The sequence below is a fragment of the Stenotrophomonas sp. HITSZ_GD genome (genome assembly GCF_029543105.1).
Taxonomy (GTDB): Bacteria; Pseudomonadota; Gammaproteobacteria; order Xanthomonadales; family Xanthomonadaceae; genus Stenotrophomonas_A.
This window is the reverse complement of the sequence record NZ_JARQXB010000004.1, coordinates 110719-223567: the sequence shown is the minus strand read 5'-3', so window position 1 is coordinate 223567 and position 112849 is coordinate 110719. Positions and strand designations below refer to the sequence as shown.

Genomic DNA, 112849 nt, shown 5'->3' with positions numbered 1-112849 from the left:
CCCAGCGCCGACACCAGGTACCACGGACCGGTCCAGCCCAGCTCGGCGATCACCTGCTCGGCGGCGACGCGAGCCTCGTCCTCGAACATCAGGTCGGCCTTGTTGAGCACCAGCCAACGCGGCTTGGCCAACAGCTCCGGATCGTGGCGCTCCAGCTCGCGCTCCAGCAGGCGCACCTGCTCGGCCGGCGACACGCCCTCCACGCCGCCTTCCATCGGCGAAACGTCCACCAGGTGCAGCAGCAGGCGGGTGCGCTGCAGGTGGCGCAGGAACTGCGCGCCCAGGCCGGCGCCATCGGCGGCGCCTTCGATCAGCCCCGGAATGTCGGCGATGACGAAGCTGCGGTGGGCCTCCACGCTCACCACGCCCAGGTTGGGATACAAGGTGGTGAACGGATAGTCGGCCACCTTCGGGGTAGCCGCGGAGACCGCGCGGATGAAGGTGCTCTTGCCGGCATTCGGGAAGCCCAGCAGGCCGACATCGGCCAGCAACTTCAATTCCAGCTTGAGCAGGCGCTGCTCGCCTTCCTCGCCCGGCAGCGCCTGGCGCGGCGCGCGGTTGGTCGAGCTCTTGAAATGCATGTTGCCCAGGCCGCCCTTGCCGCCCTTGGCGACGAGCAGGCGGTCGCCATGGCGCGTCATGTCGCCGATCACCTCGTCGGTGTCGACGTTCATCACCACGGTGCCGACCGGCACGGTGATGACGCGGTCCTCGCCGGCCTTGCCGTACATCTGCCGGCCCATGCCGTTCTCGCCGCGCTGCGCCTTGAAGATGCGCTCGTGGCGGAAGTCCACCAGCGTGTTGAGGTTTTCGTCGGCCTGCAGCCAGACGCTGCCGCCATTGCCGCCGTCGCCGCCATCCGGCCCGCCGAGCGGGATGAACTTCTCGCGTCGGAAGCCGACACAGCCATTGCCGCCATTGCCGGCGATCACCTGGATTTCCGCTTCGTCTACGAGTTTCATGGGATACGGGACTGGAATACGGGAGTTGGCGCGCGGCCCGGCGGGCCGGCGAAGACGGGGGACATTATCCTCCCCCGGTGCGGGCGCACGGGCGCGCCCTAGAAACAAAAGCCCCGCCGGAGCGGGGCTTGTTGTCAGCGGAGCCGCGAAGGCTCCGTCCCGGGCGGATCAGCCCTGGACGACGCTGACGGTACGGCGCTTGTTCGGGCCCTTGACCGAGAACTCCACGGTGCCGTCGACCAGCGCGAACAGCGTGTGGTCACGACCCAGGCCGACGCCGGCGCCCGGATGGAACTGGGTGCCGCGCTGACGCACGATGATGTTGCCGGCGTCGATGGCCTGGCCACCGAAAATCTTGACGCCGAGATACTTCGGGTTGGAGTCGCGGCCGTTGCGCGAGGAGCCTACGCCCTTTTTATGTGCCATGACGGATTCTCCTTTGGCTTAGCCGGCGATGCCGGTGATTTCGATTTCGGTGAAGTGCTGGCGGTGGCCCTGGCGCTTCATGTGGTGCTTGCGGCGACGGAACTTGATGATGCGAACCTTGTCGGCGCGGCCGTGCGAGACGACCTTGGCGGTGACCGAAGCGCCCTTGAGCGCGTCGCCGATCTTGATGCCGTCGCTGTCGCCCAGCATCAGGACATTGTCGAACTTGATCTCGCTGCCGGCTTCGGCATCGAGCTTTTCCACGCGGAGCGTTTCGCCCTGCGCGACGCGGTATTGCTTACCGCCGGTGACCAGTACTGCGTACATGTGGATGTCTCTTCTGTAGTTATTCTGATGATATCTGCCGCCTGGGGGGGACGGACAGACTCGGGATGATAGCCCGCAAAAGGCTTTCCGGTCAAACCCACCCATGCCCTGCGACGAGGTCCGTCGCGCCGGGCTGAACGGCGCCAAACGCCCACCGGGCGGCACCGCAGCCGATGCAGCAATCGCGTGGCGGCCCCGCGGACGGCTTCCCAGAATCGCGCCCCGCCCGGTCCAGAGTGCCGGGCCGGCTAGGCGTCCCCGACCGGACGCCAGAGCGAGGACCTACACCCGCGATGTTTGACCAACTGATACAGGAAGTTTCCGGCCGCTTCGGCCTGGACACCCGCCAGACCCGCCAGCTGCTGGGCAGCGCCGTTGCCCTGGTGTTCGACGACACCCGCGGCGGGTTTGCCGGCTTCACCGAGCGGCTGCACGGGCTGGGCCTGGGCGAAGCGCTGCAATCCTGGCGCGCGCCGGGCCCCAGCGAGCCCGATCCCGTGCGTCCCGGCCAAGTGGAAGCGCTGTTCGGCATGCCCGTGCTGGGCGCGCTGTCCCGGCGGCTGGGCCTGAGCCCGGCGGTGGCGGCGGCGGCACTGGGCACCCTGCTGCCCGGCGTGGTGCGGCAGCTGGGTGGGCAGACGTCCCTGGCGCCGCTGCCGGCCCCCGTGGCGGGCTGGGTGGCCCAGGGACGCGACCTGCTCGCCGACGCCACGCCCGGCCTGGCGCCCCCACGTCGGCGCAGCGGACTCGGCGGCCTGCTTCGCGCCGTGCTGTGGCTGGCCGCGCTGGCGATCGCCGTGCTGTTGCTGCTGCGCGCATGCCAGCCGACGCCGGCGGACCCCGCACCCGCCCCGGAGGCCCGCGCCGAAGCCGACGCCGCCCCGCAAGCACCGCGCGCCGAACCGCGCATCGACCTGCAGACCCAGGGCGGCCAGGTCAGCGTGGCCGGCCGGCTGGTCAACGCGCAGGAAAAGCACCGCCTGCTGGAAGCGCTGGGCGACACCTTCGGCGCCGCGCGCGTCAAGGAACAGATCCAGCTCGACGCGACCGTGGCCCCGGCCACCTGGATGGACCGCCTGGTGCAGCTACTGCCCCACCTGAAGGCCGGCGACGTCAAGCTCGGCCTGGAGGGCGACAGCCTGCGGCTGGACAGCAGCGCCCTGCCGGAGGCCGGCCGCTTCGACCTCAGCCAACAGGTCAGCCAAGCCTTCCCGGATTTCCGCAGCGAAGGCCTGTGGGACCGCGCCATGGCGGCGCTGTCGGCGCTCAAGCCCGGCTTCGGTGCCGACGACCTGGTGCTGGCGCTGAACCAGTCCAGCCTGCGCTTCGCCAGCGGCTCGGCCGAGCTCACCCGCGACAACGCCGAAGTGCTGGCGCGCTCGGCCGCCGCCCTGCGCGCGGCACCGGCGGGTACCCGCGTCGAAGTGGGTGGTCACAGCGATGACAGTGGCGATCCGGCCACGAACATGGCCTTGTCCCAGGCGCGCGCCGAGTCGGTGGTCGCCGCCCTGCTCGCCGACGGCGTGCCGCCCGACCGGCTGCAGGCCAAGGGCTATGGCGCCGCCCAGCCGGTGGCCGACAACGGCACCGAGGAAGGCCGCGCGCGCAACCGGCGCATGACCTTCACCGTGCTGAAGTAGTCATCCCGGCCAGCGGTGGACAAGGGCGCCCTCGGGCGCCCTTTGTCTTTTGGCCGACCGCCCCCATGTCGCAGGACCTGAGACAACGCTGGCGATACTCCGCTACGTCGATTTGCCCCTGCCTGTCCCAGTCGATACGCTTCCCTATTGGCCCGCCGGGGCCAACCTCCCCCGCTCGAAAGCTCTCGCTCCAGAGGAACGAATGGCGCTGGATTACATCCGCATCCGCGGCGCGCGGACGCACAATCTCAAGAATCTCGATCTCGACCTGCCCCGTGACAAGCTGATCGTCATCACCGGCCTGTCCGGTTCGGGCAAGTCGTCGCTCGCCTTCGACACCATCTACGCCGAAGGCCAGCGTCGCTACGTCGAGTCGCTGTCGGCCTATGCGCGGCAGTTCCTCAGCGTGATGGAGAAGCCCGATGTGGACCACATCGAGGGCCTGTCGCCGGCGATCTCCATCGAGCAGAAATCCACCTCGCACAACCCGCGCTCCACGGTCGGCACGATCACCGAGATCTACGACTACCTGCGCCTGCTGTATGCCCGCGTCGGCCAGCCGCGCTGCCCGGACCACGGCTACCCGCTGGAAGCGCAGACCGTCAGCCAGATGGTCGACCAGGTGCTCACGCTGGATCCGGAACAGCGCTACATGCTGCTGGCGCCGGTGATCCGCGACCGCAAGGGCGAGCACGCGCAGGTGTTCGAGCAACTGCGCGCGCAGGGCTTCGTGCGCGTGCGCGTGGACGGCGAGCTGTACGAGATCGACGCGGTGCCCTCGCTGGCACTGCGCCAGAAGCACACCATCGAGGCGGTGATCGACCGCTTCCGCCCGCGCGAGGACATCAAGCAGCGCCTGGCCGAATCCTTCGAGACCGCGCTCAAGCTCGGCGACGGCATGGCCGCGGTGCAATCGCTGGACGATGAGAAGGCCGCGCCGCAGCTGTTCTCCTCCAAGTACAGCTGCCCGGTGTGCGATTACTCGCTGCCGGCGCTGGAGCCGCGCCTGTTCTCGTTCAATGCGCCGATGGGCGCGTGCCCGAGCTGCGACGGCCTGGGCATGGCCGAGTTCTTCGACCCCGAGCGCGTGGTGGTGCATCCGGAGCTGTCGCTCTCGGCCGGCGCGGTGCGCGGCTGGGATCGCCGCAACGCCTACTATTTCCAGCTCATCGCCTCGCTGGCCAAGCACTACAAGTTCGACGTGGACGCGCCGTGGCAGTCGCTGCCGGCGGACGTGCGCCAGGCCGTGCTGTACGGCAGCGGCGATGACGTGATCACCTTCACCTACTTCACCGAAGCCGGCGGGCGCACCCAGCGCAAGCATCGCTTCGAGGGCATCATCCCGAACCTGGAGCGTCGCTACGGCGAAACCGAGTCGCCGGCGGTGCAGGAGGAACTCGGCAAGTACATCAGCGAACGCGCTTGCCCGGAATGCCACGGCGCACGCCTGAACAAGGCCGCGCGCAACGTGTTCGTGGCCGACCGTCCGCTGCCGGACCTGGTCGTGCTGCCGGTGGACGAGGCGCTGAACTTCTTCAAGCACCTGCACCTGCCGGGCTGGCGCGGCGAGATCGCCGCCAAGATCGTCAAGGAGATCGCCGAGCGGCTCGGCTTCCTGGTCGACGTGGGCCTGGACTACCTCACCCTGGAGCGCAAGGCCGACACCTTGTCCGGTGGCGAGGCGCAGCGCATCCGCCTGGCCAGCCAGATCGGCGCCGGCCTGGTCGGCGTGATGTACGTGCTCGACGAGCCGTCCATCGGCCTGCACCAGCGCGACAACGAGCGGCTGCTGGGCACCCTCACCCGCCTGCGCGACCTCGGCAATACGGTCATCGTGGTCGAGCATGACGAGGATGCGATCCGCCTGGCCGACTACATCCTGGACATCGGCCCGGGCGCCGGCGTGCATGGCGGCGAGATCGTCGGCCAGGGCAGCCTGCAGGACGTGCTCGATTCGCCGCGCTCGCTCACCGGCCAGTACCTGTCGGGCAAGCGCGCCATCGAAATCCCCAAGCAGCGCCACAAGCCGAACCCGAAGATGACGCTGCACCTGCGCGGCGCCAAGGGCAACAACCTCAAGGGCGTGGACCTGGACATCCCGGCCGGCCTGCTGACCTGCATCACCGGCGTGTCCGGTTCGGGCAAGTCGACGCTGATCAACGACACGCTGTTCTCGCTGGCCGCCAACGAGATCAACGGCGCCTCGCACCCGGTGGCGCCGTTCGGCGAAATCGAGGGCCTGGACCTGTTCGACAAGGTCGTGGACATCGACCAGTCGCCGATCGGCCGCACCCCGCGCAGCAACCCGGCCACCTACACCGGCCTGTTCACGCCGCTGCGCGAGCTGTTCGCGCAGGTGCCCGAAGCGCGCGCGCGCGGCTATTCGGCCGGGCGTTTCAGCTTCAACGTGCGTGGCGGGCGCTGCGAGGCCTGCCAGGGCGACGGCATGATCAAGGTGGAGATGCACTTCCTGCCGGACGTGTACGTGCCCTGCGATATCTGCGGCGGCAAGCGCTACAACCGCGAGACGCTGGAGATCCTCTACAAGGGCTACAACATCAACGACGTGCTGGAGATGACCGTCGAGGATGCGCTGAACCTGTTCGAGCCGGTGCCGTCGATCGCGCGCAAGCTGGAAACGCTGGTCGATGTCGGCCTGAGCTACGTCAAGCTTGGCCAGAGCGCGACCACGCTCTCCGGCGGCGAGGCGCAGCGCGTGAAGCTCTCCAAGGAACTCTCGCGCCGCGATACCGGGCGCACGCTGTACATCCTCGACGAGCCCACCACCGGCCTGCACTTCCACGACATCGAGGCGCTGCTGGCGGTGCTGCACAAGCTGCGCGACGAGGGCAACACGGTGGTGGTGATCGAACACAACCTGGACGTGATCAAGACGGCCGACTGGATCGTCGACCTCGGCCCGGAAGGCGGCCATCGCGGCGGCAGCATCCTGGTCACCGGCACGCCGGAAGACGTGGCCGCGCACCCGGGTTCGTACACCGGCCAGTTCCTGGCCAAGATGCTGCCCTCGGTATCCAGCCGCCCGACCCGCCCGGCCGCCATGGCGAACAAGCCCTCCGCGCTACCGCCGCGCAAGAGCGAGCGCGAAGCGGCGGCCAAGGAAGCCAAGGCCGCCGCCAAGGCTGCCAAGGCTGCGAAGACCGCCAAGAAAACCCCCGCCAAGACCACACGCAAGAAGAGTGCCTGATGAGCGATACCGGCCCCACCCCGCACAAGATCCTCGCCCGCGTCCCCATCAGCGTGCGCTGGCGCGACATGGACAGCATGGGTCACGTCAACAACGCCAAGTACATCTCCTACCTGGAGGAGGCGCGCGTGCGCTGGATGCTCGGCGTGCCGGGCGTGTCGATGACCGACCGCATCGCCCCGGTGGTCGCGGCGACCAACGTCAACTACCGCCGCCCGATCGTGTGGCCCAACGACATCGTGGTGGAACTGTTCGTCGAGCGGCTTGGCAACAGCAGCGTCACCATCGGCCACCGCATCGTCGACCAGGCCGACGACAGCGTGCTGTATTCGGACGGCAACGTGGTGGTGGTGTGGATGGACACCCAGAGCGGCAAGAGCGCGCCGCTGCCGGAGGCCATTCGCGCGGCCTCGACCTGAGCCGCGTCGCGCACCGCGCCGTTACGGCGCGGTCTTGCGCACTTGCAGCGTCGCCTCGACGCTGCGCCCGTCTTCGAGCTTGAAGGTGACCGGCACGCTGGCGCCTTCCACCAGCGCCTGTTTCGGTTGCATCAGCATCAGGTGCAGGCCACCCGGCGCGAGGGGGACCTTGGCGTTCGCCGGCAACGCCAGCCTGTCCACCTCGCGCATGCGGTTGACGCCGTCCACCTGCACCGATTCGTGCAGCGACACCCCGCCGAACCCTTGGCTGGTGGCGGAAGCCACCGCGGCCGGCTGCGCGCAATCGTTGACGAAAGTGCCGAAGCCGGCGGCCATCGGCATCGACGGCGCGGGCGGCAACCGCACCCAGCCCGCGCGGAACTGTGGCGCGCACGCCTTCGCGGGCGCGGCATGGACATGCGTCGCGGCGGTCATCCCGGCGACGGCGGCAAGCAGGCACAGCAGGCGGGTCGTGTTCATGCCGACTATCATAGCCACAGCCGCCAGGAGCCCGTCATGAGCCTCGAGATCCAAGACCACGCCGACATCCGCGAGATCCGCCTGGCGCGGCCGCCGGCCAACGCGCTGGATACCGCGCTGTGCCGCGAGCTGATCGGCGCGATCAACCAGGCCCAGGCCGACGACAAGCACGCCATCGTGCTTTCCGGCGCGCCGCACATCTTCTCCGGCGGCCTGGACGTGCCCTACCTGCTCTCGCACGGCGAAGACCGCAACAAGCTGTTCGACAGCTGGCAGGCGTTCTTCGGCGCGGCCAAGACGCTGGCGCAGACGCGCATCCCGGTGGTGGCCGCGCTCACCGGCCACGCCCCGGCCGGTGGCTGCGTGCTGGCCCTGTGCTGCGATTACCGGATCATGGCGCGCAGCGTGGACAGCGCGCGCCCCTACGCGATCGGCCTGAACGAAGTGCAGGTCGGGCTGGCCGCGCCGGAGGGCATCCAGCGCCTGCTGCGCCGCGTCGTCGGCCCGCATCGCGCCGAACGCCTGCTGGTGGCCGGCGAGATGGTGCCCGCCGAACAGGCGGTGCAGATCGGTCTGGTCGACGAGCTGGTCGATGGCGAACTGGTGGTGGCGCGCGCCATCGCCTGGCTGCAGGACCTACTGCGCCTGCCGCGCCAGCCGATGCTGCATACCCGCGACGTGGCCCGCGTGGACCTGCGCGAGGCGTTGGCGCCGGAGCTGATCCAGCTCGACCGCTTCGTCGAGGCTTGGTACAGCGAGGACGCCCAGGCCGCGCTGCAGGCCCTGGGCGCGCGGCTGCGCAAGCCGGCCTGAGCCGGGGCCACGGGCCCTGCCCGCTATAATCGCGGCCTATCGCCCCGCAGGTCCCGACCTTGTCCGACTCCGCCGAACCCGTCGTTTCCGAACTGATCAGCCTGCTCTCGCTGGAACGGCTGGAGGACAACCTGTTCCGCGGCCAGAGCCGCGACATCGGCACCAAGTACGTGTTCGGCGGGCAGGTGCTGGGGCAGGCCCTGGCCGCCGCCCAGGCCACGGTGGAGAACGGTCGCCAGGCCCATTCGCTACATGCCTACTTCCTGCGCGCCGGCAATATCGAAGCGCCCATCGTCTATGACGTGGACCGCACGCGCGATGGCGGCAGCTTCTCGGTGCGCCGGGTCACCGCGATCCAGCACGGCAAGGTGATCTTCTTCTGCGCGGCGTCCTTCCAGGAACACGAGGCCGGCGCCGAGCACCAGTCGCGCATGCCGGACGTGCCGCAGCCGGAGGACATCGCGCCCACGCCGCCCCTCGCGCCCGAGGTGCTGGAGAAGCTGCCGGTGAAGGTGCAGCGCTGGCTCTCGCGCGGCGGCCCGTTCGAATTCCGCCACGTGTTCCCGCGCGACGAGCTCAACCCGCCCAAGCGCCCGCCCTTCCAGCAGATGTGGCTGCGCCTGAGCGACCCGGTCGGCGACGACCAGGGCCTGCACCGCGCCCTGCTCGCCTACGCCTCGGATTTCCAGTTGCTCGGCACCTCCACCTTTCCGCACGGCATCAGCTACTACACGCCCGGCGTGCAGATGGCCTCGCTCGACCACGCGCTGTGGTTCCACCGCCCGTTCCGCACCGACGACTGGCTGCTCTACTCGCTCGACAGCCCCACCGCGCAGGGTTCGCGCGGGCTGGCGCGCGGCCAGTTCTTCACCCGCGACGGCGTGCTGGTGGCCAGCACCTCTCAGGAAGGGCTGATCCGCGTCGTGCCCGGCGGCCAGCCGCACGCCGTGCCGGCCAAGGACTGACCATGCGCAAGATCTTCAGCAGCCAGCGCGTCGAAACCGCCGAGGGCGTGGCCAAGCTGCTGCGCGACGCCGGCATCGACGTGCGCCTGAGCAACGGCCGCTCGTATCGCAGCCGCCGCAGCGGGCAGTTCAGCTACCTCGAGGAAGGCAATCCGCAGTCCCATCCCACCGTGTGGGTGGTGCATGCCGACGACCAGCCACGCGCGCGCGAACTGCTGCGCGAGGCGCGCCTGCTCGACACCACCCGCCGCGATGTGCCGTTCGCCGAATATGCCTTCGCCGATACTCCGCAGGCCGCCACGGGCGCGCGCAGCTGGGCCTGGCGCATCCGCATCGGCCTGCTGCTGGTGATCGGCGCGATCGCCTTGTTCATCGTGCTGCACCGCCGTGCGGCGCCGCCGGCCGCGCCGGTGGCACCGGTCTCGGCGCCGGCACCGGCTGCCGCGCCGGCCACGCCGCCCACCGATACCCAGCAACAGGACGACCCCTCGCGCGTGCGCATCCAGCCGGCGCAGTGATGCCAGGGGCGGATGTGACCGCCGGCGGTCACATCCGCGCCCGCCGGACGTCATGGCAGGGAACCGGAAGGAGCCCGCCATGAACGCCGAAACGCTCGAGATCCTGCTGCAGCGCGAACTCCCCGGTGCCGCGGGGGGCTGCCCGCAGGCCTATGGCCGCATCGTGGGCGCCTGCCAGAACACGGTAACCGCGATCGCCCTGGCGATCACCCGCGACGTCGCCGCCAGCGAGGACATCGCGCAGGAGGCTTTCCTGCGCGCCTGGCAGCAGCTCGCGCGCCTGCACAACCCCGCCAGCTTCCTGCCCTGGCTGCGCCAGATCACCCGCAACCTCGCCCGCGACTGGCTGCGCGCGCAGCGCCATCGCCCGCTGTCGGGCGAGGCGGCCGAGGTGGCCATCGGCGTGGCCGCCGATCCCGGCCCGTCGCCGGCCGACCACCTGCAACGCGTCGAAGAGGAACTCGCCGCCGAAGAACTGATTTCCGCACTGCCGGAGGAAAGCCGGGAAACGCTGCTGCTGTATTACCGCGAAGGCCAGAGCTCGCAGCAGGTCGCGCAGTTGCTCGGGCTCAGTGACGCGGCGCTGCGCAAGCGGCTGTCGCGCGCCCGGGCCGCGGTGCGCGCACAGATGCTGGTGCGCTTCGGCGAGTTCGCGCGCAGCAGCGCGCCTGGCGCGGCCTTCGCCACGGCGGTGATGTCCGCCGCGTTGATCGCCGCGCCGGGCGTGGCCGGCACCACGCTGGCCGCCGCCACGCTCGGCGCCAGCCTGGGGACGGCCAGTGGTGCTTCCAAGCTGGGAGGCAGCCTGGGCGTGTCGGCACTCACGGGCGGTACCGCGCTCGGTTCGCTCGGCGCGACGATGTTCGCGCGCGCCGGCGCGATCCCGGCCGATGCCTGGAAAGTGATCGGCATTGCGCTGGCGGTCGGCTTCGTCACCACGTATGTCAGTGGCTTCTACCTGATCAGCTACGCCGAACACGCGACCGAGCGTGCGCAGATTCGCCGCATGGTGCGCCTGATGATGCTCACGGCCGCGGCCGCCTGCGTGCCCACGCTGCTGCTGAGCCTGGGCGGCGCCGGCGTATGGTGGACGCTGGCCGCACTCGGCGCCGGCATGATCGTGGTGAACTACCAGTGCCTGGTGACACTGCCCCGGCTGATGCGGCCGATGTTGGCGCGCGACGCCGCGCGGCATGGCCGCCACCGGCCGACCTGGATCTACCAGAGCACGTTCGGCCGCCCCGCGGTGCTGTGGTCCAACGTATTGGTGCTGGCGGCCGCGCTGTGGACGTTGCACGTGCACGGCGTGGTGTGAGCGCATGAAAAACGCCCCGCGCATCGCTGCGCGGGGCGTCGTCGATCGGCGCCATTGTTGCGTGTTGCGTGTTGCGGATTACTTGCCCGCGTCGGCCGGCGGCGGCGGCACCGGCTTGCCGACCGGCGGCTTGCCGTCGCGCGGGCCGTGATCGCCTCGCGGGCCATGGCCGAACGGACCGCGCTTGGCCGATGCCGCGTCGAACTCGGCCTTGCTCAGCTTGCCGTCCTTGTCGGTGTCGGCTGCGGCGAACCATTCGTCGCGCGACTGCTTCATGCGCGCTTCGAAATCAGCCTTGTCGACGTAGCCATCCTTGTTGACATCCATCTTGTCGAAGCGCGCGGCGAACTTCGGATCCGCCTTGGCTTCCTCGCGGCTGATGCGGCCGTCCTTGTTGGTGTCCAGCTTGGCCATCGCCTCGTGGCCGCCGCGGCGGAAATCACCGCGCTTGGGCAGCTCGTCCGGCGTCAGCTTGCCGTCCTTGTTCTTGTCGAGCTTGTCGAAGTTCTGCGCCAGGTGCGGGGCCTTGGCGGCTTCGGCGCGGTCGATGGCGCCATCGCCGTTGGTGTCGAGCTTGGCCAGGCCATGCGGGCCACCGTCGGCCGGCGGCATGTCGACGGCGAAGGCGGAGGCGCTGCTCAGGGCGGCCAGCACGGCCAGGACGATGAGGGGCTTGCGGTAGGTCATGGACTTGCTCCGTTGGGGATACGAGTGATCCAGCGCCGTGGCGCGGGATGCCGACGCGCGTCGCGATCGCGCCATCGCTGACATCAACGGGCGGCGGCGCGCGGGGTTGACGCGCGGCCGGCCGCATTCATCCAACGGACAGGCGGTGCGCCCGCCTTCGCCACAGGCGCTATGCTTTCCCCATGGCCATCCACGCAGACAACCGCGACGACCTGCGCCTGTTCCAGACCGGGCAGCATGCGTGCGGCTACTGGCCGGACCGGCTCGCACGCGACCTCGTGCTGGACCCGCACGATCCGCGCCTGGGGTCGATCTATCCGCAGGCATTGGCGTGGGGTTTCCGCCGCTCCGGCGACCTGGTCTACCGCCCGCATTGCGAGCAATGCCAGGCCTGCGTGCCGGTGCGTATTCCGGTGGGGCAGTTCCGGCCCGATCGCAGCCAGCGCCGCTGCCTGCAGCGCAACGCCGGCCTGACCAGCCGCATCGTCGCCGCGCAACGTACCGATGAGCAGCTCGCGCTGTACACGCAGTACCTGCGCCATCGCCATCCGGGCGGCGGCATGGACGACCACGGCCCGCGCGAATTCGACCAGTTCCTGATCGGCGCCTGGTCGCACGGGCGCTTCCTGGAAATCCGCGAGTCCGCCGCGCCGGGCCACCGCGGCCGCCTGCTCGCGGTGGCGGTCACCGATGTCACCGAGCACGCGCTGTCGGCGGTGTACACCTTCTACGCGCCGGACGCCGCCGCGCGCGGCCTGGGCACGCTGGCGATCCTGCAGCAGATCGAATGGGCGCGCCGCGACGGGCTGGCGCACGTGTATCTCGGCTACTGGATCCGCGGCCACGGCAAGATGGACTACAAGCGCCGCTTCCACGGACTGGAGGCCTACGACGGCCGGCAGTGGCGCGACTTCGCCAGCACCTGGGGCGCGGTGGACCTGCGCGGCTGAGCCGCCCGATCCCGACATCCGGTTGTCGTGGTGCGCGTGCGAGAATCCCGCGCATGATCCGAGCCGCCCTCCTCCTCGCCTGTTCCCTGCTGTGCACCTCGTGCGCCCATTCGCCCGCCGATGCGCCGGCCGCCACCGCACGCGCCACGGCCGACGCGCCACTGCGCCTGGCCACCTACAACACCTCGCTGTATTCGGATGAAGCCGGCGGCCTGATCGCCGAACTGGAAGGCGACAGCGCACATGCGCGCAAGATCGCCGCGGTGCTGCAGAACGCGCGCCCGGACCTGGTGTTGCTCAACGAGTTCGACTACGACGACGCGCACCGCGCCGCCGACCTGTTCCAGCACCGCTACCTCGAGGTGGCCCAGCCCGGCGGCGGCGCGCCATTGCGCTACCCCTACCGCTACCTGGCCCCGGTGAACACCGGCGTGCCGAGCGGCCTGGACCTGGACCGCAACGGCGAGGTCGGCGGCCAGGGCCGCAACCGCGGCAACGATGCGTGGGGCTACGGCTTGCACCCGGGCCAGTACGGCATGCTGGTGCTGTCCAAATATCCGATCGACGCGGCGGCGGTGCGCAGCTTCCAGCTGTTCAAGTGGAGCGCGATGCCCGATGTGCTGCGCCCGGTGGTACCGGCGACCGGCAAGCCGTTCTGGGACGACGCGGTGTGGGCGCAGCTGCGCCTGTCGTCGAAATCGCACTGGGACGTGCCGGTCACCACACCGGCCGGCGTGGTGCACATGCTGGTCTCGCATCCCACGCCCCCGGTGTTCGACGGCCCGGAGAAGCGCAACGCGGCCCGCAACCACGACGAAATCCGCCTCTGGCAGGCCTACCTGTCCGGCGATGCGGCGAACTGGCTGTGCGACGACGCCGGGCGTTGCGGCGGCCTGGCCGCGGATGCGCGCTTCGTGATCCTCGGCGATCTCAACAACGATCCGGTGGATGGCGAAGGGCGTCACGAGGCGATCCTGGCGCTGATCGAGCACCCGCGCGTGCTGCGCTATCCCACCCCGACCAGCGCCGGCGGCGAGGAGGCCGCGCGTGCCTACGCGGCGAAGGGAATCGCGCATCGCGGCGCGCCCGCCCAGGTGACGGGCGACTTCGGCCCGAAGGCCGGCGCAATGCGGCTGGATTACGTGCTGCCTTCCGTCGGTTTCCAGTACATCGGCAGCGGCGTGTTCTGGCCGGCGAGCGCCGATGCGCACGCGGCGATCGCCGATGGCAGCGACCACCACCTCGTGTGGGTGGACGTCCGGTAAGCGGGCCGCCGGCGCCAACCGACCTGCCCGGGCCGGCGTTCAGCCGGCCGCGGCTGAGCCGCGGTTACCGGCAGCGGCCCTCCGCGCGAAGCGCGCGGCTCACGCGTCCAGGTGGATTCCGATCGCCTCGGCCGACGCGCGCGCCAGTGCACGCGCCGCGTCGATGCTGTCCGCGCGCGCCAGGGTGACGCCCACGCGGCGATGGCCATGCACGCTCGGCTTGCCGAACAGGCGCAGCGCGGTGCCCGGCTTGGTCAGGGCCACGTCCACGTGTTCGAAGCGCGGCACGCCCTCGCCATGCGCGAGCAACGCGCACGAGGCCGACGGGCCGAGCTGGCGGATGGTGGGAATCGGCAGCCCCAGGATCGCCCGCGCGTGCAGCGCGAACTCGCTCAGCTCCTGCGAGGCCAGCGTCACCAGGCCGGTGTCGTGCGGTCGCGGCGACACCTCGCTGAACCACACCTCGTCGCCACGCACGAACAGCTCCACGCCGAACAGACCCCAGCCGCCCAGCTCGTCGGTGATCGCGCGCGAAATCTCCTGCGCGCGTTCCAGCGCGCGGGCGGACATCGGCTGCGGCTGCCAGCTCTCGCGGTAATCGCCGTCCTGCTGCCAGTGGCCGATGGGGTCGCAGAACGACGTGCCGCCGGCGTGGCGCACGGTGAGCAGGGTGATCTCGTATTCGAAATCGATGAAGCCTTCCACGATGCAGCGCCCCGCGCCGGCCCGCCCGCCGGTCTGCGCGTATTCCCAGGCACGGTCGATGTCCGCGGCCTGGCGCAGCGTGCTCTGGCCCTTGCCCGAGGACGACATCACCGGCTTGACCACGCAGGGCAGGCCGATCGCCTGCACCGCGGCGCGGTATTCCTCGTGGGTGTCGACGAAGCGGTACGGCGAGGTCGGCAGGCCCAGCGTCTCGGCGGCGAGGCGGCGAATGCCCTCGCGATCCATGGTCAGCCGCGCGGCGCGTGCAGTGGGCACCACCCGCTGGCCATGCAGTTGCTCCAGCTGCACCAAGGTCTCGGTATGGATCGCCTCGATCTCCGGCACGATCAGGTGCGGCTGCTCGCGCGCGATGAGTTCGCGCAGCGCCATCGCATCGAGCATGTCCAGCACGTGGGCGCGGTGGGCGACCTGCATCGCCGGCGCGTCGGCGTAGCGATCGGCGGCGATGACTTCCACCCCGAACCGCTGCAGTTCGATCGCCACCTCCTTGCCCAATTCGCCCGACCCCAGCAACAGGACGCGGGTGGCGGTAGGGGACAACGGGGTGCCGAGGGTGGTCATGGCGGTTCCAGCGAGGCAAGGGGCGCCAATTCTACCGGCTGGACCTTCACGCGCCCGGACTGGCGCCGGTGGACGGGGGGCACTTGCGGACTGATATCAATCTGATATCTTCCTGCCTAACCTACAAGGACGCCCCACTCATGAAAGAGCAGCCCCTGAAGTCCCTCTCCGGCATCCCGCTGATCCTGGCGATGATCGTCGTCTTCCTGCTCTCGGCCTGGGTAATGGTGCTGGTGCCGCTGGGGCACGCGCCCGGCTGGGCGATGGGCGTGGCGATCACCGCCTGCGCCATCGGCGTCTTCGTGATGGCCGGCCTGTACATGCTCGAACCCAACCAGGCCGCGGTGCTGAGCCTGTTCGGCCGCTACGTGGGCACGGTCAAGGACAACGGCCTGCGCTGGAACAACCCCTTCCTGAGCAAGAAGAAGATCAGCCAGCGCGTGCGCAACTTCGAGTCCGGGCGGCTGAAGGTCAACGAACTCGACGGCAGCCCGATCGAGATCGCCGCGGTGATCGTGTGGCAGGTGGTGGATGCCTCCGAGGCGGTCTACAACGTCGACGATTACGAGAGCTTCGTGCATATCCAGTCCGAATCGGCGCTGCGCGCGATGGCCACCAGCTATCCGTACGACCAGCACGAGGAAGGCCAGCTCGCCCTGCGCAGCCACGCGGCCGAGATTTCCCAGCACCTGAAGAACGAACTGGCCGAGCGCCTAGCCGACGCCGGCGTGCAGATCATCGACGCGCGCATCAGCCACCTCGCCTACGCGCCGGAAATCGCCCAGGCGATGCTGCAGCGCCAGCAGGCCAACGCGGTCATCGCCGCGCGCACGCGCATCGTGGCCGGCGCGGTCGGCATGGTGGAGATGGCGCTGTCCGAGCTGCAGAAGAGCGGCGTGGTGGTGCTGGACGAGGAGCGCAAGGCGCAGATGGTCGGCAACCTGCTCACCGTGCTGTGTTCCGATCGCGGCACCCAGCCGGTGGTCAACACCGGGTCGCTGTACTGATGAGCGAGAAGAAGGCCTATCCGCTGCGCATCAGTGCCGAGGTCCTGGCGGCGGCGCAGCGGTGGGCCGACGATGACCTGCGCAGCCTCAACGCGCAGATCGAATACCTGCTGCGCGATGCCCTGCGCAAGGCCGGGCGGCTGCCCAAGCCGCCGCCGGCCGTCGAGGAGGAACCCGGCGATGCATGAGTCCACGGACATGTCGTTTGAACTGGCCACCCTGGAAGGCCGCCCGATGTTCTTCGCTGCGCTGTTGCTGGTGGTCGCGCCCTGGCTGATCCTGGCCGGCAGCGTGGCGGCACAGGGCCTGGCTGCCTGGCAAGCGCAGGGCATGTTCGAGCTGATCGGCCCGCTGGTGTGCAGCGCGGTGTGGGTGACCATCGCCCTGGCCGCGCGGCGCAACCGCGCCACGCTGAAGGATGGCGTGCTGAGCGTGCGCTCCACCTTCTACCGCTACGACGTGCCGGTGGATGCACTGGACCTGGCCAAGGCGCGCCTGTTCGATCGCGAGGAACGCACCGAGTTGGGCATCGCCTTCAAGCGCAACGGCGTGGGCCTGCCGGGTTTCCACAGCGGGCATTTCAAGCTCAGGAACCGCGAGCGCGCGTTCGTCGCGGTCGCTTCCGGCCGCTGGCGTGTGTGGCTGCCGCGCAAGGGCGCCGGTGGCCTGCTGCTGGAACCTCGCCATGCGCGCGCCCTGCTCGACGCTCTGCGCAACGCGGCACCGCCGCACCCGACGCATCTGGCTGCCTCTTCCGGCAGGGGCTAAGCTGCGGCCATGCCCCCCGCGCCGCACCACGTCCTGCTCAACACCGCCTCCATCGAGCTGTGGCCCGCGCACTTGCTACGCGCGCGCGGCAACCACGACGCACGCATCCTCGCCCAGGCCGACTGGCTGCTCCGCCGCAAGCGCGACGGCCGTTATCTCGCCGCGCGCCTGCCGCAAGGGCTGATGCCGCTGGTCACGCGCTTCTGGCGCGAGCCTGGCGTGGACGAGGCGCTGGACGCGCTCGCCCGCCATCAAGCCCAACCGAGCCGCGCAGCTGGCGCCCTGCCCTTGTACGGCCTGCACGAGCGATTGGACCTGCTGGGGCTGGATGCCGATGCCTATGCGCAAAGCACCGGGCTGGCGCTGGAAGCCGAACCCGACCGCCTGGCCTATGCCGGGCGCGACCGCTACCGCCGCCCGCTATGGCTCACCGCGCCCGCCGCGCGGCAATGGCAGCGCATGCGCATGGCGGCCGCGGCGCAGGGCGTGCCCATGGAGGCCATTTCCGGCTACCGCAGCCACGACTACCAGCTCGGCATCTTCGAACGGAAATTCGCGCGCGGGCAGACGCTGGCGCAGATTCTGGCGGTGAATGCCGCCCCCGGTTACAGCGAGCACCACGGCGGCGAGGCGCTCGACATCGGCGCGCCCGGCCAAGCGCCGGCAGAGGAAAGTTTCGAGGACAGCGCGGCGTTTGCGTGGTTGCAGGCGCACGCCGGCGAGTTCGGTTTCTCGCTGAGCTACCCGCGCGACAACCCGCACGGCATCGTCTACGAGCCTTGGCATTGGCGGTACCGCGGTAGCTGAGCGCGGCGTACCGGCGTGCGTGGCGCGAACCGCGAACGTGGCGCTTGCGCATCTGCGCCGCCTGTCCCTAAGCCTGCGAGCGCGGCGTGGCCTGCTTCACCTCGGCGGTGAAATCGGCGATCCGCCACAGGTACAAGCCGGCATAGGTGCGGTAAGGCCCCCACTTCTCGCCGCGCACCAGCAGTTCCTTCGCCGTGGGCATCGCCGCTAGCCCATCGACGCGCTGGGCGCCCTTGCGCACGCCTAGGTCGTCCACCGGCAGCACATCGGGCCGGCCGAGCCGGAACATCAGCATCATTTCCACCGTCCAGCGGCCGATACCGCGGATCGGCGTCAGAGCCGCCACGATCTCGTCGTGGTGCAGCGTGGACATCTGCCGCAACGTGGGGATCTCGCCCGCCGCCTCGCGCCGGGCCAGGTCGCGCAGCGCCAGCGCCTTGTTGCCGGATACGCCGCAGGCGCGCAGCCCGGCATCGTCGATGCGCGAAAGCGTATCGGCGTGCAGCCGCTTGCTGCCGATCGCCGCTTCCACGCGCCCGACGATCGTCGAGGCCGCCTTGCCGCTGAGCTGCTGGAACAGGATCGCCCGCGCCAGCGCATCCACCGGGTCGAAGGGCTTGCGCCAGCCCGGCTGCGCTTCCAGCGGGCCGATGCGCTTCATCCACGTCGCCAGCCGCCGGTCGCGCTTGCGCAGGTGCTCGTAGGCCTGCTCGACGTCGAATCCCCGGGCGTGGCGCGGCATCTCAGCGCCTCAGCGCCTGCACGGCCAACACCAGCCAGCCGAGGATGAGCATCGTGCCGCCCACCGGCGCCAGCGCCGTGGACCAGCCGGCCAGCACGCTGCCCGCCAGGCTGCCGGAGAACAGCAGCGTGCCCAGCAGCAGCAGGGCGCTGCCGGCCATGCCCAGCCAGCGCTCGGCCAGCGAAGCGCCCAGCGCGGCCAGCACCGCGCCATGGCCGAACGCGTAGAAGGCGGCTGTCTGCAGGCGCGATTGCGCCATGGCATCGGCCACCCCATGGCTGGCGTAGGCGGACAAGGCGACCGCGGCGGCGGCCAGCAGTGCACCGAAGGAGGCGGCCAGCGAGGGCCTGCGGCTGCGGCGGTCGTGGAAACGCATCATCGTTCCAGGCGGGAGGATGCGCGCAATGTGCCATAAAAAAAACGCGCCGCATGCAGCGGCGCGTTTTTCGGGAGATCTCCGGGCGCCTGGCGGCGCGCGGGATTACTTGATCGCCCAGTAGATGTCGAAGTTGCCGTCCAGGGTGAAGGACTTGTCCACGCCCGACTTCCACGACTCGTACGGACGGTCGGTGACTTCGTAGCCGTTGGTCACGGCCCAGGCGCGCAGCGAGGTGCGGGCCACGTCGAGACCCGCCATGTGGCCGGTGTAGTTCGCGAACGCCGAGCGATGGGCTTCGGTGCGCACGTAGGTGACCGGCGCGCCACCGGAGATGGTGACCTTCAGCGGCTCGCCGGCAGCGGCGACCGGGGTGGCGTCGGCCACCGGGGCGGCAGCGGCCTCGTCCTTGTTCGCGTCCTTGTTCTCGTCGGCCTTCGGCGCGCCACCGGCACGCTTGCGGACCGGCTGCACGACGTCGAACGCGTACTTGTCGCTGGCGAAGTCGGTGGTCACGATGCGCACCGGACCGGCCGGCTCCAGGCCGTTGGCGTCCATGACGCGCTTGATCCACTCCTGGTTGTCCTTGATCGACTTCTTGATCGTTTCGTTGTCGCGGTCGATGTTGCCCGCGTTGACGACCAGCAGGTCCTCGGCCGGCACGTCGACGATCTTGAGGTCGTTCAGGACCAGCTTGCCGTCGGCGTCGGCCGCGCGGTAGTCCTGGTTGGGCACGGTCGCCAGCACGTTGCTCAGGCGCGACAGACCCAGCTTCAGGTCGTCGCCCACGTGGCGGCTGACGTACAGGCCGGCGTAGCGGCCGAACAGGTTCCAGCCGTACTTGACCGAGTAGTCCTGGGTGATCTTGACGTTGCGGTTGTTCTTGCCGGTGGGTTCCAGCGTGAACACCGTGGTCTTGTCGGTCCCCTTGGTCGGATCCTCGATCGCGATCTCGACACGCTCGTTCTTGGCGCTGTCGGTGATCGTCCAGCTGCCGTCACCGATGTAACCTTCGGTGGAGCTGTACTTGATGGTCGCGCCCTTGCCCGACTCCGGGCCGGCCAGCGTCAGCTGGATCTTGGGATCGCGCAGCACCAGCGGGTTCCAGTCCTTGAAACGGCGGAAGCTGTTCACCGTGTCGTACACGATGGTCATCTTGCGGTTGGTCTCGACGCTCTCGGACATGTGCCGTTCCGAGGGAAGCACCAGGCCCACCACGACGAACAGGCCAGCCACGATCCCCAAGGCAATCAGGAACTCGATAATACGGGTCATTCAGGAGTCTCCGGGGCCGATCCCACGGCCGGGTTGAGTGAAGCGAAGCGCCCATCCTAGCAGGCTTCGCGGCCAATGTTCAGTTGCTGTTCCTGGCGGCCCGCCATACCGCGCCGCACAGGGGCCCAAGCCCGCGCCGGCGTTGGCTTCACGGGAATTTGCCAGCGGTGGACAGAAGGGCGCGTCAAGGCCCGCGCGGGGTGGCCGGCGCGAACCCGGGCTCAGGCGGAGGGCGTCGCGGGCCGCTCAGACCAATTGCAGTTCGAAGGCCTTGAGCACGGCGCGCGTGCGGTCGCGCACGCCGAGCTTGGAGAGGATGTTGGAGACGTGGTTCTTGATCGTGCCCTCGGCCACGCCGAGCGAGTTGGCGATCTCCTTGTTGGAGAAGCCGCTGGCCATCAGGCGCAGGATCTCGGTCTCGCGGTCGGTGAGCGGATCGGGGCGGTCCAGGCTGACGAACTCGTTGCGCATGTGCTCCAGGCCCGAAAGCAGGCGCTGGGTCACCGCCGGCTGCACCAGCGAGCCGCCGTCGGCCACCGTGCGGATCGCCCCGACCAGTTGTTCCAGCGAGACGTCCTTGAGCAGATAGCCCTTCGCACCGGCCTTCAGCCCGGCCAGCACGAGCTGGTCGTCGTCGAAGGTGGTGAGGATGATCGTCGGCGGCAGCGCGCCGGTGCGCGAGAGCACCTGCAACGCCTCCAGGCCCGACATCACCGGCATGCGCATGTCCATCAGCACGACATCCGGCTTGACCTGCGGGATCTGCTCCACCGCCTGGCGGCCATCGCCGGCCTCGGCGACCACCTCGATGCCGTCGTCCAATGCCAGCAGCGAACGGATGCCCTGCCGTACCAGGGTTTGGTCGTCGACCAGACACACACGGATCATCACAGCACTCCTTTGGGAACGGCCGCCGCCAGGGGCGCGACACTGCCGGGAATGGCCAGGCGCAGGCAGAAGCCTGCCCCGCGCCGGGTTTCGATGTCCAGCCTGCCGCCGTACTGGGCCACCCGCTCGCGCATGCCGCGCAGGCCGTTGCCGGCGACGTAGCCGTCGGCGCCGCGGCCATCGTCGCGCGCCTCCACCACCACTTCGTCCTGCTCGCGGCGGATCTCGATCCACAGGTGGCGCGCGCCGGCATGGCGCACGGCGTTGGTGACGATCTCCTGCACGCAGCGCAGCAGCACGTGGGCGCGCTCGGGGTCGTCGATCACCAGCGTGGGCTCCATCTCCAGGCGGATATCCAGCGACGGCACCTGGGTGACCAGCGGGCGCAGCGCGGCGGCCAGGTCGATCGCCCCGCCCTCGCGCAGCTGGCTCACCGCCTCGCGCACGTCGGTGAGCAGCAGCTTGGCCAGCGTATGCGCCTGGCGCACGTGTTCCTGCGCCTGGCCCTCGGTGATATGGCCGGCGACCTCCAGGTTCAGGCTGAGCGCGGTGAGGTGATGGCCGAGCAGGTCGTGCAATTCGCGCGAGATGCGCGTGCGCTCGTTGATGCGCACGCTCTCGGCCAGCAGCGCGCGGGTGGCGCGCAGTTCGGCGTTGAGCTGGCGCTGCTCCTCGCGCGCCTGCACCTGGCGCTTGGCGATCAGCGCGGTGACGAACACGAAGCTGGAAAAGCCCAGGTAGCCCATGGCCTGCAGGATCGCCACCACCCAGGGGAAGCCCATCAGGTTGGCGTAGACCGGCACCACCGCCAGGTTGCCCAGCACCAGCCAGAACACCGCCATGCGCACCGGCAGCAGCCAGGGGAACAGGCCGGCCAGCACCATCAGCAGGATGCTGCCCAGCGCGGTGCCGGAGAAAAAGCTCACGCCGATGGCGCACGCCGTCATCACCAGCAGCGACAGGTGGTCGAGCAGGCGCAGGCGCGCCCCGTTCAGGTCGCGGGTGACGCCCCAGTAGATCAGGCCGAACGCCAGGTACACCACGACCCAGCGCACGATGCGCGCGAACGGCGCGCCCTCCAGCTCGTACAGCGGCAGCGACTCCGGGTCCAGGAAGAAGATCACCAGCCACAGGCCGACCGCGGCCCAGGTGAACAGGCCGGCATAGCGCAGCAGGGATTCGTTCTTGACCAGGTACTTCACTTGGGACCCATGGGCCATGCGCGCATCCGTCGACCGCTGTGTGGAGGGACGCCGGCAACGCCCGGCGGGACGGGCCCACCGGCCCGACGGAGCCCAGAGGCCGGCCAGGCCGCGCCGGCCGGGATAAATTCGGTAACGCCCCGGTTGAAGTCAACCGTGCCGGAAGTCCCGTGGCGCGCGGACGTCATCGCCGCTACCCGCCCCCGCGGCGACCGTGAGACAATCCTGCACGGCTGCGTGCCGACCGCTTCACCCACGGAGTTCCAATGTCGATCGTGATCCGCGACGTGAAAGAGCACGAGCTCGATTCCGTCCTGGCCCTCAACAACAACGCCGGCCTGGCGATCCTTCCGCTGGATTCGGCCCGGCTGCACCGCTTCTACGAGCAGGCCGAGTATTTCCGCGTCGCCGAGCGTGACGGCAACCTGGCCGGCTTCCTCGTCGGCTTCGGCAGCAAGGCGCCGCACGACAGCAGCAATTTCGCCTGGTTCCGCGAGCGCTACCCCGATTTCTTCTATATCGACCGCATCGTGGTCGCCAGCCGCCGTCGCGGCGGTGGCGTCGGCCGTGCGTTCTACGCCGACGTGCAGAGCTACGCCGAGCTGCGCTACCCGCAGCTGGCCTGCGAGGTGTTCCTGGACCACGGCGCCGACGCGGCGCTGCTGTTCCATGGCAGCTTCGGCTTCCGCGAAGTGGGCCAGAACATGATGGCCGACGTGGACGTGCGCGCCAGCATGCTGCTCAAGGACATGTGCAGCTACGGCTGGGTGCGGGAAACCTACGGCGGCGAGCTGCCGGACCTGCCGTGGGTCGGCCGCCCACGCCATTCGCAGCGGGCCCAGCGCCCGACGGGGACCTGAGCGTGGCCTCGGCGAACCTGGATTTCGAACAGGCCGGCGAACTGAAGATCGGCCAGGTCGGCATCGCCAACCTGCGCATCCGCACGCTGGACGTGGCCCGCCTGACGCAGGAAATGCGCGAGCGCGTGGCGCGCGCGCCCAAGCTGTTCGGGCACGCGGCGGTGATCCTGGATTTCGGCGGCCTCTCGCAGGCCCCGGACGTGGAGACCGCCCGCGCGCTGCTGGAAGGCCTGCGCGAGGCCGGCGTGCTGCCGGTGGCGCTGGCCTACGGCACCAGCGAGATCGAGCAACTCTCCCGCGCCCTTGGCCTGCCGCTGCTGGCCAAGTTCCGCGCGCAATACGAGCGCATCGACGGCGGCGCGGCGGCCACGTCCCCGCCCCCGCCGCCACCCGCCCCGGTCGCGGCGGCCAAGCCGGCGCCGGCACCGGCCGCTCCGCGGCCCGGCCGCATGCAGCGCAATGCCGTGCGCTCGGGCCAGCAGCTGTACGCCGAGAACGCCGACCTGACCGTGCTGTCCACCGTGGGCGCCGGCGCGGAGGTCATCGCCGACGGCAGTATCCACATCTATGGCAACCTGCGCGGCCGCGCCCTGGCCGGCGCGCAGGGCAATACCGAGGCGCGGATCTTCTGCCGCGAGTTCAACGCCGAACTGGTCGCCATTGCCGGCCACTACAAGGTGCTGGACGATATCCCCAAGGAACTGCGTGGCAAGGCCGTCCAGGTCTGGCTGGAGCAGGACCAGATCAAGATCGCTGCGCTGGACTGACGCAGCCCACCCCTCAAGACATTACTGGAGCATTCCATTGGCTGAAATCATCGTAGTCACCTCCGGCAAGGGCGGCGTCGGCAAGACCACCACCAGCGCCAGCCTGGCCTGTGGCCTGGCACGGCGCGGCAAGAAGGTCGCGGTCATCGATTTCGACGTCGGCCTGCGCAACCTCGACCTGATCATGGGCTGCGAGCGCCGCGTGGTGTACGACTTCGTCAATGTCGTCCATGGCGAAGCGACGCTGAAGCAGGCGCTGATCAAGGACAAGCGTTTCGAGAACCTCTACGTGCTGGCCGCCTCGCAGACCCGCGACAAGGACGCGCTGACCAAGGAAGGCGTGGAGAAGGTGCTCAAGGACCTGGCTGCCGACGGCTTCGACTTCGTGGTGTGCGATTCGCCCGCCGGCATCGAGAAGGGCGCCTTCCTGGCGATGTACTTCGCCGACCGCGCGGTGGTCGTGGTCAACCCGGAAGTGTCCTCGGTGCGCGACTCGGACCGCATCATCGGCCTGCTCGATTCCAAGACCCACAAGGCCGAGGCCGGCCAGACCGTGCCGGCCGCGCTGCTGCTCACCCGCTACAGCCCCTCGCGCGTGGAAGCCGGCGAGATGCTGTCGATCAACGACGTGGAGGAAGTGCTGGGCCTGAAGGCGATTGGCGTGATCCCCGAATCGGGCGACGTGCTCAACGCCTCCAACAAGGGCGAGCCGGTGATCCTGGATGCCGAATCGCCGGCGGGCCAGGCCTACGACGATGCGGTGGCCCGCATCCTGGGCGAGGAGCGGCCGATGCGCTTCACCTCGGTGGAGAAGAAGGGATTCTTCAGCAAGCTGTTCGGAGGCTGAGGCATGGGACTGCTCGACTTTCTCAAGAGCAAGAAAAACACCGCCGAAACCGCGAAGAACCGCCTGCAGATCATCATCGCGCAGGAACGCTCGCAGCGGGGCGGCCCGGACTACCTGCCGCTGCTGCAGCGCGAGCTGCTGGAAGTGATCAAGAAGTACGTGAACATCGACGCGGACGCGGTGAAGGTCGACCTGATCAAGGACGGCCACAACGACGTGCTCGACATCTCCGTGGCACTGCCGGAAGACCCGGACAAGTGAGCCCGCGCGCGCCGGCCTTGGCCGGCGCCGCGCGCCTGCGCAGCACATGAAGTCGCAGACCGCCGCCGCCGAACCCGTGGTCACGCGCGTGGCCGAGATCGACCTGGCGCACGCCACCGCCCTGCTCGCCCGCCACGGCCTGCGCCTGCACCGCGTGCCCGATGGCGGCGAGATTCCGGGCAGCTATTGGGGCGCGCCGGAGGCGGGCATCATCGGCTGCGACGTGTACGTGCGCGGCGACACCCCCGTGCATTCGATGCTGCACGAGGCCTGCCACCTCATCGTGCTGCCGCCCGAACGCCGCGCGCAGGTGCACACCGATGCCACCGATTCGGTGGAGGAAGAGGACGCGACCTGCTACCTGCAGATCGTGCTCGCCGATGCGCTGCCCGGCGTGGGCCGCGCGCGGCTGATGGCCGACATGGACGCGTGGGGCTACACCTACCGGCTGGGCTCGACGCAGGCGTGGTTCGAACACGACGCGGAAGACGCGCGCGCGTGGCTGGTCGAGCGGGGACTGCTGCCGGGTTGACGGACCGGGCGCCGTGAGCCGCCCCTAGACAACGTGGGCACAGCGTCGCCCCGCAAGACACCGACCTGACAAGCGCCCAAACCCTGTCACAAACCTGACTGCGCCCGTGGCTGCGCGGCGTTGCACGGACGCGCTCGCCCGATGCACGATGGCGCCCGAAGGGGTCGAGGCGCAGTCAACAGTTCGTTTCCGCGACGCACGGGGAGTGACTGAATGAAGAGTCTTGGGCGTGGTCTGTCGACCGTGGCGGCACTGGTCGGGGTGTTACTGGCTTCATCGGACGCGGCGGCACAGGACGGCACCATCACCGTTGAATGTCACTCGGTGGGATACGAATACAGCGAATGCCGCGCACCGCTGCGCGCGCCGCAGTTGATTCATCAGATTTCGAGCAGCGCCTGCATCCTCAATCGCACGTGGGGCTTTGACCGTCGCAAGCAGCGCCTTTGGGTGGACCAAGGGTGCTCGGGCGTGTTCGCCGACGTGGCGGGCTATCACCACGGGCGAAGTGGCACCTTCGATCCGGGCAGCCGCCGGTACGACGAGCGCGGTCGCGATCTGGGACTGATCCTCGCCACGGTGGCCGGCGCCGCGCTCGCGTCCTCGGACCACGAGACGCACTACACCAACTACCGCTCGGATACGCACGCCTACGCGCACGGCGGCTATGACGGCTGCCACGGCGTCGGCTGCCTGGTGGATCCGCCGGACAACGGCGGCCAGTCGGAAGCCATCGACACGCGGCCGTCGTTCGACAAGCAGGGCAATCCCAATTTCGATACGCAGGGAAACTGGATTGGCTGCCACGGCGTCGGCTGCGACGTCGATCCGCCCGCCGACGACAACCACTGACCGGGGTGACCGCCATGCACGCAAGGATCATCATCGTCATCGCCGCCGCGGCCCTGTGCTACGCCGGCGCCGCGCTCGCCCAGGACAACACCGGCGCCCTGGACCAGAGCACGCAGACCACCTCGTCCAGTTCGACGACCACGACCAGCACGACCTGGAGCGACGATAGCGCCTCGCCGCAGCGCGACGATTCCGGGTTCCAGAGCTCGCCCGAAATGAAAGCCTGGATCAAGAGCAATGCCGATGATTCGGCTTCCCGCGACAACGGGTTCGGCGCCGGCTTCGGGCGCGACAACGACCAGCGCGAGGACGACCGGCCGTCCTGGTCGAAGCATCGCCCACCTGCGCCCAAGCCGGAACAGATCGAGGGCGCCTACAAAGTCATGTCGAGCACGGGCGAGTTCCTGTGCACGGTCAACCTGAAAGCCAGTCCCTTCTTCGGCGGCTACTGGGCCAGCACGTCCACCGGATGCCCGGAGTTGTGGAAGGTTTCGCGCTGGGATTTCCAGGGCCCCACCCTGGTGCTCACCAATTCCTCCGGCGACATCTACGCCAGCTTCTGGCCACGCGCGCGCGACTTGTGGGTTGGCCAGTCGACCGCTTCCGGGCAACGCCTGTCGCTCAGCCGCTGACGGTATCCGCGCCACCCGTGGCGCAAGCCGCTTGCCCCGCGCGCGCGATCAAAGCGCGCGTTCGGGCACCGCGTTTTCCTCCACCAGCGAGCTGGACAGGTCGAGCGAGGCGATCGTGCCGCGTCCCTCCACCGACTCGAACGACAGCGTCCAGCCCAGGTGTTCGCACAGGCGGCCGATCAGGTCCAGCCCGATCCCCGCCACGCGGCCGCCCTGGTCGCCGCGCGCCATGCGCGCGTAGATCGCGCTGATTTCCTCCGGCGACATGCCGTGCCCCGGGTCCTCGATGCGCACCGTCGCCGGTGCCGACAGCGCGATGTGGATCGTGCCGCGGTCGCTGTTCTCGATCGCGTTGCGCAGCAGGTTGCCGATCGCGGCCTGCAGGATCGTCACCGGCGCGAACAGCCGCGCCGGTACCTGGGCCTGCAGCACGATGCGCAGGTCCTTGTCCGCGCTCAGGTGGCGGTGGTCGGCGACGATCTCCGGCAACAGCTGGTCCAGCCGCACCTCGTCGCTGCTGCGCGCCAGCCGCGCCGGGTCCTTGGCCAGCACCAGCAGCAGTGCCAGCAACTGCTCCACGCCCGAGGCGGTCTGGCGGATGCGCAGCAGCTGGTGGCGCACCGGCGCGGGCACATCGTCCTGCGCAAGCCCCAGCTCGCTGGCGCCGTCGATCACCGCGATCGGCGTGCGCAGTTCGTGGCTGGCGCTGTTGATGAAGGCGCGCTCGCGCTGCACGAACTGGTCGTTGCGGCCGAGGTAGTCGTTCAACGCCTCGGTAATCACGGTCTGCTCGCTGCTGGCGCGCGGGTCCAGCGCCACGCGCTGGCCGGGGCAGTCCGGCTGGAGGCCGCGGATGCGCTCGGCCATCTCGCTCAACGGCTTGACCACCCGCCCCATGCCCCAGCCCACCAGCAACCCGAGCAACACGATCGCCAGCAGGTTGGAGGCCACCATCCACAAGCCCAGGCGGTTCTCGTGTTGCTGCAGCTCGGTGATGTCCAGCGCGAGCACCAGCCGGCGGCCGTTGACGTCCTGCACCAGCAGCACCTTGTCGCGGCCCTCGTAGGCGATGCCGTCGTGCAGGCCCGGCTGCAGGCCGGCATAGGCGGGCGGCGGCGGCGAGTCTTCGTCGTCGCCGAACAACTGCACGGTACGGCTGTCGGTCCAGTGGTAATCCGGGTCCTCGGCGCTGCGCTGCACGAAGTGGTCCAGTTCCGACTTCAACAGCGAATGCCAGGTCAGTTGTTCGGCCTGTTCGTTGACGATGTAGCCGTGCACGAACACCGCCAGCGAGATCAGCGCGGCGTATGCCACCAGCCACAGGGTCACCTGCCGCCGCAGCGCGCGGGGCTTACGGGCCATCGACGGTCTCCGCCGGACCCAGCGGCGCCAGCCGGTAGCCCACGCGCGGCAGCGTGTGGATCAGCTTGTCGGCGAACGGCCCATCCACGCTGCGGCGCAGTTCGTAGATGTGCGAACGCAGCATGTCGCCGTCCGGCGGCTCGTCGCCCCATAGCGCGTGTTCCAGGCGCTCGCGCGTCACCGCCGCCGGGCTGGCCTGCATCAGCACTTCCAGCAGCTTTCGGCAGGCCGGGTACAGGTGCAGCGGGCGGCCGGCGCGCGTGGCTTCCAGCGTCGCCAGGTCCAGGCGCAGGTCGGCCACCTGCAGGGCCTTGCTGCGGCCGCGGCCCTGCGCGCGCACCAGCAGCGCTTCCAGGCGCACCTCCAGCTCCGGCAGCGCGAAGGGCTTGGTGAGGTAGTCGTCGGCGCCGGCCCGGAAGCCGGCAATCTTGTCCGGCAGCTCGTCGCGCGCGGTGAGCATGATCACCGGCACCTCGGACTGGTGTTCCTCGCGCAGCCGGCGCAGCACTTCCGGGCCGTCCATGCGCGGCATCATCCAGTCCAGGATGATCGCGTCGTAGGCCTGGGTGGTGGCCAGGTGCAGCCCGGTGATGCCGTCGGGCGCGGCGTCGAGCACGTGGCCGCGCGCCTCGAAGTAATCGAAGAGGTTGGCCACCAGGTTGCGGTTGTCTTCGATGACCAGGAGCCGCATGCGGGATCCGCGTGAAAAGGACACCGCATCGTAACGGCCGGATGTCGAAATGGTGTCGTAGCCGCCGGTTTCCGACAAACTTCCCACGCCGCCGCGCCGAAGATGCGCGGTTCCCTGCCCGCCTGCCGCCGATGCCGACGACCGCCCCCTCCGCCCAGAGCTTCCGTTGGCGCCCCGTGCTGGTGGCGCTGCTGATCGTGCTCAGCCTGGCCGCCGGCCTGGGCCTGCGCCAGCCCAACCCGGCGGACGAGCCGCGCTTCGTGCTGGCCGCGCGCAGCATGGTGGAGAGTGGCCAGTGGCTGCTGCCGCATCGCGGCATCGAGCTGTACGCGGAAAAGCCCCCGGTGTTCATGTGGCTGCAGGCCGGCGCCTACGAGTTGACGGGCCAGTGGACCCTCGCCTTCCTGCTGCCTTCGTTGCTGGCCGCCCTGCTGGTGCTGTGGCTGGTGCGCGACCTCGGCCGCCGCCTGTGGCACCGCCGCATCGGCGACATCGCCCTGCTGGCGGTGTTCTGCACGTTGCAGTTCGGGCTGATGGCCAAGCGCGCGCACATCGACATGGTGCTGCTGGCGATGACCACCCTCTCGCTGTGGGGCCTGCTGCGCCACTTGCTGCGCGGGCCGGACTGGCCGGCCTGGTGGCTGGGCGCGTTCGCCGCCGGCCTGGGCACGGTGACCAAGGGCGTGGGCTTCCTGCCACTGCTGGTGCTGTTGCCGTGGGCGCTGTACGTACGCCTGCATGGGCGCGCATGGCCCGGGCGCGCGGGCGATGGCTGGCGCTGGGCCGCCACGGTGCCGATGTTCGTGGCCGGCACCGCGGTGTGGCTGTTGCCGCTGGCGCTGGCGTTGTGGCGCAGCGACGACCCGGCCCTGCAGGCCTACGCGCGCGAGATCCTGCTGCGGCAGACCGCCACGCGCTACACCGCGGCGTGGCACCACGTGCAGCCGGCCTGGTACTACCTGCGCGTGATCGCCCTGCTCTGGCTGCCCGGCAGCCTGCTGCTGCCGGCGCTGTGCCCGGGCTGGTGGCGCCGCCTGCGCCGCGGCGATGGCCGCCAGTGGCTGCTGCTCGGCTGGAGCCTGCTGGTGCTGCTGTTCTTCAGCGCCAGCCCCGGCAAGCGCGAGCTGTACATCCTGCCGATCCTGCCCGCCGCCTGCCTGGCCGCCGCGCCGCTGCTGCCCGGGCTGTTGCGGCGCGCGCTGCCGCGCCGGCTGCTGCTGGGCTACGTGGTGTTCCTGGCGGTGGCTTCGCTGGCGGTGGCGTTCGGCCCCTGGCTGCCGCGCGATGCCCTGCGCCGCGACCTGGATGCCCACGTGGTGCATCAGCTGAAGTACGGGCTCATCGCCCTGGGGGTCGGCCTGGGCGTGATCGCGGCCTGGGCCAGGTCGCGCCGCGCCGCGCTGGGCGTGGTGCTGTCCACCGCGTGGTTGTGGAGCATCTACGGGCTGGTCTTCGCCCCGGCGCTGGATGCTTCCAGTTCGTCGGCCGGCCTGATGCGGCGCGTCGGCGAACGCATCGGCCCGGACGCACAGCTGGGCATGGTCGCCTGGCGCGAGCAGAACCTGCTGCAGGCCGACCGGCCGGTGACCGAGTTCGGCTTCAAGGCCGACTGGCCCACGCAGTGGGCCAAGGCAGGGCCGTGGCTGGCCGCCCAGCCCACGCACCGCTGGCTGTTCGTGCTGCGCGAGGCGCTGCCGGCGTGCGTGGACCGCACGCAGGTGGTGGAGATCGGCCAGTCGAACCGCAACCAGTGGCTGCTGGTGCCGGGCACCGCCTGGCACGCGGGCTGCACCGGCACCCCGCCCGCGCAGGACGCCGCGGACGACAACGACGACTGAACGCGGCCGGCGGCGCGCCGCGCCGATCCGACCGCTTTCCGACAAGGCGCTGCCGATCATCGCCACACCCTCGGCATGCCTTGTCTCGCTCAATGGATCTGCACACCGTATCCGCGCTGGCCGCCGCGCCACGCCCGTCGCCGCGCCTGAACCCGCCGCTGGCGACGCATCTGTATCTGCCGTTGGCGCTGCTGCTGATCCTCAACGCGTGGCTGGCCGCGGGCGGCGGCGACATGGCGATCGCCGACCTGCTCTATCGCCTGGAAGGCAACCACTGGGCGTTGAAGGACGCCTGGTGGACCAGCCACCTCGTGCATCGCGTCGGCAAGTGGATGAGCACGGCGGCCGCGCTGGCTGTCCTGTTCGCCGCCCTGCGCGCCTGGCGCGCGCCGCTGCATGCATGGCGCTGGCCGTTGCTGGCGCTGGTCGGCTCGGTCGCGCTGTCCACCGCGCTGGTGTCGATGTTCAAGCACCTCACCCACATGGATTGCCCGTGGGACCTCGCCCGCTACGGCGGCACGCATGCCTTCTACGGCCTGTTCGAATCGCGCGGCGGCGTGCCGGCCTCCGGCTGCTTCCCCGCCGGCCACGCCAGCGCCGGCTATGCGTGGGTCGCGCTGTATTTCTTCGCCTTGGCCACGGCGCCGCGCTGGCGCTGGGCGGGGCTGGCGTCGGGCTTGCTCGTCGGGGCGCTGTTCGGCTTTTCCCAGCAGCTGCGCGGCGCGCATTTCCTTTCCCATGACCTGTGGTCGCTGGCGGTGTGCTGGGTCGTGCCGCTGTGCCTGTTCCGCCTGCTGCCCGGCCGCGATGGCGCCCAGGTGCGCGCATGAGCCTATCCATCTCCTCCCCGGCCTGGCGGCGCTGGCTGCGCGACATCGACTGGCGTTGGCGGCCGACGCTGTCCACCGAAGGGCTGATCCTCGCCACCAGCCTGTTCTTCGCCCTGGCCTGCAACGGCCTGTTCTGGCGCAGCGCCACCGCGTGGAGCGGCGGCGGCATCGGCATGACGCTCTCGCTGCTGGCGGTGCTGGTGGCCGTGCACGCGCTGCTGCTCGGCCTGCTGGTGTGGCGCTGGAACGCCAAGGTGCTGCTCAGCGTGCTGCTGCTCAGCACCGCGCTGACCACGTACTACATGAGCCGCTACAACGTGTACATCGACGCGGACATGCTGCGCAACGTACTGGCGACCGACCGCAAGGAATCGCGCGAGCTGATCACCGCTTCGCTGCTGCTGCCGCTGCTGTGCTACGGCGTGTTGCCGGTGCTCGTGCTGTGGCGCCTGCGCCTGCGCCAGCGGCGCCCGGTCCGTGCCTTGCTGGTGCGCGCCGGCTTCCTGCTCGCGGTGGCGGTCGGTGGGGCGGCGGCGGCCATGCTGTCGTTCCAGGACCTGTCGGCGCTGATGCGCAACCACCATGAAATCCGCTACCTCGCCACGCCGATCAACACGCTGGCCGCGTTGCGCGCCAACCTGAAATCGGCCACGCCGGGGCACAAGGCGCCCAAGCTGCCGATCGGCGAGGATGCGATGGCCACGCCGCGCGCGCCGCAGTCGCGCCCGCGCCTGCTGTTGATCGTGCTCGGCGAGACCATGCGCGCGCAGAACTTCGGCCTGGACGGCTACGCCCGGCAAACCACGCCGGAACTGGCGCAGGTCGACGGGCTGGTCAACTTCCCCGACATGCACTCGTGCGGCACCAGCACCGAGGTCTCGGTGCCGTGCATGTTCTCGCCGTGGGGCCGCCACGACTACAACGAGGATCGCATCCGCGGCCATCAATCGCTGCTGCACGTGCTCGACCGCGCCGGCGTGGGCGTGCTGTGGCGCGACAACCAGAGCGGCTGCAAGGGCGTGTGCGACGGCCTGCCGATCCAGCAGCTCGACGATGCCAAGGTCGCCAGCCTGTGCCAGGACGGCCGCTGCATGGACGAGGTGCTGCTGGACGACCTCGCCGCGCAGGTGCGGGCCCGCCCGGGCGACCGCGTGGTGGTGCTGCACCAGCTCGGCAACCACGGCCCGAGCTACTACGAGCGCTACCCGGCCGCGTTCGCGCGCTTCAACCCGGCCTGCCAGAACCCGGACCTGGGCCAGTGCAGCCGGCAGCAGATCGTGGACGCCTACGACAACGCGGTGCTCTACACCGACCACTTCCTCGGCCGCGCGATCGGCGCGCTGCGCGCGATGCCCGACTACGACACCGCGATGATCTACCTCTCCGACCACGGCGAATCGCTGGGCGAGAAGGGCCTGTACCTGCACGGCGTGCCGTACGCCATCGCCCCGCAGGAGCAGACCCACGTGCCGATGGTGATGTGGTTCTCGCCGCAGTTCGCCAAGGACCGCGGCCTGGACGTGCAGTGCCTGCGCCGCCGCGCCGCCGGCCATGCCGACCACGACAACCTGTTCCCCTCGGTGCTGGGCCTGATGCAGGTGCGCACCTCGCTCTACGATTCCTCGCGCGACCTGTTCGCCGGCTGCCAGCAGCCAGCCTGAACCACCGCCGCGCGCCCGGCGCCCCTTGCGGCACCGGCGCGCGGCCTCTAGCCTTCGGCGGACCGTTCCCGCAAGGATCCGCCGTGAACCCTCGCCTTCCGCTCCTGGCTGCCGCCCTGCTCGGCGCGTTGTCGCTGTCCGCCTGCCGGCGCGAGCCCACGGCACCGGCCGCCGCCGAAGCGCCCGCCAAGGCCCCGGCCGAGAGCGCCGATGCGTTCATCGCCCGGGTCAATGCCGAGTACAAGGCGGCGTATCCGGAAATCAGCTCGGCGCAGTGGCTGTCGGCGACGTACATCAACGACGATTCGCAACGCATCGCCGCCAAGGCCAACGAGCGCGCGCTCACCCAGCTCAACACCTGGATCGCGCAGGCGCGCCAGTACGAAGGCCAGCCGATGTCCACGGACACCGCGCGCGCCCTGCAACTGCTGCGGCTGATGAGCGCCATGCCGGCGCCGCGCGATCCCGGCCGCCTGGCCGAGCTGACCACCATCGCCAGCCGCATGGAAGGCGACTATGGCGCCGGCACCTATTGCCGCGGCGAAGGCGAGGCCAGGCAGTGCCGCCAACTCGGCGAACTGGAGCAGGTGCTGGCGCGCAGCCGCGACTACGACGAACAGCTCGACGCCTGGCAGGGCTGGCACGACGTGGCCGCGCCGATGCGCGCGAACTACCAGCGCTTCGTCGAGCTGGCCAACGAGGGCGCGCGCGACAGCGGCTTCACCGACGTCGGGCAGATGTGGCGCAGCGGCTACGACATGCCGCCGCAGCAGATCGCCGCCGAGACCGACCGCTTGTGGGAGCAGGTCAAGCCGCTGTACGAGCAGTTGCAGTGCTACGCACGCGGCAAGCTCGACGCCCACTACGGCCAGGACAAGGGCGAGCTGCCCGGCGGCCTGCTGCCGGCCCACCTGATGGGCAACATGTGGCAGCAGGACTGGAGCAACCTGTGGGACCTGCTGCAGCCCTACCCCGGCGCCGGCGACCTGGACATCACCGCCGCGCTGGAAAAGCAGTACCAGAGCGAACTCAGCGGCGCGCTCACCCGCGTGCCCGGCGGCGCCAACGGCAGCGTGGAGGCGCGCTTCAAGGCCCAGCGCGAAGCCGAGCTGCGCACCGCCAAGGCCATGACCGAGCGCGCGCAGGATTTCTACACCTCGCTGGGCATGCCCAAGCTGCCGGACGGCTATTGGCAGCGCTCGCAGTTCATCAAGCCGCTGGACCGCGACGTGGTGTGCCACGCCAGCGCGTGGGACCTCAACATGGGCGGCGACGCCGCGCAGAAGACCGGTCCGGATGTGCGCACGAAGATGTGCATCAAGCCCACCGAGGAAGACTTCACCACCATCTACCACGAGTTGGGCCACATCTATTACGACCTGGCCTACAACCCGCTGCCGCCGTTGTTCCAGAACGGCGCCAACGACGGCTTCCACGAGGCCATCGGCGACACCGTGGTGCTGGCGATGACGCCGGATTACCTGCACTCGGTCGGCCTGGTCGGCGAGGTGCAGCACAGCCGCGAGGCGTTGATCAACGCGCAGATGCGCATGGCGCTGGCGAAGGTGGCGTTCCTGCCGTTCGGCCTGATGATCGACCGCTGGCGCTGGGGCGTGTTCGACGGCTCGATCACCCCGGACCACTACAACCAGGCCTGGTGGCAGCTGAAGGCCAAGTACCAGGGCGTGGCGCCGGTCACCGCGCGCGGCGAGCAGTTCTTCGACCCGGGCGCGAAGTACCACGTGCCGGGCAACACGCCCTACACCCGCTATTTCCTCTCGCACCTGCTGCAGTTCCAGTTCTACAAGGGCCTGTGCCAGGCCGCCGGCTACACCGGCCCGCTGTACGAGTGCAGCTTCTACGGCAACAAGGAAGCCGGGCAGAAGTTCTGGAACATGCTCCAGCGCGGCAGCAGCCAGCCCTGGCAGGTGACGCTCAAGGAGCTGACCGGCGAGGACCACGTCGATGCCGGCCCGATGCTGGAGTACTTCGCGCCGATGCAGGAATGGCTCAAGCAGCAGAACCAGGGCCGCATGTGCGGCTGGGAAGCGCCGGCACCGGCGCCCGCCGCGAAGGCCGCCCAGCCCTGACGCCCTGCCCGCCCGGCGCGTGCTTGCATGCGCGCGCCGGCGCGGGGAGACTGGGGGTGATCGCCCCCACGCAAGGAATTGACCATGACCCCGACCTGGAATGTCGACCGCCTGGTGAAGCAGTACGGTCTGCGCCGCGATACCGCCGCGGAGATCGTCGCCGGGCAGGTGCAGCACGCGCTGCGCACCGCGTGGCAGGCGTGGGCGTGGCTGGCCGTCTCGTTGCCGCTGGCGGCATGGGCCTTCGCCGCATGGCGCGATACCGCGTTCTCGGTGTGGCCGCTGTGCCTGTCGCTGGTGGTCTGGCACCAGATCGGCGTGCGCCTGGCCCAGCCGCGCATTGCCGCGCTGGCGCAGGTGCAGCGCGAACGCATCGATCGCGCGCGCTAGGAAGCGGCTTCCGTAGGAGGGGCTTCAGCCCCGGCCGTGGGATATCGCGACCGGCTTGCGCCCGGCCGCGGCGGAAAGCGCATCACCCCGCCTGCTGCACCCCACGCATCCGCGCGGCCAGCTGTTCCTTGAACTGCTCGAACTCCATCCCCTCGGCCTTCGCCTCGGCGTGGGCGGCGTCCTTCAGCGCATCGGAATAGGCCAGCCGCACCGGGCGGCCTTCGCGCTCGTGCAGCTCACCGGCCAGCATGATCATCGCCAGCACGTGCGCCGCGCTCGGGCTCTCGCCGGCGATGCGGCCATCCATGCCCAACACCCACTCGCCATCGCGGCGGACGATGCCCGCCAGCAATTTGCGCTCGCCATCGCGCAGCTCCGCATGCGGCTCCACCGGCGAGGCGTCGGGCGGCGGCGCGGCGGCGGCGCGGTTGCGCGCGCGCTCGGCCTGGCGGCGGCGGGCGTCGCGGCGCAGCTTGGAATCGGTCGACATGGCTCAGGCTCCGGCAGCAGGCGTGGGGGAAGCGACGGGCATCCGCGACTGGCGCCGGTAGCTGCGCCGCTCCCACCGCCACAATAGCCAGCCGACGAGGAAAAAGCCCGTCGCGCCGAAGGCCAGGTGCAGCGGCGTGTCGCTGAGCAACGGCGACACCACGCCGGCGACCAGGGTGTTGATCATCAGCTGCACGAACATCTGCAGCGAGGAAGCCAGCCCGCGCTGCAACGGCGCCAGGTCGATCACCGACAGCGCCAGGATCGGGAAGATCAGGCCCATGCCGGTGCCGCCGAGGAAGATCGGCACCACCGCCCACGGCACGCTGATCCGCGCCACCGCCAGCGTGTAGGCCAGGTTGCTCACCGCCGACAGCAGGATCAGCCAGTAGCCCAGGCGCACCTGCACCTTCGGCGTGGCCTTGCCGGCCATGCGCCCGGACAGGAACGCGCCCAGCGTCAGGCCGCCGATGGTGGGGATGAACAGCCAGGCGAAATCGCCCTCGCCCAGGCCCAAGTGCTGCATCACCATCACCGGCGCGGAGGCGATGTACAGGAACACGCCGCCGAAGGTGAAGCCGCCCGCGCCGGCCAGGCGCAGGAAGCGCGGCGACAGGCCGATGCGGCGGTAGTCGCGCAGCAGGCGGCCGGCGTGCAGCGGCGTGCGGGCAGCCGGCGGATGGGTCTCGGGCAGGCCGAGCACCGTGCACACCAGCAGCAGGGTCGCAAAGCCCACCAGGAACCAGAAGATCAGCGGCCAGCCGGCGCCGGTGGCCAGCAGCCAGCCGCCGATGATCGGCGCGATGGCCGGGGCGACGCCGAAGATCATCGACACCTGGCTCATCAGGCGCTGGGCGTCGTGGCCATGGAACAGGTCGCGGATCACCGCGCGGCCGACGATCACGCCCACGCCGGCCGACACGCCCTGCAGGGCGCGGAACAGCAGCAGGGTCGGCAGGTCGCGCGACAGCGCGCAGCCGATGGAGGCGCCGATGAACAGCACCAGCCCGCCCAGGATCACCCGGCGCCGGCCCCAGGCATCGGAGAGCGGGCCGTGGGCCAGGCTCATCAGCCCGTAGAACAGCAGGTAGATGCTCACCGTCTGCTGGATCGCCACCGGGTCGGCGTGCAGGCGCTGCTCCAGCTGGGTGAAGGCCGGGAAGATGGTGTCGATCGAGAACGGGCCGAACATCGCCAGGCCCGCCAGCAGCAGGGCCATGCGGCGGGTGGAGGGCGCGGTCTGGGCGGGGGCGGTGTTCACGCGAATCCTTGGCTGTGCGGGCCAACGCCGGAGCAGCTGGCAGGCCGGGCCAGCGGGCTCGGCACGGTGCGGGCGATGGAAACGGCAACGGCGGCGGCGCCAGCCCGGGCGGGCCGGCGCGTCGACGCATCCGGGAGGGCGCCAGCTTACTGGATGCGGCCGGCCGGGGCACCCCGGCCGGGGACGCGCATTCATCCGCGCGCAGGCCGCCGGGCGCGGCGGAAAACGCCCGCCGCGCCCTTATAATGCCGGCCAACACCGCAGGTGGTGGGAGAAGCGGGCTTGCCCGCTGCCGAAGGCGCAATCGCCCGTAATCGCTCAGGCTCCCATACCACTCCCTGCGTGGTGCGCGCGGCACGGCGCACCCCAACACTCTGGAGAGACCGGTTCGATCCGGCGCCGAAGGGGCACGAGAGGTGGAGCGATCCGCCTTTCCAAACTCTCAGGCAAAAGGACAGAGGGGCGCGAGGAACACTTCGTGGTCGCTTGCGCCCTGCTTCCGGCAGCCGCGTGGACGATGCGAGGCGCACTTCGCCGCCCTCCTCTTCCTGCCGGAACATCGCCATGTCCCAGAATTCCTCCCCGCTGCGCGAGCTCGAGCACCACGACGCCTTCATCGCGCGCCACATCGGCCCCAACGACGCGGAGATCGCGCAGATGCTGCGCGTGGTCGGCCACGATTCGCTCGAAGCACTGACCGATGCCATCGTGCCGGCCAGCATCAAGTCGGCCACCCCGCTGGCCTTGCCGGCGGCGATCAGCGAAGTGGAAGCGCTGGCCAAGATCCGCGCCATCGCGCAGAAGAACCAGGTGTTCCGCAGCTTCATCGGCCAGGGCTACTACGGCACCCACACGCCGAACGTCATCCTGCGCAACATCCTGGAGAACCCGGCGTGGTACACGGCCTACACGCCGTACCAGGCGGAAATCTCGCAGGGTCGCATGGAGGCGCTGATCAACTTCCAGACGCTGTGCGCCGACCTCACCGGCATGGAGATCGCCAACGCCTCGCTGCTGGACGAAGGCACCGCGGCCGCCGAGGCGATGACCCTGGCCAAGCGTTCGGCCAAGTCGAAGTCCAACGTGTTCTTCGTTTCCAACGGCGTGCACCCGCAGACGCTGGAAGTGCTGCGCACGCGCGCCGAGCCGCTGGACATCGAACTGCACATCGGCGATGACGCCGAGGCGATGCACCTGGACAGCTTCGGCGTGCTGCTGCAGTACCCCAACACCTTCGGCCAGGTTCACGACTACAAGGCGCTGGCCGATGCGGTGCACGCGCGCGGCGGCCTGGTCGCGGTGGCCAGCGACCTGCTCGCGCTCACGCTGATCGCCGCGCCCGGCACCTGGGGCGCGGACATCGTGGTGGGCAACAGCCAGCGCTTCGGCGTGCCGTTCGGCTTCGGCGGCCCGCACGCGGCGTTCATGGCCTGCCGCGATGCGTACAAGCGCTCGATGCCGGGCCGCCTGATCGGCGTGTCGGTCGATGCGGAAGGCCGCCCGGCCTACCGCCTGACGCTGCAGACCCGCGAGCAGCACATCCGCCGCGAGAAGGCGACCTCCAACATCTGCACCGCGCAGGTGCTGCTGGCGGTGATGGCGAGCATGTACGCGGTGTACCACGGCCCCGAGGGCCTGGTGCGCATCGCGCGCCGCACCCACCGCCTGGCGGCGATCCTGGCCGCCGCGCTGCGCCAGGCCGGCGTCACTGTCGGCCCGGATTTCTTCGACACGCTGCACGTGGTGGACGTGGACGCCGCGGCGATCCACGCCCAGGCCGAGGCGGCGCGCATCAACCTGCGCCGCATCGACGGCCGCTCGCTGGGCATCAGCCTGGACGAGACCACCACGCGTGCGGACATCGTGGCGCTGGCCGCGCTGTTCGGTGCGAAGGTCGATGACATCGACGCGCTCGACGCGGCCACCGCCGACGCCCTGCCGGCCGGCCTGCTGCGCAACACCGACTTCCTGACCCACCCGGTGTTCAACACGCACCACAGCGAGCACGAGCTGCTGCGCTACATGCGTTCGCTGGCCGACAAGGACCTGGCGATGGACCGCACGATGATCCCGCTGGGCTCGTGCACGATGAAGCTCAACGCCACCGCCGAGATGATCCCGGTGACGTGGCCGGAGTTCGGCAACATCCACCCGCTGGCGCCGGCTTCGCAGGCGCTGGGTTACAAGCAGCTGATCGACGGGCTGGAAGAAATGCTGGTCGAGTGCACCGGCTACGACGCGGTGAGCCTGCAGCCCAACTCCGGCGCGCAGGGCGAGTACGCCGGCCTGCTGGCGATCCGCGCCTACCACCGCGCGCGCGGCGAGGGCCATCGCGACATCTGCCTGATCCCCGATTCGGCGCACGGCACCAACCCGGCCTCGGCGCAGATGTGCGGCATGACCGTGGTGGTGACCAAGACCGACGCCAACGGCAACGTGGACGTGGAAGACATCCGCCGCAACGCGGAGAAGTACAGCGACCGCCTGGCGGCGATTATGATGACCTACCCGTCCACGCACGGCGTGTTCGAGGAAGAGGTGGTGGAGATCTGCGAGATCATCCACCAGCACGGCGGCCAGGTGTACACCGACGGCGCCAACATGAACGCGCTGGTCGGCGTGGCCAAGCCGGGCAAGTGGGGTTCGGACGTTTCGCACCTCAACCTGCACAAGACCTTCTGCATCCCGCACGGCGGCGGCGGTCCGGGCGTGGGCCCGTGCGCCGTGAAATCGCACCTGGCGCCGTTCCTGCCGAAGACCTTCGGCGGTGAGGGCGACGTGGGCATGGTGTCGGCGGCCAGCTTCGGCTCGGCGTCGATCCTGCCGATCAGCTGGATGTACGTGACGATGATGGGCCACGAGGGCCTGCGCCGCGCCACCCAGCTGGCGCTGCTCAACGCCAACTACATCGCCAAGCGCCTGGAACCGCACTACGAGACGCTGTACACCGGCCGCAACGGGCTGGTGGCGCACGAGTGCATCCTGGACCTGCGCCCGCTCAAGGACGCCACCGGCATCAGCGCCGAGGACGTGGCCAAGCGGCTGATCGACTTCGGCTTCCATGCGCCGACGCTGAGCTTCCCGGTCGCGGGCACGCTGATGGTCGAGCCGACCGAGAGCGAGTCGCTGCACGAGCTGGACCGTTTCATCGACGCGATGATCCAGATCCGCGACGAGATTCGCGCGGTCGAGGAAGGCAAGCTGGATCGCGAGGACAACCCGCTGCGCCACGCGCCGCACACCGCGGTGGCGGTGAGCGCCAGCGAGTGGACACACGCGTACCCGCGCGAGCTGGCCGCCTTCCCGCTGCCCTCGCTGAAGCTGCAGAAGTACTGGCCGCCGGTCGCGCGCGTGGACAACGTCTACGGCGACAAGAACGTGATGTGCGCCTGCATTCCGGTGGATGCGTACAAGGAAGATGCCGAGGCTTGAGGCCTGGGTTCGGTTTTTCCGCTGATTTGTGTGTGTTTTTTTTGGGGAGGCTTCGGCCTCCCTTTTTTTTCGGCCTTCGATGTCCGTCGGCTTGCTGGGTTCCTGGGCGGCCTGCGGGGGCGCCACCCGTTCGGGACACGCCGTGAATCCATCCCTGGAGGCTCGTAGGCGACATCCATGTCGCCTACGGTCCCGAACGGGTGGCGCCCCCGCAGACCCCCGAAATGACCACGACCGGACGGACATGCAGGTGCCGTGACGGGCGGTTGTGTCTGCCTTGTGCGTGAAGTCCACGTGCAGGCGAGCACTTGTATCCACACTCGCGATTAACCTGGCGGCCACCAGCCTTCTGGGGTTCACTGCCCCCTTCCGCTGGAGATGTTCATGGCCGCCCGCAAGCCGACCGCCAAGCCCGCCGCCCCCTCGAAGAAGAGCCCCGCGCCCCTGCGTTCCGACGGCGATGCGCGCGGCAATGCCGATGAACTGCACCAGCAGGCCGGTGGCAGCCATCCGCCGCTCACCACCAACCAGGGCGTGGTCGTCAGCGACAACCAGAACTCGCTGCGCGATACGCCGCGCGGGCCGACGTTGCTGGAGGATTTCATCCTCCGCGAAAAGATCACCCACTTCGACCACGAGCGCATCCCCGAGCGCATCGTGCACGCGCGCGGCAGCGCGGCGCATGGCTATTTCGAGCTGACCAAGTCGCTCTCGCGCTACACCACTGCCAAGTTGTTCACCGAGGTCGGCAAGCGCACGCCGGTGTTCACCCGCTTCTCCACCGTGGCCGGTGGCGCCGGTTCGGTCGACACGCCGCGCGACGTGCGCGGTTTCGCGGTGAAGTTCTACACCGAGGAAGGCAACTTCGACCTGGTGGGCAACAACATCCCGGTGTTCTTCATCCAGGACGCGATCAAGTTCCCGGACCTGATCCACTCGGTGAAGATGGAGCCGGACCGCGGCTTCCCGCAGTCGGCCAGCGCGCACGACACGTTCTGGGATTTCATCTCGCTCACTCCCGAGTCGATCCACATGATCATGTGGGCCATGAGCGACCGCGCCATCCCGCGCTCGCTGCGCATGATCGAGGGCTTCGGCATCCACAGCTTCCGGCTGCTCGACGCGCAGGGCAAGAGCACCTTCGTCAAGTTCCACTGGCGGCCCAAGCTGGGGTTGCAGTCCACCGTGTGGGACGAGGCGGTGAAGCTCGCCGGTGCCGACCCGGACTTCCACCGCCGCGATCTGTTCGAATCCATCCAGGCCGGGGCGTTCCCGGAATGGGAGTTCGGCGTGCAGTTGTTCACCGAGGAGGAGGCGGCCAAGTTCCCGTTCGACCACCTGGATTCGACCAAGCTCATCCCCGAGGAACTGGTGCCGCTGCAGATCATCGGCCGCATGGTGCTCGACCGCTGGCCGGACAACTTCTTCGCCGAAACCGAGCAGGTGGCGTACTGCCCGGCCAACATCGTGCCCGGCATCGACTTCAGCAACGATCCGCTGCTGCAGGGGCGCTTGTTCTCCTACCTGGACACGCAGCTGATCCGCCTGGGCGGGCCGAACTTCCACCAAATCCCGGTCAATGCGCCGCAGTGCCCGTTCGCCAACCACCAGCGCGATGGCCACATGCAGATGCAGCGGCCGAAGGGCCGCGTGGCCTACGAGCCGAGCTCGTTGCAGGAAGACAGCCCGCGCGAATCGGCGCGCGGCTTCCGCAGCCACGCCACGCCGGCCGATGACGGCGCGAAGGGGCGTATCCGCGCGGAAAGCTTCGCCGACCACTACAGCCAGGCCCGGCTGTTCTACCGCAGCCAGACCGCGCCGGAACAGGCGCATATCGCCTCGGCCATCGTGTTCGAACTGTCGAAGGTGGAAACGCCGCACGTGCGCGAGCGCGTCGTCGGCCACCTGCGGCATGTCGATCCGGACCTGGCCCAGCGCGTGGCCGACGGCCTTGGCTTGGCGCAGCTGCCGCCCGCCCCGCCCGCGCAGGTGGCGCCGGTCGACATGCCGCCCTCGCCCGCGCTGCAGATCATCGGCAAGATGAAGCCGACGCTGCGTGGCCGCACCGTCGGCCTGCTGGTCCACGATGGCAGCGATGCCGGGCTGGTCAAGGCGCTGCGCAAGGCGGCCGAGGCCGATGGGGCGATGGTGAAAATCGTCGCGCCGAAGATCGGTGGCGCGCGCCTGAGCGATGGCAAGCAGTTGCCGGCCGATGGGCAGCTCGCCGGTACGCCGTCCATCGTGTTCGATGCGGTGGCCGTGCTGCTCTCGCCGGAGGCGGGCAAGCAGCTGGCCAAGGACTCGGCGGCGATCGATTTCGTCGCCAATGCCTGGGCCCACCTGAAGGCGATCGCCTGGGACGAGGGTGCGCAGCCGCTGCTCAAGGCGGGCAACGTGGGCCGCGACGCGGGCGTGGTGGAAGCCGAGGATGCCAAGGCGTTCATCGCCGCCGCGCGCACGCGGCAGTGGGAGCGCGAGAAGAAGCTGCGCATGCTGGCCTGAAGACGCCGCTTCGCCGCCGCCAGGGATGCGGCGGCGAACCGAAGCAGGCGCGGCCCTGGGCCGCGCGTTTCAGGCTTCGGAGGGAAGCGAGGGCTGGATGCGCCCGCGCTGCGCCACCGGCAACCCGCGGTACTCGCGCGGCGTCAGGCCGGTGGCGGCCTTGAACTGGCGGGTGAAAGCGCTCTGGTCGCTGAAACCGCAGGCATGCCCGATGTCGGTGATGCTCAGCTTGCGCTCGTCGAGCAGTTGCATCGCGCGATGCAGGCGCAGGCGCAGCAGCACCTGCTGCGGCGTCAGCTGGAACACGCGGCGGAACGAGCGCTGCAACTTGGACATCGAGAAACCGGTCAGTTCGACCAACGTCTGCAGGCGCACCGGCTGGGTGTAGTGCGCGTGCAGGTAGGCCAGCGCCAGGCGCAGCTTCTCGTACTGGGCATCGCGCTGCGCGTCGCGGCCTTCCTGCGGCCCGAGATCGCGCGAGATGCCGATGATCCCCTGCACTTCCCCGTCCACCCACAGCGGCCGCTTGCAGGTCAGGCACCACCCGGTTTCGCGGTTGGCGAACAGGTGCAGTTCGAGCACGTTGTCGATCACCGCGCCGGCCAGCACCTGTTCGTCCTGGTTGGCATAGTTGGCACCCAGGCCGATGGGGTACACCTCGGCCACGCGCTTGCCGATCAGCTCCTGCCGCGATTTCAATCCCAGCCGCCGCAGCATGGTCTGGTTGACATGCGTATAGCGGCCCTCGCGGTCCTTGACGAAGAACAGCACGTCCGGCACGGCGTCGAACAAGGCTTCCAGGTCGGTGGCGTCGATGGCGGTCATGGCGCGGATGATAAGCGGCCGGGCGGCGCGCCGCCGCCCGCCGGCGTCACGCGGGGCGCGCGCGGAACACCACGCTCATCCGCGGGCCCACCGGGCGGGCGGTCTTGGGAATGCCGTGCTCGTGGGTCAGCTGCGAGGCATGGCTCATCGCCAGCAGGCTGCCCGGCGCCAGGTCCAGCCCGCAGGCGCGCCCGCCGGCCTTGGCGCGCAGGTTCATCCGCCGGGTATCGCCGAGGGACACCAGCGCGATCGGTTCGCCCGGCACCAGCGAGTGCAGCTTGTCGTGGTGCATGGCCACGCTGTCGCGGCCGTCGCGATAGAAGTTCAGGCCCACATGGGTATAGGCACCGGGCACGGTGGCGCGCACGCGCGCGAGCATCTCGGCCAGCGGCGAATCCGGTGGCAGCGCCGCCAGTTCGAAATGCGCCAGCAGCCGGGGCACGTCGACGATGCGCTCGTACATGGGCCGCTGCAGCGTCTTCCACTCGATGCCGTCGCGCAGCGCGGTGAACCAGCGCTCGGCCTGCGCCTGGCCGACCAGTTGCGGCCAGTAGCGCACCCCGCCCTGCGCATCGGCGATCACCGTGCGGTAGGGCGCGCTGTCGAACAGGTCCGCGCAGGTGCAGCCCTCCTCGCCAACAGGCATCATGGCGCCCTCCTTTCCGTTGCAGGTGCCGCATGTCCGTTCCGTCTCCCTCTCCGTACGCCGTGGGCCAGCTGTGGCGCTGCGAAGGCCGCAGCGCGGACGAGCGGCCCGTGCTGCTGATCAACCGCATCGAGCAGCACCCGCTGCTGGGCGGCGAAATACTGCACGTCACGCTGCGCGATGCGCGCATCCGGCATCCCGGCGCGCCGGGCGGAGTGATCACCTCGATGGCGCACCTGCCGGTGATCGGCCAGGTGTTCGAGCGCAGCCACGCCGAACTGGTCGGCCACGACACCCCCGACCCGGCGTACATCGAGGGCTACCAGGAATGGAAGCGCGCCTTCGACGCGGGCAACGCCGGCTCCTACGGCATCGCGGTGGCCGAGATCCTGGCCAGCATCGAACGCATGCTGGCCGGCCGCAGCGCGCACTGAGGCGCGGCGCACGGCCGCCGCGGGCCGGCGGCCGTTCAATGGAAATCCCGCGAGGCCACCGGCAACTCGCCCAGTAGGTGGCTCAGGTCGTGCAGGTCGCCGGCGATCACGTGGGTGACGCCATCGACCTGCTCCCAGCGCCCGCGCACCGCCAGCAGGCGTGATTCCAGCAGCGCGCGCCGCCGCCGCTGCGCCAGGTGCGACCACACCACGACATTGATCATGCCGTGTTCGTCCTCCAGCGTGACGAAGATCGTGCCCTTGGCGGTGCCGGGCCGCTGGCGCTGCGTGACCAGCCCCGCCACGTGCACGCCGCTGCCGTGGCGCCGGCCGTGCAGCTCCTGCAGGCCGAGGATGCGGCGCTGGCGCATCTGCGCGCGCAGCAGCGCCATCGGGTGCGCGCCCAGGCTCAGGCCGATGGCGCGGTAATCGGCCAGGATGTCCTCGCCCTGCCGCGGTGCCGGCAGCGCGATCTGCGTTTCCTCCGGGCTGCCGGGCAGCAGTGGCCGCCGCCGCTCCACGCCGGCCACCGCCCAGCGCGCCTGGTGGCGATGGCCGCTCAACGAGGCCAGCGCCCCGGCTTCGGCGAGCGCCTCACGCGCCTTGGCGTCGAGCCCGGCGCGCAGGCACAGGTCAGCGATGTCGGCGAACGGGCGCTGCGCGCGCGCGGCCACGATCGCCTGCGCCACCCGCTCGGACAAGCCGCGCACCTGGCGCAGGCCCAGGCGGATCGCCGGCTGCGTGCCCGGCCGCGCCTCGTCCTGCCAGGGCGTGCCGCCGTCCAGGGTCTGGTCCCAATCGCTGTGCGCCACGTCCACCGGCAGCACTTCCACCGCCTCGCGCGCCGCGCGCCCACGGCGTGCGTCCTGCACGATCTGGCTCGGCGAATAGAAGCCCATCGGCTGCGCGTTGAGCAGGCCGCAGGCGAACGCGGCCGGCTCGTGCCGCTTCAGCCAGCAGCTGATGTAGACCAGCTTGGCGAACGAAGCGGCGTGGCTCTGCGGGAAACCATAGGAACCGAAGCCCTTGATCTGCTCGAAGATCTGGTCGATGAAGTGGCCGGGATAGCCTTTCTTCTCCATCAGCTCGCGAATGCGCACGCGATGCGGCTCCATGTCCCCGCCACGACGCCAGGCCGCCATCGAGCGGCGCAGGCCATCGGCTTCGTCGGGCGAATAGCCGGCATGGATCACCAGCTCCATCACCTGCTCCTGGAACAGCGGCACGCCCAGCGTGGGGCCGAGGATGTCCTGCACGCCCGGCGAGGGATAGCTGATCATCTCCTTGCCCTGCCGCCGCCGCAGGTAGGGATGCACCATGTCGCCCTGGATCGGGCCCGGGCGCACGATCGCCACCTCGATCACCAGGTCGTAGAACTTGCGCGGCTGCAGGCGCGGCAGCATCGCCATCTGCGCGCGCGATTCGATCTGGAACACGCCGACCGTATCGGCCAGGCAGATCATGTCGTAGGTGGCGGCATCCTCGTTGGGAATGGAAGCCAGGTCGAACGCGCGTCCGCGATGCCGGCGCACCAGGTCCAGCGCCTTGCGGATGCAGGTGAGCATGCCCAGCGCGAGGCAATCGACCTTCAGCAGGCCCAGCGTTTCCAGGTCGTCCTTGTCCCACTGGATGATGGTGCGATCGGCCATCGCCGCGTTTTCCACCGGCACCACGGTGGACAGCGGCGCATCGGAGATGACGAAGCCGCCCACATGCTGGGACAGGTGGCGCGGATGGTCGCGCAGCATCTCGGTAACCGCCAGCACGCGGGCGATCAGCGGATTGTCGAGGTCGAAACCGGCTTCCTCCAGGCGCTGCTGCATCGGCGTATCGCCGTTGCCCCAGCCGTAGCAATCGGCCAGCAGCGCGATCTGGTCCGGCGGCAAGCCGAACGCCTTGGCCACGTCGCGCACCGCGCTCTTGCCGCGATAGCTGATCACCGTGGCGGCCAGCGCCGCGCGCTCGCGGCCGTACTTGTTGTAGACGTACTGCAGCACTTCCTCGCGGCGTTCGTGTTCGAAGTCCACGTCGATGTCCGGCGGCTCGTCGCGCGCCTTGGACAGGAAGCGCGAGATCAGCAGGCGGTTCTCGGCCGGGTTCACCGCGGTGATACCCAGTGCATAGCACACCGCCGAGTTGGCCGAGGAGCCGCGCCCCTGGCAGAGGATGTCGCGCGATCTGGCGAAGCGCACGATGTCGTGCACGGTGAGGAAGAACGCCTCGTACTCCAGCTCCGCGATCAGCGCCAGCTCCTGCTCGATATCGGCCGCCACCTTGTCCGGCACGCCCTTGGGCCAGCGCGTGCGCATGCCGGCCTCGGTGAGTTGGCGCAGGTAGCTGGCCGGGGTATGCCCGGCCGGCACCAGTTCGGCCGGATAGCGATATTCCAGGTCGCGCTTGAGGTCGAAGCCGGTGCAGCGCCGCGCCAGTTCGACCGCCGCCTGCAGCAGCGCCGGCGGATGGATGTTGCCCAGCGCGCGGCGGCTGCGCAGGTGGCGCTCGCCGTTGCGGAACAGGTGCGCGCCGCACTCGGCCAGCGGCAGGTTGTGGCGGATCGCGGTGAGGGTGTCCTGCACGATGCGCTCGCGGCGCTGCGCCATGTGCACGTCGCCGCACGCCACCGGCACCAGGTCCAGCTGGCGCGCCAGCGCCAGCAGCTGCGCCAGGCGCGCGGCATCGTCGCGCTCGCGATGCAGTTCCACGGCCAGGTAGGTGCGCGCCTCGAACAGGCCGCGCAGCCACTGGCCCTGCGCGGGATCGGGCTCGGCCGCCGGCAACCACAGCGCGAACAGCCCGGGCTGCGTGCCGGCCAGTACCTGGGCCATGTCGGCGCGGGTCAGCCGGTAGCGGCCCTTGGTCGCCGCGCGCCGCGCCCGGGTGATCAGTTCGCACAGCTGCGCGTAGCCGCGCGCGTCTTCCACCAGCAACACCATGCGCGGGCCGTCTTCCAGCGCGATCTCGCTGCCGACCACCAGCGGCAGGCCGGTGGCGCGCGCCGCCTCCCAGCCGCGCACGATGCCGGCCAGCGAGCATTCGTCGGTGATGGCGAGCGCTTCGTAGCCGCACTCGCGCGCGCGAGCGAACAGCGCCTCGGCCGAGGAGGCGCCACGCAGGAACGAGAAATCCGATACGCAGTGCAGCTCGGCATACGCCGGCAGGTGCGCATCGCGCTCGGGCATGACCTCGTCGTTGGCGGCCGCGCGCAGGCGCGCATCCACCGTCCAGGCGCGCGGCGGGCGGCCGCCCGGGGTGTCGCGGTCCACGCCATCGGGAAAGTCGTCCCGGCTCATGCGAACCACCCGTGCAGCATCCAGCCCTCGCGCGCACCCGGCGCGACATAGGCCCAGCCGCGCTGGCCGCGCGCGGTTTCCACCACGTAGTAGTCGCGGCGGGCGTCCTGGCCGTCCCACCAGCCGCTTTCCAGGCGTTCGGGGCCGGACAGCACGCGCAGGCGCGCATCGCGCAGCGGGATCGGCTGCGGCAGCAGCCAGGCCGGGCGCGGCGGGCGCGGCGGCGCCTGCGCCGGCCGCGCATCGTCCTCGCCGAGTACGCGGCGCCAGGCGCGCTCCGGGCGCGGGTCGTCGGCCGGCGCCAGGCGATACACCGATTCATCGCCCAGCCGCGCGCGCAGGCGCTCGCGCAGTTGCGGCCAGTCCAGCGCCTGCTGCGGGCGCGGATCGAACAGGTCGCGCGCGGCCGGCACGAACGGCGGCAGTTCGCGCGCGAGCAGGCGCAGCGCCACCACCGGTTTCTCCAGCGCTACCCGTTCCAAGCGGTTGCGCGAGAGCTCGAACAGCATGCCCGGCTCGCGTTCGGCGGCCAGCAGCCCGACCTCCACGTCGGTATGTCCCTCCTCGTGCTCCAGCCGCAGCACGAAGCGCTGCACGCCGCCATCGCGGATGGACAGGTACGTGCACAGGTCGCCCAGCAGGCGGCGCAGCGGGAACAGCAGTGCGGTGTGGGTTTCGACCTCGTAGCCCATCTCGATGCGCGAATCGAAATGGTCCGGTGGCGCGTAGCACTGCAACGGATCATCGGCGTCGCCGTAGAGGCGGTCGAGGTGGTCGAGCAGGTCCAGGCCAAAGCGCCGGCGCAGGCTGTCGCGCGGCAAGGCGCGCAACTGGCCCAGGTGTTCCAGGCCCATGCGTTGCAGGCGCTCGCCGGCCTCGCCGGGGAGCGCGGCGCGGCGCACGGGCACGCCATCGAGCAGGCTGTGCAATGCCTCGGGCCTGCGCACCGCCAGGCCATCGCGCAAGCCGGCCAGCACGCGCGCGGCGCGTGGCGTGGGGGCCAGGGCGATGCGATGGCGGAAACCCAGCGTCTGCAGTTCGTCGCGCAGCCGCTGCGCGAAGCGCGGCCACGGCCCGAACAGGCGGAAGCTGGCCTGCGCCTCCAGCACGATGGCATGCGGCCACTGCGCGCTCACCAGCGAGCTGTGGCGATAGGCCCAGGCCGCCAGGAAACGCTGCCAGCGCGCTTCGGCCTGTGGCTCGTGCGCGACGGTGCGCACACCGGCCAGCAAGGCGTGCGCGGCCGCCAGGCGCATGCCGGTGCGCAGCCCGGCGGCCGCGGCGTTGTCGTTGACCGAATGCAGGCTGCGCAGCTGCGCCGGCCCTTCGACCAGCGCGAGCGGGGTTTCAGGATCGGGCAGACGGCGCAGGACGGCGTCCAGCGCCAATTGCGGCAGCAGAATGCAGGCCCAGAGCATGCGCGCGCCTCAATGCGCCAGTCGCAGCGGTTGCGCGGGCACCTGGCCGCCGCGGCACTTGCGCACCTGCCAGGCATGTTCGCTGGGCAGGTATTCCAGGCGCAGCGCGGCCGGCGAGGCGTTCACCGCATGGCGGCGGTCGCGCAGCGCGAAGGCGCAGCAATCGCCACTGTCGGCGGCCACCTGCAGTCGGCGCAGCGCACGCGCATCGGCCGTCTGCGGCCAGCCGAGCACGGCCGCGCACGCGCCGCTGCGCAGGCATTGCTCGAACGCCCACAGCGCCTGCTTCGGCTCGGCCTCGATCACCTCGAGCCAGCCCAGGTCGATGCCGCCGGCCTGCCAGGCCGGCGCATACGGCAGGTACGGCGGCGCGACCAACACCACGCGCTCGCCGGCAGCCGTGAGCCGGGCCAGCGTGGGCAGCAACAGCGCGATTTCGCCCACGCCATCGGAAGGGAGCAGCAGTTCGGTCAACGCGCGCCGCGGCCAGCCGCCATCGGGCAGCGCGGCGTCGAGCGCGGCATGGCCGCTGGGCTCGCCGTCGCGGCGCGTGGCCACGCCCTGCCCCGCCCGCCACACGGTGCGTGCGGCCAGCATCTCGCCCAGGGCCAGGACTTCGCCCATCCTCAGCCCTGCCGCAGCAGGCCGCAGTACAGGCCTTCGATCGCGAAGTCGGCATCGGCCGGCACCACGATCGGCGCATAGGCCGGATTGCGCGGCAGCAGGCGCAGTTGCTTGCGCCCGCGTTCGAGCCGCTTGATGGTGATTTCCCCATCCAGCCGTGCCACCACGATCTGACCATCGCGCGCCTCGCTGCTGCGGTGCACGCCGACCAGGTCGCCGTCGAGGATGCCGTCGTCGATCATCGAATCGCCCTGTACCTGCAGCAGGTAATCCGGGCGCAGGGAGAACAGCGCGCGGTCCAGCCACAGCGCGCGCTCGATGCCGATATCGGCGCCGATCGGCACACCGGCAGCCACGCGGCCGAGGACCGGCAGCATCAGCGGGGCGTCGCGCGGGGCTTCGGGCAAGCGGATGCCGCGGGCCAGCCCGCCGCCGCGCAACTCGATCAGCCCGGCCTCGGCCAGCGCCTGCACGTGCTTCTGGGCGGCATTGCGCGAGGCGAAGCCGAACTCGGCGGCGATCTCGGCCAGGCTGGGCGGCTGCCCGCTGCGCGCGCGCTCGCGCACGAAGGCCAGCACCGCGGCGCGGCGGGGGCTCAATTCGTCCATGGGCGCGGCGACGCGAATGCGGAAGGGCCGTGCGGGGCCCGCGGGGAACGGGGATTCTTCATAGGTGTACATTTGTACACCTTTCCGTCGCAGGGGGCGAGACGACGCGATTCAGGCAACCGAACGGCACCGCTCACCCGGTTGGCAGCGGCCCGTCCCCCGCGGCACGGGCCGCTGCGCCCGACTCAGGCCGACTTCTTCGCCCGCGTGCGGGCCGCCTTCTTGGCCGCGGTCTTGCGCGCGGTCGGGCCCTTGGTGCGCGCGGCCTTCTTCGCCGCCGCCGACCGGCTGGTCGCGGTGCGCTTGCTCGCCGCCTTCTTGGCCTGCGTCGACAACGCCTTCTTGCCCACTACCTTCTTGGCCGTGGTCTTCTTGCTGGCGGTCTTCAAGGCTTTCTTGGCGCCGGCCGAGCGCGTCCTGGAGGGCGCCTTCTTCGCCTTCTTCGACGCGGCGGTGTCCTGCGCGGCCTTCTTCTTCGTCGCCTTGGAAGCGGTCTTGCCCGGCTTGGCCTTCACGCCATCGCGGCGCGCCTTGGACAGCCCAATGGCGATCGCCTGCTGGGTGTTCTTGGCGCCGTGCTTGCCGTGCTTGATGTGCTCGATCTCCTCGTGCACGTATTCGCCGGCCTGGGTGCTGGCCGACTTGCCTTCGCGCTTGTCCTTGGCCGCCGCCTGGCGGGTCTTTTTCTCCGGCATGGGAATGCCTCCGGTGTGTGTGACCGGTGCGGTGTAGCAGCGCGCAGGTAAACAACCGGTGCAATCGCCGCGCACGCCCTACACCGCGCGTTGACTTCAACGCTCGCCGGCGGGCAACCGTTCGCCCGATTGCGTGTACGCCGGCGGGTGGTACCAGGTGAGCGCCTGCAGCGGCGTACCGCCGTTGTTGCGGATCTCGTGGCGCTCACCCTGCTCGATCACCAGCAGGTCGCCCGGCGCCAATGCCTGCTGCACGTTGCCTACCGTAGCCACGCCCTGCCCGGCCACCACGTACAACCACTGGTCCGCGCCCCGGTGGCGGTTTTCCGGGCCGCCTTCCTTCTCGCCCGGGGCGATGGACATCGTGGCCGCCTGCACCTGGCGCACGTCGAAAAGCACCTTGAACTCGTCGTCGAAATCGAGGGCGGCATGCTTCATCGCGAAGGCTCCAGGGAAGAGGCGCCCAGCGTCGATGGCGCGGCGTTAACCGGCGGCATGGGCGCACGCGGCCTTGTTCACCGCGCGCCCACGCGCCGGCACGGCCGCGCTGTCAAGCCGCGACGATGCGCGGCGCGCTGCCTACAATGCGCGCCCCGCGTTCGCATGGCCCCGCATGGATACCGAAATCGTCGTCGACCCCTCGCTCAAGGCCTACATCGATCCGCTCACGCCGGACGAGCATGCGGCGCTGGAGCAAAGCCTGCTGGCCGAAGGCTGCCGCGACGCGCTGGTGCTGTGGGGCAACGTACTGGTGGACGGCCACAACCGCTACGGCATCTGCCGGACGCACGGCCTGCCCTTCCGCACCATGCAGAACGAGCGCTTCCAGAGCATGGAGGACGTGCACCTGTGGATGATCGACCAGCACCTGGGCCGACGCAGCGTGTCCGATTTCCAGCGCGGCGTGCTGGCGCTGCGCAAGCGCGAAATCCTCGCTGCGCGGCGCGAGCGCGCCGTGGCCGAGGTGGCGCCCGCCGAGGCGGCCGTGGCGGCACCCGAAGCCCCCGAGGACGATACCGCGCCGTGGCCCGAGCAGACCGCGCATGACACGCCGGTACCGGCCGTGGCCGCGCCGCCCAGCCGCCAGGAACTGGCCCGCGTGGCGCGGGTGAGCCACAGCCAGCTGGGCATGATCGAGAAGATCCAGCGCCAGGCCGCGCCGGAAGTGGTGGAGGCGGTGCGCAGCGGCGCGTTGTCGATCAACGCCGCCGCCGTCGTGGCGACGCTGCCGATGGAGGAACAACAGGCCGCCGCGCAGGCCGGTCACGACGAGCTGCGCGAGGCGGCCAAGCGCGCGCGCCAATCGCGGCGCAAGCCGCGTGTGGAGTGCGAGCATGAAACCTCGCCGGAGGACACGCTGCAATCGTTGCGCGGGCGCGTGGCGGAACTGGAGCAGGAGAACGCGCGGCTGCGCGAACGCATCGCCGAACTGGAAGCGCGCTAGGCGCGCAGCAGGCGCAGGACCGCCCACAGCGTGAGGGCGGATACCGCGCCCAGCCCACCGGCCCCGAGCACGATCATCGCGATCGCCGGGTTGAGCAGGCCGGCGAGCGCCTCGCGGTTGGGCGTCTGCACGAGCAGGAACAGCCCGCAGGTGGCCAGCCCCGCCACCGCGCCGGCCAACAGCATGCGCCATGGGCCGAATCGCTGGCGGCGGCGCAGCTGCCAGGTCACCGGTACGCCCAGCACCAGCACATGCAGCAGCGCGACGACGCAGGCGGCCAGGAAGCCGGCCCACGTGGCGTGGTTCGCGCCGATGCGTCCATCGAACAGCATCAGCGCGAACAACAAGGCCGGGGTCACGCTGGCGGCGAGAAGGGCGAGCAGCCAGACGAGGCAGGTTCTGAGCATGGATGCAGCTTACCTGCCGCGATGCAGGCCACTCGGCCCATGCGGGGCGCTCTTCCCCGCGCCCCGCGTAACGCCGTGACGACGCCGACGCGTCACGGGAACACCACCTCCACCTGCCATACCGCGGTGCCGTCGGCCGCCAGCGTGCAGACGCGCCCGGCCTCCACCACGCCCATGCGCTGCGCGAGCGTCTCGGCTTCTTCTTCCGATTTTCCTTGCGTGAGCAGCATCCGCTTCACGACACCCTTCATGGTGTCGTTCGGTTCCAGCCGCGGCGCACAGACCAGGCGCAGGTGGCGGCCCTCCGAATCGGTTTCCAGCCCCCGGGTGGTGTCGTCGTCGATCCCGCTCAGCACCACCTCGCGCGCGATCTTCAGCGTATACACGTCATGGCTGAAGCTGCCGCCCTTGACGCACAGGCTGGCCTGGCCCAGCGCCGCCAGTTCCTGCGTGGCGCAGTGCTCGCCGCCTGGATGCACTACCAGCTTCGCCGCCTCGTCCGATGCCGCTGCCGCGCCCGCCACGCCGATGGCCACCATTGCCAGCGCCATCCGCCTTTTCCTTGCACACATGAAGTTTCCTTGCTTCGAGGGGGATTCGGCACGATGCCCGATCCCGATCCCGCATCTTATCCTCCCGCGCACGGGCAGCCCCAGAACCCCGCGCGCAGCGCGGCGCGACGAACCCGGCGACCGCCTACGCGGCATCCGCCTCCGCGCCCTTGCCCGGGGTCCGTGCCGGCGCCGGCTCCCAGCCGAACACGCTGCGCCCGCCGTAGCGATGCGAATCGGCGCGCTCCTGCGCGATATAGGCCTCCACCGTCGGCCCGCTCGCCGTGGCCTCGAGCCGGCGCGCCTGCGCATCGAGCCGGGCAATCGCCTGCAGGCGTTCCTCGTTGCCGAGCTTGGCTTGCTGCATCGCGTGCTTGAGCACTCCGATGGTGTGGTCGAGCACGCGCGTGGGCACCGGGAACGGATGCCGGTCCTTGCCGCCATGGGCGAGCGAGAAGCGCGCCGGGTCGCTGAAGCGGCACGGCGTGCCGTGCAGCACTTCGGCCACCATCGCCAGCGAGCGCACCGTGCGCGCACCGACACCGGGCACCTGCAGCAACGCGGTGAAATCTTGCGGGCCGTTTTCCGCCGCCGCGGCCAGCGCGCCGTGCAGGCGGCGCACGACGATATCCTCGGCGCGCACGTCGTGGTGGTCGGGCATGGAGAGGTGCGGTGCAAGCGTGGCGGCGAACAGGTCGCCGGTGGCGCCCGCCGCCGCAGGGGCGGGCACGCCGCTGCGCCCGTCGATGCGCGCGAACTCGCGCGCGATCGCGTCCGGCCCGAGCGTGTGCAGCAGTTCGACCTGGGCATCGCGCGAGGCCGCGGCCCGGTGGTCGGCCAGGTTGACGATGCGGCCCTGCCCGGGGCCCTCGATCGCCGCGTGCGGCGCATCGACGAAGCTGCGCAGCCCGTCGGACAGCCAGTGGTAGCGCCGTGCCTGCCGCCGCGCGCCGTTCATTCCCTGCTGCACCACGACCCACTGGCCTTCGTCGCTGACGATGAAACCATGCAGGTAGAGGTCGAAGCCGTCCTGCACCGCGGCGCTGTCCACCTTGGCCACCAGGCGGCTGGCGCGCGCCAGCGCCGCGCCGTCCAGGCCGGTGCGCGCGGCCACGGCGAGCAATTCGTCGGGCGTGGCGCGCGAATGCCGGCCGCGGCCGCCGCAGACATGCAAACCCAGTTCGCCGGACAACGGCGCCAGTCCACGCTTGAGCGCGCCGATCACGCTGGTGGTGATGCCGGAGGAATGCCAATCCATGCCCATCACCGCGCCGAAGGACTGGAACCAGAACGGATGCGCCAGCCGGCGCAGCAGTTCGTCGCGCCCGTAGTGATGGACGATGGCCTCGCACAGCACCGCCCCCAGCCGGGTCATGCGCTGCCCCAGCCAGGCCGGCACGCGGCCGCCATGCAGGGGAAGATCGGCACTGCCGGTGCGACGGGACATGCGGAACACTCCAGGGGACATGGCCGCAGCGTGCGGCGCGGCCGTCGCCCATTGTGCGACAGCCACGCCCGCGGGCATTTCAGCAAGCTGTACGGCCCAGCGCATCCACGCCGCCACGAAGGACTTGGATCGATATAAACCCCTGACGTTCGTCCCATCCCGCGGCGCAGGGCGCGTGCTACCGTCGCCGCTCCGGGAGGAGGAACCCACATGCTCGACAACCCCGCGCCACGCCGCGCGCCCTGGCTGGCCGCCCTGCTGCTGGTCGCCCACACCGCCCTGGCCACCACGCCGGGCGAAGCCGCCTATGCGGCGGTCGATCCTTTCATCGGCACCGGCGGCGAAGGCCACACCTATCCCGGCGCCACCGTGCCGTTCGGGATGATCCAGCTCAGCCCCGACACGCAGATCAAGTCGCGCAAGGAAGGCTACCCCTGGGCCGCGGGCTACCGCTACGACGACCAGACCATCGTCGGCTTCTCGCACACCCACTTTTCCGGCTCGGGCCATTCCGATCTCGGCGACGTGCTGCTGATGCCGATCAGCGGCGAGCCCAGGCTCGAACGCGGCGACGTCACCCGGCCCGGCAGCGGCTACACCTCGCGCTTCCGCCACCAGACCGAACAGGCGCAGCCGGGCTACTACGCGGTCACCCTGGACGACTACGGCGTACGCGCCGAGCTCACCGCCAGCCCGCGCGTGGGCGTGCACCGTTACACCTTCCCGAAAGGCAAGCCGGCGCATGTACTGGTGGACCTGCGCACCAGCATGTACGACTACCCCGGCAAGGTGCTGTGGTCGCGGCTGCGCGTGCGCGCCGATGGCACGGTGACCGGATTCCGCGAGACGCGCGGCTGGGCGCCGGGCCGACAGCTGTACTTCGCCATGCGCTTCTCGCGCCCGCTGGCCGGCAGTGCGCTGCACGACACCGAAGAGAACGTGCTCTACAAGGGCTTCCCGCCGCCGGGCGCGGACGATCCGCGCCAGCGCGCGCAGATCGAAGGCCGGCAGCTGGTCGGCGTGCTGGACTTCGGCGAGGGCGGCAGCGCACCGTTGGTGGTGAAGGTGGCGATCTCGCCGGTGAGCGAGGAAGGCGCCATCGCCAACCTCGATGCCGAGGTGCCGGGCTTCGATTTCGACAAGGTGCGCGCGGACGCACGCCAACAGTGGACCCAGGCGCTATCGGCGATCGACGCGCAGGGCAGCGCGGACGCGCGCACGCGCTTCTACACTGCGCTGTACCACACCCTGCTCGGCCCGACGCTGTTCATGGACAGCGATGGCCGCTACCGCGGCCCGGACAACGCGGTGCACAAGGCGAACGGCTGGACGAACTACTCCACCTTCTCGCTGTGGGACACCTACCGCGCCCTGCACCCGCTGCTGACGCTGGTGCAGCCGCCGCAGCGCACGTCCGACGTGGTGAACTCGCTGCTCGCCTCGCGCCGCGAAAGCGCCTACGGCATCCTGCCGGTGTGGGCGTTCCATGGCCTGGAGACGTGGTGCATGATCGGCTACCACGCCGTGCCGGTGATCGCCGACGCCTACATGAAGGGCATCGGCGGTTTCGATGCCGACGAGGCCTTGCAGGCCATGGTCGCCAGCGCCAACTACGGCCCCTACGACGGCATCGCCGCATACCGGCAGCTCGGCTACGTGCCGATCGACGAGGAAGGCGAAGCGGCCTCCAAGACGCTGGAATACGCCTTCGACGACTGGACCATCTACCGCGTGGCGCAGAAGATGGGCCGCGCCGAGGTGGCCGCCGAATTCGAACAGCGCGCCGGCAACTGGAAGCATGCGTTCGACCCGTCCAGCGGTTTCATGCGCGCGCGCAAGCGCGACGGCAGCTTCCGCGAGCCGTTCGATCCTTCCGCCAGCGGCTACGGCACCGACTACACCGAAGGCAACGCCTGGCAGTACTCCTGGTACGTGCCGCAGGACGTGGCCGGGCTGGCCGCCGCGCATGGCGGCAGCGACGCGCTGCTCAAGCGGCTGAACGATGTGTTCGAGGCCAAGGTCGACCCGAAGGTGTTCGAGCACATGGAAGACATCACCGGGCTGATCGGCTGGTACGCGCACGGCAACGAACCTAGCCACCATGTGGCTTACCTGTATGCCTACGCCGGCCAGCCGTGGCGCACGCAGGCGCGGCTGAAGCAGATCATGGACAGCCAGTACGCCGCGCGTCCCGATGGCCTGGCCGGCAACGACGACCTCGGCCAGATGTCGGCCTGGTACGTGTTCACCGCCTTGGGCTTCTATCCGGTGGCGCCAGGCAGCAACCAGTACGTGATCGGCCGGCCGTTCCTGCCGCGTGCCACGCTCAACCTGCCCAATGGGCGCCGCTTCACCGTGATCGCCGAAGGGCTGGACGCCACGCATCCGTACATCGGCGCGGCCACGCTCAACGGCCGGCCATTGCCGCGCGCGTGGATCAGCCACGAGGAAATCCTCGCCGGCGGCGAGTTGCGCTTCCGCATGCAGGCCCAGCCCGACACCACCTGGGCCACGGATCCGGCGCAGCATCCGTACTCGATGTCGGCGCGCTGAGCGAGCGTCTTCGCGTTGGACGGGCGGGTGGCGAAGCCCCCGCCCGTCCGCGTTTTCGCGTTGATCCCTCGTGATACGCGCAGTGATGCGATGCACAGAGCAGCACATCTACGCCTGAGACTCAAGTCGGGTGGTTCCCCACGCCTACCACGATTTTACCCACACAAAAAAAGACGCGTATCGCAGATTTCATCTCAAGTAATCCACCAGTTCGCCGATCTGTGATGCGCGCCAAGCGCTTCACTACTTTTATTGCTGGGGATTGAGATCGGATGAACAGGATTTTTCGCGTTGTATGGAGCAAGGCCGTCCAGCAGTGGATCGTCACTTCCGAACTGGGCTGCCACGAAGGCGGCACCACCTCCCGGATCAAGCCCGCGGGCGCGCCGCGACTGAACCGGCTGGCCATGCTGACCCTGCTGGCCTTGGCCTCTCCCTGCGCGATGGCCGCGGTGGACATCGACAACATCGGCTTCGAGACCGGCACCCTGGAAGGCTGGACCGCCTCGAGCAGCGGCACCCAACTGCCCACCAACTACAACGCCAACAGCGGCGTCGGCGCGGCGGTCACCACCGGGCTGCAGAACTTCGGCGCGGCCAACGGCCCGCACGTGTGGACGGTGACGCCTTACCAGAGCTACATGGCCTCGCTGCAGGCCAATCCGAACTCGGTGGAATTCACCGACGCCGCCACCGCGCTCGGCCTGACGTCCGCCAGCCAGTCGCAGATCGCCGCGACCATCGCCGGCACGCCGACCACGGCGGCCTGGCTGTACCAGGACCTGACCCTGGACGCGGGCGACTACTTCACGATGGCCTGGCAGTACGTCTCCACCGACTACGAGCCCTTCAACGACGCCTCGGTGACCTCGCTGGTCAACCTGGGCGACAACAGCATCTTCGGCACGGTCAACAACCAGAACGCGCAGTACGCGCTGCTGGGCGCGACCAACACCGGCACCGGCAGCTATTCCACCGGCAGCTACGGCTCCACCGGCTGGCAGATCGCCACTTACCAGGTCAGCGTCGCCGGCACCTATCGCCTGGGCTTCCTGACCTTCAACCTGGGCGACACGGCCTACAGCCCGATCCTGTTCATCGACCAGGCGCCGGGCCTGACCTACGACAAGGGCGTGCCGTTCGCGCCGGTCGCGCCGAACCCGGGCAGCGGCGCCCCCACCACGCCCAGCGGCCCGGTGGTGATCGACGACAGCAAGAACACCGACGACCTCGGCAGCCAGACCGAAGCCTCCTTCGAGGGCGGCACGCTGGTGGTGTCCAACGACGACACCACCGTGACGCAGCACTTCTACATCGACGACAAGAACGGCTGGATCGACGCCGCCGGCCACGATGCGACCTTCACCGGCGCCATCGACGACACCACCACCGGCGTGCCGGGCTCGCTGACCATCACCAACACCGGCACCGGCGGCACCATCACGCTGGCCGCCACCAACGGCTACACCGGCACCACCACGGTGGACGAAGGCGCCACGCTGAAGCTCTCCGGCAGCGGGTCGATCGCCCAATCCAGCCAGACGCAGGTCAACGGCGGCCTGGACATCACCGACGCCAGCGACGATGTCAGCCTCAAGTCGTTGTCGGGGACCGGCTCGGTCCAGCTCGGCCACAACGGCCTGAACCTCACCGACAGCCAGGGCGACTTTTCCGGCACCATCGCCGGCAACGGCGGCGTGGCGCTGACCGGCGGCACGCAGGTGCTCTCCGGCCACAACACCTACACCGGCGGCACGCTGATCCAGCAGGCCGTGCTGCAGATCTCCAGCGACGACAACCTCGGCGCGGCCGAGGGCACGCTGACCTTCGACGGCGGCGTGCTGGTCAGCACCGGCGACGTGGACAGCAGCCGCGACGTGCAGCTGGCCGGCGACGGCATGTTCCTCACCCAGCCGGGCACCACCTTCAGCAGCAGCGGCGATGTCTCCGGCACCGGCGGTCTGATCAAGAACGGCGAAGGCAATCTGGACCTGAGCGGCACCTTGAGCCACGGCGGCGGCACCACCGTCAACGAGGGCACGCTGGTGCTGTCCGGCCACAACACCTATACCGGCGGCACCACGCTCAACGGCGGCACGCTGCAGATCTCCGACGACGCCAACCTGGGCGATGCGGCCAACACGCTGGCCTTCCACGGCGGCACGCTGGCCACCACCGCGGACGTGACCAGCGCGCGCGCGGTGTCGCTCGACGGCCACGGTACGCTGGACACCGCCGCCGGCAGCACGCTCACGCTCGCCGGCGTGGTCGACGGCGCCGGCCAGCTGGTGAAGAGCGGCAACGGCACGCTGGTGCTGGGCAGCGCCAATGCCTACAGCGGCGGCACCGCGATCAACGGCGGCACGGTCGTGCTGGGCCACGCGGGTGCGCTGGGCAGCGGCGCGGTGGAACTCAACGGCGCCACGCTGCAGTCCTCGGTCAACGCGATCCTCGCGCAGCCGCTGACCGTCACCGGCGCCAGCACGTTCGATGTCGATGCGGGCACCACCACCGTGCTGTCGGGCAACCTCGACGGCTCGCAGGCCAGCGGCTGCTTCATCAAGTCCGGCACGGGCCGGCTGGCGCTCACCGGTTCGGCCGTGATGGCCAACGGCACCTGCGTCAACGAAGGCATCCTCAGCGTCAACGGCAACCTCACCAGCCGCGTGCAGGTGGAACACGACGGCACGCTGCGCGGCATCGGCAACGTGGCCGGCAACGTCAACGTCGACGGCACGCTGGCGGCGGGCAATTCGCCGGGCACGCTGACGGTGAGCGGCTCGATCAACATGACCGCCAACGGCACGCTGCAGGTGGATATCGACGGCTACGGCACGGGCACCGGCGCGGGCAACTACTCGCGCGTGCTGCTCACCGGCAGCGATGCGGTGTTCGTGGCCAACGGCACGCTGGCACCGGTGCTGCGCGGCATCACCGGCGATGCCAGCAACACCTTCACCCCGAAGGTGGGCGACATGTTCCGCATCGTCAGCGGCCAGGGCGGCGTCACCGGCACCTTCGCCAACGTGCTGCAGCCGACCAGCGGCCTGGCCGCGGGCACCCGCTTCCAGGTCTACTACATCACCGGCTACGACATCGACCTGTACGTCTCGCCGACCTCGTACCGCGAGCAGCTCGGCGACGCCAGCGGCAACGTGCTGGCCACCGCCGACGCGCTCGACGCGCTGGTGCAGACCAACGACAGCGGCACCGCCGACCAGGACCAGAAGGACCTGCTGCGCGAAGTGTGGGCGCGGGACGCGCAGGCCCTGCCGGCCACGCTCGCCACGCTGACCGGCGAGAACCAGGCCAAGCTGGCCGCGCTGGCGCAGGCCGGTGCCCACGCACTGGCGCAGGACGTGGCCGCGCGCCTGGGCGACAGCGCGCTGCTGTCCTCGGCCGAGGTGCCGGTCGAACAGCGCCTGTGGGCCAACCTGGGCACGAGCAACCTGGACGTGGATGCCGACCGCTACGCCGGCCGCCTGTCCGGCGACCAGCGCCGCGCCTCGGCCGGCGTCGATGTCTACCGCTCCTACCACCTGCTGTGGGGCGCGGGCCTGGCCACCACGCGCTCGGAACTGGACGGCACGCTGGACAACCAGCTCGACAGCGATGCGCTGATGGTCTACGCCGCCGGCCGCCTCGGCCCGGTGATCGTGGATGGCGTGGTCTCCTACAGCAGCGATGACTGGAAGAGCGAACGCACCGACGCGCTGGGCAGCGGCGTGCTGCGTGGCCGCGCCTCGGGCAGCACCCGCCAGGCCAGCGCCGGCGCCAGCCTGCCGTTCGCGGCCGCGGGCGTGCGCTGGACGCCGTCGCTGCGCGCGAGCTGGCAGCAGGTCGAGCGCAATGGCTTCCAGGAACAGGGCAACACCTTGTCCGCCCTGGACGTGGCGCGCTACGACGAGGATGGCGGCCGCGTGCAGGCCGGGCTGGCGGTCGGCTCGCTGGATGCCGATCCGCTGCGCAACCGCCTCACCTGGCGCGTGGGCGTGGATGCGGGCATCAACTACGGCCAGGCGCGCCAGGCCGACGTGCTCACCGCGCTGGGCGGCGAGCAGGTGCTGCTGCATTCGGCCGACACCCGTCGTTTCGCGCGTGCGCAGCTGGACGGCACGCTCAAGCTGAGCGCCTCGACCTACCTGTACGGCGGCGTGAGCGCCGAACAGGGCGATGGCGTGGACAACAACAGCGTCAACCTGGGCCTGCGCATCGCGCTGTAACGGCGAGCGCGTGATGGCCTTGCCCCGGGTCGCGCCTGCGCGCGGCCCGGGGCTTTTTTTTGCCTGCCCCGCGCGGCGGTGATCGGTGCCAGAATCGGCGCGTGAACCGCCTGCGCGCCCTCCTGTTCGCCTTCTGCGCCCTGAGCCTGCCCGTGATGTCCTTCGCCGCCACGCCGCCCGACCGCGTTTTGATCTTCAGCCGCACGGTGGGCTTTCGCCACGAATCGATTCCCGTGGCGGTGCGCACGCTGTCGCAGCTGGCCGAATCGATGGGCCTGGCCGCCGATGCCACCGAGGACGCGACGGCATTCACGCCGCGCAACCTGGCGCGCTATCGCGTGGTGGTCTTCGCCAGCACCACCGGCAACGTGCTCGATGGACCCCAGCAGCGCGCGATGGAGGCGTTCATCCGCGGCGGCGGCGGCTTCGTTGGCGTGCATGCGGCCGCCGATACCGGCTACGACTGGCCGTGGTACGGCGCGTTGGTCGGCGCCTATTTCCAGGATCACCCGCCCGGCCTGCAGCACAGCCGCGTGCAGCCCGAGCGCGACGGCGTGGCCACCGGCCCGGCCTGGCCGGTGCACGACGAGTTCTACAACTACGACCGCAACCCGCGCGGCCGGGTGCAGGTGGTCGCCACGCTCGACGAGCGGCTGTACGCGGGTGGGCGGATGGGTGCGGACCACCCCATCGCCTGGCACCACGACCATGCCGGCGGACGCGCGTGGTACACCGGCCTGGGCCATACCGAGGCCATCTACGGCCAACCCGAGTTCCTGGCGCAGCTGCGCCGCGGGCTGGCCTACGCGAGCGGCCGCGCCGACGACGGCTGAGGCGGCCACGGGGCTGGACGGGCGCGGCGGCATGTCGATCGCGCCGGTCGCGGTTCGTCGTGGGGAGGAAGGCGCGCATTTCGCCGCGTCGCCACGGAGGTGGCCCATGTCCTACATCGATGGTTTCGTGATCGCGGTGCCTACCGCCAACCGCGAGAAATTCCTCGAGCACGCGCGCCAGGGCGATGCGCTGTTCATCGAGCTCGGCGCGTTGCGCGTGGTGGAGTGCTGGGGCAATGACGTACCCCACGGCACGCAGACCGATTTCTTCCGCGCGGTGCAGGCGCGCGAGGACGAGACGGTGGTGTTCTCCTGGATCGAATGGCCGGACAAGGCCACCCGCGATGCCGGCATGCAGAAGATGATGGACGACCCGCGCATGGACCCGGCCAGCAACCCGATGCCGTTCGACGGCAAGCGGATGATCTACGGCGGCTTCGCGCCGATCCTGGACATCCAGGACTGACGCGTAAGGGTGCGGCCGACGGGCCGCTCACGCGCGCCGGGCTAGCCTGCCGGCATGCGTCGCTTCGCCCAAGCCATCGCCGAGGAGGATTCGCTTCCCGCGGGATTTCCACCGGCGCTGGCGCGGGCCCTGGCCGCCGCGCCGGACCGCTACAACATCGGCAAGGGCAAGCAGGCCGTGGTCATCCGCCAGGTGGCGGGCGAACTGGTCCTGGCCGAGATGACGTGGGGCCTGGTGCCGCGTTGGTCCAAGCAGCCGCACACGCCCTACACCACGGTCACCGCGCGGCTAAGCAAGGCGCCGCGCAGCCGCATCTACGCCAAGGCCTGGCAGGAACGCCACTGCCTGGTGCCGATGAGCGGTTACTACAAATGGGATCGGCAACGGCAGCCACCGTGGCCGCGCTTCGTCCAGCGCAGCGATGGGCTGGCGCTGTTCGCCGCCGGGCTGTGGGAACACTGGGCAAGCGAGGACGCGGCGCTGGACAGCTTCGCGCTGCTCACCGCGCCCAACCCCGATATTCCCCCGCCGCTGACGCCGGACGGGCCGGTATTCCTCGAACCGCCGCACGCCCTGGCCTGGCTGGAGGGCGGGCTGACCGAACCGGGCGCCCTGCCACGGCACGCGGCCTCGGTGCGGCTGGAAAGCTACCCGGTCTCGCGCGCCATCCGCGATCCGGCGCGCGACACGTTCACCTTGCTGGAGCCGGTCGATCCGGACGCGCCCGGCGAGGCCGAATGGGCGCAGGGCGAGGACGAACCGGACGAGGACGACCTGGACTGATCCGCTTGCTGGCGCTGGGCGGGCGGCGGGCGCGGACCCGGCGACCGCGCGGCGCCGGGCCTCCATGCGGCCTTGACGCCCAGGCGCGCATCATCGCGCCCAGTTCTCCACCGACACCCTTCATGCTGTCCCCATTGGATGCCGTAGAAACCCGCCTGTTCCGGCGCGGCGTGACCGACCAGGAAGTCCGACAGGCCGTGGAGCTGATCCGCGAGCACATCCTCTCCCCGCGCGCGGCCGGCGCCGACGAGCAGGCGTGGTGGCAATCGTTCGGCCTGATCTTCGACGACCTCACGCGCAACTTCACGCCCGCCCAACTGGCGGCGTTCGAGATTGCCGTCGATACCCTGCTGGTGCACGCCGGCATGAGCACCTGGACCGTGGCCCGGCACCATGCCACCTGGGCGGCGCCTCGCCCGCGCGCCGCCTGAACGCACCGCCCGCCCAGGCCGCCCCGCCGGCACCGGCCGCCCCCCCCGATCCCGTCGCCTGTCATCCGGATGCAATCCCGGTGCGGATGATGGAAGATTCTGGGTCGCTGCCTCGCCTGGGCGGCCGCGTTCAGGTCCGACCTTTCTACGACACCGCCACGGCCAAGATGCCCACAAGCCAATACCCGCCGTGCCGCCGATGACCGCTCCTCCCAGCGAACGCAGCCTCACCAGCCTCGTGCAAGGCGTTGGCCTGGACTACCTGCGCCGCCTGCTGCCGCCCCCGTGGCTGGCGCTGGCGCTGCTGGCCACCACCAGCACGTGGATGGCGCTCAGTTCGCACGACACGATCGCCCTGTCCGCCTGCGCCATCGCCTTCGGCGGCCTGCTGATGCACTGGCCGCAGCGCGCCCGCCGCGCCTGGCCGCTGTGGCGCACCCTCGCGCTCGGCCTGGCCGCTGCCATGGAAGCGGTGCCCGGCTGGGCCCACGAGGACCTGCTGCGCACCGTGCTGGTGGTGATCGCCGCGGCATCCACCCTGCATACGCTGGCGCGCGTGGTGGCCGCCGTGCGCCTGTCGCTGCGCTTGCAGCGCTCGGCGCGTGCGATGGACGATGCCAGCCTGCTGGCCATGCTGCCCGACGAAGCCCGCGAGGACGCGCGCCGGTGGCGCAACGGCGACGACAGCAAGTCGGCCGAGTTGCAACTGGTGATCAACCTGGCCGCGCTGTGGGCGGCGCTGTCGGCGGTGAAGGCCGCCGATGCGCGGATACGCCCGACGGCGATGTGATCGCCGCCAGCGCGCACGCATGAACGAAAAAGCCCCGCGCGAGCGGGGCTTTTCGTTATCCGGCCGGCGCGGCTGGATCAGGCGAACGGATCCTGCAGCACCATGGTGTGGTCGCGGTCCGGGCCGGTGCTGACGATGGAGACCGGGCAGCCCGCCAGTTCCTCCAGCGCGCGCAGGTAGGCGCGGGCCGCCGGCGGCAGCTTGTCCCACTCGGTGATGCCGTGGGTGTTCTCGCTCCAGCCCGGGAATTCCAGGTACACGGGGGTGCACTCTTCCCAGCCCTGCGCGTCCAGCGGCGCGTACTCGGTGCGCTTGCCGCGGTATTCGTAGGCGATGCACACCTTGAGCTTCTCCATGCCGTCGAGCACGTCGAGCTTGGTGATGCACAGGCCGCTGATGCCGTTGATCTGCACGGCCTGCTTGAGCGCGACGATGTCCATCCAGCCGCAACGGCGCGGGCGCCCGGTCGAAGCGCCGTACTCGGCGCCGCGGTCGCGGATGCCCTGGCCGATCTCGTCGTCCAGCTCGGTCGGGAACGGGCCGCCGCCCACGCGCGTGGCGTAGGCCTTGGCGATGCCCAGCACGTAGTCGATCGACTGCGCGCCCACGCCGGTGCCGGCCAGCGCGCCGCCGACGGTGGTGTTGGAACTGGTCACGTACGGGTAGGTGCCGTGGTCGATATCCAGCAGCGCGCCCTGCGCGCCTTCGAACAGCACGCGCTTGCCCTGCTTGCGCAGGTCATGGAGGATGCCGGCCACGTCGGACTTCATCGGCTGCACGTATTCGCCGAAGGCCAGCGCCTCGTCGAAGGTCTTCTGGAAATCGACCGCCTCGGTGCCCAGGTACTTGGTCAGCACGAAGTTGTGGTAGTCCAGCGCGGTGCGCAGCAGCTCTTCCAGCTGCTTGGGATAGTGCAGGTCGGCGATGCGGATGCCGCGACGCGCCACCTTGTCCTCGTACGCCGGGCCGATGCCGCGGCCGGTGGTGCCGATGGCCTTGCCGCCGGCGGCCTTTTCGCGCGCCTGGTCCAGGGCAATGTGGTACGGCATGATCAGCGGCGCGGCCGGCGAGATCTTCAGGCGCGAACGCACCTCGACGCCGGAATTCTCCAGCTCCTCGATCTCCTTCTTCAGCGCGGCCGGCGAGATCACCACGCCGTTGCCGATCAGGCACAGCGCGTCGTCGCGCAGGATGCCCGACGGGATCAGGTGCAGCACGGTCTTCTTGCCGTTGATGACGAGGGTGTGGCCGGCATTGTGGCCGCCCTGGAAACGCACGACGGCACCGATTTCCTCGGTGAGCAGATCGACGATCTTGCCTTTGCCTTCATCGCCCCACTGGGCGCCGAGCACGACGACAGACTGACCCATGACGGGTAACTCCTTTGCGGGCGGCCATCGGGGCCGCTGATGGATTGATCGTGCCTCGGCCGGGACGGCCTGCTGGCGCCACCAGCGGGGTGGCGCCGGCGCATGCCGGCCCAGACACGGAAAAAGCCGGCTGGGACGACCCGGCCGGCTTTTGTGCATTATCCGGGTTTCCGGTGACGCCGACCACCCTTTTCTCGTTCAGGCATGTGCAGGGCCGAACTGCAACGAAAAAGGCCGCCCGCGGGCGGCCTTCCTCGAAGCGGCGAGTTGCTCAGCGATCGCCCTTGAAGTACTGCAGGAACGGGTCGTTCTTGTCGAGCACGATCACCCCGTTGCCGTCGGCCATCGAGTTCCGGTAGGCCTCCAGGCTGCGGTAGAACGCATAGAACGACGGGTCGGCCGAGGCCGCCTTGCCGTAGATGCGCGCCGCCTCGGCATCGCCTTCGCCGCGCAGCTTCTGCGCATCGCGCTCGGCGTCGGCCACGATCACCGTCGCCTCGCGGTCGGCCTGCGCGCGGATGCTCAGCGACTGCTCCTCGCCCTCGGCGCGCAGCTTGCTCGCCTCCTGCTTGCGCTGGGCGCGCATGCGCTCGTAGACGTCGTTGATGATCTGGCTGTCGGCCGGCAGGTCGATCTGCTTGATGCGCAGGTCGGTGATCTGCATGCCCAGGCCCTTGATCGCCGAATTGATGCCCGCCAGCTGGCCGGCGATCAGTTCGCTGCGGTCGCCCGACACCAGCTGCTGCAACGTGCGCGCGTTGATCTGGTTGCGCAGCGAGTCGGTGATGATCGGCGCCAGGCGCGCGTCGGCCACCGATTCCTCGCCGCCGGTCGCACGGTAGAAATCCGCCACGTTGGAGATGTAGCCGATGGCGAAGAAGTCGACGCTGACGTCCTTCTGCTCGGCGGTGAAGTAGCGTGCCGGGGCCGTGTTGAGCACCTTGAAGCGGCGGTCGAACACCCGCGCGGTCTCCACCACCGGGATCTTGAAGTGCAGGCCCGGCTTGAGATCAGAGCGCACCACGCGCCCTAGGTTCAGCACCATGCCGGTCTGGTCCTCGCGCACCACGAACGCCGAGCCCATCAGGCCCAGCAACACGACCACCGCCAGGGCGATCCAGATGGACTGTTTCATCGTTCACTCCCGTCACGGCCGGTCGGGCGCGGGCCGCGCTCCGGGTTGCGGATGCTTTCCGCGCTCAGCGGCGCGGCGCTGCTGCCGCTGTCCTGCGAGAGCACGCTCGGCAACGCCATCGTCGGCAGCTGCGCGGCCGGCTTGGCGGCCGCATCGCTCATCGGCACGTAGATCAGCTGGCGGCCATCGCCGCCGACCACCTTGCGGTTCTGCGCCAGCACTTCCTGCACGGTTTCCAGCCACAGGCGCTTGCGGGTCACTTCCGGCGCACCGGCGTACTGCTGCTGCAGCAGGCTGAAGCGGTCCGCGTCACCCTGGGCCTTGGCGGTCACCGCCTCCTTGTAGCCCTCGGCCACGGTGCGCGTGCTGGCGGCACGGCCGCGCGCCTCGGGCACCACCTTGGCGGCATAGGCCTGCGCCTCGTTGATCAGGCGCTCGCGCACCTGCTGGGCGCCGTTGACCTCGTCGAAGGCCGGCTTCACTTCATCCGGCGGACGCGCGTTGGGCAGGGTCAGGCCGGTGACCACCAGGCCGGTGTTGTAGGCGGTGAGCGAAGCCTGCAGGCGTTCGCGCGCGGCGGTGGCCAGCGGGCCGCGGTTGTTGAGCACCGCGTTGAGGTCCGAACGGCCGACCTGCTCGCGCACCGCGCTCTGCGCGGCCTGCTGCAGCACCTGGTCCGCATCGAAGGTGCCGAACTTGTACTGGCGCGGGTCGTCCACGCGGTACTGCACGTTGAGCTCGACGTTGACGATGTTCTCGTCGCGCGTGAGCACCGGCATCTGGTTGCTGAAGGTCTTGATCTCGGTCGCGTTGACCTTGATCACCGACTCGATCGGCCACGGCAGCTTGAAGTTCGGGCCCGGCTGCAGGGTGCGCGTGTACTGGCCGAAGCGCAGCACCACGCCGCGGTCCTGCTCGCGGATCAGCTGGAAGCTGGAGAACAGCACCAGCAGCACCACCGCCAGCAACACCCAGCGCCACACGCCGCCATCGAACAGGTCGCGGAACTGCCCGGGCATGCCGCCCCAACCGCCCCCGCCGCCATTGCCACCGGTCGGCTTCCAGCCGCCACGGCGATTGTCATCCGGGCCATCAGGCCCCTTGCTGCCGGGTGTATTCCAGGCCATGCACGCTCCATCTGAAGGTCGGGCACGCAATGGCACCCGGAAAACCCCGATTTGGGTTCTGTCGCCCGATTCTACAAGAAGGGGCCCACCCGCCCAGCGGGAGCGGCTATCGTGCCCGCTCCCCCGTTCACCGGCGAGTACGTCCATGTCCGTTCCCGCGCAATTCGACGCCTTCCGCATCCACGGCGACACCGGCGGCCACCGCGCCGGGCGGGAGGCGATCGGCCTGGACGACCTGGCCCCGGGCGAGGTGGTGATCCGCGCCGCCTGGTCGTCGGTGAACTACAAGGACGCTCTGGCCGGCACCGGCAAGGGCCGCATCCTGCGCCGCTTCCCGCTGGTGGGCGGCATCGACGTGTCCGGCCACGTCGTCGCCTCCACCGATCCGGCCTATCGCGAAGGCGACGCGGTGCTGGCCACCGGCTGCGGCCTGAGCGAAACCCGCGATGGCGGCTATGCGCAGTACGTGCGCCTGCCGTCGAGCGCCGTCATCGCCCTGCCGCCCAGCATGGACCTGCGCGAGGCCATGGTGATCGGCACCGCCGGCTATACCGCCGCGCTGGCGCTGCTGCGGCTGCGCGACAACCGCCAGGTGCCGGCGATGGGCCCGTTGCTGGTCACCGGCGCCACCGGCGGCGTGGGCATGCTGGCGGTGGACATCTTCAGCGGCGCCGGTTTCGAGGTGCACGCGGTGAGCGGCAAGGCCGACCGCGCGGCATTCCTGCGCGACATCGGCGCCACCGAAGTGCTCGGCCGCGAGGCGTTGCAGACCACCAAGCCGCTGGACACGGCGCGCTATGGCGGCGGCCTGGACAATGTCGGCGGCCCGATGCTGGTCAGCCTGCTGGCGCAGACCGTGCCCTACGGCAGCGTCGCCTCGGCGGGGTTGGCGGCCTCGGCGGACCTGGACATGACGGTGATGCCCTTCATCCTGCGCGGCGTGTCGTTGCTGGGCATCGGCTCGTCGGGTAGCGCGCGCGACATCCGCGAGGAGGTCTGGGCGCAGCTGGCCGGCCCGTGGCGGCCGCGCCACCTGGCGCGCATCTGCACCCGCGAAGTGGGCCTGGATGGCCTGCCGGCGGTGTTCGAGGCGATGCTGGCCGGGCAGTCCTTCGGCCGCACCGTGGTGCGGATCGACTGACCCGCCCGCTACCCGCGCCGCCCTCTATCCGGCGCCACCGCGCTGGCACTACACTCGCCCGGCACACACGGGGAACCACATGGCGCGCATCCTGATCGTCGACGATTCGCCTTCGCAGTTGCTGGGCATCCAGCGCATCGTGGAGAAGCTCGGCCACGAGACCATCACCGCCACCGACGGCGCGGCCGGCGTGGAAGCGGCCAAGGCCTCGCTGCCGGACCTGGTGCTGATGGACGTGGTGATGCCTAACCTCAACGGCTTCCAGGCCACGCGCACGCTCAAGCGCGAGCCGAGCACGCAGAACATCCCGGTCATCCTGGTGACCACCAAGGACCAGGACACCGACCGCATGTGGGGCATGCGCCAGGGCGCGCGCGCCTACATCACCAAGCCGTTCTCCGAGGACGAGCTGTCGGAAGTGATCGAGCGGGTCTTCAGCCGCGCCGACGACACCCCGCTGGGGTGAAGCGCCACCGCCGCACATGAAAAAAGCGCCGCCATCGCGGCGCTTTTTTCTTTCCGGCAGGCCGGTCTTACAAGCTCTCGCCGAACGCCTTGGCGAGGTTGCGATAGGCCTTCTTCTGCGCCTCTTCGGTCGGCGCCGGCGCCAGGATCTCCAGCTCCACGATCTGGTCGCCCGCCGGGGTGCCCGGCAAGCCGCGCCCGCGCAGCCGCAGCTTGCGCCCGGCGTCGGATTCGGCCGGGATCTTCAGCTCCACCTCGCCGCCCAGCGTCGGCACGCCGATCGAGGTGCCCAGCGCGGCCTGCCACGGCATGACCTGCAAGGTATAGAGGATGTTGCGGCCATCGACCTCGAACTGCGGGTGCGCGGCGTACTCGATCTCCAGCAACAGGTTGCCTCCTTGGCTGCCCTGCCCGGCCAGGCGGATCACCTGCCCCGGCGTGACCCCCTTGGGCACGCGCACGTCCAGCTGCCGGCCGTTGACGGTGATGCGCACGCTGTCGCCCGAATACACCGCTTCCAGCGGCACCGCCAGCTTGGCGCGGGTATCCCCGCGCGGCTGCGGCCCGGCGCCAGCGCCGCCGCGGGCACGCCCGCCGCGCTGGCCGGCGAACAGGCTCTCGAAGAAATCCGAGAAGCCGCCGCCCGCGCCGCCATTGCCGAAGATCTCCTCGAAATCGAAGCCCTGCGCGCCGTTGAAATTCGGCGGCGCATGGAACTCCTCGCCCGGGCGGTAGCCCTGCGCGCGCAGCTGGTCGTAGGCGGCGCGCTTCTGCGGGTCGCGCAACGCCTCATAGGCTTCGTTGACGGCCTTGAATTTTTCTTCCGCGCCGGCTTCCTTGCTGACGTCGGGGTGATATTTGCGAGCGAGCCGGCGGTAGGCCGTCTTGATCTCCGCCTCGCCGGCGCTGGGCTCCACGCCCAGGGTCGCGTAGTAATCCTTGAATTCCATCCATCACCTCGAAATGACAACGGCCCGCCGTCTCGCGACCGCGGGCCGTCGGCGGCGGCTGATCGCCACCGCCCATTCTACGGGCTGGCCGTGAGGAACCGGGCAGGACCTCAGCGGTCCTCGCCCACCACGATCCGGCGCGGGGCCGCTTCGGCCTTCTTCGGAATGCGGATTTCCAGCACGCCGTGCCTGCCCGTGGCGGTGATGCCTTCGGCGTCGGCGGTGTCCGGCAGCGCGAAGCGGCGTTCGAAGGCCCCGGTGCGGCGCTCGCCCAGCACGCTGCGCTGGCCCTCGGCCAGCGGTGCGGCCGCGCGCTCGCCCTTGATGGACAGCACGTTGCGGTCCATCTGCACCTGGATCTGCGCCGGGTCGATGCCCGGCAGGTCGGCCTGCAGCACGAAGGCTTCGGCGTCCTCGCGGATGTCCACGCGCGGCTGCCACTGCTCGGCGTTGGCGGCGGTGCCGGCGAAGGCGGTACGGCCGAACAGCGGCGCCAGGTCGGCGGCCTGCGGCCAGCGGCGGTAACGTACGACGTTCATGATGTGTCTCCTGGAAAAGGGTGGCGGGGTCGCCCCGCCCTGTTCCCGGACATAGGCGCCGGCACGGCGCTTTCAAGACGTTGACGCGGTCTTCCCCCATCGATTTTTAGTCTTCCTTCATCCACAGGAGTTGCTCCGATGACCATCCAGGTTGGTGACCGCATCCCCGAAGTCGTGCTCAAGCGCCTGCGTGAGGGCATGGAGAGCGTGGACACGCGCACCCTGTTCGACGGCCGCAAGGTGGTGCTGTTCGCCGTCCCCGGCGCGTTCACCCCGACCTGCTCGGAGAAGCACCTGCCCGGCTACATCGAACACTTCGAGCAGTTCCGCCAGCGCGGCATCGAGGTGTACTGCATGGCCGTCAACGACCCGTTCGTGATGCGCGCCTGGGGCCGCAGCCAGTCCGCGCCGGACGCCTTGCAGTTGCTCTCCGACGGCAACGCGGAACTGACCCGCGCGCTCGGCCTGGAGATGGACGCCAGCGCGTCGGGCATGGGCCTGCGCTCGCGGCGCTTCGCCCTGTACGCCGACGACGGCGTGGTGAAGGCGCTGTGGGTGGAGGCGCCCGGCGAATTCAAGACGTCCGCGGCCGATTACGTGCTCGCGCACCTGCCGCAATAAATCCCGATCAACCGATCGCACCAGAGGAAAGGCAAGCCATGCCCAAGCCAGCCGAGCCCGACAAGAAGCAGAAGACCCCGCAGACGCCCGCGGGCCTCACCGACACCGCCACGCTGCGCGCCAACGCGCGCAAGAACGTGGAGGACGGCGCCATCACCCGCACCTACCATGCCGACCGCGAGGCGGTGATCAAGCTGCTCAACGCCGCGCTCGCCACCGAATACGTGTGCGTGCTGCGCTACTACCGCCACTACTTCATGGCCAAGGGCATGCTCGCCGACTCGATCAAGGCCGAGTTCCTGGAGCACGCCCAGCAAGAGCAGGAACACGCCGGCAAGCTGGCCGAGCGCATCGTGCAGCTGGGCGGCGAGCCGGACCTCAACCCGGATACGCTGACCGCCCGCTCGCACGCCGAGTACAAGGAAGGCACCGACCTGCGCGACATGGTGCGCGAAAACCTCATCGCCGAGCGCATCGCCATCGACAGCTACCGCGAGATGATCGACTTCATCGGCGACAAGGACACCACGACCAAGCGCATCCTGGAGCACATCCTGGCGCAGGAAGAGGAACACGCCGACGAGTTCTCCGACCTGCTCGACGGCTGGATCGGTTCGTAATCCGCCCAAGCCCTCGCCCGAACGGGCGGGGGCTTACTCCAGCACGCGGAATTTCAGCCGGACCCACGCGCCATCGCCGGCCAGCGCCGTCAGGCTGTGCTCGCCGGGCTGGTCGAACACGTGGGTGAATATCGCGCTGCCTTCGCTGTGCCCGATCGCGCGGCCATCGAGCAGCCAATCGATCGGCGCATCCGAGCCCAGTGCCCGCAGTTGCAGGCGCACGCCGCGCTGGCGGCCCGGCGCGGCGGCCAGCACCGCGCCCTCCACCAGCCCCTGGATGCGCAGCTCGCCGCCGGTGTCCACGCCATCGGCGAGGCAATCCGGCGACAGCGGCGGCGGGCGCGATTGGCGGCGCTCGGCCTCGCTCAGCCACGGCGAGGCCAGCGCCGGCCAGCGCGCGATCTCGCGCACCTGCTCGGCGTGCGGCTGGCGGCACTGGGTGGACAGGCGCAGGCCGCTGCGCGCATCCACCCGGTAGCGTTCGCGCCCCGCGCGCCACAGCCGCGCATCGCGCTCGGCGAAGGTCGGCGGCACCGCGCCCTCGAGCGCGAACGCCTCGCGCCGGCGCGCGCATAGCGCCGGCGGCAACGTGTCCGCCGCTTCGCCGCTGGGCCAGCAGATCTCGAGCTGGCTCACGCTGGGCGGCATCGGGGCCGGCGCGGCATCGGCGGCTTGCCGCGGCAGCGCATCGACCACCTCGAACATCAGCGGCAAGGCGGTGATCGCGCCGTACTGCCCGGGCAGCGGCGTGCCGTCCGGGCGCCCCACCCACACGCCGACCGTATAGCGCCGCGTGCTGCCCAGCGCCCAGGCATCGCGGTAGCCGTAGCTGGTGCCGGTCTTCCAGGCCACGCGCGGGCGGCGCGCGGTATCGAACATGGCCGCGCCGTAACCGGGACGCGGGTTGCTTTCCAGCACCTCGCGCACGATCCATGCCGCGCCGGGCGAGACCAGCCGGCGGTCCACGGCCGGTTCCTCGGCACGGTAGCGCACGCGCCCGGCGATGCCGCCGCGGTTGAGCGCGGCGAAGGCGCCGACCAGGTCTTCGAGCCGCGCGCCGGTACCGCCGAGGATCAGCGCCAGGTTCGGCGTGCCGCCGCGCGGAAAGCGCAGGTGGATGCCGGCGTTGTCCAGCCGCGCGGCGAAACGTGCCGGCCCCACGCGGTCGAGCAGGTCCACCGCCGGTACGTTGAGCGACAGGCGCAACGCGCTGGCCGCGCCGATGGGCCCGTTGAACGCCGCGTCGAAATTGCCCGGCCGGTAGCCGCCGAAGCTCTGCGGCGCATCGACCAGCAGGCTCTCGGAATGGATCAGCCCGTCGTCCAGCGCCATCGCGTACAGGAACGGCTTGAGCGTGGAGCCCGGCGAGCGCCACGCGCGCACCATGTCCACGTAACCCTGCCGGCGCGTATCGGTGAAGGCGACCGAGCCGACATAGGCGCGCGCTTCCAGCGTCTGGTTGTCCACCACCAGCAGCGCCGCCGAGGTGCGCTCGGGCAGCTGCGAGAAATAGCTGGCCACGCGCTCCTCCAGGGTGCGCTGCAGCTGCGCGTCGAGCGTGCTGGCGATGCGCGCCTGGCCAGGCTGCGCGGCGCGCAGGCGTTCGGCCAGCAACGCGGCGTGCAGCGGCGGTTGCAATGCGCGCGCCACCACCGGCTCGATGCGTGCGTCGGCCACCTCCGCCGGCGTCCACACGCCGAGCGCGGCCATGCGGTCGAGCACCTTGTCGCGCGCGGCACGGGCACGCTCTGGGTGCCGGTCCGGCCGCAACGCACTGGGCGATTGCGGCAGCACGGCCAGCAGTGCCGCCTCGGCGTGCGAGAGCCGCGACGCGGGCTTGCCCAAGTAGGCCCAGCTCGCCGCCTCCACCCCTTCGATGGTGCCGCCGTACGGCGCGCGTTCCAGGTACAGCTGCAGGATCTGCGCCTTGCTCAGCCGCGTCTCGAGCTGCAACGCGCGCAACATCTGCTTGAGCTTGCCCCACGGCGTGCGCGTATGCGGGTCGAGGATGCGCGCCACCTGCATGGTCAACGTGGACCCGCCGGAGACGATATGGCCGGCGCGCAGCCATTGCCCGCCCGCGCGCAGCAGCGCCCACGGATTGATGCCGGGATGCTGGTAGAAGCGCCGGTCCTCGTAATTCAGCAGCGCCTGCAGGTACAGCGGCGACACGCTGCCGGGCGTGGCCGGATAGCGCCACACGCCCTCGCGGTCGGCGAAGGCGCGCAACGGCGTGCCATCGGCGGCCACCACCAGCGTGGAGACGTCCGGCGTGCTCGGCAGCGGCGGCGGGAACAGCACATCGAGCAGGAGCAGCAGCGCCAGCAGCGCGGCCACGGTCCAGCGCAGCCCTCTGCCGTGGAAGCGACGCGGGCGGACAGTGGTAGCGGCGGGCGATGCGGGCATGGAGGCGACACGCGGGCGCCGGCGCGGGGCCGGCGCCCGTGGCATTTACGGCTGCACCACCGTCAGCGTCTCCGGGGCGACGCGGCCGATGCCGCGCAGCGCCGGGCGGTACATGTCCTCGACCATCGGCGGCGGTACCTGGTACGTGCCCGGCGTCACCGCGCGCACGAGGTAGAACACGCGTGCGGTGTCATTGGCGGAAAGCTTGAGCGCGGCCACGTAGCGGTCGTCGCGGAACTCCTCGTGGCGCACCTCGGCCGCGTCGCCGCGGTCGTTGATCTGGATGCCGTCCACGACCACGTCGGCCCACTGCGAGGCATCGCCGAGGTTGAAGTTCTCGATCTCCAGGCCGGCCGGCAGCAGGTCGGTAAGCAGCGCATCGGGCATGTCGGTCTTGGTGGTGACCTGCACCTGCACGATCAGCGCTTCGCCTTCCTTGAGCGGGCCCGGCTTCCACGGCTTGCCGTCGGTGCCGTACCAGCTGCGCTCGACCAGGATCTGGCTGCTGTCCGGCGCCGGTGCCTGGCGCGGGATGCCGGCCACTTCGACGCTGGCATACATCGGGGCCTCGCCCTGCGGCACGAAGCGCACGCCCTGGGCGAGCGCGGCCCCGTCGAAGCTGCGCCCGAACACGCGTACCGGGTCCACCGCCTCGCGGGCCCCGCCGGCCTCCAGCGTGCCGGAGACCCGGCGCGTGCTGCTGGCGGCCAGCGCCTTGCCCAGGCGGGCCAGCGCCACCTGCTCCTGCGTGCTCAGCCACAGGTTGCCGCGGCCATCGCCACGGCGCGCCTCCAGCGCCTGCCCCAGCGGCACGGTGCGTGCGTCGTACTCGGGCTTGGCCAGGCCGCGTTCGTGCAGCAGCGCCATCATCAGCGCGTCGTCGCGGATCGGGGTGCCGTAGTCGCCGAACCAGCCGGGGCGATCGTCGCTGCCCTTGGCGAAGCCGGCCGCGATGGCGGCTTCGCCGCGCTTGCGGTCGCCCTGCAACGTGAGCGCCACGCCCAGGTGCACCAGCGCCAAGCCGGTGGCGGCCTTGTCGCGATCGTTGTCGTACAGCGCGCGCAGCGTGCCCAGCGGGGCGCGGTTGACGCGCGCCAGCACGTAGCCCGACCACGCCTGGTTGGCGAAGCGCAGGCTCTCGCGGCGGTCGTAGCCATAGAACGCGTTGCCGCCGCTGAGCAGGTCTTCGCTCAGCCGGTTGAGCGCCTTCTGCAGCACGGTGTCCGGCACGGCGAAGCCGGCATCCTTGGCGTCGAGCAGGAACTCGGTGATGTACGGCGTGAGCCACGGGTTGGTGTAGTCGTCGTCGCCCCACATGGAGAAGTGCCCGCTGCCCACCTGCATCGAGGCCAGCCGGCCCAGCGCGCCTTCCATGCGCTCGCGGCGCTTGGCCGCCTCCAGCCCGGTGACGCCCAGCATCTTCGCCGTGGCCTCGTCGAGCATCAGCGCGGCGTAGCCCTTGCTGGTGGTCTGCTCGGCGCAGCCATAGGGATAGTCCAGCGCGCCCTTCAGCGCGGCGGCGAAGGGAATCGGCGGCAGCGCGCTGACCACCATGCGCGCCTCGACCGAGTCGCTCATCAGCCCCTCGGCATCGCTGGCGCCCAGCGTCACCGGCGCGAGCGGGTCGAGCACCAGCGTACGCGCACGCAGCACGGACGGCCAGGCGGCACGCACCGGCAACTCGTAGTGGCGATCCACCTGGAACCCGCCGCCGCCCACGCGCACGCGCACCTTGGCCACGCTGTGGCCCTCGCGCGCGGTCAGCGGGAAGCTCAGGGTCTGCTTGGCGTCGGCCTGCAGCTGGATGCGGCGGGTGTTCTCGCCGATGGCCAGCGGGCCCTCGCCCTCCACACGCACGTCGAAGCTGCCCGGCTTGCCGGTGAAATTCTGCACGTCCACGGTGACGGTACTGCGGTCGCCCGGCGCCATTACCCGCGGCATCGAGGCCTCGGCCAGGATCGGCGCGCGCACCAGCGTCTCCACGTCGCGGTTGCCGTAGCGGTCGTCGGCGTAGACCAGCGCCGACACGCGCAGCGTGCCGTTGAAGTCCGGCACCGGCAGCTGCAGGCGCGCGTTGCCCTTGGCGTCGAGCTGCACCGAACCGGAGAACAGGTCCACCGTCTGCACGCGCGCGGTCGGGCGCCGCGCCTGCGGCAAGGCTTCCAGCGCCATGTCGCCGCCGAAGCGCAGGCGGCCGGTGCTGCCGTCGAAACTCTCGATCACGCGCCCGTACACGTCATACGCATCCACGCCGAAACGGCGCTGGGCGAAGAAGTGCGCGTTGGCGTCCGGCACCGGGAAGCGGGTGATGTTGAGGATGCCCACGTCCACCGCCGAGACGGTGACGTGCGCCTGCCGCCCCGCCAGTTCCGGCACGCTCACCTGCACCGGCAGCGGCTGCTCGGGGCGCATCTGCTTGGGCGCGACCAGGCCCACGGCCACGCGCCGCATCTTGCGGTCCATCGGCACGTGCGCCACGCCCACCGCGCGCGCCGGGGTGATCTTGCTGGCCGCGCTGCCGCCGCGGAACACCAGCGCGGTGACATAGACGTCGTGGCGCTCCCACTCGGCGGTGACGGGAATTTCGAACGTGCTGCCCGCCTTGGCCTGGATGTCCTGCACGTACAGCGGCTTGTCGCTCTCCACGATCAGCACGCCGCGGCCGGCGTGCGGCGGGGTCAGCGTGACCTTGAGCGTATCGCCGGCGCGATAGCTGGTCTTGTCCAGCGCCAGCTTGACCTTGTCCGGGCGCGCATCCAGGCCGCGGTTGTCGTCGTTCCAGCTCCAGCCGGCGCGGAACGGGTAACGCATGGTCAGGCCGGTGGACGGGTCGAACACGTCGATGCGGTATTCGCCCCACTCCACCGGGAAGTCGAACTTGGTGGTGCCGCTGCCCACGTCCAGCTTCACCGTCTGCTTGTTCTCGAAGCGGCGGGTGAAGTCGTAGTCCCAGGTGTCGTCGCGGAACTGCCAGTGGTAGTCGCGCAACTCGCGCACCAGCGTGACGCTCAGGCCCTTGGCCGGGCGCGGCTTGCCGTCGGCACCGACGCGGGTCAGCTCGAAGCGCGCGTTCGCATTGGCGTCGGCGCCTTCCTTGTCGTCGAACAGCGGGCGCACGGCGACCAGCGCATCGGCCGGCCACAGCACCTTCTTCAGCGTGCGGCTCACCGTGCGCCCGCCGGTCTCGTACACGCTGCCCGAGAGCACCGCGGCGATCGGCGTGACCGGCTTGGCTTCGCCCGGCAGCGCGACGTCCTCTTCGAGCTTGCCGTCGGCAGCAAGTTCGGTGTCGATGACGTCGTTGGCTTCCTTGGGCAGCACCACGGTCGGGTCGCCGAAGAACCAGCCCGGCAGCGCGTCCAGCGGATGCTGCTCCACCGCCACCGCCAGCTTGGCGGTGAAGCGGTTGCCTGCGGCCGGCGCGCCGTACAGGTAGGCCGCCTCGGCCTGCAGCTTGAGCGGCTCGCCGGGCTTGATCACCGCTTGCGCGCTGTCGAGCGTGAGCTTCATGCGCTCGGGCAGGAACTCCTCGATGCGCAGGGTCAGGCCCTGGATCGCCTCGGCACTGCCCGGGTCGGTACGAAACTCCAGCTGCCAGCGGCCGGTTGGCGCATCGTCGGGGATGCGCTGGGTGAACTCGACGTAGCCCTGCTCGCCCGGTTGCAGGCGTGCCTCGCGGAAGGTCTTGCCGTCGGGCTGCTTCAGGCGCAGGAACAGCGGCTGCGCCTTGCTGTCCTTGCCCGGCTGCACCGGCTTGCCGTCGTTGTCGCGCAGCAGCGCCGACACGCGCACCGTTTCGCCGGGGCGATAGAGGTCGCGGCCGGACCAGGCGAAGACGTCGAACCAGGCATTCTGCCGCCCGGCCACGGCGAACTCGCTCAGGTCCAGCGCCGGCTGGTTGAACGGCAGCAGCGACAGGTCCTGCCCGCTGCGCGCCACCAGCACCTGGCCGGCGTCGAGCGTGTAGTTGAGCAGCGCGTTGCCGTGGGTATCGGTGGCGCCCTTGAGCACGGTCTCGCCCTTGGCGTCGATCACCCGCAGCTCGACCTTGGCCAGCGGATCGCCATTGGCCAGCGAGGCGGTGTGCACGAACAACTGCGACTTGTAGGCGCGCGCATGCAGGCCGATGTCGGACAGGGTGAAGAACACCGTGTCGTAGTTGTCGCTGAATTTGCCCGGCTGGCGCAGCACGGCGAAATACAGGCCCGGGGCCTGCAGCTCCTTGATGTCCTGGATGGGCAGGTAGGTCAGCGCACGCTGGTTCTTCTTGCCGGTGAGCATGAAGCGGTTGACGTAGACCGGCTCGGCCAGCTTGGCCAGCGGCGTGTTGCCGCCGTAGGTGCGGTCCAGCTCCCAGCCGCTGCGGCGCCCGCCGCGCTGGTACTGGCTGAAGAACGCCGGCATGGCGTCCTCGCGCACGCGCATGAATTCCACGTCCACTTCCGGCACGTTGACCGACACCACCGGCAGGCCGCGGCTGTCGCGCGCCGGCAGCACGCTGCCCTGCGAGGCGAAGCCGGCGGCGGGCTTGAGGTCGGCGGCGAACACCGCCTGGGTGAGGGGCTTGCCCAGGCGCGTGCCGTCGGCGGCGAGCAGGTCGCCGGAAATGGTGAGCGTGTAGTCCTTGCCGGCCTCGATGTAGGGGAAGCGCAGCGTCTTGCCGTCGTCGGAAAGCGACCAGCTGCTGTCGTCGTTGCCGACGTCGTGCTGGAAGCGGATGAGCTTGTCGAAATCCTGCGTGCCGACCAGCGGCTGGGTGAATTCCAGCGCCAGCGACAGGCCGTCGTCGTCATCGTCGGGATAGGCGCGCACCAGCGCGAAGCCGGTGACCGGCGCCGCCTGGCCCTGGATCGCCTCGCCGCTGGCGGCGGGCAACTGCCCGGTTTCGTTGCGCTTGCAGCCGGCCAGCGCGAGCAGCAGCGCCAGGACGAGCATGACCGTCATTCCCCTCAGCACCCCGCGGAACCGACGGTTCCGCTCCTTCCCCGCACCGACGCGCATTGCTTTCGCTCCATGAAAAGCCGGAGCCAGTATAGGTCGCGCGGTGGCAGCTGGATGGCAGGGGGAGGTTTTCTTTTCGCGGGGAGGAGATGGCCGGCCGGTATCGCGTGGTGGCGGCCGGACCGCTCCTGCAGACAGCACACGCCGCGTCCTTGCGGGAGTGGCTCAGCCCCGTCGCCGCAGCGCCGCCACCAGCGCCCAGGCCAGCGACACGCCCAGCGCGATCACCACCACCGCGCTGAAGCCCAGCCACACCGCGCCGCGTTGGCCGTGGAAATTCAGCGCCGCGTTCCCCGCCAGCCATATCGAGACCGGCAGCCAGGCCAGCGCGGCCACCAGCGTCATCGCCGCCCACAGGCGTTGCCGGGTGCGCGGCCTGGATGCCAGCCAGCCCGCCAGCGCGGGGGCACACAGGATCGAGGCGCTCAACACGTTGCCCAGCGGCAGCCCGCCGGGCAGGTCCCGGCCGAGCCATTCGCTGCCGGAGACCAGCAGCGCCAGCGCGAGCGGCGCCCATGCCAGCAAGGCGCCGAGGACGAGGGCTCTTTTCAATGACATCCCGGGAGAAGCCGCGCGAAAGTCCTCACCTTAGCACTGGGCCCTCGCTCAGAAGCTGTCGCCCGGCACCCGTACCCAGCCTTCCATCAGCACGCGCGCGCTGCGGCTCATCACCGCCTTGGTGACCACCCACTGGCCATCCACCTGCGCCGCTTCGGCACCGACGCGCAGCGTGCCGGAGGGATGCCCGAAACGCACCGCGCCGCGAGCGCCGCCGCCGGCCGCGCGATTCACCAGCGTGCCGGGAATCGCCGCGGCGGTACCGATCGCCACCGCCGCCGTGCCCATCATCGCGTGGTGCAATTTGCCCATCGACATCGCGCGCACGCGCAGGTCGATGTCCTCGGCGGTGACCTGCTTGCCGCTGGAGGCGATGTACGCGGCCGGCGGCGCGACGAAGGCGAGCTTGGGCGTGTGCTGGCGCTTGGCCGCTTCCTCTGGCGCGGCGATCAGCCCCATCTTCACCGCGCCATGCGCGCGGAGGGTCTCCAGGCGCGCCAGCGCGGCGGCATCGCCATTGATCGCCTCCTGCAACTCGCTGCCGGTATAGCCCAGCGCGGCGGCGTCCAGGAAGATTGTCGGGATGCCGGCGTTGATCAGCGTGGCCTGGAAACTGCCCACGCCAGGCACGTCGAGCGTGTCGACCACCTGGCCGGTCGGGAACATCGCCCCGCCCTCCTCGCCGTCGTCGGCCGGGTCGAGGAATTCCAACTGCACCTCGGCCGCCGGGAAGGTCACCCCGTCCAGCTCGAAATCGCCGGTTTCCTGCACCTGCCCGTCAGTCATCGGCACGTGCGCGACGATGGTCTTGCCGATGTTGGCCTGCCAGATGCGCACGACGGCGATACCGTCGCGCGGCACCTTGGCCGCGTCCACCAGGCCGGCGGCGATCGCGAACGGCCCCACGGCCGCCGACAGGTTGCCGCAGTTGCCGCTCCAGTCGACGAAATCGCTGTCGATGGCGACCTGGCCGAACAGGTAATCCACGTCGTGCCCGGCGCGTTCGCTGCGCGAGACGATCACCGCCTTGCTGGTGCTCGAGGTCGCCCCGCCCATGCCGTCGATCTGCTTGGCGTACGGATCGGGGCTGCCGATCACCCGCTGCAGCAGCGCATCGCGCGCCTGGCCGGGCACGCGGGCGCGTTCGGGCAGGTCTTCCAGGCGGAAGAACACGCCCTTGCTGGTGCCACCGCGCAGGTAGGTGGCGGGGATGCGGATCTGCGGGACGGAAGGCATGGAAGTTCCTGTCGGGGGCTCAGGGGTTGTCGGGAATTTCGGGCTCGACCAGCTGCGCCAGCAGCGCCAGCGACTCCTGCCAGCCGAGGTAGCAGAACTCGACCGGGATCTGCGCCGGGACGCCTTCCTGCACGATCTCCAGCTCGGTGCCGCAGACGACGGTGCGCAGCTTCACGGTGGTGATCATTTCACCGGGCATGTTCGGGTCTTCGAACACGTCGGTATGGCGGATCAGCTCGGCCGGCACCAGTTCCAGGTACGTGCCGCCAAACGCATGGCTCGATCCGGTTCCCAGGTTGGTGAAGGACATGCGGTACTTGCCGCCCACGCGCGCGTCGATCTCGTGCACCTTGCCGGTGAAGCCGTGCGGGGGCAGCCACTTGACCATCGCGTCCGCATCGAGGAAGGCGCGGTAGATGCGTTCGGCGGGCGCGCGCAACACGCGGTGCAGGCGGACGGTGCCGGGGGTGTGCTGGTTCATGGTCGATCTCCTGGTCAGGGGAAGCGGCGCGCGCGGGATCGCGCGCCTCATGACACCGACGAACGAATCAGGCCGCTTTCGACGCGTCGAGGAAATCCTGCGCGAAGCGCTGCAGCACGCCGCCCGCTTCGTAGATCGAGACTTCCTCGTCGCTGTCCAGGCGGCAGACCACCGGCACCTCAACCACGCTGCCGTCGCGGCGGTGGACCACCAGGGTCAGCTCGGCGCGCGGGCGGCGCAGGCCGATCACGTCGAAGGTTTCCGTACCGTCCAGCCCCAGCGTGTGGCGGTTCGTGCCAGGGGTGAACTCCAGCGGCAGCACGCCCATGCCGATCAGGTTGGTGCGGTGGATGCGCTCGAAGCCCTCGGCCACGATCGCCTCCACGCCGGCCAGGCGCACGCCCTTGGCGGCCCAGTCGCGCGAGGAGCCCTGCCCGTAGTCGGCACCGGCGATGATGATCAGCGACTGCTTGCGCGCCATGTAGGTCTCGATGGCCTCCCACATGCGCATCACCCGCCCTTCCGGCTCCACGCGCGCCAGCGAGCCCTGCTTCACCTCGCCATCGGGCGTGCGCACCATCTCGTTGAACAGCTTCGGGTTGGCGAAGGTGGCGCGCTGCGCGGTGAGGTGGTCGCCGCGGTGCGTGGCGTAGGAATTGAAGTCTTCCTCCGGCACGCCCATCTGCGCGAGGTACTCGCCCGCCGCGCTGTTGGCCATGATCGCGTTGGAGGGCGAGAGGTGGTCGGTGGTGATGTTGTCGCCCAGCAGCGCCAGCGGGCGCATGCCCTTCAGCGTGCGCGCACCGGCCAGCGCGCCCTCCCAGTACGGCGGGCGGCGGATATAGGTGCTCTGCGGGCGCCAGTCGTACAGCGGGGCCACGCGCGCGGCCTGGCCGCCGTGGCGGGCGAACATCGGCGTGTACACCTGGCGGAACTGTTCCGGCTTCACCGCCGCGCGCACCACCGCGTCGATCTCCTCGTCGCTCGGCCACAGGTCCTTCAGGCGGATTTCCTTGCCGTCCACCACGGCCAGCACGTCCTTCTCGATGTCGAAGCGGATAGTGCCGGCGATGGCATAGGCCACCACCAGCGGCGGCGAGGCCAGGAAGGCCTGCTTTGCATAGGGATGGATGCGGCCGTCGAAATTGCGGTTGCCGGAAAGCACCGCGGTCGCGTACAGGTCGCGCTCGATGATCTCCTGCTGGATCGCCGGCTCCAGCGCGCCGGACATGCCGTTGCAGGTGGTGCAGGCAAAGGCGACCACGCCGAAGCCGAGTTGTTCCAGCTCGTGCGTGAGCCCGGCCTCTTCCAGGTACAGCGCGACAGCGCGCGAACCCGGCGCCAGCGAGGTCTTCACCCACGGCTTGCGATGCAGGCCGAGGCGATTCGCGTTGCGCGCCAGCAGGCCGGCGGCGATGACGTTGCGCGGGTTGGAGGTGTTGGTGCAGCTGGTGATGGCGGCGATGATCACCGCGCCATCGGGCATCAACCCCTGCGCTTCCTGCGCACGCGCCTGTTCCAGGCCGGTGGCGATGCCGCGCTGGGCCAGGTCGGTCGTCGCCACGCGCGCATGCGGGTTCGACGGGCCGGCCATGTTGCGCACCACGCTGGACAGGTCGAATTGCAGCGTGCGTTCGTACTGCGCGGTCTTCAGGTCGTCGGCCCACAGGCCGGCGGTCCTGGCGTAGGTCTCCACCAACTGCACCTGCGCTTCCTCGCGGCCGGTCAGGCGCAGGTAGTCCAGCGTCTGCCCGTCGATGAAGAACATCGCCGCGGTAGCGCCGTATTCCGGGCACATGTTGGAGATGGTGGCGCGGTCGCCGATGGTCAGCGCCGCGGCGCCTTCGCCGAAGAATTCCAGGTACGCGCCGACGACCTTCTGCTTGCGCAGGAATTCGGTCAGCGCCAGCACGATGTCGGTGCAGGTGATGCCCGGCTGCGGGCGCCCGCTCAATTCCACGCCGACGATATCCGGCAGGCGCATCCACGAGGCACGCCCCAGCATCACGTTCTCCGCTTCCAGCCCGCCGACGCCAATGGCGATCACGCCCAGCGCATCCACGTGCGGGGTGTGGCTGTCGGTACCCACGCAGGTATCCGGGAAGGCGACGCCGTCCTGCTGGTAGATCACCGGCGACATCTTCTCCAGGTTGATCTGGTGCATGATCCCGTTGCCCGGCGGAATCACGTCCACGTTCTCGAACGCCAGCTTGGTCCAGTCGATGAAGTGGAAGCGGTCCTCGTTGCGGCGGTCCTCGATGGCGCGGTTCTTCGCGAACGCATCGGGCAGGTAGCCGCCGCATTCCACCGCCAGCGAGTGGTCCACGATCAACTGCACCGGCACCACCGGGTTGACCTTGGCCGGGTCGCCGCCGGCATCGGCAATGGCGTCGCGCAGGCCGGCCAGGTCCACCAGCGCGGTCTGGCCAAGGATGTCGTGGCACACCACGCGCGCGGGAAACCACGGGAAATCCAGCTCGCGGCGTCGCTCGATCAACTGGCGCAGCGAAGCGTCCAGCGTGGCCGGGTCGCAGCGGCGCACCAGGTTCTCGGCGAGCACGCGCGAGGTGTACGGCAGGCCGGCGTAGGCGCCGGGCGCGATGGCGTCCACCGCCGCGCGGGCGTCGAAGTAATCCAGCGCGGTGCCGGGGAGCGGTTTGCGGTGATGGGTGTTCATGGTCGGCTGCGCGATGCGTGGCGGGAAACGGCGTGCTGCGGTGGAACGGCGGCGGCACGCGGCCGCCGCCGGCGGATCAGGCGCGCTGGTCCAGCGGCACGAACTCGCGGTCTTCCGGCCCGGTGTAGTTCGCCGAGGGGCGGATGATCTTGCCGTCGATGCGCTGCTCGATGACGTGCGCGCTCCAGCCGGCGGTGCGCGCGATGACGAACAGCGGGGTGAACATCGCCGTCGGCACGCCCATCATGTGGTAGCTCACCGCGCTGAACCAGTCCAGGTTGGGGAACATCTTCTTGATGTCCCACATCACCGTTTCCAGGCGCTCGGCGATGTCGTACATCTTGGTGTGCCGCTCCTCCTCGGAAAGCTGGCGCGCCACGTCCTTGATCACCTTGTTGCGCGGATCGGACACGGTATACACCGGATGGCCGAAGCCGATCACCACTTCCTTGCGTTCGACGCGCGCCTTGATGTCTTCCTCGGCCTCGTCCGGGGTTTCGTAGCGCTTCTGCACTTCGAAGGCCACTTCATTGGCACCACCGTGCTTGGGCCCGCGCAGCGCGCCGATGCCGCCGGCGATGCAGCTGTACATGTCGCTGCCCGTACCGGCGATGACGCGGCAGGTGAAGGTGGAGGCGTTGAACTCGTGCTCGGCGTAGAGGATCAGGCTGGTGTGCATCGCCTGCACCCACGAATCGCGTGGCTTCTCGCCATGCAGCAGGTGCAGGAAGTGGCCGCCGATGGAGTCATCGTCGGTCTCCACGTCGATGCGCACGCCGTTGTGGCTGAAGTGGTACCAGTACAGCAGCATCGAGCCCAGGCAGGCCATCAGCTTGTCGGCGATGTCGCGCGCGCCGGGGTGGTTGTGGTCGTCCTTCTCCGGCTGCACGCAGCCGAGCACGGACACGCCGGTGCGCATCACGTCCATCGGGTGGGCCGAGGGCGGCAGCGTTTCCAGCGCGTCCTGCACCGCGGCGGGAATGCCGCGCAGCGCCTTGAGCTTGCGCTTGTAGAAAGCCAGCTCGGCGCGGTTGGGCAGCTTGCCGTGCACCAGCAGGTAGGCGATTTCCTCGAATTCGCTGGTGTTGGCCAGGTCCAGGATGTCGTAGCCGCGGTAATGCAGGTCGTTGCCGCTGCGGCCGACGGTGCACAGCGCGGTGTTGCCGGCGGCGGTGCCGGACAGGGCGACGGACTTCTTCGGCTTGAAGCCGGGGGTGGGGGTGGCTTGCTCGGACATGTCGGTACTCCCGGGAATGCGTGCTTGCGGAATGAGGGAAACGGCGGGCGCGGCGCTCAGCCGGCCTTGCCGCTGAACAGCGCGTCCAGGCGCTGCTCGAAAGCGTGGTAGCCGATGCGCTCGTACAGCTCCTCGCGCGTCTGCATGGTGTCGACCACGTTGCGCTGGTGGCCGTCGCGGCGGATGGCGGCATAGACGTTCTCGGCGGCCTTGTTGGCGGCGCGGAACGCGGACAGCGGGAACAGCTGGATCGCCACGCCGGCCGAGGCCAGTTCATCGCGGCTGAAAAGCGGGGTTTTGCCGAACTCGGTGATGTTGGCCAGCACCGGCACCTTCACCGCGTCCACGAACTTGCGGTAGGTCTCCAGGTCGTAGGCGGCCTCGGCGAAGATGCCATCGGCGCCGGCTTCCACGCAGGCGATGGCGCGCTCGATGGCCGCGTCCACGCCGTCCACCTGGATGGCGTCGGTGCGCGCGATCAGGAAGAAATCCGCATCGGTCTTGGCGTCGGCGGCGGCCTTCACCCGGTCGACCATCTCGTCCTTGGAGACAATTTCCTTGCCGGGGCGATGGCCGCAGCGCTTGGCGCCGACCTGGTCCTCGATGTGGCAGGCGGCCGCGCCGGCCTTGATCAGCGACTTGATGGTGCGCTCGATGTTGAACGCGCTGGGGCCAAAGCCCGTGTCGATATCCACCAGCAGCGGCAGGTCGCATACGTCGGTGATGCGGCGCACGTCGATGAGCACGTCTTCCAGCGTGTTGATGCCCAGGTCCGGCAGGCCCAGCGAACCGGCCGCGACGCCGCCGCCGGAGAGGTAGATCGCCCGGTAGCCGGCGCGCTGGGCCAGCAGCGCGTGGTTGGCGTTGAGGGCGCCGATGACCTGCAGCGGGGACTCGGCGGCCAGGGCGGCGCGGAAGCGGGCGCCGGCGGAAGAAACGCTCATGGAGGAACTCCTGGTGACGGGCGGCGGCCCCGGGCGGGACCGTTTCGCGATGGCGTGCAATCTGGCACCATCGGTCCGGTTGATCAATCTTGATTCAATAAATCAACCTGTCGCCCATGCCTGCCAACGAGAACGAACTGGTCACCGCCGCCGAGGCCTGCCGCCTGCTCGGCATCAGCACCGCCACGCTCTACGCCTACGTGAGCCGCGGGCTGCTGAGTTCGCGCCCGGGGCCGGACCACCGCAGCCGCGTGTACCTGCGCGCGGAGGTCGAGCGGCTGGCCCAGCGCAAGCGGGCCGGCCGCGGCGCGGCGCGCGGGGCGGCGCAAAGCCTGGACCGCGGCCTGCCGGTGCTGGAAACGCGCATCTCGCTGATCCGGCCCGACTCGCCCTACTACCGCGGGCAGTCGGCGGTGGCGGCGGTACGCGCCGGCGCCACGCTGGAGGACATCGCGCGGCTGCTGTGGGACTGCGGCGAGCAGGACCCGTTCGCCGCGCCGTTCGCCACCGCGTGGCCCGCGCGCGTGGAAAGCACCGCGACGGATGCCGCGCTGCCGCCCATCGAGCGCGCGCTGGCGTGCATTCCGCTGCTCGCGCTGGAAGTGCGCCAGGCGTTCAACCCGGCGCTGCCGGTGCGCCGCGAGATCGCCGCCACGTTGCTGCGCCACAACGCCGCGCTGCTGGTGGCGCGCGCACCGGACGCGCGCCCCGTGCACGAGCTGCTGGCCGATACGTGGTGCCCGGGCGATGCGGCGTTCGCCGACCTGGTCCGCGCCGCGCTGGTGCTGTGCGCCGACCATGAACTCAACGTCTCCGCGTTCGCCGCGCGCGTGGTGGCTTCCACCGGCGCGCACCTGCACGCCACGGTCTGCGCGGGCCTCTCGGCGTTGTCCGGGCCGCGCCATGGCGGCGCGACGATGCGCGCCTATGCCTTGCTGCGCGACGCATTGGACAGCGGGGACCCGGCCGGCTTCATTGCCGACCGCTGGCAGCGCGGCGAAGACCTGCCCGGCTTCGGCCACGTGCTGTATCCGCAGGGCGACCCGCGCGGCGCCGAAGTGCTGCGCATGCTGCGCGAACGGCGCGGCGATGCGCCGGCGATGGCGCATGTCGAAACGGTGATCGCCGCCGCGGAGGAAGCCAGCGGCCAGCATCCGAACATCGACGGCCTGCTCGCCGCCCTGTGTTTCGTGCATGACCTGCCTGCCGCGCCGGCACTGGTGCTGTTCGCCGCCGGCCGCCTGGCCGGCTGGCTGGCGCACGCGCAGGAGCAGCAGGCCCTGGGCACGCTGATCCGGCCGCGCGCGCGCTATACCGGGCTGCCGCCGGGTGGCGCGGAGGACGGCGCGGGCTGAGGTTTGCTGGCTTCCGGGGCGCCGCTTAAGCTGCGCCGTTCGTTGCCCTGCGCCTGCCCATGTTTGCCTCGCCCGCCCTTCCGCTGGACACCTTGCTGCCGTGGGTATTCGCCACCTGGGCCCTGTGCGGGCTGGGCGCGTTCGTGTTCTTCCGGCGCAGCCGCAGCCCGCGGCACAAGCGCACGCTGTGGAAGGTGCTGGTCGTCGCCGGCAATGCGGCGTTTCTGGCCGTGGTGTGGCTGGCGGGCGCGCCGGACTATCTGGTCGCGCTGGCCGCGGGGGTGGCGGTGATCGGCACGCGCCGCAGCATCGCGATGACGCGCTTTTGCGCGGCCTGCGGCGGCGACCATTTCCCGATGCACGGCCCACCACCGGCGACCTGCCGCCGCTGTGGCGCCGCGTATCCGCCGGCCGGCGCACGCTGAGCCCGCCGCCCGCCGCGTTCACCCGGCCGGAGTAGGATCGGCCTTCCCTCCCCAGGCGCGCGATCCCGATGCCCAGGCATTCGTCCGGTCAGGCCCTAGGCGCGCTGGTCCATGCCGAATGCCGCGCCATCGTGCGCGCGCTGCTCGGCAAGAAGGCGCTGCACACGCGCGTGCATGAGGCGCGCAAAGCGATCCGCCGCGCGCGGGCGTTGCTCGCGCTGGCGGAGGATGGCGAGGCACCGTTCGACGTGGGGCCGGCGGACCGCATCCTGCAGCGCGTGGGCGATGGCCTGTCGCGGCTGCGCGATGCGCATGCCGCCCTCGAGACGGCGCGCGAAGTGGGCAAGCAAACCTCACCCAAGCCCTGGCGGCCGGTGGTGGAGGCATTGCGCGAACGCTCGGCCGTGCTGGTGGCACAGGAACTGCAGCAGGACCCCGGCTTCATGCGCCGTGCGGCGACGGTGGAAGGCGCGCAGCACTATCTCGATCAACTGCCGTGGGCGGAGCTGACAGGCAAGCAGATACGAGAGGGATTGCAGCGCCAGCGCCAGCGCGTGGAGCGCGCGGCGCGGCGCGCGGGCAAGCATCCGGATGCGGAGCACCTGCATCGCTGGCGACGCAAGGTGCGGCGGTTGCGCATGCAGGTGGAAGCGATGCCGAAGATCCGCGGCGGCGGTGCGAAGACGCCGGGCGCGCCGAAGTCGAAGGCGCTGCACAAGCTCAGCGATGCGCTGGGGCGCGAGCAGGATTTGCATGTGCTGGATCGGCTGTTGCGCAGGTTGCCCGACATCCCCCACCGCGCGGCATTGCGGACGGAACTGCAAGCCCTGCGGGAGGCGGCAACGGCATGAGGAAGCGGATGGGCGCGATGCGGAAGGTGCACGCGCGCAGCTGAAGCTGCTGCTGCACCCACTGCGGCGCAATCGCGCGCGCGAAGCGCGCGCTTTACCGCCGGCGCGCGCGTCGCCAGCCGCGCCCCAGCACCGCGATACCGAATGCGGCCACGCCGAGCGACAGCGCGTACAGCAGCAGGATCTCGTCCCAGAACACCCACGGCGAGCGCGCCGCGCTGGCCTCCAGGCCGCCCAGCGCGCGCGTGCGGTAATGCACCACGCCGGCGGAAACATCGCCGATGACCACCCATGCGCCCACCGCGCCGACCAGCAGGCAGGCCACGCCGGTGCCCACCGGCATGTTGCGCAGGCGCGGATGGAACAGGCGAAGGAACAACAGGCCCAGCAACAGGGCCAACGGCGGGAAGGCGAACCCCAACAACGTGGCAGGATTCATGGATCGTCCTTGCGCGATGCGCGGATGCGGTGGAACCACGGGCGAACGATGGCATGGCCTGCCGCCCTCCCGGTGGCCGGCCACGAAAAAGCCGGCCCTCGGGCCGGCTCTTCTTTCGCGACGATGGTGGGCGGTGCAGGGATCGAACCTGCGACCCTTGCCGTGTGAAGGCAATGCTCTACCGCTGAGCTAACCGCCCGATGTCGCGAGCCGCCCATTATAGGCGGTCGCGCAAAGGCGTCAAGGCATCGTGACGCGTTCGATCACATCGTATGCGTGGGCTTGTCCGAACTCAGCAGGCCCGCCAGCAGCGTCTCGATACGGTTGCGCACCGCCTCGCCCTCCGGGCCGTCGGCCAACTGCACGCCGATGCCCGCCGCGCGGTTGCCCTGCGCACCGGCCGGCGTGGCCCAGATCACCTTGCCGGCGACCGGCAGGCGCTCGCTGGATTCGGGCAGGGTCAGCAGCAGGAAGACCTCGTCGCCGAGGAAATAGCGCTTCGGGGTCGGGACGAAGATGCCGCCGTTCTTCACGAATGGCATGTAGGCGCTGTACAGCGCCGCTTTGTCCTTCACCGCCAGGGACAGGATGCCCTGGCGCGCGTTCGTTGCACTCATCGTGTATCCCCTTTACGTACTGGGCGATCCCCATCGCGCCAGGCAAGCAACAGTTCCGCCACCGCCAGGTCCGCGCGCACCGTGGTGCGCAGCAGGTCGCGGGTGCGATTGGCGGCGTCGAACCAGACGGCCAGCTTGTGCAATCGCGCCGGCTCGGTCAAGCCACCGGAAGCCTGCGCGAGCACGAGGTCGGCGGCATGGCGCAGGCGGGCGTCGGCGTGTTCGTCGCCGGTCCAGCGCGTGGCCAGTTCCACCGCGCCTGCGCGGCCGGCGGCGAGTTGTTCGAGATCGGCGGCCACTTGCCGGCGCAGCGCCAGGCCGTCGTCGCGCAACCACTGCGCGGCTAGGCCGGGGTGGCCGCGCGCGGCATCGAGCGCTTCCTGCGCGGCGGTCGCGGCAAAACCCTGCGCATGCAGCCAGTCCAGCGCTTCCTGCCGCGGCGGCAACTTCAGCTCCAGGCGCTGGCAGCGGCTGCGGATCGTCGCCGGCAGGCGCGCCGGCTCGGCGCTGAGCAGCCACAGGTAGCGGCCGGGCGCCGGTTCCTCCAACGTCTTCAGCAGCGCGTTGCAGGCGGCGCGGTTGATGGCGTCGGCCGGGTCGATGATCACCACCTGCGCCACGCCGTATTGCGGGGTGAGCGCCAGCTTCTGCGAGACCTCGCGGATCTGCTCGATGATGATCTCGGTGCGCAGCTTGTCGCCGGTGCGGTTGGGAATGAACGAGACGACATGCAGGTCCGGATGCGTGCCGGCGGCGATCAGCTGCGCGCTGCGCGCGCGCGCGGCTGCGTCCGGCCCCTGCCCCAGCACATGGGTGGCCAGGCGCATCGCCAGCGCGTGCTTGCCCAACCCGGCCGGGCCGCAGATCAGCAGGCCATGCCCCAGGCGGCCGGCATCGAGCGCGGCCACCGTCTGGTCGTAGGCACGCTGCTGCCAGGGCCCGAAGCTCGCCTCGCCGCTCATGCCTCGGTATCCCCGATGAACACCGCCACGGCGCGCGCGACTTCCGCGGCCACGCCCATCGGCGGCTGCTGGGCGTCGATCACCTTGATGCGCTCCGGACACGCCTGCGCGCGGGCGCGGAAACCGGCGCGCACGCGTTCGAAGAAGTCGTCGTGCTCGCGCTCGATGCGGTCCGGCCACAGGTCGCGGCCGGCGGTGCGCGCGCGGCCGACGCCGATGTCCAGGTCCAGCAGCAAGGTCAGGCCCGGTTGCAGGCCGACCACGCGCCGCTCCAGGTCGGCGATCCACGCCGCGTCCAGGCCGCGGCCTTCACCCTGGTAGGCGTAGCTGGAATCGGTGAAGCGGTCGCTGACCACGAACGCGCCGCGCTGCAGCGCCGGGCGGATCACCTCGCGCACGTGCTGCGCGCGCGCGGCGAACACCAGCAGCAGTTCGGCCTCCGCGGCCAGCGGTTCGCTCACCGGCAAGGCCGGCGTGTGGTTGAGCACCATCTCGCGGATGCGCTCGGCCAGCGGCGTGCCGCCCGGCTCGCGCGTGAGCACGACCTCGTGGCCGTGCGCCTGCAGGCAATCGCGAATGGCGCCGATCGCGGTGCTCTTGCCCGCGCCCTCGCCGCCCTCCAGGCTGATGAAGCGCGGATGCTGCAGCAGCGCCGGGCTCATGGCGGGGTCACCGGCGGCTCGGCCTGCGACGCGCGGCGGCGCTGCAGGTAGCGCGCGACGGCCGCGGTATGGCCGGCATAGTCGTCGGAAAACACGTGCGCGCCGGTGCCGTCGCCCACGGCGACGAAGTACAGCGCGCTGCCCGGCGCCGGCCGCACGGCGGCATCGAGCGCGGCGCGGCCGGGCATGGCGATCGGCGTGGGCGTCAGGCCGGTGCGGGTATAGGTGTTGTAGGGCGTGTCGGTGTCCAGGTCGCGGCGGCGGATGTTGCCGTCGTAGCTGCTGCCCAGGCCATAGATGACCGTCGGGTCAGTCTGCAGCTTCATGCCCAGCTTCAGGCGGCGCGCGAACACGCCGGCGATCTGCGGCCGCTCGGCGGCCAGGGCGGTTTCCTTCTCGATGATCGAGGCCAGGATCAGCGCCTCGTCGGCGCTGCGCAGCGGCAGGTCATCGGCGCGGCGCGCCCAGGCCTCGGCCAGGGCGCTGTCCATGGCCTTGTGCGCGCGCGCCAGCACGTCCAGGTCGCTGTCGCCGCGCTGGTAGAGGTAGGTCTCGGGCAGGAAGCGGCCTTCCGGGTGCTGGCCGGGGAAGCCGAGCCGGGCCATCAGCGCGGCGTCGTCCAGGTCGGTGGTGACATGCTGCAGCGGCGTGGCGGCCTTGAGCGCGGCGCGCAGCTGGCGGATGTTCCAGCCTTCCACCACGGTAAAGCGGTACTGGATGACGCGGCCATCGCGCATGCGCGTCAGCAGCGTGCGCGGGCTCAGCGGCGGCTGCAGGGCGTACTCGCCCACCTTGATGTGGCCCGCCGCGCCAACCTGCCGCGCGAGCAGCAGCCAGTTGGCGTCATGGCCGGCGTCCACGCCGGCTTCGCGCAGCTTGCGCAGCACGCCGCGCACGGAATCGCCCGGCGCCACCACCACGCTCGGCGCGCGGGCGGCCAGCGGGGTATCGGCAAAACGCGCATGGTCCTGCCACAACCAGGCGGCGGCGCCCACGGCCAGCACGGCCAGCGCCAACAGCACCGCCAGTACGCTCAGACATCCACGTTTCGCCCCGGCCACGGCCACCTCGGTCATTCTTCTGCGTCGCGCAGGATACCGTGCGCGGCGCGATTCCCGAACCACGCCGCGATCACGACGCCGCGGCCGCGCCCAGGGCGCGCAGCAGCCCGCGGGCCTTGGCGCGGGTCTCGTCGAGCTCGCGCTCGGGCTGCGAGTCGACGACGATGCCGGCGCCGGTGCGCAGCCGCAGCGCGTGGCCGTGGATCTCGGCGGTGCGGATCAGGATATTGAGGTCCATGTCGCCGTCGCTGCCCAGCCAGCCGAACGCGCCGGTGTAGGCACCGCGGGCCTCGCCTTCCAGCTCGGCGATGATCTGCATGCAGCGCACCTTCGGGCAGCCGGTGATGGTGCCGCCCGGGAACACCGCGGCGATCACCTCGCCCGGCGTGACGCCCTCGCGCAGCAGGCCGCGCACGTTGCTGACGATGTGGTGGACATGGGCATAGCTCTCCACCGTCATCAGTTCGTCCACCTCCACCGTGCCGCCGCGGCACACGCGGCCGAGGTCGTTGCGTTCGAGGTCGATGAGCATGACGTGCTCGGCGCGCTCCTTCGGGTGGCCGACCAGTTCGCGGATGCGCGCGGCGTCATCGTCGCCGGCGAAGCGCGGGCGGGTGCCGGCGATCGGTCGGGTCTCCACCCGCTCGCCCTGCACGCTGACCAGCCGCTCGGGCGATGAACTGACCACGGCGCGGCCGGCAGCGACGAACAACCCGGCGAACGGCGCCGGATTGTGCTCGCGCAGGCGCTGGAACAGCGCGGCGGGCGTGGGCGCGGTGTCGAAGCCGGCTTGCCACGCGCGCGAGATGTTGGCCTGGAACACATCGCCGGCGCGCAGGTAGTCGAGCACGCGCTCGACGTTCGCGGTGAAGCGCGCCGGCTCGTCTTCGATCAGCGCGGCGGGCGGCTGCCACGCGGGCAGCGGTGGCAGCGCCGCCGCGGCGGCGAGGTCCGCCGCCAGCGCGTGGAGCAGCGCCTCGTGGCCGGGCTCGGCCACGGCGATGCAGCGGCCATCGCGGCGGTCGCGCAGGATCGCCGCCGGGCAGCGCAGCGCCACGGCCAGCGGCAGGCCGTCGGTCCGCATGGGCAGGTGCAGCACCGGCTCCACCTGCGCCGCCAGCTCGTAATCCAGCAGCAGCGCCCAGCCGCCGCCGAACGGCAGCGCCGGGTCCACGCGCGCGGGCAGGCGCGCTCGCGCCCACGCCACGTCGAGCAGCGCGAGGAAGTCGCCTTCCAGCGCGTGGCCATCCGCATCGCGGGTGACGCCGTCTGCGCCGAGCCGCAACTGTGCGCCTTCGGCGACCAGCAGCAGGTCCCAGCGCCCGTGCGCGGTGCCGTGGGCGGTGGATTCGAACAGGGCGGGATAGCGCGCCGGCGCCAGGCGGTGCAGGGCCAGCAGGTCGGTCTCGGCGGCCAGCGGCAGCGTCGGCATGTCAGGTCGCTCGGGACGGGCGGCGGGCCAGGGCCGCGCCGCCGGGAATCGGGCCGCACCCTCGGGTGCGGAAGGCGCGCCCCGGAGGGCGCGCGGGGTTACAGGCGGCGGAACACCAAGGTGCCGTTGGTGCCGCCAAAGCCGAAGCCGTTGGACATGGCCACGTCGATCTTCTTCTCGCGCGCCACGTTCGGCACGTAGTCCAGGTCGCAGCCCTCGCCGGGCTCGTCCAGGTTGATGGTCGGCGGGATGATGCCGGTGTGGATCGCCATCACCGAGAAGATCGCCTCCACGCCGCCGGCCGCGCCGAGCAGGTGGCCGGTCATCGACTTGGTCGAGCTGACCATCGCCTTGTAGGCGTGCTCGCCCAGCGCGCGCTTCATCGCCAGCGTTTCGGCGAGGTCGCCGAGCGGGGTCGAGGTGCCGTGCGCGTTGAGGTAGTCCACGTCTTCCGGATTGATCTTCGAATCGCGGATCGCGTTGAGCATGCTGCGCGCCGCGCCCTCGCCGTCCTCGCTGGGGGCGGTCATGTGGTAGGCGTCGGAGCTGGCGCCGAAGCCGATCAGCTCGGCATAGATGCGCGCGCCGCGGGCCTTGGCGTGTTCGTATTCCTCCAGCACCAGCACGCCGGCGCCGTCGCCCAGCACGAAGCCGTCGCGGTCCTTGTCCCACGGGCGCGAAGCCTTGGCCGGCTCGTCGTTGCGGGTGGACATGGCCTTCATCGAGCAGAAGCCGCCGATGGAGGTCGGCGAGGAGCCGCGCTCGGCGCCGCCGGCCAGCATCACGTCGGCATCGCCGTGCTGGATCATGCGCATCGCCGTGCCGATGGAATGGTTGGAGGTGGCGCAGGCCGAGACCGCCGAGAACGTCGGGCCCTTGATGCCCTTGATCAGGCTGACCTGGCCGGGAAGCATGTTGATGATGGTGCTGGGCACATAGAACGGCGAGATCTTGCGCGCGCCGCCCTCGTGGAACTTGATCGTCTGTTCCTCGATGCCGAACAGGCCACCGATGCCCGAACCGAGGATCGCGCCGATGCGTTCGGCATTGGCCTCGGTGACTTCCAGCCCGGCATCGTCCAAGGCCATGAAGGAGGCGCCGATGCCGTAGTGGATGAAGGTGTCCATCTTCTTCACGTCCTTGGCGGACGCGTAGAGCGTGGGATCGAAATCGCGGATTTCGCCGGCGATGCGGGTGGTGAACTGCTCGGCGGGAATATGGGTGATCGGGCCGATGCCGGAGCGACCATTGATGATCCCCTCCCAGCTGCTGGCCAGGTCATTGCCCAGCGGCGACACCATGCCCATGCCGGTCACGACAACACGACGACTCATTGTGGATCTCCTGCCCGATACCTTGCGGATTGACGCTGGCGATGACGGCGGCGACATCGCGCCGCCACAGGCGCGCACGCCACGGCGCGGCGCCTGCTGGGAAAACCGGGTGCCCGCCTGGGCGGCACCCTAAAACACGGGGCCGCTTGAGCGGCCCCATGTCGTGTGGAACGCAGGCGGTGCCAGCGGCGCCGCGCACGCGTTCCGGGATCGACGCATCAGCTCTTGACGTGAGCCTTGACGTAGTCGATCGCCTGCTGGACGGAGGTGATCTTCTCGGCCTCTTCGTCCGGAATCTCGCACTCGAACTCTTCTTCGAGCGCCATCACCAGCTCGACGGTGTCCAGCGAGTCCGCACCCAGGTCATCGACGAACGATGCGCTGTTGGTGACTTCCTCTTCCTTGACGCCAAGCTGTTCGACGACGATTTTCTTGACGCGTTCTTCGATGGTGCTCATTGGATATCGCTCCAGATGGAGTAGTGGTGGTTCAAAAAAACGCCATCGGGTGCGATGGCCGCGTTGGATAGTGTAGTGGAAACCGCCGGAGCATTCATTTCACTGCAAACCCCGGCGATTCAACCACTTAGCGCATCCCTGCGCCGCACGTCTCACGGCATGTACATGCCGCCGTTGACGTGCAGGGTCTCGCCGGTGATGTAGCTGGCCGAAGGACCGGCCAGGAACGCCACCGCGCGGGCGATGTCGGCCGGCTCGCCGAGACGGCCCAGCGCGATCTGGTCCAGCAGCGCGGTGCGCTGTTCTTCCGGCAGCGCGCGGGTCATGTCGGTGTCGATGAAGCCCGGCGCCACCACGTTCACCGTGACGCCGCGCGAGCCGATCTCCTTGGCCAGCGACTTGGAGAAACCGATGATGCCGGCCTTGGCCGCGGCGTAGTTGGCCTGCCCGGCGTTGCCGGTCACGCCGATCACCGAGGCGATGTTGATGATGCGGCCCTTGCGCGCCTTCATCATGCCGCGCATCACCGCCTTGCTGGTGCGGAACACGCTGCTCAGGTTGGTGTCGAGGATGGCTTGCCAGTCCTCGTCCTTCATGCGCATGAGCAGGTTGTCGCGGGTGATGCCGGCGTTGTTGACCAGGATCGACACCGGGCCGAATTCCTTGGCGATTCCCTCGATCAGCGCATCGATCGAGGCGGCGTCGGTCACGTTGAGTTCGCGGCCGTGGCCGCCGGCCGCGGCCAGGCGCTCGCCGATCGCCTGCGCGCCGGAGGCCGAGGTGGCGGTGCCGATCACCGTGGCGCCCTGGGCGGCCAGTTCGTCGGCGATGGCCGCGCCGATGCCGCGGCTGGCGCCGGTGACCAGCGCGATTTCTCCCTGCAGGGGCTTGCTCATCTGGACTTCCTCGTTGGAGGCAACAAAAGGGAATGGACGCCGAGGCGCCACGGCCGCGCGCGCGGACACGCGCGCACGTCGGGCATCACGCGGCCCAGTCGGCCAGCGCGGCCTCGAAGTCGGCCGGCGTCGCCAGCGGGCGGCCGTCCAGCGACTTGTCGATGCGCTTGACCAGGCCGGTCAGCACCTTGCCCGGGCCGCACTCGGCCACGCGGGTCACGCCGCGCGCGGCCAGCGCCTGCACGCAGGCGGTCCACTGCACCGGCAGGTAGAGCTGTTCGACCAGCGCCTGGCGGATCGCCGCCACGCCGTCGTGCACCTGGCCATCGACGTTCTGCACCACCGGCAGCTGCGGCGCGCGCCAGTCCAGCCCGGCCATGGCCTCGGCCAGCCGGTTGGCGGCCTCGCGCATCAGCGGGGTGTGCGAGGGCACGCTGACCGCCAGCTTCACCGCCTTGCGCACGCCGCGTTCGGCGAGCAGCGCGATGGCGCGGTCCACCGCCGCGGCGTCGCCGCCGATGACGATCTGGCCGGGGGAATTGAAGTTCGCCGGCACCACCACCTGGCTGCCGGCGGCCTGCACGCAGACCTCGGCGACCACGGCATCCTCGGCGCCGAGCACGGCGGCCATCGCGCCGACGCCCGCCGGCGCGGCGTCCTGCATCAGCTGGCCGCGCAGGCGCACCAGGTGGGCGCCGTCGCGCAGGCTCAGCGCGCCGGCGGCCACCAGCGCGGTGTACTCGCCCAGGCTGTGCCCGGCCAGCACCGCGGGCTGCGCGCCATGGCGCGCGTGCCACAGGCGCCACACCGCCACGCCACCGGCCAGCAGCGCCGGCTGGGTGTATTCGGTGCGGTTGAGCATTTCCTCGGGGCCGCCCTGGGAGAGCGCCCACAGGTCCACGCCGGCGCCTTCGGAGGCTTCGGCGAAGGTGTCGCGGATCTGCGGGTGCAGCTCGGCCAGTTCGGCAAGCATGCCGAGCGACTGCGAGCCCTGGCCCGGAAAGACGAAAGCGAGGGAATTTTCGGTCACGCGCGCGGAGGGGGTCTGCGAAAACGAGGGGCGATCATACGGGTGAAATCGCCCCAGCGTCTGTACTGGCGCGTATGCAAAGGTATGGACTTCCCGCCCCGGCTACCCGTCACGCGGGCCGCAGGCCGGACCCCGGGCGGCGTGGATCAGCTCAGCAAGCCGAGCATGTCCAGGTGCCCGTCGGAGAACCAGTCCACGCATACGAACGCGATGGCGAGCACGCTCAGCGTGGTGGCCGCATGGATGACCAGGATCGAATGCGCCAGCGCGCGTGCCGAGCGCCCCAGCCGCAGCACCCGGGCCATCGGCTGCAGGCGCCCAGTCACCGCGTGCGCGTGCTCGACCACCGGCGCGCCCTCCTCGCACATCGCCTCGGCGAGCATCTGCTGCAGTGCCGGCAGGCGCTGTTCGTAGTACTTGGCCACGCCGTAGCCGAACATCAGCCAGTCGCGGGCCTGGGCCTGCGCGAGGTCCATCACTTCGAGCGGGTCTTCCTCGAAGTCGATGAACCCGATCCGCTCGCCGTCGAAGGTCATGTTGCGCGGCAGCGGCTGGCCGAAATAGGCGCCGCGCGCATGGGAACCGGAGATCGCCGCCAAGGCATGACGCACCAGCGCGTCGCGGCCGGCGTCGTCGGCTTCGCGCAGGCAGCTGGCCAGCGAGCGGCCGTTGTCGCTGAGCACCAGCGCCGCGCGCCCGGTGCCCAGCACCTGCGGCACGTTCACCGCCTGCGCCCGCAGCTCGGCGATGCGCCGGGCCTCGATGTCGCGCGCGGCCTCGCCGCCGCGGTGCGGGGGCGGGCGCAGGGCCTGGAGGTGGAAAAGACGCGCGACGAAGCCCAGCGTACCCAGCGCCAGCGCACGGCCGCCTTCGCCGTACTGCTTCAGCCAGCCCCGCCGTCCGTCGATGACGATGGGTTCTGCCATGAAAAAACAACTCCGGTGGGGACGCGGAGGGGGGAACGACCGCGCAGGGGCGCCAAGCGCCCCTGCGGGAATCAATAGCGCAGCAGCGCCGAACCCCATGTGAAGCCGCCGCCGAACGCTTCCAGCAACAGCAGCTGGCCGCGCTGCACGCGGCCCGAGCGCACGGCGGTATCCAGCGCCAGCGGCACCGAGCCGGCCGACGTGTTGCCGTGCTTGTCCACCGTCACCACCACCTGGTCCATGGACATCTCCAGGCGCTTGGCGGTGGCTTCGATGATGCGCAGGTTGGCCTGGTGCGGAATCAGCCAATCCAGGTCGTGCTTGTCCAGGCCGTTGGCCTGCAGGGTCTCGTCCACGACCGAGTCCAGCGCCTTGACGGCGTACTTGAACACGTCGTTGCCCTTCATCAAGATCTTGCCGCCCTGCCCGTTCTCGCCGAAGCCGGTCGACACGCCGACCGGATCCCACAGCAGCTCCTTCTTGCTTCCGTCGGCATGCAGGTGGGTGCTGAGGATGCCCGTGTCCTCGTCGGCCTTGAGCACGACCGCGCCGGCGCCATCGCCGAACAGCACGCAGGTGGTGCGGTCGGTCCAGTCGACGATGCGGGTCAGGGTCTCGGCGCCGACGACCAGCACGGTGCGCGCGTCGCCGCAGCGGATGAACTTGTCGGCCACGCTCAGGGCGTAGATGAAGCCCGAGCAGGCGGCGTTGACGTCCATCGCGCCACAGCCGTTGGCGCCGATGCGCGCCTGCAGCAGGCAGGCGGTGGACGGGAAGATCAGGTCCGGCGTGGTGGTGCCGACGACGATCATGTCGATCTCGTCGGCGCTGACGCCGGCAGCCTCCATCGCGCGGGTGGCGGCGAAGTAGGCCAGGTCGGACGTGGTCTGGTCATCGGCGGCGATGTGCCGCTCGGTGATGCCGGTGCGCGTGCGGATCCACTCATCGCTGGTATCGACGAACTTGGCCAGATCGTCGTTGGTCAGCATCTTCTCGGGCAAATAGCTGCCCGTGCCCGCGATTCTGGAGTAGATCCGCTTGCTCATACCGTGTCCTGTTGCTTTGGGGCCGGCGCGAAAGCGCCGCCCCGGAAGACGCGTATCGCCCACCGCCAGGCGGCGGGCGTCACGGATCAATCTTCGCTGACCGCCGAGGTCTTGGTCGCGATGACCTTCTTGCCGCGGTAGTAGCCGTCGGCGGTCACGTGGTGACGCAGGTGGGTCTCGCCGCTGGTCGGGTCGGTCGACAGCTGCTTGGCGGTCAGGGCGTCATGCGAGCGGCGCTGGCCGCGGCGGGACGGGGTAACACGGGATTTCTGCACAGCCATGGGATTGCTCCAAACTCGGTTCGTTTACTTCGTCGTTTCGTCGCACAGGCTGCGCGCCCGCACCGACTTTCTGGGTCACCGCCGCGCCAGCGCGACGGTTATTGCTTCTTCAACCTGGCCAGCTCCGCGAACGGATTGACCTTGTCCAATTCTTCGGTGGTCGCGGCCCATTCGGACTCGACCGCCTCGGTGCCCGGCGCCATCGGCACCACGGGGACCGCCAGCACCAGCTCGTCCTCGATGAGGTCGGCGGGCTTGAGCATGCCGTCCTCCGGAACCAGCAGGGCCTCGTAATCCTGTGGCAGCGCGGCCTCTTCGTCCTCGCTGCGCACCAACCCCAAGCGCTGAGTGATCTTCACCGGTAGCAGGAAACGCGCCAGGCTGCGCTGGCATTCCAGCGGCAGCGCCGTTTCGACATGCAATTCGACGTAGGACACCTGCAGCACATCGTCCCGGCCGAACTCCAGCGAGTAATTCACCTCGCCCTCGGTATCGACCAGGCTGCCTTCCAGCCGGCGCATGGCCGACAGCGGCAGACTGCCATCGAAGCGCCTGCGCGCCGCGACCATCCGCCAAGCATCCAGCTGTTCGGGAACGTTGGGGGACATAAGCCGCAGAATGTTAAGGACGGCACGACCCCCTGTCAAATCGTCCGGGGCCAGCTTGCCCCGTGGCCCAGGCGGGCGGCAGACTCGCCGCCCCGACCTGAACGGAGCCGCCCATGCCCCGGCTGATCCTCGCCTCGACCTCCGTCTACCGGCGCGACCTGCTGGCCCGCCTGGGCCTGCCGTTCGAGACTGCCCGCCCCCGCACCGACGAAACGCCCGGTGCCGGCGAAGCGCCGCGCGCGCTGGCGGTGCGGCTGGCGCGGGCCAAGGCGCTGGCGCTGGCGGGCGCGGATGCCTGGGTGATCGGCTCGGACCAGGCCGCCGAGCTGGACGGCGCGCCGCTCGGCAAGCCGGGCACGTTCGCCGCCGCCCAGGCGCAGTTGGCCGCGATGTCCGGCCGCCGCGTGCGCTTCCACACCGCCGTATGCCTGGCCGGGCCGGAAGGCATCCACGAGGCCGTGGACCTGACCGAAGTCCATTTCCGCGCCCTGTCGGAGGAGGAGATCGACCGCTACCTGCAGGCCGAGTCGCCGCTGGACTGCGCCGGCAGCTTCAAGTGCGAGGGCCTGGGCATCAGCCTGTTCGAGGCCATCGAGAACCGCGACCCCACCGCGCTGGTCGGCCTGCCGTTGATCGCCACCGCGCGCCTGCTGCGGCAGGCCGGTTTCCGCGTGCCCTGAGCCGGGCTTATTCGGCCGGCATCAGCCGGCACCACTGATACGGGAAGGCGTCAGCGCCGATGCGTGCCGGCAGCCGCTGGCAACTGGCGGTGTCCAGCCGCCATCCCAGCGGGGCGAGCTGCGCCTGCGCGGCCTCGCGCAGGGCGGCATCGGCGGCAGCCACGTCCAGCGCGCGGTCCGCGCGCTGCCGCAGCACGCATTGGCCCGGCGTGCTGTCGTCGAGCGTCGCGCGCAGCCCCTTGCGCGCCCACCAGCGCAACGTGGCGCAGCCCGGCTGCTGCGACCATCCCAACCGCCGCGCCCATTGGTTCAGCCGCGCGATGCGCTCAGCGCCGCGGTCGGCGGTGGCATGCAGCATCGCGTAACGGTCCTCGCGCGCGGCCAGCATGACGCGCACGCGTTCGCCGTAGGCCGGCGATGCCGGGAAGTTCGAGCCCCAGGAAAGGTAGGTCGCCTGCGGCGGCAGGAGCGGAATCCGCCACGCCTGCGGCTCGCCGCCTACCACCACCACCGCACTGGCCGCCGGCGCGGGCATGGCCGGCGCCGCCACCTCGAACGCGGCCCTGCGCCACGACGCATGGCCCCAGTCGCGCCCGGCCACCAGCACGTGCACGGCCAGCAGCGCCAGCAGCGGGGCGCGCCAGCCCAGCGTGCGCGCCGGCAGCAGCCACGGCCAGGCCCACCAAAGCAGCAGGGGCAGCAGCACCTCCAGCACGACGAGGTAGCGATGGATACTGAACATCGCCTGCCAAGCGATGAACGCCAGTGCGCAGAACACCGCCACCACCCACGCGGCCGACACCGCTGGCTGCCGTTCGGCCACCGGGCGGCGCAGCACGCGCCAGCCGACGCCCAAGATCACCAGCACGTAGGCCAGCGCCCACGCGAACTGCGGCAGCGGCAGGTCGCTCACCCGCTTGGGATGCAGCGAAAACACCACGGGCCATGCCAGCCATTCGCCCAGCCCGCGCGGCAGCCAGCGCGTATCGGCCACCGACACCGGCAGCGCGAGCGGCGCATCGAACCACGCGTTGAACTGCGGGAACAGGGGATTGCCGAACTGCTGCCATACGCGCACGAACCAGGGCCCGCCAACCGCCGCGAAGCAGGCCAGCGCGGCCAGCGTCATCGCCAACGCGCCGGAAAAACGCGCGCGCGCACGGCCGCCGTCGCACAGCGCGGCCACGCCCAGCGCGGCCGCATACAACGCATTCGTCAGCTTAAGCGCCACCGCCAGCCCGAGCAGCACGCCGGCCAGCCCCCACTGCAGCCACGCGCCGCGCCCCGCGCGCTGGCGCGCCTGCGCCGAGAGCACCAGCGCCAGCGCCGCCAGCACCGGCACCGCGGTGGTGTTGTCGGCCATGGTGTTGCCCAGTTCGGAGACGAACGCGGCGGTGAGCAGACCGGCCAGCGCCAGCCACGGCACGCGCACGGCGCGGCGCGGATCGTCGGCCAGCACGCGCCAGGCGATCGCCGCCACGCACGCGAATACCAGCCCATGCCACGCCCCGAGCAGGAAACCGGCTAGCGGGGCCGGCCACCCGGTCATCAGTGCGTACTGCACCACGTCCAGCGCAGGATTGAAGTAGCTCTGCATCTGCGCGGCGGCCAGGTCCAGACCCAGGCGACCGTGCAAGGCGGCATAGCCGTTGTAGAGGTGGTAGTTGCGCAGGTCCCAGTTGGTGTCCTGGCCGCGCAGCACCGACCACAGCCCGCATAGCACGACAGCCGATACGCAGGCCACGACGATGTTCGCGCGCGAGTCGAACGCCAGCCGCGCACGCAACGCGGCGCCCACGCGCCCCACGAACCGCCTCAAGCGCGCATCCCCGGGCGCGGCATCGAAAGATAGGCCAGGTGCTTGGCCTCGATGCGCCCGCGCGTGACGGTGTCCAGGATGAGCCCGCAGGCCAGCAGCAGGAAGCCGAGCAGCATCAGCGCCACGCACAGGACCGCGGTGGGAAAGCGCGGCACCAGCCCGGTCTGCATGTAGGTTTCCAGCAGCGGCGCGGCCAGCCCGAGCGAGGCCAGCACGCAGGCCACGAAGCCGACCGAGAAGAACAGCAGCGGCCGCTCGGCCTTGAACAGCTTGAGGATGGTCATCAGGATGCGGCCACCGTCGCGCCAGGTGTTGAGCTTGCTCTGCGAGCCTTCCGGGCGCACGCCGTAGGCGGTGGCGACTTCGGCCACCGGCATGCGCAACTGCAGCGCGTGCACCGCCAGCTCGGTTTCGGTCTCGAAGCCGCTGGCATGCGCGGCGAAGGACTTCACGTAACGCCGCGAGAACACGCGGTAGCCGGACAGCATGTCGTCGAAGCTGCGGCCGAACAGCAGGCCCGCGCAACGGGTGAGCAACACGTTGCCGAAGCGGTGGCCCGGGCGGTACGCGGCCTGCGCCTGGTCGCGGCGCGCGCCGACCACCATGTCCAGCCCCTCGGCGAGCAGCCGCTGCACCAGTTCAGGCGCGGCACCGGCGTCGTAGGTGTCGTCGCCATCCACCATCACGTAGATGTCGGCCTCCACGTCGGCGAACGCGCGACGCACCACGTTACCCTTGCCCTGCAGGCCGACCGCGTGCACCTGGGCGCCGGCCGCGCGCGCCTGCGCGGCGGTGGCGTCACGGGAGTTGTTGTCGAACACGTGGATCGCCGCCCCGGGGAGCGCGGTGGCGAAGTCGCCGACGACCTTGGCGATGGTCGCCGCTTCGTTGTGGCACGGCACGAGGACAGCGACGCGCAGGCCGGCGTCGGCGGAGAGAGGAAGGCGCGGGGAAGAAGTCATGACATCCATTGTCGCTTGGATCGGTCAGCGGCGGACCACGTCGAACGGCTGCTCCCACCATTCCTCGACGCTGCCGTCGTGGCCGTGCAGGCGCAGGCCGAGCCAATGGCGGCCGGCGCGCAGGCCGCGCGTATCGAGCTGCGCGCTAAACGCGACGCGGGGATGCTGCGGGTCGTTGCTCTGCGGCCAATGCGGCCGCACGTCCAGTTCGCCGCCATAGTCGGCCGTGGCCATCACGCGGCCATCGACGAGGATTTCCACCGCGCGCAGCCCCGCCCCATCCTTGAACGCCCACCCGGCCACTGCGAGCGAGGGCGCATCGACGCGCACGCCGGGCAGCGGTGCATCCACCCACGCCATCGCCGGCGCCACGCACGGGCCTTCGGCGCGCGCCGCAGGCAGCTGGAACAGCAGGAAGCGTTGGTAACCGTGGTCAGTGGACACCTGTCGCACCGGCGGCGGCAACGGCCCCACGATGTCGCAGACCTGGTGGTAGCGCGCCAGCAGGTCGCGATAGCGCTGGTCGCTGGGCGAGAGCACCAGCAGGCGCGGCGCGTCACGCGCGCCACTGGAAAGCAGCCCCCACTGCGCCAGCTGGGCGCTGCGCCCGTGCTTTTCGTTCAACGGCGCCGGCAGCACTTCGATGTCGGCATCGCCCAGCGCAAAGCCCAGCTCGGCGCCCACCTTGAAGTTGTCGGCCAGCACGCGGCTGCCCGGCGGCATCCTCGCCAGCTCCTCGCGCACGGCGTGCGCCAAGGGCTGCCAGCCGGCGAAATTGCGCGGGTAGTACTTCTCCCCGGCGGCCTGCGCGCGCACGGCGGGCACGGATACAGCCAGGTAATAGCCATACGCGCACAACATGCCGACCGCGAGCATCGCCCAGGTCGCACGCCGCCAGCGGCGCGGCCAGCGCATCAGGATCACCGGCACCGCCACCACCAGCGCCAGGTAGCCCGGCAGCGGCCAATGGAAGCTGATGCGCTCGGCGTCGCTGAAGAACCCCAGCGCGAAGATCGCCACCGTGGACACGCCGCCCACCAGCCCGAAGTAGCGCCATTGCGCGCGCACGCCGCCCCCGGTACGCGTGCCGGCGATGGCCCCGCGCAGCATCGCCCAGGCCAGCAGCGGGGTGACCATCAAGGTCTGGATCAGCAGGAACTGGAAGCCGGTCCATTGGAACGTCCAGGGGTGGCGGTCCACCAGTTGGAAGCGCAGCCCGGCCTCGTCATGGTCGGTGTTCCACAGCAGCAGCGGCAGCCAGGCCAGCAGGCCCGCGCTGAGCGCGATCCAGATGCGCGGATCGCGCAACACGTTGCGGCCCTGCGGCAGCACCATCAGCGCGATGAAGCCCACGCCGATCACCCCGGCGAAGCGGTAGTGGCTCAGCGCGCCGATCACCAGGCCGATCGCCAGCTGCAGCGCGCTGCCGGCCTCGACCTCGCGCAGCAGGCGCGCGCCGGCGTCCAGGCACAGTACCGCGGCCAGCGCCATCGGCACATCCGGCACCGCCAGGATGCCCAGCGTGGCCGATAGCGGCATCAGCAGCGCCAGGCTGCCGGCCTGCCAGCCGCAGGTGTTGCCGAACCAGCGCCGCGCGATGTGCGCGATCAGCCACGGCAGCAGCGAGGCGATCACCAGGAACGGCAGGCGCAGCGCCAGCACGTGCTGCCCGCCCACCGCCACGCCCAGGCGCGCCAGCCAGGCGGTCATGCCCGGCAGGTCGGAATAAGCGGCCGCCAGGTGCTGGCCTTCCTGCCAATAGAAGGCCTCGTCGACGAAAAGCGGCAGGCGCGCGGCGATGACCACCTTGACGGCGGTCAGCAGTGTCCACAGGATCACGAAGTGGCGATGCGCGCGCTGTTCTCCCTGCATTAGCCTCGCCACTCAATCCTTCATCGATCCGGGAACGTGATGTCGATACCGCCACAAGCGACGGAAATGCTAACCGATGCGCTGCGTGAAGCGCTTCGCCGCGCCCAGGCGCAGGTCAATTCGCTCCTGCTGGGCAAGTCGCACGAGGTGCGCCTGGCCTTCGTGGCGCTGCTCTCAGGCGGGCACCTGCTGATCGAGGACCTGCCCGGCCTGGGCAAGACCACACTGGCGCACGCGCTGGCCTCCAGTCTGGGGCTGGGCTTCCAGCGCGTCCAGTTCACCTCCGATCTGCTGCCGGCCGATGTGCTCGGCGTCTCGGTCTACGACGCCACCGCGCGCCGTTTCCAGTTCCACCCCGGCCCGGTGTTCACCCAGGTGCTGCTGGCCGACGAGATCAACCGGGCCCCGCCGCGCACGCAGAGCGCGCTGCTGGAGGCGATGGCCGAACAGCAGGTCACGCTCGATGGCGAGACCCACGCGCTGCCCGAACCGTTCTTCGTGATCGCCACGCAGAACCCGGTGGACCTCTCCGGCACGTTCCCGCTGCCGGACTCGCAACTGGACCGCTTCCTGCTGCGGCTCACGCTGGGCTATCCGAATGCCGAGTCCGAACGCGCGCTGCTGAGCGGCAGCGATCGCCGCGACCTGATCGCGCAGGCCGCGCCCTGCCTCACCGACCGCGACGTGCTCACCCTGCGCGACGCCGTGGCGCAGGTGCACGCCAGCGACGCGCTGATCCACTACGTGCAAACCCTGCTGGCACGCAGCCGCCAGTACGCCGGCGTGCGCGTGGGCCTGTCCCCGCGCGCGGGCATCGCGCTGCTGCGCGCGGCCAAGGCCTATGCGCTGCTGCTCGGCCGCGCGCACGTCCTGCCGGAGGACATCCAGGCGCTGTTCGAGGCAGTGGCCGGCCATCGCCTGGTGGCCGAGGCCGAGAGCGTGTCCGGCGCGGCGCTGGCCAAGAAGATCCTGCACAGCGTGCCGGTGGATTGATGCCCCTCGCCCACCCCGCCGGAGCGTGGCGATGAACCGCGACGCCGCGCTGGCCGGCTGGCGCCGGCTGGCGCTGCTGGCGCGCCCGCGCCGGATCGAACCGCTGCCCGTGCGGCTGGACCGCCGGCGCATCTACGTGCTGCCGACGCCGTTCGGCGGCTTCGTCGGCCTGCTGCTGATGGCCATGCTGCTCGGCGCGTTGAACTACAACAACAACCCGGCCCTGCTGCTGGCGCTGCTGCTGGGCGCGGCGGCGATCGCCAGCGCGATCATGGCCCACCTGCAGCTCTCGGGCCTGGAACTCACCGCGCTGGCCGCCGACCCAGTGCCCGCCGGCACCCCGCTGCACCTGCGCCTGGTGTTCGCCGCGCACGATGCGCGCACCCGGCGCGGCCTGTGCCTGCAACACCCGGACGACACGACGTGGTGCGCGGTCGGTGATGCCGACGACCGCGCCGCCGAGCTGCGCCTGCCCACCACCCGCCGCGGCTGGCTGGAGATCGGCCGCTTGCGGCTTTCCACCACCCACCCGCTGGGCCTGGTGCGGGCATGGTCGTGGTTGTGGCCGGACGTGCCGCTGCTCGTCTATCCCACGCCGGAGAGCGAGGGCCCGCCGCTGCCGCTGGGCGAAGGCCATCCCACCGGCACGCGCCTGCATGCGCAGGGCGAAGACCTGCACCAGTTGCGCCCTTACCGCACCGGCGATGCGCGGCGCGCCATCGCGTGGAAGCACTCGGCGCGGCGCGACAGTCTGCTGGTGCGCGAATACGAACAGCCCACCGGCGTGGATGTGCAACTGGACTGGCGCGCCCTCTCCGGCCTGCCCTACGAGCGCCGCATCGCGCGGCTGGCGCGCTGGGTGGAGGAGGCCGAGCGCGAAGGCCGGCGTTATCGCCTGAGCCTGCCCGGGCAGCCATCGCTCGGCCCGGCCCGCGGCGCGCAGCATCGCCACGAATGCCTGCGCGCGCTTGCGCTGTTGCCGCATGCGTGAGTCGCCCGCCCTGACCTCGCGCAGCCGAGCGTGGCTGGCCGCCACCACCGGCCTGTGCCTGCTGCCGCTGCTGTTGCAGCTGCCGCCCATGCTCGCGCTGGTGTTCGCCGGCTCCGCACTGCTGACCATCGTGCTGGCGTGGCGGCGCGCGGTGCCCTCGCCCCTGCGCGTGCTGTTGCTGCTGGCGATGCTCGCGGCGGTGTACTGGCAGGCCGGGTTGCGTTTCGGCCGCGATACCGGCTGCGCGTTGCTGGCCTCGATGCTGGCGATCAAGTCGAGCGAGCTGCGCACGTTGCGCGACGGCCGCAGCCTGCTCGGCTTCGCGCTCTTCGCTCCGTTCTCCGCCTTCCTGCTCGACCAGGGCCCGCTGACCACCGCACTGGCGCTGCTGGCGGTGCTGGCCGCGGTGTTGTGCATGGCGCAGCTGGCCGATGCCGAATCGCATGTCGCCGCCACGCCCTGGCGCGAGCAGATGCGGGTGATGCGGCGGATCACCGTGATCGGCCTGCCGCTCGCGCTGGCCGCGTTCTGGCTGTTCCCGCGCCTGGCCTCGCCGTTGTGGGGCATTCCCGAGCGCACGATGTCCAAGCCGGGATTGTCGGAAAAGATGTCGCCGGGCCAATGGCTGGACCTGATGGCCGACGACTCGCCGGCCCTGCGCGTGCAGTTCTTCGGCGCCACGCCGCCGCCGGAACAGCGCTACTGGCGCGGCCCGGTGCTGTGGGATTTCGACGGGAGCGACTGGACCTCGCCGCAATGGCACGAGGCCTCGCCGATGCCGGCGGTGCAGTCCGGGCGCGCGCGCTGGTCGTACCAGATCGATTACGAAGCCACCGACGACCGCCGCCTCGTCGCACTCGACCTGCCGCTGCAGGCCCCGGCGGGCACGCGGCTGACGCCGGACTACGAGCTGATGAGCCAGCAGCCGCTGACCGGGCTGACCCGCTGGCGGTTGGCGTCCGCGCCGCCGGAGGCCTTCGAGGCGACCCTGCCGGCCGCCCTGCGGCATGCCGCGCTGCGCCTGCCGCAGGGCTACAACCCGCGCACGGTCGCGCTCGGGCGGCAGTGGCGGCAGCAAGCCGGCCGCGACGACGCGGCGGTGATCCGCCGGGCGATGGGCTGGATCCATGCCGAGTTCGCCTACACGCTCACCACCCCACCGCTCGGGCGCGACGGCGTCGACGAGTTCCTGTTCGATTACAAGCGCGGCTTCTGTGAACATTTCAGCTCCGCCTTCGTGGTGCTGATGCGCGCGGCCGGCATCCCCTCGCGCGTGGTCACCGGCTACGCCGGCGGCGTGCGCAACCCGATCGGCGATTACTACGTGGTGCGCCGCATGGACGCCCACGCCTGGGCCGAGGTCTGGCTGGAAGGGCGCGGTTGGGTGCGCGTGGACCCCACCGCCGCGGTGGCGCCGGAGCGCATCTACGACACCCTGGAAAACCGCCTTGCCCAGCAGGAGGGCGGCGGCGCGCAGCTGGACGCGCGTTGGGCCGGGAACGTCGGCGATTGGCTGCGCCGCGGCTGGAACGAGCTGGTGCTGAGCTTCAATGCCGAGCGCCAGCAGCACCTGTTGCGTCCTTTGGGCATCGACCGGCTGGAACCTTCGCAGCTGATCGCCCTGTTCGTCTGCGCCGCGCTGCTCGCGCTGGGCTGGATGGCCTGGCTGCTGGCCCGCGGCGAGCGCGAGCGCGACCCGCTGCTGCGCGCCTGGCGCCGGCTGGGCCAGCGCTATGCACGGCGTGGGCTGGCACGCGAACCGCACGAGCCGGCGCTGGACTGGGCCGCCCGGGTGGACCGGGAACTTGCCGACCCGGCCCTGGTCGTACTCAGCCGACGTTTCGCCGAAGCGCGCTACGCTGCCGACGTCGCCGACAGCGCACGCCGGCAACTGATCAAAGACCTGCACCGACATCGCCCGAACACCGGAGCTTCGCCATGAACATCCGCTTGGTACTTCCTTTCATCGCCGCCCTGTCGCTGGCGGCGTGTGCCACCGCGCCCAAGCCGTTGCAGGGCCAGTTCGCGCCGGTCGCGCCGCGCGAGGCCGCTGCCCAGCCGGGCGCGCTGGTGCGCTGGGGCGGCAGCATCATCGAGACCCGCCCGGGTCCGGACCAGACCTGCTTCCAGATGCTGGGCCGCCCGCTGGCCGGCACCGGCCGGCCGTCGAGCAGCGACAGCGACGCCAATGACGGCCGCTTCATCGCCTGCCGCACCGGCTTCTACGACCCGGCGATCTTCCAGGAGGGCCGCGAGGTCACCTTCATCGGCAAGATCGCGGGCTACGAGAACACCCGCATCGGCGAGTTCGACTATCGCGTGCCGAAGATCGAGGCCGACGTGGTGTACCTGTGGCCGGTGGTGCGCGAGGTGCAGGTGGTCGATCCGTGGGGTCCGTACGGCCCGTATGGCCCGTGGGGCCCGAGCCCGTGGTGGGGCCCGCGCTGGGGCTGGTGGTAAGTTCGCGGCAGGGCCCGCTGTGCGGGCCTTGCTTCCCGAGTTTGCCGCGCAAACTTCGGGCCGCAGCTTCTTGACCCGCCTGTCCCTCG

104 protein-coding genes, 1 tRNA gene and 2 riboswitches (1 of these 107 cut by a window edge) are annotated in these 112849 nt (G+C 70.3%); of the genes, 48 read left to right on the top strand and 57 right to left on the bottom strand.

From position 1 onward, the window contains the following. The 3 genes from obgE to rplU form a co-directional block, all read right to left on the bottom strand. A protein-coding gene (obgE, locus tag P6166_RS06300; RefSeq protein WP_277763627.1) for a GTPase ObgE crosses the window boundary here: on the bottom strand, positions 1-962 show its 5' portion. The gene continues 94 nt to the left of window position 1, outside the view; only the first 962 of its 1056 coding nucleotides appear in the window; the start codon lies at positions 960-962; its stop codon lies beyond the left edge, outside the window. Between the two features lie 168 nt (positions 963-1130). Continuing rightward, positions 1131-1388, bottom strand: coding sequence for a 50S ribosomal protein L27 (rpmA, locus tag P6166_RS06295; protein WP_057646168.1), 258 nt, complete (start codon positions 1386-1388; stop codon positions 1131-1133). A gap of 18 nt (positions 1389-1406) precedes the next feature. After that, a complete protein-coding gene (gene rplU / locus P6166_RS06290; RefSeq protein ID WP_130317800.1) occupies positions 1407-1715 on the bottom strand; it encodes a 50S ribosomal protein L21 in 309 nt (102 codons plus the stop codon). A 293-nt stretch (positions 1716-2008) separates the two neighbouring features. On the opposite strand from rplU, the gene P6166_RS06285 reads away from it, so the two are divergent. From P6166_RS06285 to P6166_RS06275, 3 genes are all read left to right on the top strand, one after another. After that, complete coding sequence (locus P6166_RS06285) at positions 2009-3355, top strand: OmpA family protein (protein ID WP_277763626.1); 1347 nt, start codon at positions 2009-2011, stop codon at positions 3353-3355. A 202-nt stretch (positions 3356-3557) separates the two neighbouring features. Beyond that, positions 3558-6563, top strand: a complete 3006-nt coding sequence (gene uvrA, locus P6166_RS06280; protein WP_277763625.1) for an excinuclease ABC subunit UvrA — start codon at positions 3558-3560, stop codon at positions 6561-6563. After that, positions 6563-6982 carry a thioesterase family protein gene (locus P6166_RS06275; protein ID WP_130317797.1) on the top strand — a complete coding sequence of 140 codons (420 nt, stop codon included), beginning with the start codon at positions 6563-6565 and terminating at the stop codon, positions 6980-6982. The genes uvrA and P6166_RS06275 overlap by 1 nt, the downstream gene beginning before the upstream one ends. Before the next feature lie 21 nt (positions 6983-7003). On the opposite strand, the gene P6166_RS06270 is transcribed toward P6166_RS06275, so the two are convergent. Continuing rightward, complete coding sequence (locus P6166_RS06270) at positions 7004-7417, bottom strand: copper chaperone PCu(A)C (RefSeq protein WP_277763707.1); 414 nt, start codon at positions 7415-7417, stop codon at positions 7004-7006. A gap of 81 nt (positions 7418-7498) precedes the next feature. On the opposite strand from P6166_RS06270, the gene P6166_RS06265 reads away from it, so the two are divergent. The 4 genes from P6166_RS06265 (at position 7499) to P6166_RS06250 (ending at position 11073) form a co-directional block, all read left to right on the top strand. Beyond that, positions 7499-8275 carry an enoyl-CoA hydratase/isomerase family protein gene (locus P6166_RS06265; RefSeq protein ID WP_277763624.1) on the top strand — a complete coding sequence of 259 codons (777 nt, stop codon included), beginning with the start codon at positions 7499-7501 and terminating at the stop codon, positions 8273-8275. 59 nt (positions 8276-8334) lie between these two features. Continuing rightward, the gene (gene tesB, locus P6166_RS06260) at positions 8335-9240 is read left to right on the top strand and encodes an acyl-CoA thioesterase II (protein WP_277763623.1); all 906 of its coding nucleotides are present in this window, start codon (positions 8335-8337) and stop codon (positions 9238-9240) included. A gap of 2 nt (positions 9241-9242) precedes the next feature. Then, complete coding sequence (locus tag P6166_RS06255) at positions 9243-9758, top strand: DUF2007 domain-containing protein (protein WP_277763622.1); 516 nt, start codon at positions 9243-9245, stop codon at positions 9756-9758. Positions 9759-9837: 79 nt separating this feature from the next. Next, a complete protein-coding gene (locus tag P6166_RS06250) occupies positions 9838-11073 on the top strand; it encodes a sigma-70 family RNA polymerase sigma factor (RefSeq protein WP_277763621.1) in 1236 nt (411 codons plus the stop codon). A 78-nt stretch (positions 11074-11151) separates the two neighbouring features. On the opposite strand, the gene P6166_RS06245 is transcribed toward P6166_RS06250, so the two are convergent. Continuing rightward, positions 11152-11760, bottom strand: coding sequence for an EF-hand domain-containing protein (locus P6166_RS06245; protein ID WP_277763620.1), 609 nt, complete (start codon positions 11758-11760; stop codon positions 11152-11154). Positions 11761-11942: 182 nt separating this feature from the next. Between P6166_RS06245 and P6166_RS06240 the strand changes: the two genes are divergently transcribed. Both P6166_RS06240 and P6166_RS06235 read left to right on the top strand, forming a co-directional pair. Continuing rightward, positions 11943-12710, top strand: coding sequence for an arginyltransferase (locus P6166_RS06240; protein ID WP_277763619.1), 768 nt, complete (start codon positions 11943-11945; stop codon positions 12708-12710). A 53-nt stretch (positions 12711-12763) separates the two neighbouring features. After that, positions 12764-13975, top strand: a complete 1212-nt coding sequence (locus P6166_RS06235) for an endonuclease/exonuclease/phosphatase family protein (RefSeq protein WP_277763618.1) — start codon at positions 12764-12766, stop codon at positions 13973-13975. Positions 13976-14074: 99 nt separating this feature from the next. Here P6166_RS06235 and purT read toward each other — a convergent pair whose 3' ends face one another. After that, on the bottom strand, positions 14075-15262 hold the full coding sequence (gene purT, locus P6166_RS06230; RefSeq protein WP_277763617.1) for a formate-dependent phosphoribosylglycinamide formyltransferase: 1188 nt from the start codon (positions 15260-15262) through the stop codon (positions 14075-14077). A gap of 140 nt (positions 15263-15402) precedes the next feature. On the opposite strand from purT, the gene P6166_RS06225 reads away from it, so the two are divergent. The 4 genes from P6166_RS06225 to P6166_RS06210 are packed head-to-tail and all read left to right on the top strand — an operon-like array spanning position 15403 to position 17844. Then, complete coding sequence (locus tag P6166_RS06225) at positions 15403-16269, top strand: SPFH domain-containing protein (RefSeq protein WP_277763616.1); 867 nt, start codon at positions 15403-15405, stop codon at positions 16267-16269. Then, positions 16269-16457 (top strand): Arc family DNA binding domain-containing protein, encoded by a 189-nt coding sequence (locus P6166_RS06220; RefSeq protein ID WP_277763615.1) that lies wholly within the window; start codon positions 16269-16271, stop codon positions 16455-16457. Before P6166_RS06225 ends, P6166_RS06220 begins: the two co-directional genes overlap by 1 nt. A 10-nt stretch (positions 16458-16467) precedes the next feature. Further along, complete coding sequence (locus P6166_RS06215) at positions 16468-17037, top strand: hypothetical protein (protein WP_277763614.1); 570 nt, start codon at positions 16468-16470, stop codon at positions 17035-17037. A gap of 9 nt (positions 17038-17046) precedes the next feature. Next, entirely contained in the window at positions 17047-17844 is a 798-nt protein-coding gene (locus tag P6166_RS06210) for a M15 family metallopeptidase (protein WP_277763613.1), read from the top strand. A 67-nt stretch (positions 17845-17911) separates the two neighbouring features. On the opposite strand, the gene P6166_RS06205 is transcribed toward P6166_RS06210, so the two are convergent. The 5 genes from P6166_RS06205 to P6166_RS06185 all read right to left on the bottom strand — a co-directional run bounded on the left by P6166_RS06205 (position 17912) and on the right by P6166_RS06185 (position 22345). Beyond that, positions 17912-18586: a DNA-3-methyladenine glycosylase gene (locus tag P6166_RS06205; RefSeq protein ID WP_277763612.1), complete on the bottom strand. Its 675-nt coding sequence runs from the start codon at positions 18584-18586 to the stop codon at positions 17912-17914. A gap of 1 nt (position 18587) precedes the next feature. Further along, entirely contained in the window at positions 18588-18962 is a 375-nt protein-coding gene (locus P6166_RS06200) for a DUF423 domain-containing protein (protein WP_277763611.1), read from the bottom strand. 105 nt (positions 18963-19067) lie between these two features. Beyond that, the gene (locus tag P6166_RS06195) at positions 19068-20237 is read right to left on the bottom strand and encodes an SRPBCC family protein (RefSeq protein ID WP_277763610.1); all 1170 of its coding nucleotides are present in this window, start codon (positions 20235-20237) and stop codon (positions 19068-19070) included. Positions 20238-20483: 246 nt separating this feature from the next. Continuing rightward, complete coding sequence (locus P6166_RS06190; protein WP_130317781.1) at positions 20484-21125, bottom strand: response regulator transcription factor; 642 nt, start codon at positions 21123-21125, stop codon at positions 20484-20486. Beyond that, positions 21125-22345, bottom strand: a complete 1221-nt coding sequence (locus P6166_RS06185; RefSeq protein WP_277763609.1) for a sensor histidine kinase — start codon at positions 22343-22345, stop codon at positions 21125-21127. Before P6166_RS06185 ends, P6166_RS06190 begins: the two co-directional genes overlap by 1 nt. Positions 22346-22593: 248 nt before the next feature. Between P6166_RS06185 and P6166_RS06180 the strand changes: the two genes are divergently transcribed. The 7 genes from P6166_RS06180 (at position 22594) to P6166_RS06150 (ending at position 27078) form a co-directional block, all read left to right on the top strand. Then, the gene (locus P6166_RS06180) at positions 22594-23187 is read left to right on the top strand and encodes a GNAT family N-acetyltransferase (protein ID WP_277763608.1); all 594 of its coding nucleotides are present in this window, start codon (positions 22594-22596) and stop codon (positions 23185-23187) included. 2 nt (positions 23188-23189) lie between these two features. After that, the gene (gene minC / locus P6166_RS06175; RefSeq protein WP_277763607.1) at positions 23190-23954 is read left to right on the top strand and encodes a septum site-determining protein MinC; all 765 of its coding nucleotides are present in this window, start codon (positions 23190-23192) and stop codon (positions 23952-23954) included. Between the two features lie 37 nt (positions 23955-23991). Further along, on the top strand, positions 23992-24801 hold the full coding sequence (gene minD, locus P6166_RS06170) for a septum site-determining protein MinD (RefSeq protein WP_277763606.1): 810 nt from the start codon (positions 23992-23994) through the stop codon (positions 24799-24801). Positions 24802-24804: 3 nt separating this feature from the next. Then, positions 24805-25062, top strand: coding sequence for a cell division topological specificity factor MinE (gene minE / locus P6166_RS06165; protein WP_108143433.1), 258 nt, complete (start codon positions 24805-24807; stop codon positions 25060-25062). Positions 25063-25108: 46 nt separating this feature from the next. Then, entirely contained in the window at positions 25109-25594 is a 486-nt protein-coding gene (locus tag P6166_RS06160; protein ID WP_277763605.1) for a hypothetical protein, read from the top strand. Positions 25595-25807: 213 nt separating this feature from the next. Then, positions 25808-26446 carry a DUF3011 domain-containing protein gene (locus P6166_RS06155; RefSeq protein ID WP_277763604.1) on the top strand — a complete coding sequence of 213 codons (639 nt, stop codon included), beginning with the start codon at positions 25808-25810 and terminating at the stop codon, positions 26444-26446. Positions 26447-26460: 14 nt separating this feature from the next. Next, entirely contained in the window at positions 26461-27078 is a 618-nt protein-coding gene (locus P6166_RS06150; protein ID WP_277763603.1) for an AprI/Inh family metalloprotease inhibitor, read from the top strand. Between the two features lie 48 nt (positions 27079-27126). On the opposite strand, the gene P6166_RS06145 is transcribed toward P6166_RS06150, so the two are convergent. Then, positions 27127-28440: a HAMP domain-containing sensor histidine kinase gene (locus P6166_RS06145; protein ID WP_277763602.1), complete on the bottom strand. Its 1314-nt coding sequence runs from the start codon at positions 28438-28440 to the stop codon at positions 27127-27129. Then, positions 28430-29131: a response regulator transcription factor gene (locus P6166_RS06140; RefSeq protein WP_277763601.1), complete on the bottom strand. Its 702-nt coding sequence runs from the start codon at positions 29129-29131 to the stop codon at positions 28430-28432. The genes P6166_RS06145 and P6166_RS06140 overlap by 11 nt, the downstream gene beginning before the upstream one ends. Positions 29132-29262: 131 nt before the next feature. Here P6166_RS06140 and P6166_RS06135 point away from each other — a divergent pair, with 131 nt between their 5' ends. The 5 genes from P6166_RS06135 (at position 29263) to P6166_RS06115 (ending at position 35940) form a co-directional block, all read left to right on the top strand. After that, positions 29263-30969 carry a glycosyltransferase family 39 protein gene (locus tag P6166_RS06135; RefSeq protein WP_277763600.1) on the top strand — a complete coding sequence of 569 codons (1707 nt, stop codon included), beginning with the start codon at positions 29263-29265 and terminating at the stop codon, positions 30967-30969. A 92-nt stretch (positions 30970-31061) separates the two neighbouring features. After that, positions 31062-31799 carry a phosphatase PAP2 family protein gene (locus tag P6166_RS06130; RefSeq protein WP_277763599.1) on the top strand — a complete coding sequence of 246 codons (738 nt, stop codon included), beginning with the start codon at positions 31062-31064 and terminating at the stop codon, positions 31797-31799. After that, entirely contained in the window at positions 31796-33460 is a 1665-nt protein-coding gene (locus P6166_RS06125) for a phosphoethanolamine--lipid A transferase (RefSeq protein WP_277763598.1), read from the top strand. The genes P6166_RS06130 and P6166_RS06125 overlap by 4 nt, the downstream gene beginning before the upstream one ends. Before the next feature lie 83 nt (positions 33461-33543). Beyond that, positions 33544-35550 (top strand): M2 family metallopeptidase, encoded by a 2007-nt coding sequence (locus P6166_RS06120; RefSeq protein ID WP_277763597.1) that lies wholly within the window; start codon positions 33544-33546, stop codon positions 35548-35550. 84 nt (positions 35551-35634) lie between these two features. Beyond that, on the top strand, positions 35635-35940 hold the full coding sequence (locus P6166_RS06115) for a hypothetical protein (protein ID WP_277763596.1): 306 nt from the start codon (positions 35635-35637) through the stop codon (positions 35938-35940). 82 nt (positions 35941-36022) lie between these two features. On the opposite strand, the gene P6166_RS06110 is transcribed toward P6166_RS06115, so the two are convergent. Further along, positions 36023-36430 (bottom strand): hypothetical protein, encoded by a 408-nt coding sequence (locus P6166_RS06110; protein WP_277763595.1) that lies wholly within the window; start codon positions 36428-36430, stop codon positions 36023-36025. A 3-nt stretch (positions 36431-36433) separates the two neighbouring features. Next, positions 36434-37648 (bottom strand): multidrug effflux MFS transporter, encoded by a 1215-nt coding sequence (locus tag P6166_RS06105; RefSeq protein ID WP_277763706.1) that lies wholly within the window; start codon positions 37646-37648, stop codon positions 36434-36436. Between the two features lie 300 nt (positions 37649-37948). Beyond that, positions 37949-38034: riboswitch (glycine riboswitch) on the top strand. A 20-nt stretch (positions 38035-38054) separates the two neighbouring features. Further along, positions 38055-38158, top strand: a riboswitch (glycine riboswitch). 96 nt (positions 38159-38254) lie between these two features. Between P6166_RS06105 and gcvP the strand changes: the two genes are divergently transcribed. Then, positions 38255-41122 carry an aminomethyl-transferring glycine dehydrogenase gene (gene gcvP, locus P6166_RS06100; protein ID WP_277763594.1) on the top strand — a complete coding sequence of 956 codons (2868 nt, stop codon included), beginning with the start codon at positions 38255-38257 and terminating at the stop codon, positions 41120-41122. 384 nt (positions 41123-41506) lie between these two features. Then, positions 41507-43624 carry a catalase gene (locus P6166_RS06095; RefSeq protein WP_277763593.1) on the top strand — a complete coding sequence of 706 codons (2118 nt, stop codon included), beginning with the start codon at positions 41507-41509 and terminating at the stop codon, positions 43622-43624. A 69-nt stretch (positions 43625-43693) separates the two neighbouring features. Here the strand turns inward: P6166_RS06095 and P6166_RS06090 are convergent, their stop codons facing one another. Both P6166_RS06090 and P6166_RS06085 read right to left on the bottom strand, forming a co-directional pair. Then, complete coding sequence (locus P6166_RS06090; RefSeq protein WP_277763592.1) at positions 43694-44449, bottom strand: AraC family transcriptional regulator; 756 nt, start codon at positions 44447-44449, stop codon at positions 43694-43696. A 46-nt stretch (positions 44450-44495) separates the two neighbouring features. After that, positions 44496-45095, bottom strand: a complete 600-nt coding sequence (locus P6166_RS06085) for an alpha-ketoglutarate-dependent dioxygenase AlkB (protein ID WP_277763705.1) — start codon at positions 45093-45095, stop codon at positions 44496-44498. 32 nt (positions 45096-45127) lie between these two features. Between P6166_RS06085 and P6166_RS06080 the strand changes: the two genes are divergently transcribed. Then, on the top strand, positions 45128-45529 hold the full coding sequence (locus tag P6166_RS06080; RefSeq protein WP_277763591.1) for a hypothetical protein: 402 nt from the start codon (positions 45128-45130) through the stop codon (positions 45527-45529). Between the two features lie 35 nt (positions 45530-45564). On the opposite strand, the gene P6166_RS06075 is transcribed toward P6166_RS06080, so the two are convergent. From P6166_RS06075 to P6166_RS06050, 6 genes are all read right to left on the bottom strand, one after another. After that, entirely contained in the window at positions 45565-48819 is a 3255-nt protein-coding gene (locus P6166_RS06075) for an error-prone DNA polymerase (protein ID WP_277763590.1), read from the bottom strand. After that, positions 48816-50237 carry a DNA polymerase Y family protein gene (locus P6166_RS06070; RefSeq protein WP_277763589.1) on the bottom strand — a complete coding sequence of 474 codons (1422 nt, stop codon included), beginning with the start codon at positions 50235-50237 and terminating at the stop codon, positions 48816-48818. Before P6166_RS06070 ends, P6166_RS06075 begins: the two co-directional genes overlap by 4 nt. Positions 50238-50246: 9 nt before the next feature. Then, positions 50247-50861 carry a translesion DNA synthesis-associated protein ImuA gene (imuA, locus tag P6166_RS06065; RefSeq protein ID WP_277763588.1) on the bottom strand — a complete coding sequence of 205 codons (615 nt, stop codon included), beginning with the start codon at positions 50859-50861 and terminating at the stop codon, positions 50247-50249. A 2-nt stretch (positions 50862-50863) separates the two neighbouring features. Beyond that, positions 50864-51469 carry a transcriptional repressor LexA gene (gene lexA / locus P6166_RS06060; protein ID WP_277763587.1) on the bottom strand — a complete coding sequence of 202 codons (606 nt, stop codon included), beginning with the start codon at positions 51467-51469 and terminating at the stop codon, positions 50864-50866. Positions 51470-51654: 185 nt separating this feature from the next. Next, positions 51655-52164 (bottom strand): DNA-binding protein, encoded by a 510-nt coding sequence (locus P6166_RS06055; protein WP_277763586.1) that lies wholly within the window; start codon positions 52162-52164, stop codon positions 51655-51657. 96 nt (positions 52165-52260) lie between these two features. Next, on the bottom strand, positions 52261-52602 hold the full coding sequence (locus P6166_RS06050) for a cupin domain-containing protein (RefSeq protein WP_277763585.1): 342 nt from the start codon (positions 52600-52602) through the stop codon (positions 52261-52263). A 175-nt stretch (positions 52603-52777) separates the two neighbouring features. Between P6166_RS06050 and P6166_RS06045 the strand changes: the two genes are divergently transcribed. Further along, the gene (locus P6166_RS06045; protein ID WP_277763584.1) at positions 52778-53608 is read left to right on the top strand and encodes a plasmid replication/partition related protein; all 831 of its coding nucleotides are present in this window, start codon (positions 52778-52780) and stop codon (positions 53606-53608) included. Here the strand turns inward: P6166_RS06045 and P6166_RS06040 are convergent. From P6166_RS06040 to P6166_RS06030, 3 genes are all read right to left on the bottom strand, one after another. Further along, complete coding sequence (locus tag P6166_RS06040) at positions 53605-54015, bottom strand: hypothetical protein (protein WP_277763583.1); 411 nt, start codon at positions 54013-54015, stop codon at positions 53605-53607. The genes P6166_RS06045 and P6166_RS06040 overlap by 4 nt on opposite strands. 92 nt (positions 54016-54107) lie before the next feature. Then, positions 54108-54566, bottom strand: a complete 459-nt coding sequence (locus P6166_RS06035; RefSeq protein ID WP_277763582.1) for a hypothetical protein — start codon at positions 54564-54566, stop codon at positions 54108-54110. A gap of 145 nt (positions 54567-54711) precedes the next feature. Beyond that, positions 54712-56013, bottom strand: a complete 1302-nt coding sequence (locus P6166_RS06030) for a DUF763 domain-containing protein (protein WP_277763581.1) — start codon at positions 56011-56013, stop codon at positions 54712-54714. A gap of 210 nt (positions 56014-56223) precedes the next feature. Here P6166_RS06030 and P6166_RS06025 point away from each other — a divergent pair, with 210 nt between their 5' ends. The 7 genes from P6166_RS06025 (at position 56224) to P6166_RS05995 (ending at position 66092) form a co-directional block, all read left to right on the top strand. Beyond that, on the top strand, positions 56224-58566 hold the full coding sequence (locus tag P6166_RS06025; RefSeq protein ID WP_277763580.1) for a GH92 family glycosyl hydrolase: 2343 nt from the start codon (positions 56224-56226) through the stop codon (positions 58564-58566). 272 nt (positions 58567-58838) lie between these two features. Next, positions 58839-62789: an autotransporter-associated beta strand repeat-containing protein gene (locus tag P6166_RS06020; protein WP_277763579.1), complete on the top strand. Its 3951-nt coding sequence runs from the start codon at positions 58839-58841 to the stop codon at positions 62787-62789. A gap of 101 nt (positions 62790-62890) precedes the next feature. Further along, positions 62891-63622: a ThuA domain-containing protein gene (locus tag P6166_RS06015; RefSeq protein WP_277763578.1), complete on the top strand. Its 732-nt coding sequence runs from the start codon at positions 62891-62893 to the stop codon at positions 63620-63622. Between the two features lie 106 nt (positions 63623-63728). Further along, complete coding sequence (locus P6166_RS06010; RefSeq protein WP_277763577.1) at positions 63729-64088, top strand: DUF1428 domain-containing protein; 360 nt, start codon at positions 63729-63731, stop codon at positions 64086-64088. A gap of 54 nt (positions 64089-64142) precedes the next feature. After that, on the top strand, positions 64143-64871 hold the full coding sequence (locus P6166_RS06005; protein ID WP_277763576.1) for an SOS response-associated peptidase family protein: 729 nt from the start codon (positions 64143-64145) through the stop codon (positions 64869-64871). Between the two features lie 122 nt (positions 64872-64993). Continuing rightward, positions 64994-65302, top strand: coding sequence for a hypothetical protein (locus P6166_RS06000; protein WP_277763575.1), 309 nt, complete (start codon positions 64994-64996; stop codon positions 65300-65302). Between the two features lie 199 nt (positions 65303-65501). Beyond that, a complete protein-coding gene (locus P6166_RS05995; protein WP_277763574.1) occupies positions 65502-66092 on the top strand; it encodes a hypothetical protein in 591 nt (196 codons plus the stop codon). A gap of 77 nt (positions 66093-66169) precedes the next feature. Here the strand turns inward: P6166_RS05995 and P6166_RS05990 are convergent, their stop codons facing one another. The 3 genes from P6166_RS05990 to hflK all read right to left on the bottom strand — a co-directional run bounded on the left by P6166_RS05990 (position 66170) and on the right by hflK (position 69724). Next, the gene (locus P6166_RS05990; protein WP_277763573.1) at positions 66170-67462 is read right to left on the bottom strand and encodes an adenylosuccinate synthase; all 1293 of its coding nucleotides are present in this window, start codon (positions 67460-67462) and stop codon (positions 66170-66172) included. A 271-nt stretch (positions 67463-67733) separates the two neighbouring features. Continuing rightward, positions 67734-68597: a protease modulator HflC gene (locus tag P6166_RS05985; RefSeq protein ID WP_277763572.1), complete on the bottom strand. Its 864-nt coding sequence runs from the start codon at positions 68595-68597 to the stop codon at positions 67734-67736. Next, positions 68594-69724, bottom strand: a complete 1131-nt coding sequence (gene hflK / locus P6166_RS05980) for an FtsH protease activity modulator HflK (RefSeq protein ID WP_277763571.1) — start codon at positions 69722-69724, stop codon at positions 68594-68596. Before hflK ends, P6166_RS05985 begins: the two co-directional genes overlap by 4 nt. 145 nt (positions 69725-69869) lie before the next feature. On the opposite strand from hflK, the gene P6166_RS05975 reads away from it, so the two are divergent. Both P6166_RS05975 and pilH read left to right on the top strand, forming a co-directional pair. Then, positions 69870-70865: an acryloyl-CoA reductase gene (locus tag P6166_RS05975; RefSeq protein WP_277763570.1), complete on the top strand. Its 996-nt coding sequence runs from the start codon at positions 69870-69872 to the stop codon at positions 70863-70865. Positions 70866-70944: 79 nt separating this feature from the next. Continuing rightward, positions 70945-71331: a twitching motility response regulator PilH gene (pilH, locus tag P6166_RS05970; protein WP_277763569.1), complete on the top strand. Its 387-nt coding sequence runs from the start codon at positions 70945-70947 to the stop codon at positions 71329-71331. Between the two features lie 67 nt (positions 71332-71398). On the opposite strand, the gene P6166_RS05965 is transcribed toward pilH, so the two are convergent. Further along, on the bottom strand, positions 71399-72280 hold the full coding sequence (locus tag P6166_RS05965; protein WP_277763568.1) for a DnaJ C-terminal domain-containing protein: 882 nt from the start codon (positions 72278-72280) through the stop codon (positions 71399-71401). A 110-nt stretch (positions 72281-72390) separates the two neighbouring features. Beyond that, the gene (locus P6166_RS05960) at positions 72391-72819 is read right to left on the bottom strand and encodes an Hsp20/alpha crystallin family protein (RefSeq protein ID WP_277763567.1); all 429 of its coding nucleotides are present in this window, start codon (positions 72817-72819) and stop codon (positions 72391-72393) included. A 138-nt stretch (positions 72820-72957) separates the two neighbouring features. On the opposite strand from P6166_RS05960, the gene P6166_RS05955 reads away from it, so the two are divergent. After that, a complete protein-coding gene (locus P6166_RS05955; RefSeq protein ID WP_277763566.1) occupies positions 72958-73440 on the top strand; it encodes a peroxiredoxin in 483 nt (160 codons plus the stop codon). Positions 73441-73478: 38 nt separating this feature from the next. Then, entirely contained in the window at positions 73479-74060 is a 582-nt protein-coding gene (locus P6166_RS05950; protein WP_277763565.1) for a ferritin-like domain-containing protein, read from the top strand. A gap of 33 nt (positions 74061-74093) precedes the next feature. On the opposite strand, the gene pbpC is transcribed toward P6166_RS05950, so the two are convergent. The 8 genes from pbpC to prpB all read right to left on the bottom strand — a co-directional run bounded on the left by pbpC (position 74094) and on the right by prpB (position 88600). Continuing rightward, on the bottom strand, positions 74094-76466 hold the full coding sequence (gene pbpC, locus P6166_RS05945) for a penicillin-binding protein 1C (RefSeq protein WP_277763564.1): 2373 nt from the start codon (positions 76464-76466) through the stop codon (positions 74094-74096). Between the two features lie 45 nt (positions 76467-76511). Next, positions 76512-81410, bottom strand: coding sequence for an alpha-2-macroglobulin (locus P6166_RS05940; RefSeq protein WP_277763563.1), 4899 nt, complete (start codon positions 81408-81410; stop codon positions 76512-76514). 222 nt (positions 81411-81632) lie between these two features. Further along, positions 81633-82019, bottom strand: coding sequence for a hypothetical protein (locus tag P6166_RS05935; protein ID WP_277763562.1), 387 nt, complete (start codon positions 82017-82019; stop codon positions 81633-81635). A gap of 54 nt (positions 82020-82073) precedes the next feature. Continuing rightward, entirely contained in the window at positions 82074-83261 is a 1188-nt protein-coding gene (gene prpF, locus P6166_RS05930) for a 2-methylaconitate cis-trans isomerase PrpF (RefSeq protein WP_277763561.1), read from the bottom strand. A 19-nt stretch (positions 83262-83280) separates the two neighbouring features. After that, complete coding sequence (locus P6166_RS05925) at positions 83281-83742, bottom strand: SRPBCC family protein (protein WP_277763560.1); 462 nt, start codon at positions 83740-83742, stop codon at positions 83281-83283. Positions 83743-83809: 67 nt separating this feature from the next. Next, positions 83810-86419: a Fe/S-dependent 2-methylisocitrate dehydratase AcnD gene (gene acnD / locus P6166_RS05920; RefSeq protein ID WP_277763559.1), complete on the bottom strand. Its 2610-nt coding sequence runs from the start codon at positions 86417-86419 to the stop codon at positions 83810-83812. A gap of 76 nt (positions 86420-86495) precedes the next feature. Continuing rightward, entirely contained in the window at positions 86496-87656 is a 1161-nt protein-coding gene (gene prpC, locus P6166_RS05915; protein WP_277763558.1) for a 2-methylcitrate synthase, read from the bottom strand. Positions 87657-87712: 56 nt separating this feature from the next. Continuing rightward, on the bottom strand, positions 87713-88600 hold the full coding sequence (prpB, locus tag P6166_RS05910) for a methylisocitrate lyase (protein ID WP_277763557.1): 888 nt from the start codon (positions 88598-88600) through the stop codon (positions 87713-87715). 116 nt (positions 88601-88716) lie between these two features. Here prpB and P6166_RS05905 point away from each other — a divergent pair, with 116 nt between their 5' ends. The 3 genes from P6166_RS05905 to P6166_RS05895 all read left to right on the top strand — a co-directional run bounded on the left by P6166_RS05905 (position 88717) and on the right by P6166_RS05895 (position 91231). Then, entirely contained in the window at positions 88717-89955 is a 1239-nt protein-coding gene (locus P6166_RS05905; RefSeq protein ID WP_277763556.1) for a citrate synthase family protein, read from the top strand. Positions 89956-90014: 59 nt separating this feature from the next. Further along, positions 90015-90380: a hypothetical protein gene (locus tag P6166_RS05900; RefSeq protein WP_277763555.1), complete on the top strand. Its 366-nt coding sequence runs from the start codon at positions 90015-90017 to the stop codon at positions 90378-90380. Between the two features lie 131 nt (positions 90381-90511). Further along, the gene (locus P6166_RS05895) at positions 90512-91231 is read left to right on the top strand and encodes a CHAD domain-containing protein (protein ID WP_277763554.1); all 720 of its coding nucleotides are present in this window, start codon (positions 90512-90514) and stop codon (positions 91229-91231) included. Positions 91232-91325: 94 nt separating this feature from the next. Here P6166_RS05895 and P6166_RS05890 read toward each other — a convergent pair whose 3' ends face one another. The 15 genes from P6166_RS05890 to P6166_RS05820 all read right to left on the bottom strand — a co-directional run bounded on the left by P6166_RS05890 (position 91326) and on the right by P6166_RS05820 (position 102983). Beyond that, positions 91326-91670: a hypothetical protein gene (locus P6166_RS05890; RefSeq protein ID WP_277763553.1), complete on the bottom strand. Its 345-nt coding sequence runs from the start codon at positions 91668-91670 to the stop codon at positions 91326-91328. Between the two features lie 124 nt (positions 91671-91794). Further along, positions 91795-91869, bottom strand: a tRNA-Val gene (locus P6166_RS05885). A 64-nt stretch (positions 91870-91933) separates the two neighbouring features. Beyond that, a complete protein-coding gene (locus P6166_RS05880) occupies positions 91934-92287 on the bottom strand; it encodes a PilZ domain-containing protein (protein WP_057642661.1) in 354 nt (117 codons plus the stop codon). After that, positions 92284-93249 (bottom strand): DNA polymerase III subunit delta', encoded by a 966-nt coding sequence (locus tag P6166_RS05875; protein ID WP_277763552.1) that lies wholly within the window; start codon positions 93247-93249, stop codon positions 92284-92286. Before P6166_RS05875 ends, P6166_RS05880 begins: the two co-directional genes overlap by 4 nt. Further along, on the bottom strand, positions 93246-93911 hold the full coding sequence (tmk, locus tag P6166_RS05870) for a dTMP kinase (RefSeq protein ID WP_277763551.1): 666 nt from the start codon (positions 93909-93911) through the stop codon (positions 93246-93248). Before tmk ends, P6166_RS05875 begins: the two co-directional genes overlap by 4 nt. Further along, positions 93908-94987 (bottom strand): endolytic transglycosylase MltG, encoded by a 1080-nt coding sequence (gene mltG, locus P6166_RS05865; RefSeq protein WP_277763550.1) that lies wholly within the window; start codon positions 94985-94987, stop codon positions 93908-93910. The genes tmk and mltG overlap by 4 nt, the downstream gene beginning before the upstream one ends. Before the next feature lie 55 nt (positions 94988-95042). Then, complete coding sequence (locus P6166_RS05860) at positions 95043-96404, bottom strand: aminodeoxychorismate synthase component I (RefSeq protein WP_277763549.1); 1362 nt, start codon at positions 96402-96404, stop codon at positions 95043-95045. Positions 96405-96502: 98 nt separating this feature from the next. Then, positions 96503-97738, bottom strand: coding sequence for a beta-ketoacyl-ACP synthase II (gene fabF, locus P6166_RS05855; protein WP_277763548.1), 1236 nt, complete (start codon positions 97736-97738; stop codon positions 96503-96505). A gap of 218 nt (positions 97739-97956) precedes the next feature. Next, positions 97957-98196 (bottom strand): acyl carrier protein, encoded by a 240-nt coding sequence (acpP, locus tag P6166_RS05850; protein ID WP_046981398.1) that lies wholly within the window; start codon positions 98194-98196, stop codon positions 97957-97959. Between the two features lie 152 nt (positions 98197-98348). Further along, entirely contained in the window at positions 98349-99092 is a 744-nt protein-coding gene (gene fabG / locus P6166_RS05845; protein WP_277763547.1) for a 3-oxoacyl-ACP reductase FabG, read from the bottom strand. A gap of 85 nt (positions 99093-99177) precedes the next feature. Then, entirely contained in the window at positions 99178-100122 is a 945-nt protein-coding gene (gene fabD / locus P6166_RS05840; protein ID WP_277763546.1) for an ACP S-malonyltransferase, read from the bottom strand. Between the two features lie 146 nt (positions 100123-100268). Then, complete coding sequence (locus tag P6166_RS05835) at positions 100269-101048, bottom strand: serine/threonine protein phosphatase (RefSeq protein ID WP_277763545.1); 780 nt, start codon at positions 101046-101048, stop codon at positions 100269-100271. Between the two features lie 71 nt (positions 101049-101119). Next, a complete protein-coding gene (locus P6166_RS05830) occupies positions 101120-102094 on the bottom strand; it encodes a beta-ketoacyl-ACP synthase III (protein ID WP_277763544.1) in 975 nt (324 codons plus the stop codon). Positions 102095-102180: 86 nt separating this feature from the next. Beyond that, complete coding sequence (gene rpmF, locus P6166_RS05825) at positions 102181-102375, bottom strand: 50S ribosomal protein L32 (RefSeq protein ID WP_277763543.1); 195 nt, start codon at positions 102373-102375, stop codon at positions 102181-102183. 98 nt (positions 102376-102473) lie between these two features. Further along, entirely contained in the window at positions 102474-102983 is a 510-nt protein-coding gene (locus tag P6166_RS05820) for a YceD family protein (protein ID WP_277763542.1), read from the bottom strand. Positions 102984-103096: 113 nt separating this feature from the next. Between P6166_RS05820 and P6166_RS05815 the strand changes: the two genes are divergently transcribed. Then, positions 103097-103663: a Maf family nucleotide pyrophosphatase gene (locus tag P6166_RS05815; RefSeq protein ID WP_277763541.1), complete on the top strand. Its 567-nt coding sequence runs from the start codon at positions 103097-103099 to the stop codon at positions 103661-103663. A 7-nt stretch (positions 103664-103670) separates the two neighbouring features. On the opposite strand, the gene P6166_RS05810 is transcribed toward P6166_RS05815, so the two are convergent. Genes P6166_RS05810 through P6166_RS05800 form a run of 3 tightly spaced genes read right to left on the bottom strand, consistent with a single transcriptional unit; the run spans position 103671 to position 108316 of the window. Continuing rightward, positions 103671-105482: a glycosyltransferase family 39 protein gene (locus P6166_RS05810; RefSeq protein ID WP_345781855.1), complete on the bottom strand. Its 1812-nt coding sequence runs from the start codon at positions 105480-105482 to the stop codon at positions 103671-103673. Then, positions 105479-106444: a glycosyltransferase family 2 protein gene (locus P6166_RS05805; RefSeq protein ID WP_277763540.1), complete on the bottom strand. Its 966-nt coding sequence runs from the start codon at positions 106442-106444 to the stop codon at positions 105479-105481. Before P6166_RS05805 ends, P6166_RS05810 begins: the two co-directional genes overlap by 4 nt. Before the next feature lie 24 nt (positions 106445-106468). Beyond that, entirely contained in the window at positions 106469-108316 is a 1848-nt protein-coding gene (locus P6166_RS05800; RefSeq protein WP_277763539.1) for a glycosyltransferase family 39 protein, read from the bottom strand. A gap of 39 nt (positions 108317-108355) precedes the next feature. Here P6166_RS05800 and P6166_RS05795 point away from each other — a divergent pair, with 39 nt between their 5' ends. Genes P6166_RS05795 through P6166_RS05780 form a run of 4 tightly spaced genes read left to right on the top strand, consistent with a single transcriptional unit; the run spans position 108356 to position 112760 of the window. Further along, complete coding sequence (locus tag P6166_RS05795) at positions 108356-109309, top strand: MoxR family ATPase (RefSeq protein WP_277763538.1); 954 nt, start codon at positions 108356-108358, stop codon at positions 109307-109309. Between the two features lie 31 nt (positions 109310-109340). Continuing rightward, the gene (locus tag P6166_RS05790; protein ID WP_277763537.1) at positions 109341-110300 is read left to right on the top strand and encodes a DUF58 domain-containing protein; all 960 of its coding nucleotides are present in this window, start codon (positions 109341-109343) and stop codon (positions 110298-110300) included. Then, positions 110293-112242, top strand: coding sequence for a DUF3488 and transglutaminase-like domain-containing protein (locus P6166_RS05785; RefSeq protein WP_277763536.1), 1950 nt, complete (start codon positions 110293-110295; stop codon positions 112240-112242). The genes P6166_RS05790 and P6166_RS05785 overlap by 8 nt, the downstream gene beginning before the upstream one ends. Further along, positions 112239-112760, top strand: a complete 522-nt coding sequence (locus tag P6166_RS05780) for a Slp family lipoprotein (protein WP_277763535.1) — start codon at positions 112239-112241, stop codon at positions 112758-112760. Before P6166_RS05785 ends, P6166_RS05780 begins: the two co-directional genes overlap by 4 nt. Positions 112761-112849: the final 89 nt, after the last annotated feature.

Coding starts and splice junctions, on each gene's coding strand:
- rpmA (WP_057646168.1), bottom strand. CDS start 1,388: ATGGCACATAAAAAGGGCGTAGGCTCCTCGCGCAACGGCCGCGACTCC.
- rplU (WP_130317800.1), bottom strand. CDS start 1,715: ATGTACGCAGTACTGGTCACCGGCGGTAAGCAATACCGCGTCGCGCAG.
- P6166_RS06285 (WP_277763626.1), top strand. CDS start 2,009: ATGTTTGACCAACTGATACAGGAAGTTTCCGGCCGCTTCGGCCTGGAC.
- uvrA (WP_277763625.1), top strand. CDS start 3,558: ATGGCGCTGGATTACATCCGCATCCGCGGCGCGCGGACGCACAATCTC.
- P6166_RS06275 (WP_130317797.1), top strand. CDS start 6,563: ATGAGCGATACCGGCCCCACCCCGCACAAGATCCTCGCCCGCGTCCCC.
- P6166_RS06270 (WP_277763707.1), bottom strand. CDS start 7,417: ATGACCGCCGCGACGCATGTCCATGCCGCGCCCGCGAAGGCGTGCGCG.
- P6166_RS06265 (WP_277763624.1), top strand. CDS start 7,499: ATGAGCCTCGAGATCCAAGACCACGCCGACATCCGCGAGATCCGCCTG.
- P6166_RS06255 (WP_277763622.1), top strand. CDS start 9,243: ATGCGCAAGATCTTCAGCAGCCAGCGCGTCGAAACCGCCGAGGGCGTG.
- P6166_RS06250 (WP_277763621.1), top strand. CDS start 9,838: ATGAACGCCGAAACGCTCGAGATCCTGCTGCAGCGCGAACTCCCCGGT.
- P6166_RS06245 (WP_277763620.1), bottom strand. CDS start 11,760: ATGACCTACCGCAAGCCCCTCATCGTCCTGGCCGTGCTGGCCGCCCTG.
- P6166_RS06240 (WP_277763619.1), top strand. CDS start 11,943: ATGGCCATCCACGCAGACAACCGCGACGACCTGCGCCTGTTCCAGACC.
- P6166_RS06235 (WP_277763618.1), top strand. CDS start 12,764: ATGATCCGAGCCGCCCTCCTCCTCGCCTGTTCCCTGCTGTGCACCTCG.
- purT (WP_277763617.1), bottom strand. CDS start 15,262: ATGACCACCCTCGGCACCCCGTTGTCCCCTACCGCCACCCGCGTCCTG.
- P6166_RS06225 (WP_277763616.1), top strand. CDS start 15,403: ATGAAAGAGCAGCCCCTGAAGTCCCTCTCCGGCATCCCGCTGATCCTG.
- P6166_RS06220 (WP_277763615.1), top strand. CDS start 16,269: ATGAGCGAGAAGAAGGCCTATCCGCTGCGCATCAGTGCCGAGGTCCTG.
- P6166_RS06215 (WP_277763614.1), top strand. CDS start 16,468: ATGTCGTTTGAACTGGCCACCCTGGAAGGCCGCCCGATGTTCTTCGCT.
- P6166_RS06210 (WP_277763613.1), top strand. CDS start 17,047: ATGCCCCCCGCGCCGCACCACGTCCTGCTCAACACCGCCTCCATCGAG.
- P6166_RS06205 (WP_277763612.1), bottom strand. CDS start 18,586: ATGCCGCGCCACGCCCGGGGATTCGACGTCGAGCAGGCCTACGAGCAC.
- P6166_RS06200 (WP_277763611.1), bottom strand. CDS start 18,962: ATGCGTTTCCACGACCGCCGCAGCCGCAGGCCCTCGCTGGCCGCCTCC.
- P6166_RS06195 (WP_277763610.1), bottom strand. CDS start 20,237: ATGACCCGTATTATCGAGTTCCTGATTGCCTTGGGGATCGTGGCTGGC.
- P6166_RS06190 (WP_130317781.1), bottom strand. CDS start 21,125: ATGATCCGTGTGTGTCTGGTCGACGACCAAACCCTGGTACGGCAGGGC.
- P6166_RS06185 (WP_277763609.1), bottom strand. CDS start 22,345: ATGGCCCATGGGTCCCAAGTGAAGTACCTGGTCAAGAACGAATCCCTG.
- P6166_RS06180 (WP_277763608.1), top strand. CDS start 22,594: ATGTCGATCGTGATCCGCGACGTGAAAGAGCACGAGCTCGATTCCGTC.
- minE (WP_108143433.1), top strand. CDS start 24,805: ATGGGACTGCTCGACTTTCTCAAGAGCAAGAAAAACACCGCCGAAACC.
- P6166_RS06160 (WP_277763605.1), top strand. CDS start 25,109: ATGAAGTCGCAGACCGCCGCCGCCGAACCCGTGGTCACGCGCGTGGCC.
- P6166_RS06155 (WP_277763604.1), top strand. CDS start 25,808: ATGAAGAGTCTTGGGCGTGGTCTGTCGACCGTGGCGGCACTGGTCGGG.
- P6166_RS06150 (WP_277763603.1), top strand. CDS start 26,461: ATGCACGCAAGGATCATCATCGTCATCGCCGCCGCGGCCCTGTGCTAC.
- P6166_RS06145 (WP_277763602.1), bottom strand. CDS start 28,440: ATGGCCCGTAAGCCCCGCGCGCTGCGGCGGCAGGTGACCCTGTGGCTG.
- P6166_RS06140 (WP_277763601.1), bottom strand. CDS start 29,131: ATGCGGCTCCTGGTCATCGAAGACAACCGCAACCTGGTGGCCAACCTC.
- P6166_RS06135 (WP_277763600.1), top strand. CDS start 29,263: ATGCCGACGACCGCCCCCTCCGCCCAGAGCTTCCGTTGGCGCCCCGTG.
- P6166_RS06130 (WP_277763599.1), top strand. CDS start 31,062: ATGGATCTGCACACCGTATCCGCGCTGGCCGCCGCGCCACGCCCGTCG.
- P6166_RS06125 (WP_277763598.1), top strand. CDS start 31,796: ATGAGCCTATCCATCTCCTCCCCGGCCTGGCGGCGCTGGCTGCGCGAC.
- P6166_RS06115 (WP_277763596.1), top strand. CDS start 35,635: ATGACCCCGACCTGGAATGTCGACCGCCTGGTGAAGCAGTACGGTCTG.
- P6166_RS06110 (WP_277763595.1), bottom strand. CDS start 36,430: ATGTCGACCGATTCCAAGCTGCGCCGCGACGCCCGCCGCCGCCAGGCC.
- P6166_RS06105 (WP_277763706.1), bottom strand. CDS start 37,648: ATGGCCCTGCTGCTGGCGGGCCTGGCGATGTTCGGCCCGTTCTCGATC.
- gcvP (WP_277763594.1), top strand. CDS start 38,255: ATGTCCCAGAATTCCTCCCCGCTGCGCGAGCTCGAGCACCACGACGCC.
- P6166_RS06095 (WP_277763593.1), top strand. CDS start 41,507: ATGGCCGCCCGCAAGCCGACCGCCAAGCCCGCCGCCCCCTCGAAGAAG.
- P6166_RS06090 (WP_277763592.1), bottom strand. CDS start 44,449: ATGACCGCCATCGACGCCACCGACCTGGAAGCCTTGTTCGACGCCGTG.
- P6166_RS06085 (WP_277763705.1), bottom strand. CDS start 45,095: ATGCCTGTTGGCGAGGAGGGCTGCACCTGCGCGGACCTGTTCGACAGC.
- P6166_RS06080 (WP_277763591.1), top strand. CDS start 45,128: ATGTCCGTTCCGTCTCCCTCTCCGTACGCCGTGGGCCAGCTGTGGCGC.
- P6166_RS06075 (WP_277763590.1), bottom strand. CDS start 48,819: ATGAGCCGGGACGACTTTCCCGATGGCGTGGACCGCGACACCCCGGGC.
- P6166_RS06070 (WP_277763589.1), bottom strand. CDS start 50,237: ATGCTCTGGGCCTGCATTCTGCTGCCGCAATTGGCGCTGGACGCCGTC.
- imuA (WP_277763588.1), bottom strand. CDS start 50,861: ATGGGCGAAGTCCTGGCCCTGGGCGAGATGCTGGCCGCACGCACCGTG.
- lexA (WP_277763587.1), bottom strand. CDS start 51,469: ATGGACGAATTGAGCCCCCGCCGCGCCGCGGTGCTGGCCTTCGTGCGC.
- P6166_RS06055 (WP_277763586.1), bottom strand. CDS start 52,164: ATGCCGGAGAAAAAGACCCGCCAGGCGGCGGCCAAGGACAAGCGCGAA.
- P6166_RS06050 (WP_277763585.1), bottom strand. CDS start 52,602: ATGAAGCATGCCGCCCTCGATTTCGACGACGAGTTCAAGGTGCTTTTC.
- P6166_RS06045 (WP_277763584.1), top strand. CDS start 52,778: ATGGATACCGAAATCGTCGTCGACCCCTCGCTCAAGGCCTACATCGAT.
- P6166_RS06040 (WP_277763583.1), bottom strand. CDS start 54,015: ATGCTCAGAACCTGCCTCGTCTGGCTGCTCGCCCTTCTCGCCGCCAGC.
- P6166_RS06035 (WP_277763582.1), bottom strand. CDS start 54,566: ATGGCGCTGGCAATGGTGGCCATCGGCGTGGCGGGCGCGGCAGCGGCA.
- P6166_RS06030 (WP_277763581.1), bottom strand. CDS start 56,013: ATGTCCCGTCGCACCGGCAGTGCCGATCTTCCCCTGCATGGCGGCCGC.
- P6166_RS06025 (WP_277763580.1), top strand. CDS start 56,224: ATGCTCGACAACCCCGCGCCACGCCGCGCGCCCTGGCTGGCCGCCCTG.
- P6166_RS06020 (WP_277763579.1), top strand. CDS start 58,839: ATGAACAGGATTTTTCGCGTTGTATGGAGCAAGGCCGTCCAGCAGTGG.
- P6166_RS06010 (WP_277763577.1), top strand. CDS start 63,729: ATGTCCTACATCGATGGTTTCGTGATCGCGGTGCCTACCGCCAACCGC.
- P6166_RS06005 (WP_277763576.1), top strand. CDS start 64,143: ATGCGTCGCTTCGCCCAAGCCATCGCCGAGGAGGATTCGCTTCCCGCG.
- P6166_RS06000 (WP_277763575.1), top strand. CDS start 64,994: ATGCTGTCCCCATTGGATGCCGTAGAAACCCGCCTGTTCCGGCGCGGC.
- P6166_RS05995 (WP_277763574.1), top strand. CDS start 65,502: ATGACCGCTCCTCCCAGCGAACGCAGCCTCACCAGCCTCGTGCAAGGC.
- P6166_RS05990 (WP_277763573.1), bottom strand. CDS start 67,462: ATGGGTCAGTCTGTCGTCGTGCTCGGCGCCCAGTGGGGCGATGAAGGC.
- P6166_RS05985 (WP_277763572.1), bottom strand. CDS start 68,597: ATGAAACAGTCCATCTGGATCGCCCTGGCGGTGGTCGTGTTGCTGGGC.
- hflK (WP_277763571.1), bottom strand. CDS start 69,724: ATGGCCTGGAATACACCCGGCAGCAAGGGGCCTGATGGCCCGGATGAC.
- P6166_RS05975 (WP_277763570.1), top strand. CDS start 69,870: ATGTCCGTTCCCGCGCAATTCGACGCCTTCCGCATCCACGGCGACACC.
- pilH (WP_277763569.1), top strand. CDS start 70,945: ATGGCGCGCATCCTGATCGTCGACGATTCGCCTTCGCAGTTGCTGGGC.
- P6166_RS05965 (WP_277763568.1), bottom strand. CDS start 72,280: ATGGAATTCAAGGATTACTACGCGACCCTGGGCGTGGAGCCCAGCGCC.
- P6166_RS05960 (WP_277763567.1), bottom strand. CDS start 72,819: ATGAACGTCGTACGTTACCGCCGCTGGCCGCAGGCCGCCGACCTGGCG.
- P6166_RS05955 (WP_277763566.1), top strand. CDS start 72,958: ATGACCATCCAGGTTGGTGACCGCATCCCCGAAGTCGTGCTCAAGCGC.
- P6166_RS05950 (WP_277763565.1), top strand. CDS start 73,479: ATGCCCAAGCCAGCCGAGCCCGACAAGAAGCAGAAGACCCCGCAGACG.
- pbpC (WP_277763564.1), bottom strand. CDS start 76,466: ATGCCCGCATCGCCCGCCGCTACCACTGTCCGCCCGCGTCGCTTCCAC.
- P6166_RS05940 (WP_277763563.1), bottom strand. CDS start 81,410: ATGACGGTCATGCTCGTCCTGGCGCTGCTGCTCGCGCTGGCCGGCTGC.
- prpF (WP_277763561.1), bottom strand. CDS start 83,261: ATGCCTTCCGTCCCGCAGATCCGCATCCCCGCCACCTACCTGCGCGGT.
- P6166_RS05925 (WP_277763560.1), bottom strand. CDS start 83,742: ATGAACCAGCACACCCCCGGCACCGTCCGCCTGCACCGCGTGTTGCGC.
- acnD (WP_277763559.1), bottom strand. CDS start 86,419: ATGAACACCCATCACCGCAAACCGCTCCCCGGCACCGCGCTGGATTAC.
- prpC (WP_277763558.1), bottom strand. CDS start 87,656: ATGTCCGAGCAAGCCACCCCCACCCCCGGCTTCAAGCCGAAGAAGTCC.
- prpB (WP_277763557.1), bottom strand. CDS start 88,600: ATGAGCGTTTCTTCCGCCGGCGCCCGCTTCCGCGCCGCCCTGGCCGCC.
- P6166_RS05905 (WP_277763556.1), top strand. CDS start 88,717: ATGCCTGCCAACGAGAACGAACTGGTCACCGCCGCCGAGGCCTGCCGC.
- P6166_RS05900 (WP_277763555.1), top strand. CDS start 90,015: ATGTTTGCCTCGCCCGCCCTTCCGCTGGACACCTTGCTGCCGTGGGTA.
- P6166_RS05890 (WP_277763553.1), bottom strand. CDS start 91,670: ATGAATCCTGCCACGTTGTTGGGGTTCGCCTTCCCGCCGTTGGCCCTG.
- P6166_RS05880 (WP_057642661.1), bottom strand. CDS start 92,287: ATGAGTGCAACGAACGCGCGCCAGGGCATCCTGTCCCTGGCGGTGAAG.
- P6166_RS05875 (WP_277763552.1), bottom strand. CDS start 93,249: ATGAGCGGCGAGGCGAGCTTCGGGCCCTGGCAGCAGCGTGCCTACGAC.
- tmk (WP_277763551.1), bottom strand. CDS start 93,911: ATGAGCCCGGCGCTGCTGCAGCATCCGCGCTTCATCAGCCTGGAGGGC.
- mltG (WP_277763550.1), bottom strand. CDS start 94,987: ATGACCGAGGTGGCCGTGGCCGGGGCGAAACGTGGATGTCTGAGCGTA.
- P6166_RS05860 (WP_277763549.1), bottom strand. CDS start 96,404: ATGCCGACGCTGCCGCTGGCCGCCGAGACCGACCTGCTGGCCCTGCAC.
- fabF (WP_277763548.1), bottom strand. CDS start 97,738: ATGAGTCGTCGTGTTGTCGTGACCGGCATGGGCATGGTGTCGCCGCTG.
- acpP (WP_046981398.1), bottom strand. CDS start 98,196: ATGAGCACCATCGAAGAACGCGTCAAGAAAATCGTCGTCGAACAGCTT.
- fabG (WP_277763547.1), bottom strand. CDS start 99,092: ATGAGCAAGCCCCTGCAGGGAGAAATCGCGCTGGTCACCGGCGCCAGC.
- P6166_RS05835 (WP_277763545.1), bottom strand. CDS start 101,048: ATGGCAGAACCCATCGTCATCGACGGACGGCGGGGCTGGCTGAAGCAG.
- P6166_RS05830 (WP_277763544.1), bottom strand. CDS start 102,094: ATGAGCAAGCGGATCTACTCCAGAATCGCGGGCACGGGCAGCTATTTG.
- rpmF (WP_277763543.1), bottom strand. CDS start 102,375: ATGGCTGTGCAGAAATCCCGTGTTACCCCGTCCCGCCGCGGCCAGCGC.
- P6166_RS05820 (WP_277763542.1), bottom strand. CDS start 102,983: ATGTCCCCCAACGTTCCCGAACAGCTGGATGCTTGGCGGATGGTCGCG.
- P6166_RS05815 (WP_277763541.1), top strand. CDS start 103,097: ATGCCCCGGCTGATCCTCGCCTCGACCTCCGTCTACCGGCGCGACCTG.
- P6166_RS05805 (WP_277763540.1), bottom strand. CDS start 106,444: ATGACTTCTTCCCCGCGCCTTCCTCTCTCCGCCGACGCCGGCCTGCGC.
- P6166_RS05800 (WP_277763539.1), bottom strand. CDS start 108,316: ATGCAGGGAGAACAGCGCGCGCATCGCCACTTCGTGATCCTGTGGACA.
- P6166_RS05795 (WP_277763538.1), top strand. CDS start 108,356: ATGTCGATACCGCCACAAGCGACGGAAATGCTAACCGATGCGCTGCGT.
- P6166_RS05790 (WP_277763537.1), top strand. CDS start 109,341: ATGAACCGCGACGCCGCGCTGGCCGGCTGGCGCCGGCTGGCGCTGCTG.
- P6166_RS05785 (WP_277763536.1), top strand. CDS start 110,293: ATGCGTGAGTCGCCCGCCCTGACCTCGCGCAGCCGAGCGTGGCTGGCC.
- P6166_RS05780 (WP_277763535.1), top strand. CDS start 112,239: ATGAACATCCGCTTGGTACTTCCTTTCATCGCCGCCCTGTCGCTGGCG.